Genomic DNA, 86049 nt, shown 5'->3' on the forward strand with positions numbered 1-86049 from the left:
TTCGTGGATCAAGTCAATTATGGTCACGGGTGGTTTATTCCAACGGCAAATGGAAATTCTTCAAAATTGCTTGATAATCCGTATTCCGCACTTGTCTTTTACGTCAAAGGCAGTAATCCATCGATGAATTTCAAAATAGAGTTAAAAAGTCCAAACAACGGCGTGGAATATTATTACGTTGATGCCGGCACAAAGTGGACAAAAGTCGTTGTACCTTTCAGCAAAATGTCAGTTTACACGTGGACAAAGCCTGTGGACTTTTCAAGATTGATTCAGATGACTTTTGTTTTTGAAAATAACGTCGACAGCATCAAAGAAGGCACCATATACGTTGCGCGGATAGGCTTTTCTTAGTTAAAAAATAACAAAAAAGACATCAAATATAAATTTGAACATAACGTTTAATGTTATACAATCACTTTAAAAGTGTTGAAATTTTGTCGGCTAAAAGGTGATATCGGTGAACTTTTGTGATTTCTTAAAAAATAAAAAGTACGTCAAGTGTCCGCCCGGTGGAGCGGTACTTTGATCGTACCTTGATATATTCCCGATCCACCGGGCCACATCTGAAAGATGTGGCCTTTTTCATTTAAGAAGGAGATGAAAAGATGGAAATATCTTATTACACGGCAACGGGAAATTCATTTGTAATGTACGATTCTGTTGGGAAAACATTAACCTATGAAGAAAAAAGCGACCTTGTTTTAAAAAATGTCGGAGATCGGGACGGAATGATCTTTGTTGAGAAGAAAGACAAATTTTTCATGGATTATTTCAACAGAGATGGGCAAAGAGCTGAATTTTGCGGAAATGGTGCGAGAAGTTTTGTCAAATATCTTCATGATGCCGGATACATAAAAGAAAACGTCCTTTTCGATTCTTTTGCTGGGCAGGTTGAAGGCCATCTTGTTGATGGTGAAATCATGATCAAGATGCCAAAGATAAGAACGGATGATAAATTGGGATCTGTTGCAGGTCATTACGTGGTTGTCGGGGTGCCTCATTACGTCATTTTTGTTGACGATGTCAAAAATGTGGATGTTAAAAAGTTGGGATTTAGACTGAGAAATGAACTTGATGCCAACATTGACTTTGTTGAGATTAAAGATCACGAAATAGAGATGAGAACTTACGAGCGAGGCGTTGAAGGCGAAACAAAAGCGTGCGGTACAGGTGCAACGGCAAGCGCTTACGTTTCAAGAATAACACAACGATGGCATGTACAAAAGATCAACGTGTCAGTTCCCGGCGGAAATTTAAAGGTAATTTTTAAAGGAAAAGATGTATACCTTCAAGGAGGTGTTGATAATGTTTAGAGGAGTTGGAACGGCAATTGTAACGCCATTTAAAGCAGGAGAAATTGATTTTAAAAGTTACGATCGATTGGTGAAATTTCAGATCGATAACGGAGTAAGCGCGATATTTGTACTCGGAACTACAGGAGAATCTCCAACCGTTGAGTTGGACGAAAGCGCAAAGTTGATAGACAGAACTGTTGAGTTATGTCATGACCGTGCCGAGGTTATAGCCGGTGCCGGAACGAATAGCACCAAAAAGGCTCTTGAACTTGTAAAACATGCCGAAATGCACGGCGCTAACGGTGTACTTGTCGTGACTCCTTATTACAACAAGCCAACACAAAAAGGGCTTTACGAACATTACAAATACATCTCCGAGCGTACGTCTTTGAACATCGTCATCTACAACGTTCCGGGAAGAACGGGAGTTAACATTTTGCCAGAAACAGTTTACAAGATAGCATCCGATTGCAAAAACGTAAGGGGCCTTAAAGAGGCAAATGCAGATATAAACCAGGTTGATATGGATATGTTGGCGCTCAGAAGCATAAATGATTTCAGAATTTATTCCGGTAACGATGATTCCGCATTTCATCTGCTTTGCTCCGGCGGCGATGGCGTTGTGTCCGTTGCATCTAATGTCATTCCAAAGGAAATGTCGGAGATGTGTAAATTTGTCTTTGACGGAGAAGTAGAAAAGGCAAGAGAAATTCATTTGAGATTTTTTAACTTCTTCAAAGCGCTTTTCGTTGAATCCAATCCCATACCCGTCAAGGCTGCGCTGGAGATAAAAGGATTCATAAAAAATGAATTGAGGCTTCCGCTTGTTACGGCCAGCGATAAAACGATTGAAACCTTAAAAGATGCGATGAAAAGGTCCGGTATAGCAGACAGCGAGGTAGCGTGATGAAATTCGGTATAATGGGATTTTCAGGCAAAATGGGCAAAGAGATCGTCGAGACTTTTCAAGAATCAGGTCATACACCTGTTTTAAAAGTAGATGACAGTCATGAAGTCATGGATGGTGTACCGGAAATTATGATGGATTTTTCAAGGCCTGAGGCTTTAGACAGAACCTTAAAAATTTGCGAAACTTACAGTTGTCCGCTTGTCATAGGCACGACAGGTTTCGGAGAAAAAGAAATGGCAAAATTAAAGGCGCTTTCCAAGCATGTGGGTATTGTACAGTCTTACAATTTTTCGATCGGAATAAACGTCATGCTTGAAGTGATCAAAAATATTTCGCCGTCTCTTTCGGAATGGGATGTAGAAATAATCGAAATGCATCATTCCACCAAAAAAGACAAGCCATCCGGAACGGCTATCATGATAAAGGATCTTTTAAAAGATGCACCCGTACATTCTCTCAGAATAGGAGGATTACCCGGCGATCATAAGGTTATCTTCGCAAACGGTGGCGAGGTACTTGAGATATCTCACAGGGCAATTTCAAGAAAAGCCTTTGCAATAGGGGCTTTAAAGGCTGCGGAATGGATTATGGATAAAAAACCAAATTTTTATACTTTTTCAGACGTAATGCATTCGAAGAGAGCGTGATAAGATGAAAACTGAAGATGTCATAAACCTTATCTCAACGTCTAAAAAGAAAACACCCGTTGAGGTTTTCTTGAAAGGCGAGATGGAAAAGATAAACTTTGAAGACGTTGAATTTTTCGGCGATGAAAAATTTGGCGTCATTTTCGGAGAATACGAAGATGTCATGAAAATACTCAAAGATAACGTGGATCATGTGCTGGATTATCACGTGAAGATAGTCGCAAGAAATTCAGCCATTCCTCTTGCGGATCTTTCGAAATACAACGCACGCATAGAGCCGGGTGCTGTGATTCGAGACATGGTCGAGATCGAAGACGGTGCCGTTGTCATGATGGGAGCCGTCATAAACATAGGATCGAAAATAGGATCCAAAACGATGATCGATATGAATGCAGTGATCGGGGGAAGGGCTGTTATCGGGAAAAATTGTCACATCGGAGCCGGTGCCGTGATCTCAGGCGTAATTGAACCGCCAAGTGCCGTGCCGGTGACAATTGAAGATGATGTACTCGTTGGGGCCAACGCGGTTGTGCTGGAAGGTGTACACGTTGGAAAGGGAAGTGTGATTGCCGCAGGGGCAATTGTAATAGAAAATGTGCCAGAGTATACCGTTGTCGCAGGTGTACCCGCGCGAATCGTGAAAAAGGTTGACGAAAAGACAAAATCGAAGACTCAGATAATCGAAAGTCTTAGAGATCTTGGAAGGTGAGTAAATGAACTTAGTCGTCCAAAAATACGGTGGATCCTCTGTGGCCGATACGCAAAGGATAAAAAACGTTGCCAGAAGAATAAAAAGAAAAATTGAAGATGGGTACAAAGTTGTGGTGGTGGTATCGGCGATGGGTAAAACCACGGATAATTTGATCTCTCTTGCGAAGTCCCTAAGTAATAACCCTAACCCAAGAGAAATGGACATGTTGCTTTCAACGGGAGAACAAATCTCGATAGCACTTTTATCGATTGCACTTGAAGAAATCGGCATACAGGCAAAATCTTTTAACGCTTTTCAACTTAACATAAAAACAACAGATCAACATACCAAAGCACGCATAAAAGACATAGATGATAACGTGATTTCAGAGGCACTGAGAGATCGCGATGCGATAATTGTCGCTGGCTTTCAGGGAATAGATGAGTTTCAGGATGTAACGACGCTCGGAAGAGGAGGATCTGATACAACGGCCGTTGCACTTGCCGCAAAACTAAAATCTCTATGTGAGATATACAGCGATGTTGACGGAATATACACCTGTGATCCTAAAGTTTATCCCCCAGCAAAAAAGATCACCTATGTAACTTACGATGACATGTTAGAGATGGCATCATTAGGTGCGAAGGTGTTGCATTCGAGAGCGGTCGAAATAGCAAAAAAATACGGCGTGAAAGTTTATTGTGCTTCATCTTTCACAGATATGGAGGGAACTTACGTGGTAAACAAATTACCTGAATGGCTCGAAGAGCCGGTTGTAACCGGATCAACGATTGAAAACGGACAAACGAAGATAACCATTTCGGATCTTCCGGATGATAATGAAACGATATCAAAAATCTTCAACAAACTTTCTGACATGGGGATCAACGTCGATATGATATCTTTTTTTGCGGAAGGCAAAAAATTGCACCTTTCTTTTACAATAGTCGAAGATCACAAGGATTCAATAATAAAATCTCTCGAAAAAATTTTGGGAGAGGGTGTTTTAATTTCAAACGACGGTCAGTATTCTAAAATTTCAATAGTCGGTGTCGGAATGAGATCAAGCCCGGGAGTCGCGGCAAGATTTTTCTCTCTGCTGTCAAAATCAGGCATTAAACCGGCGCTTGTTACGACGTCTGAGATAAAGATATCATGTCTTGTTGAACCTGAAAAATCGCAGGAAATTCTAAGAACGATAGCAAAAGAATTCGATCTTTAGGAGGGTCAGGATGAACGATGAATTTTTGCTTCCAATTTACAGTCCGTTTCCTTTACAAATTTCTCATGCAAAAGGGATATACATGTGGGATGTCTCCGGAAAAAAATACATAGACACGTTTTCCGGAATTGGTGTTTTAGCCTTCGGTCATTCGGATGATGACGTAAAAGATGCCATGAAAAAGAAGATCGATAATTACGCGCATATTTCGAATTATTTTCTCGATCCAGATGCAATTGAAGTCGCAAAAGCGATAGTCGAAAGAACGGGACAAACCGGAAAAGTTTACTTCGGTAATTCAGGAGCAGAGGCAAACGAAGCGGCACTGAAGGCGATTAAAAAAAGGAATGGCAGGATAATTTCATTCACAGGCAATTTTCATGGAAGAACTCTCGGGTCCCTTTCATTGACGGGGTTTGAAAAACTCAGAAATCCTTTTGAACCGCTTGTCGAAAACGTGACATTTTTGCCTTTTGGAGATGTTAAATCCTTTGAACAGGTAATGAAAAAAGATGGTTCAGAGATTTCAGCCGTTTTTCTTGAAACTTTGCTTGGCAGCGGAGGACTCAAAACCATAACGAAAGAGTTCGCCGATGTCTTGATGACATTCAAAGAAAAATACGGATTCATGCTTGTTGCCGATGAAGTTCAGGCGGGCATGGGCAGAACTGGCAGATTTTACGCATACCAGCACTTTGAAAATTTAAAGCCTGACATCGTAACGCTTGCAAAATCGATAGGAGGAGGGCTTCCACTCTCTGCAACGATCTTTCTCGAAAAAAATGCAGACGTTTTTAAAGCCGGAGATCACGGATCCACATTCGCTCCAAGTCCTGTTGCATTAGCGGCCTCTAAAGTCATTCTTTCAAAACTCACGGATAAATTCATCGAGGAAGTCGAAAGAAAAGGAAATTATTTCAGAGATCGACTCAGATCAATTCGAAGCAACAAAATAAAAGAAGTAAGGGGAATGGGACTTATGATCGGAGTTGAACTTTATGCCGGTGGTGCTGATGTGCTTAAAGCCGGACTGAAAAATGATCTCCTACTCAACGTTGTGGGTGGAAATACAGTCAGATTTCTTCCGGCACTTAACGTAACGTTCGAAGAAATCGATGAGATCGTTGACAGATTCGAAAAAACCCTTGAAAGGATAGATTGAAATGGATGGAATCGAGTTAAGACATATAATTCACCAAAATCCGGAACTTTCATTCGAAGAGCATGAAACGCAAAAAGTACTCAAAAGTGCGATAGAAGACCTTGGCTCCAAAGCATATCCCGTTGCCAAAACGGGTTTAATCGTGCCCATAGCGAACGATAAAGATGAACCTTACGTGCTTTTAAGATCGGATATGGATGCTTTGCCGATAAAAGAACAAACGGAATGGGAATATGCCTCAAAAAACGGGTACATGCACGCCTGCGGTCACGACGTGCATATGGCCGTCATGTATGAAACTTTAAAAAGTATTTTAAAAGAAAAGGTAAAAGGTAATTTCATTTTCGTATTTCAGCCGGCAGAAGAAAGCGGAGGCGGAGCGGCACACGTTATTGAAGAAATAAAAAATCTTTACAAGATAAAATGTGCGATAGCAGAACATGTTACGGACGAATACGAATTTGGCACCTTAGCCTGCAGGCCTGGCATATTATTTGCCTCCGCAACGGAGATAAACCTTACATTCAAAGGTAAAGCGGCACATATAGCCTTTTACAAAAACGGCATAGACGCAATCATGACAGGCACGGATTTTCTGACTCAATTCTATAAGGTTAACTTTGAATCAAAAGTGCTTGCCGGTTTCGGAAAAGTTTTCGGCGGAAATGCGAGAAACATAGTCGCCGACACTTTTGAACTGCAGGGAACTATAAGAAGTGAATCTCTTGAAAAAACCCAAAATGTCATCGATAAAATTTCGGAGATGGCGGGTAAATCCTGCGATAAAATTGGAGCAACTTTTTCTTTGAGAAAGGGAAGCGTTTATCCTCAGGTCAGAGTTGACGAAAAGATGTTTCAATCATTTGAAAAGACAATTTCAAAAAGTGACTTTAAACTCGATCTGTGTGATATGAAATACACGGGTGAGGATTTTGGCTTTTTTTCTCTCGAATATCCGTCACTCATGTTTTGGGCCGGCACTTTTACGGGTAAAAACAAAGCGGGACTTCATAATCCGCTATTCTTGCCGGACGATAAGATTATTGAACCGCTTGCAAAATTCATATCTTTCTACGTCAAGAATTTACTTGGCTTAAAGTAGATATCAACTCGATTTCTATATCTGCATTTCTGGGAAGATTTGAAACTTCGACAAAAGATCTCGCAGGCTTCGAATTGCCGAAATATCTTTCGTAAACGGCGTTCACACGGTTGAAATTTCCAATGTCTTTGACAAAAACGGTAACCTTTACAACGGATTCGAGATTCGACCCCGCGGTTTCAAGAATTGATTTGATATTTTCGAAGATACGAACCGTTTTTTGATCGATTTCGCCGTCTATCAAATTTCCATTCGCGGGATCTATCGGAAGTTGTCCTGAAACAAAGACAAAATTACCCGCAACGACGGCCTGCGAATAAGGGCCTATTGCCTTCGGAGCCTTATCTGTTGAGATGTATTTCATGAACTCATCCTCCATTCTTCTTTCAAAATACCCATGATGATCTCATCATGATACTTGCCTTCTCTGAAAACTTGAGATCTTAGCGTACCTTCAATTTTAAACCCAACTTTTTGGTAAGATTTTATGGCACGATCGTTAAAAGCATAAACGTGAAGCATTGTTTTGTGAATGTTCATCTCTAAAAATATGAAATTCACAAGCACTCTCATGGCATCGGTGCCATATCCCTGAGAAAGAAAAGGCTTGCCCAAAAAAATTCCCACCGTCGCAACGCTGTTTTTCCAATCGAGATTGTTTACTCCACAGCCTCCGATATACTGTCCATCTGATATTCTTTCTATCGCAAAACTGTAACGTTCCGGATTTTTTGCGGATAATTCCTGGTACCATTTTTCTTCCTCTTCGAATTTCCAAGGGAATGGAACCCCAGGATCAAGATATTTTTTCACATCCCAGTCGTTTACGTATTCCCATGTAAGTGAGAGATCATCTTTGTGATATTCTCTCAATCTCACAAAGTTCCCATAAAAAATGTTTTTGGTCATTTTGCACCCCTTCAAAAAATGATATCATAAAATCTTTTTGAAATGAATTTTACCCTCATGCCAACAAAAATGGCGATAAGGCATGTGACAATTCCGACCATGAATTGAATATAAAAGTTAGATTCTGAAGTTACATTAGGTATAAACGGCACAAAAATGGCAAGTACTAACCCTATGATAAGTACATGATCTATGTATATGTCAAGAGAATGTTTTCCAAAGATCGAAAACAACTTTGAATATTTTTTACTTTTGATCAGGTAAGAAAGCCAGAGGAACACCGGCATTGAAAAAAAATAAAGCAAGTATTCAAAAGGGCTTAACGCAACATACGACTCGTAATCAAAGGTGAGTTTGGGAACCGTCAGGATCATCAACATAGCACCTATGTAAGAAAGGCAAAGTCCTATCCATATCCACAATGAAGGATTTTTTGTCCAGAATAATCTGCCATTTTTTGCAGTGTACATTCCCCAAAGATAAAAAAAGGCCCATAAAAGTGGGTTCCTGTAAGTTACCGTAGAATCCACGATTACATGCCCATAATATTGGGGTATGTAATAAAGCGATGTAAAAACCATGCCACATATGAATAAGATAATCATCAACGGCATTAATTTTTTGATACCGAAAAAGTACGGTGTAAATATGAAAAGAATTAAAAGCACAAAAAGAAAGTAAAATGGAAGGTATGACGTTGCAAAAACATAGTCAGACAAGATATCCCAAAAACTCAAATTGTAAGAGAAGCCGGTGTAATGTTCAAAGAAAATGCCGAGCATAATGTAAATTGTTGACCATAAGAAATAAGGCGGAAGGAAAATTTTCAATTTTTTTGAAATGAAATCCCAGGAATTTTTATTTTTTTCATAACTTTTGTAACCGAGGAAACCTGAGACGAAAAAAAAGATCACAACGACTGGGGTACCGAATGGACCAAAGAAATAAAGGATATGCCTTGTGATTGAACCGTAAGTTTGAAAGTTGTAAAAAACAGAATGAAACATCACAACCGTTAATATACCAATCCCTTTTAAAATATCGAATTCTTCAATTCTTTTTTCCATTTGCTCCTTCCAAAAAATGAGTCCTCATGAAGAGGACTCAAAGCCATTACAATCTGTAAGCCTCTTCTCCAAGTTCGACATCCAATCCCTGCTTTTCTTCGTTTTCTGGAACACGGATTGGCATAAAAACATTCACGAATTTTAAAAGTAAATAACTAAGTCCAAAACTGTAACCTGCGACTATTCCTATGCCAAGCAATTCTATCAAAAATTGATGAACATTGCCTTGAATAAGTCCCGACACGTGGTTTACAGCACTTTCCGCGAACACTCCGGTCAATATGATACCTAAAATTCCTCCGACACCGTGGACTCCCCACACATCAAGTGCATCGTCCCACTTTACTTTTTTTCTGAATTCAACGGCCGCGTAACACGCCAAAGATGCTCCAATTCCTATAACAGCCGCAGCCCACGGATGAACGTATCCGGCAGCAGGCGTTACGGCTGCAAGACCGGCGACAGATCCCGTTAGAGCACCCATTATCGATGGTTGTTTCCTTATCGACCACGAAAAGATGAGCCACGTTACGAGTGCAACAGATGCCGCTATATCTGTATTTATAAAGGCATTTGCGGCCAGAGTATTTGCGGCGAGCGCACTTCCCGCGTTAAATCCAAACCATCCAAACCACAAAAGTCCGGTCCCAAGGGCAACGTAAGTTATGTTGTGCGGTTCATCTATCTTGAATTTTCTGCTTCCAACCATCAAAATCGATGCAAGGGCTGCCATTCCCGCTGTGGTGTGAACAACCGCACCGCCGGCGAAATCCACAAATCCAATTTGTTGCAAAAATCCGCCGCCCCATACCCAGTGAGTTACCGGAATGTACACTAAAGAACTCCATAGAATAAGAAAGAACATGTAACTCTTGAATTTCACCCTGTCAGCAAATGCACCTGTTATAAGTGCCGGCGTTATGACGGCAAACATTTCCTGAAAAGCAAAATACGCGTAAAGCGGTATTGTCCCCCCATAATGAGGATTTGGACCTGCCATGAAGACATTTTGCAAAAGCAAATAGTTGAATCCTCCGATGATGCCATGAAAATCCGTTCCGAACGCAAGACTGAACCCGTAAAGGAACCATAACGTTGTTACAATTCCCATCGATGCAAAACTTTGAAGCATGATGGTTAAAACACTTGTTCGTCTGACCATTCCACCGTAGAAAAAGGCGAGGCCTGGTGTCATTATGAAGACTAAAGCCGCACTGATTAAAACGAAAGAAACGTCACCGTTGTTGATCATGAAACTTCCTCCTTTTCATAAAATGATAAAAAAATCAATTGGTATTGATCATTTCAACAAGTCTTTCTTTCAAAACCTTCAAAGCCTTGCAATCATCTTCGTTGTACTCTAAAACCTCTTTCATTATTGATTGATCCTTTGTCCTTTTCCACTCTCCCAAAGCCAGCATGGCATCATAACCTTTGAAATTTGGATTTTTCCACTTAAATCCCAAAATACCTGCGACATCTTTCAGCGAGTAGAATCTTACAGGTATAGCCAAAGATTTTCTCACCGTCGAATAAAGATCGACAAAGCGTTTCAAAAGATCTTCGCTTTTAGTCTTTGAAATATTTGCAAATTTCTGAATAACGTCTTTGTCGAATCGATCGTAATGGTAAATTGGAGCAGAAGGATACTTTGATATGAATTCAAGAAATGCTTTCCATGAACTTTCCCAATCATCGGTATCGATGATAAAACTATGATACGTTCCTTCATGGAAAACGCCAAAAAGATAAAGTTCCTTATCACTTTTTTCGACATCAAAAAAATATTCGTGATCTGACTTTGGTAGATCGGGCTTTTCAATTAAGATCAATTGAAATTTGGAAATGGCAGTTGCCTGTTTTACCATAGCGTTTGCCTCTTTTAGTTCTATTCCGGTGTAGGAAGCGATCATTTGAGGATTGGCATTTGAAATTGATTTGAGATCCGTGAAACCTGCTTTCAAAAGCGTTTTTTTCCTTTTTTCTCCTATGCCGTTTATTAAGGATATATCTTCTGTTTTCGAACTTATTTCGATGCATTCCGGATAAAACGGGCAACCTTTGCAAGCATAAGAAAAAACAGGATCCGGAGGAGATGGCTTTTCGAAACTCTCTTTTATGGAGTTTATCATCATCAATATGAGTTCATCGTGCGACTTTATTTTTTTCTGCCCATTCAAAAAATTAACGACTACTTCTGATTTCTCACCTCTGAGTTCCATCACGAATGACAAAAATGCAGATTCAATTGTATGCCTTTCTCTCACGCTTTTTGACGTTCTGTTTAAAATCAGGGTTTTGTTTTTTCCGTCATCAATCATTTCATCGGCAAAAGCCACAAGATGAATTTGACCGTAATCTGCTTCAAAACTCAAATTTCCAGTCTGATGAATTTCATTTTTCAAAAGATAGGCTTTTCTATGGCAAAGATAAAATATGGTTAAAAGCATTTGATCGATCGTCATCTAAAGATCTTCTTTCGATACTATGGGATTATATCTTTCATTGTAATCGTAAACATCTACTTTCTCTATTTTCTTTATTTTTAAAACTATTAGATAAGTAAGAGGTGTCGCAACGACTTCGTAGATAACTTTAAACAGATACTGGGCGATGATCAAAAAAATCAGATCTTTCAAATTCATAAGGCCTGTGAAAGTACCCGTTATGAATATCAAAGTATCCGCACCTTCTCCTATAACCGTTGAGCCTATCGTTCTTGTCCATAAAAATTTTCCTTTTGTCATGATCTTCATCCTGCTCATGACGACAGAATTCAAATATTCTCCAACAAAATATGCTACAATGGAGGCCAAAACAGCCCTTGGTGCAAGGCCGAGCACAAGGCTGTAAGATTTTGCCTCACTTTGCCACCAAACAGGTGCCGGAAGTGCGTTTACAAGCAAAAAGAAAAATGCCATGAAAAGATTTGCTCCCAAACCTAACCATATGACAAGCCTTGATTTTCTAAAACCGTAAACTTCCGTAAGTACATCTCCAAATATGTAAGATATCGGAAAGATCAAAACGGCTCCCGGAAGTGCTATGCCCCAGAAATTAACGAGTCGTCCTGCGGTAACATTTGCGATTATAAGGCATGTGACAAAAGCACCTGTCAGAAAAACGTAAAGTGGAGTTATATTTTTACTTTCCAAATTCACTTTTCTCCTTTTTCAATCGAAGTTGTCGCGTCTATGCCGCCGCGTGTTTTATAAGTTAACGTTATTTTCATCCATGCAGGATCTAAAAGCGCAAAGAGATCATCGAAGATCCTCTGTGTCGCCTTTTCCTGATAAATTCCAACATTTCTGAAAGATACGAAATAATATTTCAGAGACTTAAGTTCCACTATTTTTTTGTTGGGAATATACTCAATTACGACCCTGCCGATGTCTGGAAGCCCTGAAAAAGGACAGACCGCTGAAAATTCATCTGTTTCATATTTGACAAATTCCTTATCTTTATTCTCAAAATTGATAGTTTCCAAAAGAGAAGATTCTATTGTATCTTCACTCAGAAATGAAAATGTCTTTCCTTCTGCCTCTGGCATTTTATCACCTCTCGAAAAATTATATCATAACGTGTAATTCCAAAGGTCATTATCATCACTCCGGCACCTGCCGGAGCGGTGATTCGGTTAAAGTTAGTTCAGTATATGTTATAATTTGATTATGCAGGTAAAAAAGGATGAGAAGCGTTTAAGAATCATCGAAAGTGCCATTTCACTTTTAAGCGAAAAAAATTTTGAAGAAGTTACGACGGAATTGATCGCTAATCGTGCAAAGGTGGGGAAGGGGACGCTTTACACGTACTTCAAAAGCAAAGATGACCTTTTGGGAGAAACTTTGCTTTACGTGCTTTCTGAATTTCTCAACGCCACCGTCAAAACGAAAAAATGCAAATGCGATCTTGATCGCAAGATAGAAATGCTTTTTGAACTTTACGAAGAGATTGCAAAATCACGTGAGAACCTTTTGCCGCTTTTCATGAGAATATACATCGATGAGACCGTAAACAAAAGAAGATCGAATATTCAGAATCGCATGAGAAATCATCTTATAAAAATCTTTAAAGAATTCGAACCACAACTTATATCTCCTGTCGATGTTGCGGTTGATTTCATAATAGTCAACACGATGCCATTTTCAATGAAAAGATTTGCCCAGGACTCGAATTATTGGAAAAACGTGGTGGAAATCATTAAAAAAGGAATAAAGAAAAATTAACATTTTCGAAATTTAACTTCATTCCAAAAACTTCATTTCTTCATCTGTTAATTCTATATCGCTGGCTTTTGCGTTTTCGATAAGATGCTTTTCGCTCAAAGCCTTGGGTATCGCAAAAACACCCTTTTTGACAAGCCATGCAAGCGCAATCTGAGGTGAGGTTACTTTTCTGTTTTTTGCAACTTTTTCAAGTTTTGATGCAGTTGCACTTATTCCCATTCTGTTGAGCGGGCTGTAAGCCACAACGCTTATCGCATTTTTTTTGCAAAAATCAAGAAGACCCGATCTTTCTATTTCACGATCCTCAATGTTGTATCTGACCTGATTACAAACAACCGGACTTTTAGATGCTTCAATTGCCTCTTTGAGTTGAGAAATTGAAAAATTGCTGACGCCGATGTATCTTGTATAACCTCGGTCAAGCACAACGTTGATATTTTGAATCGCCTCTTTTATCGAAAGATCTTCTGGCGGCCAGTGGATGAGATAAAGATCTACGTGATCCGTACCAAGTCTTTTAAGCGATCCCTCGATCGAATTAAGCATATCTTTGATTTTGAGATGGTTTGGCCAAACTTTTGATGTCAAAAAGACTTTATCTCTTCCAATCTCTTTTAAAGCCTTTCCGACAACCTCTTCTGTATGACCGGATCCGTAATATTCAGCCGTATCAATGTGGGTTATTCCAAGTTCTACGGCCTTTACAATCGCCTTTACCGATTCTCTGTCATTGGATGGATCTGGTGAGATCCCTCCGCCCATTTCCCAGGTGCCCAAGCCTATTACCGGAAGAAACTCATCTGTCTTTCCAAGTTTCATCTTTTTCATTTTACACCTGCTTTCTTTGAATGAGAGACATTATCACAATTAAAATGCCTACCAAAAGGCTATTCACCATGTTGCCAGCCTTTGTAATGAAAACAGGCACAAAGGATATCACAGATATCCAAATGCCGGACAAAATTATGACTACAACGGAAAAGTTCACATGCCTTATCATCAAAAGGCCAAAAATTATTACCAATATGCCCACGAAAAAGTTATTCCACAAGTCTGCTGGCATACCTAAAATATACGGGAGAAAAGCCGAAATTACAAACCACAACCCTAAAATAAGTGTTACGATCTTTTGCCATCTCATATCATCATCTCGAAGATTTGTATTGTGGAGATTTTTCGGATATCTGCATCAACTCTATTCTGTTCCCATCCGGATCTCTTATCCAGCATTGCCAGTTGAAATCTTTCCCCTGTTTTGGTTCAACGTCTAAAACGACATTTTTCTTTTTAAGATCTTCGGCAACTTTTTGAATGTCATCAACTTCAAGGCAAAGATGAGAAAAGCCTGCCTCATTTTGAGAAACTTCTCTTTTTTTGCCTCCGTAAAAGAGTTCTATGAATTGATTTTTGCTTACTTTGATGTAATTTATCCACGGTTTGCCTTCATCGTCTCTTATTTCAAAGGCTTTTTGGAATCCAAGTTGATCGCAATAAAAATGAAGTGCTTTTTCCATATCGCTGACCGTATATGCAACGTGCGCTATACCTTTTATCATAAAGATCATCTCCTCCGTTCTATATCAAACAAAATTCAACTTCCGAAATCATCGCTCCGGCAGGTGCCCCCACTCGATGTCTGGTCCTCGCAGGCTGCGGAGGCCATCTCGAGGGCATCCTGCCTTCCGCTTCGGTAAATAAGCATTCGACTTTTAAAGTGAATTAAGTATATCTAATTTTTTCAAAGATTTGCCGGTTCTTTTGCATATATGACTGCATCGTTTCTCTTTATTTTGTTTATAGATATGGCACGTTTGAGAGCCTCATCGAAGGTTATCATGCCAAATTTTCCTCCGGTTTCTATCATTGAATCAATCTGATGCAATTTGTTTTCACGTATTAAATTTCTTACAGCCACGGTACCGGTAAGAATCTCAACTATTGGCACATAACCTTTGCCATTTGCAGCGGGCAGCAATCTTTGATATGCGACTCCTACTAACGTATTTGAAAGTTGAATTGCCACCTGTTTTTGCTGATGCTCCGGAAAAACATCTATTATTCTTTCTGGAGCAGATCCGGCTGAATTCGTGTGTATAGTTGAAAATACAAGGTGACCTGTTTCTGCTGCGGTAAGTGCGAGTTTCATGGTATCAATATCTCTCATTTCTCCCACGAGAATAACATCCGGATCCTGCCTTAAGGCGTACTTTAAACCATCTGAAAATGAATCTGTATCATTTCCAAGTTGTCTTTGATGTATCAAAGCCTGTTTATTTTGAAAAATGTATTCGATAGGATCTTCTATTGTTATTATATGAACCGGCCTTTCTTGGTTTATCTTGTCGATCATCGCGGCAAGCGTTGTGGATTTCCCGCTGCCGGTAGGCCCTGCTATCAAAACTATGCCACTTGAGTGATTGGCAAAGTCGGCAAGAATCTGAGGCAGACCCAACTCTGAGAAATTTCTTATCTTGTATGTTATTATTCTGAAAGCGCCCGTAAGATTTCCCCTTTCAAGGAAAACATTCGCCCTCACTCTGGCGACATTTTTAAGACTGAAAGAAAAATCAACTTCTTTTTTGTTTAAAGGCAGATTTAAAGATTTAATCAGATCTGTTAAAAATTTTGAAAGTTCCTCACTTGTGTAAGGTTCATATTTGGTTTGGGGGACAAGATCGCCGTATATTCTGAACACAGGTGGAGTCCCTGCACTTAAATGCACATCAGATGCATTCACGTTATAACCTTCCAGCAGTAATTCAGTCATATCAAATGCTTTCATGTCAACCTCCACTGATATTTTTTCATAGTAAACAGTTTTATCGATTCACGAACTTATAAATTATTTTACCACAGATTTTGACAACTAAATTATTCTGAAAACTTTAAAAATGTAAATTTGAGTTTGGCGGAGGGCATGATGCCAAGAGGTGGCCTCCACAGCGCAGCGAGGACCAGACATCGAAAGGCGAATGCCGGAGCCAACGGTATTCTACATTTAAAATGGGAGAATTCTTGCGCAAAAAAAGTTAAAGCAAGCATCCTCTTAATGATATAATACACTCGGGTGATGACGTGATACCAGTGGCCGTGGTGGAAAATTACAAAGATTCTCTTATGAAAATGGGAATTTTGGTTATAGACTTGTTTGATAAGTCTATATATGCACTTATCAACAGGGATTCCGAAATGGCAAAAAAAGTCATATCAGACGATAAATTAGCAGATGAAATGAGAGACAAAATAGTTGAGGATGGAATTTTGATCATCGGAGAATATGCACCGATAGGAAAGCCTCTTGTTCAAATAACGAATGGAATATGGATTGCAAATGTGCTCGAAATGATAGGAGATAATTCCAAGAAAATTTCTTATCATACAATCGAATTGACAAAAGAACCGATGCTTAAGCCGCTTGTGGATCTTCCAAAAATGGCATCCATAGCGGAAGGAATGCTGAGAAAAAGTATGACATTCTATAATTCCAATTTCAACGAAAGGATCATGGATGAATTGGTAGAAAATGAAGTTGAAGTTGATGATCTTTCTGAGAGAATTGAAGATGAACTTAAACTTTACATGATGGAATCATCAAAAAACGTGTCGAGGGCTTTAAGGCTTATCATGATTTCTAAATCCATAGAAGAGGTTACTGATTTTTGTCTTAAGATATCTTCTCTTCAAGCAGGCGGGGGTGCTTTTTGAAAACTCTTTACAAATACGTGGCCAAAGAATTTGTCTTTCCTTTTTTTGCGGGACTTGTTGTCTTTATAATTTTTGTCAGTATCGAGGTGTTGTACCAACTTTCTGACATCATCGTGCAAAATCACGTAAGCATATGGAATCTTTTTGTGTTGCTTTATTACTACATACCGCAATTTATAGGTATGGGTGTACCTGTGGGAGTTCTACTCGCTATATTCTGGGTACTTTCCAACTTTTCTACAAGAAGAGAAATGATGGCGTTTCAGGTGCACGGCATAAATTTAAAACGCATTGTCATTCCTTTTTTGATGATAGCCGTTGTGTTGAGTGGATTAACTTATCTCGTTACAAATTACGTAGTCCCGTCTTTTACGGAGCAGGCTTCAAACTACCTTGAAAAATCCGTTTACCGTACGAATTTCCCAAACATACAGACTAACACTTTTTTCAGGGCAGGTAACAATTACTTTTACGTGAGTAATTTCAACCCTAAGACCGAACAATTTGGATCTGTCATGATAACCACTCTCTCCGGAAACGAATTAACCGTAACTTACGCTCAGAGTGCGTATTTCAAAGATGAAAAATGGTATCTGCAAAATGGCAGAATTTACACGCTGAAAAATGACATTTTAACTTTTGATATGTCTTTTGATACCATGAAGTTGGACATAAATCAGGATATAGCGCAATTTTTGAGATCTCAAAAGAGTGCACAGGAGATGAGTTCGTCTGAACTCATGGACAGAATAAAACTTTTTCAAAGGCTTGGTCTCGATGCCAAACCTTTCATCGTTGAACTTTATTCAAGGTATGCCAACTCTCTTGGCGCTCTTATAATAGCCTTTTTTGGGGTACCGTTTTCTCTCTTTTTCGGAATAAAAAGCAAGGCGTGGAGTGCGATAATAACTTTTATACTTGTCGTGCTTTATCAAGGATCTGGAGCATGGTTAAGTGCAATGGGGAAGAGCGGGATGATAGATCCGGTGCTGTCCGCGTGGCTGCCGGACATAATTTTTGCGATCGTAGGACTTATATTTTTTCTTTTGCTCGATAGCAAGATCATCTTTAAACTCAAAGAAATTCTTGTCAGAATTTTGCCCTTTGCGATTGTCATACTTGTCTTTGGAATTTTTTCAGGACATGCATTTGGTGCCGAAACGCTTAAAATAAATGCTGGAGAACTTCGGATAATTTCAGCGACTGAGGTTGAATATGCAGGCGGTGTTCAGTTAAGTTCCAATCAATATACGATCTCCGCTTCAAGCGTGGATATCTTTTTTAACAACCAAAGATATGCCGTTAAGGCCATTTTTTCAGGTAACGTCATTTACGTTCAGAACAAAAACACGATATACGCTTCGCAAATGACGGTATTTCTCAACGAACACATGTCTTTGCTTACTGATTTGAGAGGAAGCGTCAGCATAAAAAATGCTGCAGGAACGCCCCAGAATGTCTATTTTTTTGGGGCAAATTCAGTTTACGATACTCAAAGTGGCACCACGACCATTTATAACGGTTACATAACAACCTGTACCGCAAGTCCTCCGCATTACGAATTTGCAGCATCAAAAATATACCTTGTACCGGGTGATCACCTGATAGCCGACAACATAGTTATGTACCTGTTCGGTATACCTATCTTTTATTTTCCCCAGTATTATTATTCTCTAACCGGAGGAAAACAGCCGATGCAATTTTCGATAAATTACGCTGGATCTCAGGGATGGTACACCGCTGCTCAGTTTAATTTTCAGCCGTCTCAAAATTTCAGCGGAGACGTTTATGCCAACAACTACACGAATGGGCCTTCAACATACGGCATCGATCTTGCCGGTACAGCCCTTAACGTCCCTTACACTTTTTCTTACTCAAACTCTCAGACTGCGGGTCTTATAACATCGCAAATAGTTCAATTTGGAGTTTCTGGGACACTTTTCAACCTTTACAGCACTGCCTTTAATTATCAGGATCAGATAACGGGCAACACTTCAAGCCAAAATTCAAACATTTCTATCTCTGGAAACGTGCTTGGTGGAAGCATGGCGGCGAAACTAACTCAAACTGTTGCGGGTACAAATCAAAGTTATACGTTGCCTTATCAAATTCAAAATCTTAACACTAAAATAGGTCCGGTTAACGTCACGGGTACTTTGAGCGGAAACAGCAGTTTTGCAATTCCCGGAAATGCCTTTTCGACCTCTCATTCGTTATCGGGAAATTTTTCCTGGCCTGTTAAATTTTTAACGTTGAATTCTATAACCGGATCATACTCCGATGCTTTCGGTGCCGGCACAAACCAGCCTATGTCTTACTCGACCTTTATAGATGCAACTTACGCGTTTAACGCGCTTAATTACAATTTTTACGGACTTGGACTCAACTTTTCATATGGAGCGATGACCGGTTTTGCACTTTCAAGTGCTAACGCTCAACCTTCCGATAGAATAGCATTGCTTACAAATACGAAATTATCTTATAATCTTTTTGGACTGGGGTTATCCGCACTTTACAATTACACGGAAGTCACCGGACAAAATCTTTCCACTTTCAGTACCAACAGTTTTCAAAACAACGTGGCATTTACAGCAAATTACACCTTTCCTTTAATTCCGTTAAGTGCTCAAGGACAGGTAACTTATGATTTCAACAATCCAACTTCTCCGTTGTCAAATGTAACTCTTACAACAGCATCAAATTTCAACCTTTTCGGAGTGAAGAATGCGTTAAACACAAGTTCGATAATATCACCTGCTTTGAAGCCCGTCAACACGCAGGTAACTTTGAATTCTCAGTACGGAGGAGTTTCTTATCAAGGTCAAACGCTTTACACCTACGGTACAAATTACACATCGACTTCACCTTTAACCCTTGCGAATCAGATCACGACAAATATTGGAAATCTTGGTTTCATAACCAATCTTCAACTTTCTTCACAATTTTCAATGAACATTTTTCCAAATCCATCTTTTGTATGGCCGGTACCTATAACCCTTTCCGCGAATATCCCAGCCTTGAATCTTGGAATATCTGCTCAGGGAAATATATCAAATTGGCAGGTTCAATCGATGACTTTGAATTTCACGACAGGTTCACAATGCCTTGGCCTTAAAGGGACAATTGCCTTTAACACGCAAAATGGTTTTAATTTCTCTCAATTCACTTTGACCGTTTTCATAGTTCAATTCCCTGAAAAGTCGATTTCTTACGATCCGGTAACCGGCAATTTCAACTTTTCTCTGTTTTAAAGAGGTGATAAAATGGAAAGTTTGAAGTTGATCCCGCAAAGCAGAGAGGCCGAAGAGGCCGTAATAGGTGCTCTTTTCATAAATCCAGAATCGGCGGATATCGTTTTTGAGATACTCAGGCATGATGATTTTTATTTCACACCTACAAAATTGATATTTCAGGCAATGGAGATTCTTTTTCAAGATGACAAACCAATAGACGTACTTTCTGTAACGGATATTCTAAATTCCAAGAAACAACTCGATCTTGTCGGCGGTGAGGTAAGTATCGTTCATTTTGCCGATTCAGTCCCGGTCCTTGGAAATGTGGAATATTATTCAAGAATGGTCAAAGAAAAATCTTTACTCAGGCAACTTATCGGGCTCTCGGGAAAAATAATAGACGCTTCTTACGATCAGAAAGATCCACAAGATATACTTAACGAAGCGGAAAACATGATATTCAAGATAGCCGAAGAAGAAAGTTCAAGAACCTATATGTCCCTAAAAGAAGTTATGGATACGACATTTGAAAGGATCGAAAAACTTAAAATTGACAGAGAGTCTCCTGAAAGTGGTTTACTTGTTTCAGGACTTCCGACAGGTTTGAGATCTTTAGATGCCTTAACTGCGGGATTTCATAAATCAGATCTTGTTATAATAGCGGCAAGACCTTCTCTCGGTAAAACGGCGCTGGCACTTACGATGGCAAAGTCTATGGCTTTTGAATATAAAGAAAGGGTCGCGATATTCAGCCTTGAAATGAGCGCAGACCAACTTGCGCAAAGATTGCTTTGCGCAGATGGCTTTGTCGATCTTCAAAGTTTAAGGGCTGGATATATTTCCGCAGAAGAATGGAGAAGATTGACTAACTCCGCAAGCAGATTGAAAAATCTCCCAATAGTTATAGATGACGATCCACTTGTGGATGTCATGAAGATAAGAACAAAAGCAAGAAAGATAAAAAAAGAGTATGGCCTTGATGTGCTTTTTGTCGATTACCTGCAATTGATGCATTCAAGAGACAAAAGAGACAACAGGCAACAGGAAATTTCAGATATATCCCGTGCCCTTAAATTGCTTGCAAGAGAACTCGATATCTGCGTCGTCGCACTTTCACAACTTTCAAGGGCTATCGAACAAAGGCCAACGGGTGAAAGAAGACCGCGATTAAGCGACCTTAGAGAATCAGGAGCCATAGAGCAAGATGCGGACGTTGTACTTTTCATACACAGAGAAGATTATTACAAATCCAAAAAAGACGAAGAAGAAAAAGAAGATCCGAATCTTCCAAGAGAAGCAGAAATAATAATAGGAAAACAAAGAAACGGACCTATCGGCAGTGTTAAAATAGGCTTTTTACCCCGATACGCCTTGTTCAGCGAAAAAGATATCAACCATTGACGGAGGTGTCATGTGCCACTCATAACTTTTGAAGGAGTAGATGGATGCGGGAAATCAACCCAGATTTTAATGCTTAAAGATTATTTCGACAAAAAAAATTTGAAATGTTCCGTTTTCAGAGAGCCTGGCGGAACGGTAATCGGAGAAAAGATAAGAGAGATTTTACTTGACAGCCAAAATTCGAAAATGGATCCAAAAACTGAATTTTTACTTTTCGCCGCTTCAAGAGCCCAACTTGTTTATGAAAAGATAAAGCCGGCACTCGAATCCGGAGAATTCGTCATTCTTGACAGATATATAGATTCTTCGGTTGCCTACCAAGGTTTTGGAAGAGGTCTCGGAAAGAAAGTGGTGATCTTCATAAATGAATTTGCAACCCAACTTGTTTATCCAGATGTGACTTTTTACCTTGAAATCGATGAAAAAACATTTGAAATGAGAAGGAAGGAAAAAAGGGATAGAATAGAATTGGAAAACATTGATTTTATAAAAATGGTTATGCAGGGATATTCCGAAATATCGAGTTCAAAAAGGTTTGTCAAGATAGATGCGAGATCGGATCAAAATCAAATTTTTCGGGCTATAATTAAAGAAATAGAAAGACGTTTTAATCTGTGATGGTGATTTGTTTAAGTGAAGTGCTATAATTTGTAAAACTCCACAAAAGGGAGGTGCCCTATTTTATGGCTAAAGTAGGGGGAATTACGGTAGTTGATATAGGTTCCTATAACATAAAGGCGGCATTCGGTGAAAGGGCAGCGGATGGATTTAAAATCCTGAGTTATTCTACTGTTAAATCGAATGGCTTTTATGGAGGTCAAATAATAGATGCGGTTGGCCTTAAAGCGAGTATAGGCGAAGCGCTTGGCGAACTTCAAACTCAGTTGATGAAGAAATCTTTAATCGGTCATCTCGCCGTCACCGCTTCTGAAAATCTCTTTTCACTTGAACTATCCAAAGTGAACAAGGATTTTTCAAGGCCGGAAGTCATATCGAATGCTCAAATTCAAGAAATAAGAGGCGAGGCTGTAAAAAGTCAGGATACGGTCGATGTGATACCCGTACGTTATACCCTTGATGGGGAAAGGAAGGTTATAAATCCAATTTCAATGACCACATCGAAGATATCGGCAGATGTGGTAAGGGTAAAAATGGATCAATTACCAAAAAACGAGTTGATGAATCTTTTCCAGGGTTATCCTTTCGACTCCATCAACATCATGCATCCAGGCCTGGTCGCATCCGAAGGTGTCTTGACCGAAAATGAAAAAAACAGAGGAATAATCTGCCTCGATTTCGGGTATTCCACCTTTAAGTTGACGGCTTACATGGATGGAATGCCAATAGGATACAAGTTTATGCCGCTTGGAGTCGAGAAGATCGTCAAAGATATAGCGACTATCTTCAAAGTTTCGTATCCGGAAGCAGAAAGGTTGCTCTTTTATCATTCGAATCTTGATTATGAAAAGATCAACGAAAATGAAATGGTGGAAATAGTTGATTTCAGCAAAGCCAAAAAGAATGTCAAAAAAAGGTCTATATCAATGGCTGCGTATGCAAGGGCAAAGGAGATGCTGAGCCTTTCAAGACGGAGTTTCAACGAAATAATGAACGCAAACCCATCTTTTAATCCTATTGGTATCGTCATAACAGGTGGAGGGGCTTCAATACCCGGCATATCATCGGTTGCAGGCACAATCTTCAACATGGTTGCAAGGAATGGAACTTACGTTTCTTCTAACAACGTTATAGTCACAGGCGCTGAAGATATAATGGGAGTACCTGTTTACGGGCCATTGTTCGGTGCTTACATTTACGCTTACAAATATGGAAAATTAGAGGCTACCAAAATCAACACTTTCACGACTTCGTCGCCGGCATCGCAAGAGCCCAAAACCGTTGAAAGGACATCCGGAGAGGGAAAAGAGTCTAACGATTCGTTGAAAAAATTATGGGATTTTCTCAAGAAATTGGTATGATCTCTTCTGAAGGAGGTATATAGATGCCTTTTGAGATCGCTGAAGATGCAAGTAAACAAAGAAAGATAAAAAGGGTACCTGTAATAAAAGTAATGGGAATTGGAGGAGCAGGCAATAACGCCATAACCAGGATGATAGAATCCGGGATAAAGGACGTTACTTTTGTGGCTGCCAACACAGATCTTCAAGTACTCGAGGCAAGTCAGGCCGATGTGATAATTCAACTTGGCGCCGAAACGACAAGAGGACTCGGGGCCGGAGGATATCCGGAGATAGGCGAAAGGGCTGCTGAAGAAAGTAAACCTGAAATCCAAGAGATATTGGATGGAACCGATCTCTTGTTTCTAACCTGCGGTATGGGAGGCGGTACCGGTACAGGTGCAACACCTGTTATAGCAAAGATAGCCAAAGAAATGCAGATTTTGACTGTTTCAATAGTCACGACTCCATTTTATTTTGAAGGAAACAACAGATGGAGAATAGCGACTGAGGGTCTAAAAAAACTTCATTCCAATGTTGACACTCTCATAAGAATATCAAACAACAAATTGCTCGAAGAACTTCCACCTGACACAACTATACCAGATGCTTTCTTAAAAGCAGACGAAACGCTTCATCAAGGTGTAAAAGGTATATCCGAACTCATAACGAAAAGAGGATATATAAACCTTGATTTTGCGGATGTTGAAGCCGTCATGAGAGATGCCGGACCTGCGATGCTTGGAATAGGCATAGGTAAAGGAGAAAACAGAGCAGAAGATGCCGCAAAAATGGCTATGGATTCCAAATTGCTTGAACAACCTGTTAAGAATGCCTCTTCCATAATTTTAAACGTTTCGGCTCCGAAAAATGTTACGATGAAAGAAATGCATGCGGCTGCCTCTGTTATAAGGCAAGGATGCAGTGAAGAAGCAGATGTGAAGTTTGGCCTGATAATCGATGAAAACGTTCCTGAAGATGAAATGCGCGTTACCCTTATAGCAACTGGTTTTGAAGAGGCAGACAAACTGCTCTTTGCAGATAGCGATATCCCCGCCATATACAGATCCGGTCTTGATGAGTTTTTAAGATAGAGAGTGGATGGTTATTTTGGCAACGCCTTACAAAAAAATAGGCGAGATACTTGTTTCTATGGGATATATAACCCAGCAATCTTTAGATAATGCTCTTGAAATATCTAAAACGAAACAAAAATTGCTGGGTGAAATTTTAGTTGAAGAACATTTAGTCACGTGGAGCGATATAGCAGATGCGCTTGCGGCTCAATATAATTTGCCGAGAATTCAAGAGTTACCTTCGAATATACCGGCAGATGTTATAAACGTAATACCTAAAAATCTCATTGATTCTTACAGAATAGTTCCTTACAAAAAAGAAAGTAACAATCTCTGGATTGCCACAGATAGCGTGAATAATTACACGCAGGTGGCAAGAGAAATAAGATTTTTAACAGGCTTAAATCCTAAGATTGCGGTCATCTCAAAAGATGTCTATGAAACGGTTTATCAGTATGTTTTTGGATCTCAAATTGACACATCTCAAATAGCGCCCATCTTGGAAGTTACAAAAGAAGAAGAGCCAAAAGAAGAAGTCGTTGAATCTGAAGAGGCACCAGCGGTAAAACTTGCGAAGACCCTCGTTGAAAACGGGATTCTTCAAAACGCAAGCGATATACACATAGAGCCATCCCAACAAAGTGTCATCGTTAGATACAGGGTGGACGGCGTTTTAAGAAAAGTTACAACCTTTCCGAAGAGCATGAATGCATCTGTGGTCTCAAGAATAAAAATAATGTCAAGTCTTGATATCTCTGAAAAACGTGTGCCGCAAGACGGAAAATTTTTCATAAAATACGAAAACGAGCAATACGATTTTCGAGTTTCTACCATGCCCACCATATATGGCGAAAAAGTGGTTTTAAGAATACTTAAAGTTTCATCATCCGAGCAAAAGATATCAAGTCTCGGATTTAGCGAGTACAACCTTAAAAGGTTTGAAGAACTCATAAATTATCCTTATGGAATAATTTTACTCACAGGGCCTACCGGAAGCGGAAAATCAACCACACTCGTCGCCGCTATAAACGAGATAAAAGATGTGACAAAAAACATCGTTACCATAGAAGATCCTGTTGAATACAACATAGATGGCGTTAACCAATGTCAGGTTAACGTGGAGGCGGGGCTGACGTACGCAAGATTTCTCAGATCGGTCTTAAGACAGGATCCGGATATAATAATGATAGGAGAAATTCGAGACAAAGAAACCGCTCAACTCGCAGTGGAAGCCTCAATGACAGGTCACCTTGTTTTAAGCACCTTACATACCAACGATGCCCCATCTGCCATTTCAAGGCTTATAAACCTTGGCATAGATCCCCACATGCTTGGAGTTGCCCTGATAGGTGTCGTTGGTCAAAGGCTCGTCAGAAAACTTTGTAACGATTGTAAAAAAGAGATCAAGATAAACGAAGATGTTTCTAAAGTTGCTGCTACCTTTTATCCACACATGGATCCCATTATGTATGAAGGCGTTGGATGTAGAAATTGCAGCGAAGGGTATAAAGGTAGAACCGCAATAAACGAAGTTATGATAATAAATTCGAAAATCAGAGAGGCAATCTATGCCGGAGCGTCTGATCTTGAATTGCGTGAATTTGCAAAACTTGAAGGTATGAGAACGATGTTTGAAGATGGCGTTGAAAAAATACTCAAGGGCATAACTTCTTACGAAGAAGTGAGCCGTGTGGTGAGGAGCGCATGAATGAAGAGACTGAAAAGGAGAGAAAAGTCAAAAAGCCTTTAGCAAGCAAAGTAGGTCTTATTCTTGGAATAAATTTCGCCGGAGTTGTGGCGATATTTTTGTTTTACATCCAGTTCAACGGAAATCCGACAATTAGAGTGAATCCGGTTACCACAGTCGGAGATTTTCGAGTTTACATTTCATCTTCAAAAGATCTTTATCTTGCCGGTGAACCATTTGATTTTAAAGTATATCTTACCAATTTATCTTCCAATTACAAAAATTTTGAAATATACGCTTTTGATCTGAAGATAACGGGTAGTTCTACCGATGTTTATCTTTTTAAAACTTCTAACGTTATAAGATCGACGATCGATCCCAAAAGTACGATCTTAATCTACAGTGTAAAAGGCGGAACCAATTTTACAACCGGAAATTACACTGGAAAAGTGTTGATGAATTTGAATGGGAAGACTGTTTTGATTGGAAAAAATTTCAAATACACTTCGAATATCTCCCCGTTTTTTACCTTTGCAAATGATTTTATAGTGGAAGGGCAAAAAGAAAACGTGTCGGTGTATCTTCGTAACATTTCTACAGATACAATAAACGTGAAGATTCAAAAGATCATCTTTTCCATCTCGAATCAAAGACAGATTCTGAGTACGAACGATCTCACTCTCAATTCAACCTTAACGATTCCACCTGACAGTAAATCGTTTGTTTGCAATTATCAAACAAAGACTATTCAAAATCCAGGGGATTACATTTTTGCAGCGAAAATAATAGGAAATCAGGATATGGTTGCAACTTCTGTGATTTCCGTCATAAACAAAGATGGTATAAGTGGCATTTCCGGCTTAAAGATCACATCTGATCTGCCATCAGACGTCAAATCAAAAGTGCCGGTTTCTTTTTCTGTTTTTCTCGTTAACGACGATGCTTTACAAAAAAAATATGTCATACTTGACTCGTTAACGGTTATAATAAAGAAAGATGACGTTGAATTTTACAGATTTTCAAGTGCCGTTCCTCATAATTTTCGCATAAATGCCGGAGAGAAAAAGATCATTTTTGATTCAAAAGCATTGCAGGAACTGACTTTTTCTGAAATTGGCACCTACGATTTTGAGGTAATGGTAAAGATAGGGAATAATTCCATAAGTTACAATAAAAAATTTCAATCTTCGTGAGGAGGAAGAAAAATGTACAGAGTATTGGTATGGGGAATTGGTGCCATGGGAAGTGGCATCGTGAAAGATATTCTAAAGAAGAAAACGCTTGAACTTGTCGGTGTTGTAGAAACGGGAAGAAAGGAACTGGGAGGAAAAAGTCTCGGAGATTATCTTGAAGTTAAAAGCGACATCAAAATATCTTCCGATGCCGAGAAGGCAATTTTATCGCTTGATCCCGATCTCGTGGTCATAGCAACAACCTCTTTTGTGCCTGCTGTCTTCCCGATGATAAAAGCATCTGTCGAAAATTCGGCAAATGTCATAACTTTAGCGGAAGAGATGGCATATCCGTGGGTCGATTATCCAGAACTTTCTCACAGAATGGATTCAATGGCAAAAAAACATAACGTGTCTATTCTCGGAACAGGAATAAATCCAGGCTTTGTGCTTGACACGCTTATACTTTCTTTAACAGGTACTTGCCTTGACGTCAAAAAAATAAAAGCCCAGCGCATAAATGACCTTTCTCCATTTGGTGCGGAGGTCATGAGAACTCAGGGAGTCGGAACAACCGTAAAAGAATTTGAAGATGGCATAAGATCGGGAAAGATAGTCGGACATGTCGGATTCAGACAATCGATTTCCATGATAGCGGATGCACTTGGCTGGAAATTAGACAAAATTGAGGAGGAAAGAGAACCCATCATTTCAAAAACTCACAGAGAAACACCTTACGCCAAAGTTGAACCCGGTCAGGTTGCGGGATGCAAACATGTGGGGCGTGGCATTGTCAAGGGAGAGGTAAAGATAGAACTCATTCATCCGCAACAAATTCATCCGGAAGCGGAAAACGTTAAAACCGGCGATTTCATCCAGATAGAAGGAGATCCTAACATTTCGCTGGAGATAAAGCCAGAAATTCCCGGCGGAAAAGGTACGATGGCCATGGCCGTTAACATGATTCCCAAAGTTATAGAAGCAAGACCCGGACTTTTAACGATGAAAGACATGCAACTGCCATTTGGAATCGTAGATGATTGAAATGGCCAAAAAAGGAGATTGGGTCAAAATACATAACGTCGTACTCGAGTCATCCAATAGAGTTTCAAATCTTCCAGAAGATACCAAGAAAGTCCCACTTGAAGCGTGGATAAACGGATTTCTAAATGAAGACGGCGAAATAGGAGAAATGGTTGAAATAACGACTTTAAGCGGAAGGACAGTTTCCGGAACACTTGTCGAAGTAAACCCAAGATATATCCATGATTTCGGAAATCCTGTACCAGAACTGTTGAAAATAGGGCCAAACCTCAAAAAGCAACTTGAAGAAGGAAGCGTTTAAAATGTACGAAGACGTGATAAAAAGGAAAAATGAGATAATTCAGAAAGCCGTTGGCATAGATTATTCCAAATTTGAAATAGAGGGCATTGCTTTCGATTACGATCGTATGATGAAAGAAGTTTCTTACAGTTTGGATGAAATAAGAAAAATTCAATCTGAAACTCAGGTTGGCAACACGCCACTTGTAGAACTTAAAAACCTTACAAAACTCGTCAGGAAGATTTCAAAACTCGGAAAAGGCGCAAGGATATTTTTGAAAGATGAATCTGCGAATCCTTCCGGAAGTTTTAAAGACAGAAGGGCGTCGGTTTCCATCTATCACGCAAAAAATCACGGCTACAAGGGAGTTATAGCCGCAACTTCTGGAAATTACGGCGCTGCGGTGGCCTCTCAGGCTGCCAAATATGGTTTGCGTGCGATAATCGTACAGGAAACTTTTGACAGTAATCATGTTGGACAACCGGAAATACTTGAGAAAGGACGTGCCTGTGAAGCATATGGCGCTGAAGTTGTTCAGTTAACGGTGGGCCCTGAACTTTTCTACTACACTTTGAAATTGCTCGATGAAACGGGATATTTCGATGCATCCCTTTATACCCCCTTTGGAATCGCCGGAATAGAAACTCTCGGATATGAAATAGCAACTCAGGTTAAATCAAGATATGGAAGATTCCCGGATGCGGTGCTTGTAACCCATGCGGGTGGCGGAAATGTAACGGGTACTGCGAGAGGTTTAAAGAAGGCCGGTGCAAAAACCAAAGTTATAGGATCAAGTGTCGATCTAAGAGGACTTCATATGGCAAGTGATCACGATTTTAACAGAAAATCATTCACCACAGGCCACACGGGCTTCGGAATACCATTTTCGGCTTATCCTGACAGGGTAGATGTGCCAAGAAATGCCGCTCGATCTTTGAGGTATTTGGACAGATACGTACTTGTAACGCAAGGAGAGGTTTTTTTCACAACGGAAGCACTTGCACAGGTTGAGGGCATGATGAGAGGGCCGGCCGGTAACACATCTTTGACAGCGGCTTTGAGCATCGCAAAAGAAATGGATGAAGATCAGATAATAGTCGTGCAGGAAACAGAATATACAGGTGCAGGTAAATTACCCAGCGCCCAACTCACATTCGCAAAAAAAATGGGAGTCATCGTTAAAAACGGGAATTCGATAAAAGAAGACGTGCCCGGTAAAGTAATAGCCATACCTGAAAGCATCGAACAAATTGGAATCATAGAATACCCGCTTGAAAATCTCAAAAAGTCTTACGTTAAAGAATCAATAAAAGCGTACGGTAGAAGTAAATTTTCCGATGTCGAGAAAAAATTCATGGCGGAAGATACGAATTCTAATTCTCAAGAAATAGATAAAATGTTGGAAGAGGTGTTGAAAGATGGCAAGGCCTGATGATTTTGAGGAGCGAAGCAAACATCTTAAAAATCTAACAGATGAAGAGTTAGACAAAAGATTTTGGGAACTTACCGAGAAAATCGTGGATCCACTTATAGATCTTGCAAAGACACACACATCTCCATCGATAGAAAGGTCTGTGCTTTTGAGGATGGGTTTTGACAGCATAACCGCAAAAAACATAGTTGACAAGATCTTTGAACAAAAATTGCTTGGCAAAGGCGCCGGTAATGTCGTTTACAAATTCGCCCAGGCAAGACAAATTGACTATTTGGTTGCGGGCGAAATGCTTGTCAAAGAAGATCATTGGGACGAAGTGAGAGAATTGTTCGGAGATGGTAGAAATGCTTGATCCAAATAAAAAGATAGACATTGAGGAGATCCTTAAAAATCTCGAAAATTACAGGCCGCGCAGGCGCGGGTGGACGTGGAGAAAGCCTTGGAAGGGTAAGATGGACGGCTATGAATATATGCAAGCAAGTGAACCTTTAAAAAATTCGATTTCATTACCAGCGGCACACTATTTTGATAACATAGATCCTCAACCCGATCTTGTCATAACGAGTGAAATAGCATCCGGAAGATTTGAAGACGATATCAGAAGGATGAGAATGGCTGCGTGGCATGGAGCCGATCACATAATGGTTATAAGAACTTTGGGTCAATCACATATAGACGGACTTATGGAAGGCACTCCCGAAGGAATTGGCGGTATACCCATAACGAGAAAACAATTGAGGGCAACAAGAAAAGCGCTTGACCTGATAGAGGATGAAGTTGGAAGACCTGTTAACTTTCATTCTTACGTAAGTGGAGTTGCCGGTCCTGAGATAGCCGTGCTTTTTGCCGAAGAAGGGGTAAACGGTGCGCATCAGGATCCGCAATACAACGTTTTGTACAGGGGAATAAATCCAGTCAGGTCTTTCGTGGATGCAGCGGTGGCAAAAAAGGTAATGTCGTGGGCCGGTATGCTTCAAATAGACGGTGCCCACAACGCGAATGCTTCTGCAAGAGTTTCGTGGAAAATAATGCCGGAATTACTTGTTCAACATGGCATAAATTGCCTTTATTCCGTTAAATCTGGCATGAAAAAGGAAAACATAGCCTTATCGACTGTACCGCCTACAGCAGCGCCAACACCTGCGATGCGGATAAATTTACCTTACGCCGTTGCGGTAAGAGAACTCTTCAAAGGATACAGATTTCGTGCACAGATGAACACAAAATACATAGAATCGGATCTCTTCGATGCAACACGCATGCACATGATAGATGCCTTCGTCACAAGGCTTACAGGTGCACATCTTCAATCAACCATAACGCCGGATGAAGGCAGAAATGTGCCATGGCACATAAATTCGATTCGAGGCATCGAAACCGCGAAACATGCACTTGTCGCGTTAGACGGTCTTACAGAGTATGTCAAAATAGACAAAAAAAAGATAAACGATAAGGTAAGAGAATTAAAGATGCGTGCGATTCTTATGCTCGAAGAGATAATAGAGGTTGGAGGATATTTTGAAGCCGTCGAGCAAGGTTTTTTTGTGGATAACGGTTATTATCCGGAAAGAATCGGAGATGGCATAAAAAGAAAAAAAGATGGAGAAATAGCCGGAAACACTGTTGTTCCGCGTGACAAAGATTACATGGCACCCGTGTGTGAGCATTTCGGCTACAACAACCTGCCTAAAGGAATAAAGAAGCCATGCGATTTGATAGGAGGCTGCACGCTTTGTAAGCCGGAAAAGATAAAATACATAGATGAACTGGATGAAACAGACAACGTTTCTTTAAGACTCAAAGCAGATGAAGAATTAAATGACAAAGGTCTTATAAAGCCTGAAGTTGAATGGTCGAATGACGGGACCATCCAACTGGATATGACCTTCGCGGCAAATGAAGAGATCGCAGAAGTGGCAGCGATGGAAACGGCAAAGCGTTTAGGCTTAACGGACATAAACGTCATTCACAAAACAGTACTTCACCCGTCTGAAGGTACTTACGTTGAGATAAAAGGTAAGATTCCATTTGAAATAGACACAAAAAATCTCAAGATGCCCGAAAAAATAGATGTACTCCCAGATGATGAGATAACAAAATTTTTCAAAGATCATGAGATAAGTGTCGTTGCCGGAACGGTTGGAAATGATGAACATTCGGTCGGTATGAGGGAAATATTGGACATAAAGCACGGAGGCATAGAAAAATACGGCATAAAATATGTCTACCTCGGAACGAGCGTACCGGTGGAAAAATTGCTTGACGCCGCAATAGAGACGAATTCTGTGGCAGTCCTTGCATCCATGATAATAACCCACAACGACGTTCACATTCACAACATGCGTAAATTAAGCGATCTCGCGATAGAAAAAGGTGTAAGAGACAAACTCATACTCATAGCGGGAGGCACTCAAATAACAAACGATCTTGCAAAATCTGCCGGAATGGATGCCGGTTTTGGAAGAGGTACGCATGGTGCGGATGTTGCAAGTTTTCTTGTAAAAGCACTTACAAAAAAATTGAGGTGATAAAAGTGAAAATACTTTTCAAAAATGCGAATGTCATACCTATAACCTCTGAGCCTTTTAAAGGAGATGTACTCATCGAAAACGGAAAGATCAAGTCCACAGGAAAAACAGAAAAAAGAGGAAATGACGTTGAAGTTATTGACTTAGATGGTAAATATCTGTTACCTGGATTCATAGACGCACATTCTCACATAGGCCTATGGGAAGAAGGAGTCAACGAGCCTGTCTCATCCGATGGCAACGAATGGACAGATCCTGTAACGGCAGATGTAAAAGCAATCGACGGATTCAATCCAGAAGATACCGCCATAGAAAGAGCACTTTCCGGAGGAATAACAACTGTCATGATAGTGCCGGGAAGTGCAAATCCGGTTGGAGGTCAGGGCGCTATAATAAAATTCAAATCTAAAATTGTGGATGAGATGATAATAAGAGAACCTGCCGGATTGAAAATGGCCTTTGGAGAGAATCCAAAAAGAGTCTACGGGGATCAAAAAAAGACTCCATCAACAAGATTAGGTGTAGCAGCCATCATAAGAACTTATTTCACAAGAGTGCAAGATTACATGAAGAAAAAAGAAAACGCTCAAAAAGAAGGCAAAACTTTCGTTGAGAGAGACTTAAAATTAGAAGCGGGCGAACGCGTTTTAAGAGGTCAGATGCCTGCAAGAATCCATGCTCACCGTTACGATGATATACTTACAGCCTCAAGAATAGCAGAAGAATTTGGATTCAAATTCGTTATAGAACACGGCACCGAAGGTTACAAGATCGTCGATACCCTTAAAGCGAAAAAGATTTCTGTTGTGGTTGGACCGCTTTTGACTTTCAGAACGAAGCGAGAATTAAAAGACATGACTATGGAATCGATAAAGATATTGAACTCAAATGGCATATTAACGGCGTTGATGTGCGATCATCCCGTTATTCCCCTTGAATACGCCTCCGTTCAAGCAGCAGCGGCGATGAGACAGGGTGCAAAAGCGGAAGACCTTTTGAAAATGCTTACCATAAATCCAGCAACGATTCTTGGCATCGAAAACAGAGTCGGATCGATAGAAAAAGGAAAAGATGCCGATGTGGTTGTCTGGAGCGGACATCCATTTGACATGAAATCAAGGGTTGAAAAGGTGTACATAGAAGGTAAAAAGGTTTTTGAATAAGAAGAGGCATAGATGATACTCGAATTACACGCGAAAAATTTTGCCCTTTTTGAGGATATAGACATAGAATTCTCAGATAAGATGAATGTTATAACCGGGGAAAGTGGTTCTGGGAAATCACTTTTCCTTTCTATTTTAAAATCCCTGCTTGGAGAAAAAAATGAATTTTTGACAGAAAAAAGTGAAGTAGAATCACGTTTCTTGATAAACGGAGAAGAATTCGTGATAAATCTAAAAATAAGTCCATCAAGGATGAGCGCAAGGTTGAACGGTGAGATGATAACACTTGCAGATTTGAAAAATCATGTCGGCGGCTGGATGGATATACACAATCAAGGTATCTCTCAAATTCTAAAAGATCCAAAAAATCATACAAATTTTGTGGACATATTTTCATCGGGCATTCAGGAACAACTCAAAAAATACAGAATACTTTACAATAGATATGTTGAAATTTCGAAGTTCATAAAAACCAACGAATCTACCAATCCTGAAACAGAAATAGAAAATATCTCTCAGGAAATTTCGAATATAGAAAAATTCTTGATCTCAGACGAGGAATATAACGTTATCAGAGATGAATATAAAAGGCAATCCGGAATTGTCGATATTCTAAAGATGATAAAAGAAACAGAATATCTCGTCTGGGGAGAAAATGGAATTGAACCTATCCTTGGATTGGTTTTAAAAGATGTAAAAGAAATGGAAAAAATAGATAAGCATCTGCCATTCTTGAAGATGATTGAAGAAATCAAGGCATCCTTGATGGATCTCAAAAAGAATTTCACCGATTATGCAAATTCTCTTGAATTTGATCAAGAAAAACTCTATGATTTGGAAGAAAAAATTAATCAAATAGAAAAATTGAAAAGAAAGTACGGTCCGAGACTTTCAGATGTAAATGAAAGATTGGAAGAATTGAAAAAAAGGTACGAACAGTTGAATGAAGTAAATATCCGATTGAAAAATGTCCGGGAAGACTTTGCCGATTTGACGGATCAGATGAAACAAATAGCGCTTGAAATAAAGCAAATGCGTGGATTAGCCGCAGAAGCACTTGTAAAACGCATAAATGAGAATCTCGAAGATCTCTCGATGCAAAATGCCCACATTTCTTTCATTCAGAAAGAGACCGATTTTACACAAAATGGCAAAGATCAAATTGAATTCACCGGATCCATGAACCTGGGAATGCCCGAAACTTCGGTATCAAAGATAGCTTCAGGCGGAGAAATTTCACGGCTTTACCTTGCGATAGAATCATCGATAAGCGGTAATTTACCAATTTCGACCCTTGTTTTTGACGAAATAGAAACAGGAATTGGGCCACGAACTTCAGACGTTGTGGCAACAAAAATGAAAGAAATATCCAAAAACACTCAGGTAATAGTCATAACTCATATGCCGCAGATAGCGGCAGTGGCCGACAGACATTTCAAAGTGCAAAAATATCAATCAAATGGCAGCACTTACTCTACCATTAACGAAATAAACGGCAAAGAAAGACACGCAGAGATAAAGGAAATGTTTGGTAAAATGCCAAATCAGTAAAAACAGCACGTGGCAGGCAGCTGACGGTGCGTGGAAATACAGACATTCTTCCGTCATCCTGAAATCGATTCAAGATCTCATTTAAATGTGATTCCGGTTCTTCGGCCAGAATGACAGATCGGCGGAAAACATGATGATGAGGAAGCCGATGCTTTGCGAGATGGGCTTTGTCAAATTCTCTTGTAAGCAGTGCATTATAGACATAAAATCTGTTTAGATCATCTCTTCGTCTGTTCGAAGAACAAAGTCTGCGTGGAGATCTGCTATGCGTATGTCTTTTATCTCTTCCGAAAGACTTTCAACTGTCTCGGAACTCACGCCTACAAATTCGGCGATTTCTTTCGGAGATATGTGAGACAGGTATTTCAATATCACATCTTTGTATGGCATAGATCACCTCTCATATCTATCGCTTGGACTTTAAATATCGCTTGATGCCGGCTTTCAGTGAAAGTATCCCAGATTGATTCCGAAGATCGGGGCGTGTCGTATTCCGTAAAATGAATAGATTCCGTTTAAAGGTATAAATGCCAGCGGCAGATATAATCCTATGTATAACCCCGACTGGCTTATGTAATCAATTCCGGTATCCAGATATGGTATTACCAAAAGCACTGTCCCGAAGTTTATGTATGCATCAAAAACATCAGGCTTGATTGGCATGAGATACCTTTTGAAATAATATCCCATCTGAAATGGATTAAAACCTTCAAAGCCGTATGTGGATATCTTTGAAAATATAGGTACAGGAAGGGGAAAGCCGTTCAACGGCATATCTATGTCTATATCTGTTGTGTATTTCCAGCATGAACCAAATGCGCTTATCGAGAGTAAAAGTACAACTGTAAAGATAGCAACTTTCGAAAGCAAATTCATCCCATCACCAATTTAACTTCCCAATTCAGTTTTTAGCTTCAATAATCCGCAAAAATGATTCCGGATCAAAAGTTATTTCTTTTTTCATTGCTTTATTGGCCAATTTTGCAAATTCCTTATCTCTCGTTACCAACAAAGTAGGTAACCTAACAGATATGCCAAGATAAACAACATCAAACGAATCCAATCCATACTTTGATTGCAGATTGAATCCCGTTATCATATCAGTTGCATCTGGAAGTATAACCTCAAAATTATTTATTTTTTGTAAATCAGTAAGAGTTTTTTCTATTTCCGAGTAATTCCATTTTTTGCGCCTTCTGAGCATAAACCTTATTTCCATAAGATTCACGATCGTTGTATAGAGATTTACTTTTCCTGCTTCAACTTTCTTGAGTATTTTATATGGACTTTCCCATAAAACTTCCCCCTCAGGTGTAACTTCTTTGCATAACCAATTGAGAAGTACGTCTGTATCTAACAATGCTTCAATATTTTCCATATCCAGTTTTCCGTAATTCTTTTAAAATCTGAGTACTTGTTTTTTCTTCTGCCCATTCGAATTTACCAAGAAGCTTATCCACGATATTTGTTTTTTTTGTTCACTTTAGCTTTATACCCAAGATTGTCCATGAAATTAATCAAATCCTTTATTTGCATATATCTCGCCTCTTCTTTTTTAATTCTAAGCATTTAAGACATTATACCAAATACCCTACCAGTTCGCTTTCGACAGATCTTTTGCAACCTCTTCATCTGTCAACTGCAAATATTTATGTGTTGTTGAAAGGCTCGCATGGCCTAACATTCTCCGGATACTCTCAATATTCGTCCCGTTCTTAAAAAACAAAGTCGCAGCCGTATGCATGAGCGTGTGAGTATAAATCGGTTTTTTATCGTTGAATATTCACTTTATCTATAGACATCCCGTCGAGGGCCTATATGCAAAATATTTATCTCTTTTTTTGGCTCATTGATTTCGTATATGATTCTGTATCCTCCGCAACGGATACGCCATCCTTCTCGTCCATGTAACTTTTTGCATCCATAAGGCCTCGCATTTTCCTGCAAGGAGAATATCTTTTCCTTTATCTTGTCATAATCAGTTTCAGAAAGCTTCGAAAGTTCTTTGAAAGCTTTCTCCAGAATGAATATCTTATACACTTCTTTTTTCTTCTATTTTCCTGGTTGCTTCATTAAATGGGATAAATTTCCCACCGGATCTTTCGAATTTCTTTGCCTCATCGTAGGCTTTTATGGATTCAAGTTCTTCGGAATTTTTCAACATCTTTTTATATTCTCTTATACTTAAGATAACACTTACAACTTTGCCTTTTTCATCCACAACTTGTTGTGGCATAAAACCACCTTCCTTGATAAACATTATCCTATCTATATTTTAACAGATATCACCAGTTTGCTTTCGAAAGATCCTTTGCAACCTCTTCGTCTGTCAGCTGCAAATATTTCTGTGTCGTCGAAAGGCTCGCATGGCCTAACATCCTTCGGATGCTTTCAATGTTCGTGCCGTTCTTAAGATACAAAGTGGCAGCCGTATGCCTAAGCGTATGAGGATGAATAGGTTTCTTTATCCCTGCCTTATGTGCGAGATCCCTGACAAGCAGTTCAACCCTTCTCCTAGATATCTCAAACAACGGATCTTCAAGCGGGATCCCGCGGATATAGCCTTTCAAAAGCTTGACAAGTGACTTATCAACGATTGGAATGCGTCTGTCCTTTTTACCCTTCGTATGCCTTATCAGAATAAAGGTTATTCCGTTATCTTCGAGCACATCTCCTACGGTCAGCCCTAAAACTTCTGCCAGCCTCAGACCAGCCCTTAACATCAACTCTATGAGCAATCTGTCACGTTTGGGATTCCTTGTCCTTGATGCCTCCTCTAACAAAGCCTTTGCCTACGGTTGTGTGAGCACAAATGGAAGTGGTTGATTAACCCTTATAGGTGCAAGATTAAGAGGCTCTTCTTTGAATTTGTAGTAGTTTATCAAAGAAGCGCGCTTTCTCATCAAAGTGGAATTGGTGCATCCTTTGCGTTTGAGATCTTCTAAATAACTTTCGGGATCAAGATTAGAATCTAAAAATTGCCGTACGTCGGACACGAATGCTTTAACGGAATTGTCGGCGAGTCCTCTTGAGACAAGATGGGACTCAAAGGAATGAACATCGTAAATTTTAGGCATGAAAGTCATCTCCTGAATATATTTTACCAGATGTACCACAAAAAAGCCCTTTTTATAAGGGCTTTTTCCAGTTTCAATCTATGTCAAGCAAACATCATAAGGGGGTAACTTTATTAATTAGACGAAATCAGTATACTTATGTTCAAAAGGCGACCTTTTATATGGGCCGATAAAAATAACGAGGCCCATACGGGCCCCTTTAATCTGTTAGGAGAAAATCATACTAAAAAATTATACCATAAATTAAGTATCCTCGCATAGAGGATCCTCTTTTGTATAAAGTCAAGTAAAAATTGATCCACTGCGCCCATTAAAAGTGATCCGCTGATTTAAATCGAATCCATTTCTTTTCTTCAAAATTTACGCCCTCATTTTGCAAGTTTTGCAACTTTCGATAGCCCAATTCTTGTGGATGATCGAATTAACGCGGTATATTTTACACCCAGTTTTTTACTCAGCTCTTTTATTTGTTTCAATTCATCTTCGTCCATTCTTATAGATACAGTTGTCTTAGGACGCTTTCTTACAAGCACTTTGACTTCTTCTAAGTCGTCAAAAACATCCTCCAATGAATGTGTATCCCAGAATATTCTTTCTTCTTCTAAATTTTTAAATTTTGGTATTTCATCTTTATAAGCCTTTTTCATCTTGCACCTCTCTTTTTGTAAAGTCTGATATCTTTGTCTGTCATATCACGTGCAGTTATTATTTTGACTTGATTTTTAACGGGTTTTGTAATGACGACAAACAATAATCTATTTGCTAAAGTCCTACAAAGCACGTACATTCTGTCTTTACCATCTCTGTTTGATACCATAAACAAAGGTTTATCGTCGAAAATGCCTTCTTCAACTTCTTCTGGCATGAAATTATGCTTTGCAATATGTTCTATTGAGCCTTTTGTCCATAAAATATATTCTATCAAGAGATATCGCCATTTCTATTGTAACACAAAAAGTAATAAAAGTCGTTAAGTGGAAAGCACTTGAATTTAACACAAAAACTTTTGTGATAAATTGATTAAAGAAAAAATCAAAATGGCTAACTACGAAACTTCTGGTTAGGTATTATTTTGATGGGACTTTCACCCATTAGAGTTAACACAATTTCTTAGCCGCACGGATCAATTTGATCTTAATAAATAGGCATATTTGTCATTTACGTTTAGTTCAACTGTGCACCATTATGTGTTATAATGAATAACAGAGGTGATCAATGTGCAAACCAAGATCATAAGCGTGAGAGAATTTAGAAGCAAGATGTCCAAGATTTTAGGAGAAAGTGAGATCATAGTCACAAAGGATGGTATTCCGATGGCAAGAGTTGTGCCTTTGAGCCCCATAGAAAAATTGGATCTTCTCACTCAAAAAACAAAGGACGCTTTCAAAAAAGCGAATGTAAAAGATGAAGAAATAGAAGAGATGTATCTGAAAGCACGAGGAAAGAAAAGTTGAAGGTCGTGCTTGATGCCAATGTATTCATATCCGCTTTCATGAAAACGGGAAGCAAGCCATACGATGCTATGAGAAAAGCTTTAAACGATTTTGAAGTCATAGTTCCTCAACAGTTCGTGAGTGATATTTACTCCTTTGCAAAACAAGCCAAGAAAAAGAAAGTGAAGATAAATCCTGATGATTTTGTGGTGACGATTGCAGAACTTGAAAAAGCTGGACTGATCGATGTTGTTGAAGTAAAAAAGATGATCAACATTTCTGATCATGATGCTGACAATCACTACATTTCAGCAGCGATAGAGAGCGATGCTAAAATTTTGATCACTGGAGACAAAGACTTAACCTGTGAGAGAGTGGTTAATGAGTGTTCAAAATTAGGTTTGAAGATCGTCACACCAGCCGAATTTCTTGAAATGTTTTAAAGTAATAGCTTATTAAAGGTGCTCATAAGCGCAAATTAATTCTACATATTTCCCCTCGGAATACCAACATATGAAGATAATATCAACATCGAAAATTTTTGATCAAAAACGCCGAATTTTATTGAATTTAACATACGACTTTTGTGATAAATTGAGATTTAAGTTGTGTCTGTTGGCTTCAAGTTATGGATATAAGTTTAATGAAATCCTAATTCGAGACTTCAAAGTCAATATAAAATTATCCTAACAATATGCTTCATTGCGTTTGAGAATTTCTATAATACGTATTGCCGATTTATTTATTTCAAAGATCACTCTGTAATCACCAACTCTAAGCCGATAAAATTCCATTCCTTTGAGTTTTTTACGTCCCCTTGACCTGTACTATCAAATTTATCTAACGCAAAAAAGATCCTTTGTCGCATATCTTTAGGAATTTTTTTAACTTCTTTGACCGCTTTCGTTTCTCATTCAATCATTTAGAATCTTTTTAACTCTTTCTTGAGACAAAAATTTGGCAGAATTTCTTTCCTTCCTTTTTTTGAAATTCTTAATAGCTTTTACTTCATCTTCCAAAGGCTCGTCTTCTTCAATCGAATTTACGACTTTAATTATATCTTTGTTTGACGCTAAATTGTCTATGTACTTTTCTATAGCTTTTCTCACAATATAACTTTTAGGAATCTCAAAATCCTTAGAATACTTTTTAAGTTTTCTTTCGAGATCTTCTGAAATTCGTACAGATAAACTTCCCATGTTACACCTCCTGTATCACATTGTACCACATTTAGAATTGAAAAATATTAGAAATCTTATCACTATATCGTACCTCTACTTTTGGCTGTATGAACTCTAAAACATCTTATCTACCAGCATCTATCATCTTTTTTCTGAACGTAATTTTAGCTCGTTGTATATTCTCTTTGAAGTGGGTGTTATTGATAACCCACCAAGTCCGGTACAGCGTAATTCCAAAGGCAACATTCTTCCAACTTCATCCATTGCGGTAAGCGTCTCGTCAAGAGGAATGACTTTGTCGTATCCTGCTAAAACCATATTGGCAGATGCTATTGCATTAACTCCCGCCATAACATTCCGACCCAAACAAGGCCATTCTACCCTGTCAGCGACCGGATCGCAGACCAAACCAAGTATATTTTGTAAAGCAATAGAAGCTGCATCAACGGCTTGCACTGCACTTCCATCAACTAATTCCACAAGACCGGCAGCAGCCATACCTCCTCCGGCACCACATTCAACCTGGCAACCGCCAACTTCAGCAGCAAAACCACTTTTTTCGGCAATAAAAACACCAATTATTCCCGCGGCAAGCATGCCTTTTGTCATCTCATCGATATTAAGCCCCAGCACTTCAGATGCGCCGATGATAGTACCTGGCAAGCCACCACACGCGCCCGCAGTCGGCGCTGCCACAATCACTCCCATCGAACTCTTAACCTCCATCATCGAAGTAATATAAGATATTACTTTGTTTGTGACATCACCCGGAATCAATTTATCCTTGTTCTTTTCGATTAAATATGCCTGTGGACCTAAAATCCTATCTTCGTAAGAAGTACCTCTGAGGCCCGCTTCAATCGACGATTTCATTAAAACGACGATCTCCTTCATCTTCTCAAAAACTTCTTGTTGAGATATGTTACCTCTGGCACTTTCATACATCACGGCTAATTCCCATAGTTTTAATTTTTTTTCTGATGCGATTTGAAGCATTTCCTCAGCACTTCTAAACGGCACTGCACAGTTTTTCCTTGACATAATAGGCAAAATAGGCTCAAGTTGTATGATATTTCTGATCCTTCCAGTATTCTGAATTTGTCTGATTACATTAACCGGTAACCTGTAGCCGGTCTTAATGTCTATTAGTCCGCTTTTGCCTCTTAGAGAGTAATCGCAGAAATCGAAATTCTTAATTAAAGTCATTATTTTTTCTGTCTTTTGCTTTAATTCTATCTCATCAACATCTTCCACAAATATTATCGTTTCATAAAAATCTCCGGCGATACTCACTTCAAGTCCTTCGATTTCCTGAATCTCGATCATACCGCCACCAACTGAAATAGCAGTAAGGTGTAAAGTCTCATTTATATCGTTTATGAGTGTCATTCTGTACGTATTGGGATGCTTGACCTCATGATCTACAATCTTGAAATTAACCTTAATTCCTTTTTGTATTGCTAAATCAAGTGACTTAGGTAAACGATCATCTGTCGGATTCAAGCCCAAAAGTCCACTAACCAAACCTATATCTGAACCATGCCCATGATACGTTGTTGCCAGAGAGCCCTTTGAGTCAAATTCGACGGTGGCATCCTTGAGATCTCCCTTAACCATTTGCCTAACAAGGTTACCAATCCTGTTAGCCGCAGCCACATGTGAGCTTGATGGTCCTCTCATAATAGGCCCTATAACATCGTTAAAAATACTTGCAGGCTGTTTAATCATTTATGTGTGCCTCCATTGCTGTTTCGATAAACTACGCTAACTCCAAACCCTTTAAAATTTCATCGATATCTTTCTTATCCTCATCGCTAAGAGGCAGTCTTGGCATCCTTGCATTTCCACCACTGAAGCCCATCCTGTCCAGACAATACTTAACGGTTTGAGGTGCCTTTCCTTTATATTCCAAAAATTGAAGCAGAGGCAACATGGATTTGTAAATCTTCCATCCGCCATCAAAATCTTTCTGTTCAGCCACTTTTTCAAAAAGTTCAACGGCTAACTTCGGTGTGACATTACCTATAACCGAAATCCATCCATAAGCGCCCATTACAAATGACTCAAATGCCAAATCCTCCCATCCGCAGAAAACCTTAATTTTATCACCACATAGAAGTTGGATATGCCGAAATCTCTTAATATCTCCTGTACATTCCTTGATGTAGCCGAGATTAGGATGATAATCCACCATCCTTTTTACAGTTTCTGGCTGGATATCCACTCCTGTTGTAAATGGGTTGTTGTATATCATGATCGGAATATCTATCGCATCGGCTATTGAAGCGAAATGATGAAATATTTCTTCCTGGCTGGGTTTACAATAATAGGAAGGTAAAACTAATACACCTTGAGCACCCATCTTTTTGGCACTTTTAGCGTAATATATGGCTTTTTCCGTTGCTTCGGCAGAAACGCCAACTATTACGGGAACTCTTCCTGCAACGGCGTCGAGAACTGTAACCATACTTTTTTCTCTTTCATAATCCTCCAAACTTGCAAACTCTCCGGTGCTACCGTTAACCACTAAACCATGAATGCCTTCCTGTATTTGCCACTCAACATTTTTTTGTAATCCTTCATAGTCAACTTCACCTGCAGAATTGAAAGGTGTAACCAAAACTGTGTATACTCCTCTGAACATCGTCTCTCGTCCTTTCATATGAAATCTACTTTTTAATATTTTCAAAGCAATTCTCACATATCAAACTTTATTGTTTGATCCAGTTTAAGCCCAATTCTCTTAATTTTTCTGGTTTCGGAACACCATTTAAATCCCAGCCTCTTGCTATGTAATATTCTTCTAACATCGCATCGTAATTTTGAATTGCACTTTCCGGAACAGTCGCATATTTCCCAAAATCCGGAACTTTTTTCACACGTTGAGGAATCTCGTCATCTTTCCTCGAGATCCCCTCCCTTATATCAAACATACGTTGAAGATTGTAGATTCTTTCTCCAATTTTCAAAAGTTCTTTCCCGTCTATATCCCATCCTGTAAGAGTGGAAAGTGTTTTTGATATATCATCTGGCGTGAGACCCGCGTAAATGTAAAATTTACACAGCCCTATAACATCTGGAATTACTCCAAAATCATGAAGTAATTTCGAGGTCTTTCCTTTTCCCTTTTCTTCAAACCTATCAACTTGTTTTGGATCTTCAAGACCATAAGGAATTAAACCAAAATCAACTTTGTAAGCATCGTAAGCCATGCCTTCTATTGGATGAATGTGGCTCATTCCTATGTTTCCGACACCATAAGTTAGTGCCAATGCTTTTCCAGACCTTGGATCGTGTGCCGCTCCCTCTAATCCCTTAACATTGATGGCAAATTCTTCAGATCCTTTTCCAATAACTTTTGAAGCCTTTTTTACACCATCTGCAAGAATATCACCTATACCTTCGCGACGGGCTATTTTACCTATCATTTCTATCGTGGAATCCATGTTTCCCCAATCCATGTTTAAACCATCGAAATCAGATTTGGAAAGAATCCCCTTTTCATAGCATTCCATTGCAAATGCAATTGCCGCTCCGGTAGAAATCGTGTCAAGCCCATATTCATTGCAAAGATAGGTCGCATGAACGGCCGCGTCCATATCATCATTCATTATGAAAGCGGTAAATGCCGATATTGATTCATATTCGGCCCCTTCATGTACCGGCGTTTTCCATTTTCCAGATTCAACTTTAGCAATTCTGCCACAAAAGAGAATACATCCCTTGTAACACCCATGAGATCCTACAAGATTGTGCTTTTTGAACCGATCGTATAACTCCTCACCTTTACCCCATGAGTTCGAGTGCCAGTTCTTTGTTGGCCAGTCACCTGCATTGTCACATTTACCGAGATCTCCTGTCGTTCCATTCAACTTAAGTCCAAGATTATCCGGATTGCTCAGCAATTTTTGAGAAGATTCACGACATGAGGAATAAAATTCCTGAGGATGCGCTACAGGTATTTTCCCATTGCCCTTTACCGCTATTGACAACAAATTCTTTGAACCAAGCAATGCACCCGCTCCTGTACGTCCGGCTGCACGTGAGCCTTCTCCGAACATAACACTTGAATAAAACACTTTGTTTTCTCCCGCAGGCCCTATGGCGGCTATTTCAAAATCTTTCCCAAGTTTTTGCTTAAGGTAAGATGTTTTTTGACTTGTTGTCAATCCAACGATCTCAAATGCGTCGTGTATTTCAATTTTATCATTTTCTATTACAAGATATACAGGGTTAGACGAGTGCCCCTCTATTATCAAAATGTCAAAACCAGCCTTTCTTAACATTGGCCCCCAATCACTTCCGCTTCTCGCTTCTCCCCATATGCCTGTCAGCGGTGATTTAAAGCATAAGTTCACACTTCCAGATCCCGGAGCTGCCGTAGCCGTCAATGGCCCTGTTGAAAAGATAATTTTATTTTCAGGAGATAAAGGGTCCACACCTTTTTGAAGTTCAGTGTAAAGTATTTTGGCAGAAAGGCCTGCACCGCCAAGATACATTCTTGCATCATCACGATTTAGGTTTTCAATTGTGGAAGTTTTGTTTTCCAGATTCACCCTTAGTATCTTTCCGGCATATCCAAAAAATTCTTCCATAAGATCATCTCCAATGTTTTTTAGACAAATCTTTCTCGAGGTACTCTCTTCCTTCATAAGCGGCGTAAAAGAATTCTTCCATATTTTCAAGTGTTGCTTTTCTTGGATTGTATCCAGACATTGCGTACATTCTTTCTGAACGTTCAAAGATATATTTAGCGATCACCGGAATATCCTCTTCTTTCATTCCATAAGATTTAAGGTTTGTGGACATATCGAGATCTTCAAGAAGATCAAATGTTGACCAAATGGCAGATTCTGCCGCTTTTTGATCGCTCATCTTGCATGTATCAACACCCATAGCCTCAGATATAACGGAAAGTTTTCTCTCGGCATAAGAACTTTTAAGGTTAAACCAATAAACGTAAGGCAGTAAAACTCCACATGCAGCTCCGTGAGGAATATTGTATTTCGGTGAAATACCTTCCGATGCGGCATGACCCAGCGTTGCCGGTCCGCCAATCCAAGGGAAACTTATAACTATTCCACCTAACATCGCTGCCATGGACATATTCCATCTTGCTTCCAAATTCTCTCCTTGATGGTATGCCATTCTTATATTTTCGGCCACCAATTTTATACCCTCAATGGCAAGTCCGTCTGAAAAAGGATTTGCCTGCTTTGATATTACTCCCTCGGCACAGTGACTTAAGGCATCTATACCTGTATTTGCAGTCACCCTTTGCGGAAGATTGATCATAAGTGAAGGATCTAAAATTGCAGCATCTGCAAGTATCATTTTACCCGTAATCCATGTTTTGGCGCTTCCAACGTAATTCTCTGGTATTATAACAACAGCCGTATTTGAAACCTCGCTTCCCGTTCCAGCAGTTGTTGGAATGAGCAGTTTTGGCTTTGAATGAGTTAAAATTTTGGTGCTCGGTGCAAAATAATCTTCTGCTCTATCTTCGAATCCGCCAAAACAGGCTGCAATTTTTGCCCTATCCAAACTACTTCCTCCTCCTATGCCAATGACAAGTCCATAATCTTTTTCAGATGCTTCTTTTATTACCGAATTCACCTGCTCTTTTGTCGGTTCAGCCACATCCGAAGCGTATATTTTAAAATTTAAATTATTTTTTTCAAGCGAACTCGATAGTTGATCTATGAATCCTGTACTTAACAAAAATTTATCTGTCACGATAAGTACTTCCTTATTCTTGGAAATCTGCTTGGATACTTCTCCGGCCTTATCGATAGTGTTAAATCCGAAAAGTATTCGTGGTGGTAAACCATATTCATCACTTCTGTTTAACCAGTAATTTAGGAAAACATCTTTCATAATCTTCATCTCCCTTTAATTTATTCTTTCAAACCAGTAGTGACGATCCCTTGTACAAAAAGATTTTGAACCGCAAAGAAAAGAATTAGAACAGGAGCAAGCACTATAATAGTTCCTGCGGTTATTATGCCCCAATTTCTTGTTGCACCTGTAGTCATAAGCATCTGAAGACCTATTTGCGCTGTCTGCATACTGTTGGAATTTATAACAACAAGTGGCCAAAGATAAAAATTCCAAGCGTAGACGAAATTTATCACTATAACGCTCCCTATCATGGTTTTTGAAAGTGGGATAAGTATCCTTATAAGATATCCCATCGAACTTGCTCCATCTATTCTTGCTGCATCTTCAAGTTCTTTAGGAATTGTTAAAAAATACTGACGCATTAAAAATACACTTGTTGCACTTGCGATAAATGGCACCGTAAGCGCCCAATAGGTGTTCACCCAGTGAAAATTGACCATTAATTTATAAAGTGGGACTATCATTATCATTTCTGCCGGCATAAAGATCGTGACAAAAAGTAAGGCAAAAAGTAAAGCGGAACCTTTGAATTTGAAGTTCGCAAAAGCATATCCGGCAAGTATGCCGAATACAGTTTTACCTGCAACTATGATTACACTCATTATTAAAGTATTGATCAATAATCTTCCAAGTTTTATCGAATTGAAGGCATTAACGTAATTTCCCAAATAAAATGTATTCGGAAAAATTCTTGGAGGATAAGTAAAAACCTCAGAAGGTGTTTCAAAACTCATGGTTATAGACAAAAGTATTGGTAAAAGCATTATTATAGTTATAATTATCAGAGTTACTTCTTTTACAACTACATGAACGTTTCTTCTTTGTTTTTTTGTCATTGATAGTGCACCGCCTTTTGACCAAACTTGAAATACAGATATGTGAAAAATGCCATGATAAGTATTAAAATAACAGATTCAGATGAAGCCGCTCCATTGTTGAAATAAAAAAATCCTTCCCGATAAACTTCATACATCATTGTTGTGGTAGTATTTGAAGGACCTCCTTCTGTCATAACGTCTATAGCAGCGAAAGAATAAAAAACAGAAGACGATATATTCATAATTATAAGAAAAAATGTTATAGGTGATAAAAGAGGTATCGTTATCTTAAAAAATTTATTTACAGAATTTGCACCATCTATTGTTGCTGCTTCATAATAACTTTGAGGAATCGATTGTAAACCTGCAAGAAAGAATATAACATTGAAACCTATATTCTGCCATACAGTTGCTATCATTACAGCGATCAAAGCCAGTGGATATGTTGTAAGCCATTGAGGTTGTATCTTAAAAATTATCAAGAAAAGATAACTTACGTATCCGGAAACAGGACTTAAAAGAAAAGCCCACAAAACCCCTGCAACAGCCGGAGATACGGCGTAAGGAGAAAATAACAAAGTTCTGAATATCCCGATTCCCGGTATTTTGTCGTTCAAAAGTATCGCAAGCAGTAACGAAATCACAAGTCCTACAACAACTGTAACAACAACGAATATCAATGTTGTATAAACAGATTGGATAAATCTACCAGATTGAAAAAGTTGCAAAAAATTTTCCAATCCAACAAAGCGACTACTTGTTCCAAAGGGTGAAACCTTGTAAAGGCTCATAAAAAAACTTTGATAAGCGGGATAATATATAAAAATACTGATTATTAAGAATGTTGGTGCAAGTAATAAATACGGAATCAATTTTCTTGACAAGATCATCACTCCCTATAGAAAAGAGGGTATCAAGAAGATACCCTCTTTTAAAAGATTTATTTAGTAAAGTGAGTTATAATTTGCAAGGTCTTTGTCGGCTTGATTTTGAGCCTGTTGCAAAGCTTGATCAGCCGTCATTGATTTTGAGAAGACGTTAGAAAAAGCATCACTTACAGCCGTTCTTATATCAGGCATGGCACCAGATAATGCGCCACTTGTTGCCGCGTCCGGAGTAGACATAAGCAGTTGAAGGACAGCAACTAAGAATTCAGGATTTTGAGCATAATATCCCTGATAAAGAAGTTTTATTATCGAATTTCTGTTTATCGGGAAGTATCCCGTCGCAGCACTCCATTGAGATTGTGCATCGGCACTTTCAAGGAATTTTAAAAGATCCCAAGCGGCTTGCTCTCTTTGAGTGTTATGTGTATTTAACATCCATAAACTCGCGCCACCGACTATAACACCTCCATAAGGAACACCAGATGGATGTGGAAGGAACATGACTCCAACGTTGAATTTATTTCCTGCGCCTTGAAGCATCATCGTTATATCTCCAGTGGTATCTATTAACATCGCGGCTCTTTGAGACAGAAATAAACTTTCAGCGTTGTCCCATCCTGCTCCTGCATTTATAGCAGATCCATTTTGTACCATTGTGTTGAAGAAATCAAGAACTCTTACGCCTGCAGGACTGTCAAAAACGGCTTTATCCGCTCTTCCTGTACGACCGTTGTTGTTATTCAAATAAAGAGCATTCTGTACCGCAAGGAATTGTTCAAAAAACCATGCAATCGGCTCTGCCGTACCAAAGGTAAAACCATATTGAACGGTATTCCCGCTGCTATCTTTGACTGTTAATTTTTGAGCATCGGCAATGAATTGATCGAAAGTTGTTGGAGGATCGTTTGGATTAAGTCCCGCCTTTTCAAATAGATTTTTATTGTAATATATAACCGGATTAGAAGAATTGAAAGGCATGCTGTAAAGTTTTCCATTGTAAGAGTAATAATTTCTCGCAGCCGGAATTATTGTATTGATATCGAAAGAAGGATCTTTGTCTATCATATCCTGAATAGGTATTACAACTCCACTGTCCATCATAACCTGTGTTCCAACATCATAAATCATTACAAGGTCTGGTGGATTTCCTCCCTGAACTGCCGATATGGTTTTTGTGAGGGTATCATGATAACTTCCAGTATACAGAACGTCAACTTTTACGTTCGGATTCAAAGCCGTATATTGATTACAAAGATCTTGAAGCGTTTTTGTAAAAGTTGTACCCGCTCCCTGCCAAATATACAAGGTTATAGGTGCTGCAAAGATCACTGAAGCGAGGATCACAAACACGGTTACCAGTAACAGTTTACGTAACATCTTAACCATCTCCTTTTATTTAAAGATAGTGCTTTTAACATTAACTAATATGCACTTTGATCTTTATCCCATTTTTATCTACTTTTCTTTAAGATTAACTTTTATGTGTATAAAGATTACGTATTTTTCCCTCTTATTTAAAAAGAGCCACACACAAAATGTGCGTGGCTCTCTCTTATTCTCTGCCTTACGTACTTTGTAAGTATATCATAGATACATTTAAATGTCAACATGCCGATATAAATGTACAATATATTGTTCATAAATTAAGAAAAATATAAATCGTCAATAAAAATATATATTTTTATAACTTAAAATTTTAGATTATTTATTATAATTGACGCAATATTATTATCTTTGGAGGTGTTTTAATTGGCAAAAGTCAGTATTAACGGGAAAGAAACTGCGGAAGAAATCGCGCGCGAATCTGACAAACAACTCAGAAAATCTCTCACACTCCAGGATCTTTTCTTTTTATCGTTGGGCGGAATAGTCGGATCCGGATGGCTTTTGGGAGGTATAGCCGCTGCTGGTGTTGCTGGTCCTGCTTCTATAATTTCATGGATAATAGGTGGAGGCATAGTGCTTTTCATAGCACTTACATTTGCCGAGATAACAAGTGCTTTGCCAAAAAGCGGAAGCATAGTCCGATATCCACACTACGCTTATGGAGGATATGTCGGATACATAATGGGATGGGCGTATCTACTTGGAGCCTTAACAGTTCCGGCAGTTGAATCAGAGGCTATTCTTTCTTACGCATCGACTTACGTAAAGGGCATTTTTCATACGGTAGGTGGTGTATCCGTTTTGACACCTCTTGGTATATTCTACGGTGTGCTTATGTTGATCGCCTTTTTCTTCATTAACTGGTTTGGAATAAGATTTCTTGCCAAATTCAACACGGTTATGACGTGGATCAAATTCATAATTCCAGTTTTTACTTTTGCTTTTCTGTTTTTTGTACTCAACAAATCAAATTTTGTAAATTATGGCGGCTTTTTCCCAACAGGAGTTGGCAGTATCTTTTATGCCATTCCAACTGCAGGTATAGTATTTTCTTTTCTCGGGTTCAGACAGGCATTGAACTTTGGCGGTGAAGCCAAAAACCCCCAACGAGATATACCGATAGCAACTATTTTATCTATCGTGGTATCCATATTTTTATACACCATGTTGGAAATCGCCTTCGTTGGAGCCCTGAAATGGCCTGCCGGAGTTAATTGGTCTACTCTTACAACCAGTTCTCTGAGTTCTGCACCTTATTTTACGGAATTGCAGGATGCAAATATAGCACTTTTTGGAGCCTTTGCGTACTTTCTGCTCATAAGCGCTTTTGTTTCGCCTGCCGGAACCGGATGGATATATTCAGGCAGCAGTGCACGTACACTGTATGGTATAGCCGCAGATGGATACTATCCTGTTTCTTTGCTCAAAATACATAAAAAGACAAAAATTCCTTACATCGCACTTATAACTGCAACATTGCTTGGTATGATCTTTTTCCTCCCATTTCCATCATGGTACCTTTTTATAGGATTCATATCGAGTTCAATGGTCCTAACTTATTTGATGGGTCCTGTCATGCTTATGACTTTCAGAAAACATGCTCCAAATCTTTATAGACCATTTAAATTGCCTTATGCCTCTTTGATAGCTCCAATAGGCTTTGTCGCTGGTGCACTGATAATGTACTGGTCAGGCATTTCAACGCTTACGATGGTTTTCTACACCGTCTTGCTTGGTATACCTGTTTTTTATCTTTTGTACGCGCCAAAAAAACTCGATCTTCCCAAAAAATTCGCTTACACCGTTGGCATCGTCGAGTTTATATTGACTGGCTTTATCCTCGTTTTCAACTACCTATTTGTACTTTATCCTGCTTCCAAAGAATCAATGAACACAAAAACAGATTTCTTCTTGATTGGACTGGTTTCAATGGCCATTATTTGGTTCGCATTCACAATGCTTACGGCATCAAAAGTTTCGGAGAAATATAAAATACTCTTTACAAGTTCGTACTGGTTATTTGGAATGTTTTTTGTAACAGAACTTGTATCTTATTTTGGTGCATTTGGAATGCGCACAATTATACCATTTCCATGGGATACTATCTTGATGATAGGAGTTTATCTTGTAATATACTTTTTTGCACTTAAAGCGGGACATAAAACTGAAGACCTTGAAGTTGCAATTGAAGAGGTGAACAGATCATCAAATCCGGCTAAAACCTAAGTTACATGCTTGACAGGATGATATTCAATGTGAGAATATATTCAAAGAATGAATAAAAAAACTTTGCTTGATTTTACGTCGTTGGTTTCTTCAAGGGCAATATATGCGCTAAATTGGTACAACATATCCCCGCTCTATATTTTTATAGAGTCTTCTTTGGCTATTCCGCTTTCAAAGTTGGGAGAAATCCCAACATCTTTTTTGATCGGAGCGGGCATATTTCAAATACCGTCGGGCCTCCTTGCAGCCAAAGTGGGAAATAAACGTGTCGCTGTATTAGGAATGTATTTGCTTTCGGTGATGTCTATTTTATCTGGATTAAGTTGGAACCTTTCATCTATAATGATCTTTAGATTTTTTGTGGGTGTTGGAGCTGCCATGTATTTCTCGCCAGCCCTGGGCATAATAAAAAACGTCTTCTCGGATAAAAGTAAAGGTCTTGCAATGGGCTTTTACAACGGAGCCTTTAACTTCGGTGCCGGAATAGGTATTGCCGTCTGGAATTCAATAGCGCTTCTGGCAGGATGGCGATGGGCTCTTATTTTAGGAGGTATTATAGGCATTGCCATAACGATAGAAAACCATGCTTTACTTCCTCCGGATTCTATGAAAAAAGAGAAAATCGAATGGGAAAAGGTTATTGGAAATAAGGATGTATGGTTTATTGGCCTTAGTCTTGCCGGATTTTGGGGCGCTTTTTTCGCATCAGCACAATTTTTAAGTCCATATCTTGTAAAAACGCGGGGAATGAACGGAGATCTCGCCGGACTTGTTTCTTCGCTTACTTTAATTGCCGGAGCCTTTGGTGGCCCTTTGATTGGCATGGTATCGGACAAATTAAAGGGAAGAAAAAGTTTTATGATATTACTTTCTCTCGTTACGTGTTTTCTCATATCGACTATTTTTCTTACAAATGGTGTCACGATATGGATTTACACAACGCTACTTGGTTTGTTATCGGCAGGGATATTTTCGGTACTTTACGCAATTCCGGCAGGATACAGAGAAATACCGGAACGTCTTTTGCCGCTTTCAATTGCACTTATAAATTCAATCCAGATTTCTGTTGGATCCGTGGCACCGTATTTGTTTACATTCACCGCATCAAAATTTTCTTTTACCATTGCATGGATATCACTTGGAATATTTTTGATAGTTTTTCTTCCTTTCGCGAAATTCGCAAAGGATGGGTAAAATGATCTTTTATATTAAAGATGTGAGATTATAATAAACATGATAAACTTGAAAAGTATACCAAACAAAGTTCAAATTCCGAATCGTAGCGATGGCAGGCGTCCTCTCGGTGTCTGGTCCTCGCGTTGCTGCGGAGGCCAACCTCGAAGACATCCTGCCCTTCGCTACAGTAAATAAACATTCGGCTTTTAAAGTAGTTTTAGTATATGAAAAATAAAATGGAGGTAAAAAATGAAGGATGAAAATTTTTCTAATCCGGGTGCGGTTGGATTAGGTGGATTTGCTTTAACAACATTTGTTCTAAACGTCGCAAACGCAGGACTTGTTCCTCAGGCTTTACTTGCGGCATTACCCTTGGGAATTTTTTATGGAGGGCTTGCCCAATTTATAGCCGGTTTGTTCGAATTCAAAACAGGCAACACATTCGGAATGACAGCCTTTACAGGATACGGTGCTTTCTGGATGGCCTTTGCATTTCTCATGTATGCTCCCACAATTCATCTCATGAGTCCAACCGATTTAGGCCCTGTGCTTGGCATAACCTTTGTTTCATGGACTATTTTCAGCGCCATAATGTCGTTGCTTTCTTTCCGAACAAAAGATAAAACGACCATATCGATCTTCATCCTTGTGTTTTTTCTGTTTCTTTTACTCGACATAGCCCAATATACAGGTAGCAAAATCATGACAACGGTGGCAGGATACGAAGGAATAGTAACAGCACTTGTAGCGTGGTACGGTATGTATTTAGCGATAAAAAGCCAATTCAATTGATAGGGATGATAAGAATGTCGGAAGAAGAAAATAAAAACTTCAATTCTGATGAAGAGAAACAAATTTATCTTTCTCCTAAAGAACTTGTAACCTTTGCTTTGGGAATCATCGAAGAAAAAGCATGGATATCGCTTGGCTTGATAAGAGATACTGACGGCGAGTTCCATAAATCAAAAGAGGACGCTAAAATGCTTATAGATTTGTTTGAAAAGATGACCGAAGCGTTGGAAAGCAAAGTCGATGAGAATGAAATTAAAGAACTGAAAAATCAAGTGGCAAATCTTAAACTGAACTTTGTCAATCAATTCAAGTGAATTAATCGTGGCAAATGATGACAGTTTCAGGATCAGAGTTCTTATAGTAACTTCTTTGGGGGCCTTTCTAACCCCTTTCACGAGCAGTTTGATAAGTTTCGCCGTACCAAAAATAGCAAGCACTTTTCATTCAAATTTCACAGATATAGTATGGGTGCCGATGGCTTACTTGATCGCCCTGCCGACTTTTATGATCCTGCTTGGACGTTTGTCCGATATGTACGGCAGAATTAGATTTTACAGAATAGGGTTCATCGTTTTCTCATTTGGGACATTGCTTGCTTCAATTGCGAGCAACATTTACTTTTTGATATTGTCAAGTTTCGTTATGGGCTTCGGGGGTGCTCTGATAGGCACGAATTCAACGGCCATTATAAGCCTTGTCTATCCAAAAGAAAAAAGAGGATGGGCTCTCGGCATAAATGCCATGTCGGTGTATCTGGGCCTGACCATGGCCCCCGTTTTAGGCGGAATACTGACACAGTTTTTCCCGTGGCAGGCTATTTTTATCATAAACATTCCAATAGCACTTGTCGCGCTGGTCTTAACTTTCATTTACATGAAAAGGACAAGAATTGATGAAATTAGAAAGAAAGAAAAGATAGATTCAATAGGCTCTTTGATCTTCACGGGTAGCATTTTCTCAATCGTACTTTATCTGAGTTTGGGACAGATATACAATTTTTTCAGTACCATATATCTTCTTGTTATAGGACTTGCATTGATTGTCACATTTGTCTTCTTTGAAAGGCATATAGAAAATCCAATGTTAGACATTTCGTTGTTTACCACCAATAGAACTTTTTCAGCGGCAAATTTTACGGCATTTTTGAATTATGTAAGTACCTTTTCCATAACTTTCATATTTTCGATTTTTTTGCAAATAATCCTTGGATATTCACCATTTTCCGCCGGAATGATTCTCATGATAGAACCTATTTTAATGGTCGTTTTTTCTCCCATAAGTGGAAAGATGTCAGACAAATATGGATCACGGGGCATAGCCTCCGCCGGAATGCTTATAATAGCAATTGCCTTTTTCATTTTGGCCTTCATAAACGGCAAAAGCGGAATTTTGTCGATGATAATTCCTCTTGGAATACTTGGAATAGGTTTTGGATTATTTTCAGCACCAAACACAAATTCTGTCATGGGATCTGTGAGTTCAAACAAAGTCGGGGTTGCTTCCGGCACACTCGGAACGATGAGATTCACAGGCCAACTTTTGAGTCTCGCACTTGCAAGCGCCATTTTATCCGTAAGCATCCCACATTCAATGCTCATTCAGATTTTTTCAGGTGTAACGGTTAAGTCCGGAATTGATGCGTCAACATTTGAAAATGGCTTTAGGGCCATCATGATCTTTTCTGGAATACTTAGTCTTATCGGATCTTACACATCGCTTCTGAGAACAAAAAGGCAGATCACAAATAAAAATGGCGATGTGTAAGCAGTTGACGGGCATATGAAAAAAAGGGATTAGACATTAGGGAATAGAGAAAAACATTTAACTTTTTTGAATTTGAAAAAGCAGATCAAAGGTTGATTTAAGTGCCTGCTTTATTTCTTTTACTTTGTTTTTATCCCAAAGATCCGGATCCGATCTTAAAAATGTCGTTCTGTCAGATCCGTTATCGAAAATGCCCAACGGGATCATAAATTTCTTTGAATCCTTGATGACCGTCACCGTGTTTGACTTTTCAGAGATTTTTTCAAGCCAGAAGATATCATCCGTGCCGTATTCTTTCAACATAACTTCTATCGGAACGCCATGATGCAAAATAGATCCCGGATCATCCGGATTAGCCCTTTCTGAATTTTTTCTTCTTGATTCTGCTGGAGTTACCCAGTTATAAAATATGACGGATTTCCGGAGAATATCATCATCAAGTTGCGCAAGGGAATGAGCGTATCCGAATGGAAAATCAAGCGGCATCTTTGAGCCGTCCGAACCACCTCTCGCAAATTCTATCATTATGGTCTTACCTTCAAATGTCTCGGGATATGTTTTGTACTTTTCTTCAAGCAGGTCTTCGGCATCTTTTTCGATGGATTTAGAAATTTGGTCTAAGATATCCTTTCTTAATTTTTGCAATCTCGGTTGAATTCCCACCTTTTGACCGGCCATATCTATTCTTCTCATCACAAAATGCGAAGGTAATTCATCCTTGAACATGCTCTTTTGTTTCAAATCCCGATAATCTTCGTTAAGTAAATGCACAAGCGTCAGCCAATCTCTCGGATCGATAAACGGTTTTTCATCCGAAAAATAAAAAAGTCTTGGCTGATTTATGTTTTCTAAGGATTCATCTATCTTTCGCATGATGAAGACATATGGAAAATCATCCATGTCTATCGTTTTCCCAATGTGAAAATCTTTTTCCAGTTCTTGATCTGACATGCTTGCCATAAGCCTTCTTATTTCAGACTTGCCTGACGCCGGAAGTCCGAGTAATAAAACAATATCGAACATCTTCATAAGATCACCTGCTTTGCATGAATTTTTCTTACAAACCATATTTGAACGGACGCAATTGCGCCAAGAATTCCGAGTGCCATTATTCCAAGACCTGTTAAACCATTTGCGATTTGAATTGCCACACCGCCAAGCAAAGGTCCAACGCCAAAGATCATACCTATTATTGCCTCATGAAATCCACCCTGCTTTCCTTCATCTTCATCCTGAGAATTAAGACCGTAAAATATGGCGTAAGTGTAAGGAACGGCGTAACTCATGCCGGCAAACAAAGAAATAAGAAAAAAGATAAGAGGAGAAATGGGCATGAATATAAGGAAAACAGTCATCGGGAAAACCACCATAAAGATCATAGATATCTTTGGATTAGCAACCCAAATTTTGAACCTTCCAAGTATCAAAAAGGTCATTAAAACTCCTATGTTTGCACCCACTATCAAAAAACCGCTAAGTCCTATTGGTAGGCCATTCATACTTATGACTTTTGGGAAAAGCGAAAGTACCGCTGAATAAATAAGGCCTGATAAAAATAGAGTCAATCTGTAGACTTTTCTGTAAAGACCTATTTTGGGGAAATCTATAGGTTTGGATGGAATTTTGAGACTGTTGACTGGCCTAAAGTTTATGGATTCACCGTGTTTCTTAAAATCACGTCTTAAGATGTAAGAAGCGACAAAACTCAAGATGATTCCATATCCGAAAGTAATGTAAGGATACCTGACTATCAAAAAAGGACCCAAAGCCATGCCTATTATATTTCCAGTACTCCAAGAAAGCGTAAATCTGTTTATTGTGGCCGCCGGATCAACTCCGATTTGCCTTTCCCTTTTCGAAAGCAATCCTTCTATCTGTGGAAAAAACGTTCCGAAAAAGAAATTAAGACCTACCGCAAAAATAAAGAGTTCTGCGATGGTAGACCAAAAGAATCCTAAAACGTTAAAAGCACCAAAGATCATCGTGGCAAATATCAACAATTTTTTTTGACCAAAACGATCTCCCATTCTTCCAAATAAAAGACTTGCCGTTATGTAAGACAACGCTCCGGCGAAATTTATAAGGCCTATCGTTGAAAAAGGCAAACCCCATTTTGCGGCAATAGAGTTTATGGCCGATGTTAGTAAATAAGAAAGTATCGAAAAATTATTGGAAAACAGGTGATAAAGATGAAAATAACTTCTTTTCACATGATCACCGAAGAAAATTGAGACTCATGATTCTAATTTTTTTTTCAAGATATTTTTAATAAGTTCAACTTCGTTTGTTATAACCATATAAGCCTCTTTCTCGATGGCATATTCCATTTCTGCTTTATCGTTAACCGTCCAAAAGATTATCTTTATACCTTTATCTTTTCCGAACTCAATGATATCATCCATTTCTTTCAAACCCTTCGCGTAGACGGGGAGATTGTAAGAAAATATACCGAGTTCAACACTTTTCTTTTTTATCTCTGAAATTTTATCTATATGACTTTCGTCAAAAAGAAAGCCTAATTTCAAACTTTGATCGAGTTTCCTTGCATAAGAAATACTTTTATGATTGAAGGAAGAAACAAGCACCCTGTCTGGATTTCTGTTTTTGATGAATTTCACTGTCTTTTCGACAAGTTCATCCGAATCTATGACATCGGTTTTAAGTTCAACGTTTATTCTAAAAACAGGACCTATCAGATCGAAAACCTCCTCAAGCGTTGGAATCTTTTGACCATGGGAGTTATACTTTCTGAGCTCTTCCAAAGTCATCTCGGAAATGAGACCTTCTCCATTAAAAGTCCTATCTATCGTTTCATCGTGACACACGACAATTTTCTTATCTTTTGTGAGATGAACGTCCAATTCTATTCCATCCGATCCGTATTCAATGGCCTTTTGAAAGGCAAGCAAAGTGTTTTCAGGATATTTTGCGCTGTATCCTCTATGACCGTAAACTAACATATTTCACCTCCGATTTATCCTATTTTAGCATACTAAGTCAGTTTCAAATTCCGAATCACCGTTCCGGCAGGTGATTTGGCACACAGCACGTGGCTCGTGGCACGTAGAATTGGCAATTTTCAATTGACAATTGTCAATTTAACAGACTGTTCACTCTTTACTCATCACCACTCACTGATTGAGGCATCCTGCTCTCCGTTTATAGTAAATGACTATTCGACTTTTAAAATGAGTTTGATATACAATCAGTTTTCTTGAAGAGCCGGTGGGGGTATGTCATATGTTTTCATCTTATCACCTTCCTTGTGATATTATATACTTATACGCTTGAGAAGGAGGAAAAAAATGGAGATCAACGATGAACTCATAGATCATCTTGAAAACCTTTCAAAATTAAAATTGAAAAGTTCAGAAATAGAAAAGATGAAAACGGATATGAATGAAATTCTCGAATACATGAAACTTTTGGACGAAGTTGACGTAAGCGGATACGAACCGGTTTTTACGCCCATGGAAGATCCAATGATTCCAAGAGAAGACAGATCAGATCAACAAGATCCATCTCAAATTTTAAAACTCGTTCCACACCTTAAAGATGATCTTGTTTTGATTCCATCGATATATGCAAAATGATGGGAAAATCGGAGAAGATATAGCATCTGAGTATTTAAATTCTCAACACTACAAAATTCTAAAGCGAAATTTTAGGACAAGACTCGGAGAAATAGACATAATAGCAATCGATAAAAAGACCCTTGTTTTTGTTGAAGTGAAATACGGATCTGCCGATGCTTACCTAAGGGTTAACCAAAACAAATTCGAAAAAATCGCACGTACGGCAAATGCTTTCATAAAAATTCACGGAGACTTTAAATCTGAAAGTTACAGAATAGACGTTATCGCAATTTCAAAAGATGGAAAAATTAACCATTTTAAAGACGTTGCGATGGATTTTTCGTGATGGAGGTGTCAAATGTATTTTACAAAACCCGAAATTAAAAATGCAAAAGTAAAAAATTACATTTACAAAAACAATCGTCATTTCGTTGAAATAGATCCAAATCCGTTTTATGAAGATGGGGCAGGCGGTCAAATAGGAGATCGGGGTTTTATAGGTGAAGCATCTGTTTTGTATGTCTCCGAAATGATAGAAGTTGATAGATCTCTTGCGATAAATTCTGATGTTAAAATCACAATAGACATGGAAAGAAGATCCGAAATTGCCCGGCAACACACAGCCCAGCATATAATATCTGCAGCGATAGAAAAAATGTACGATGCAAAGACAGTCGGTTTTCACATGGGAGAAGAAGAGACCACAATCGATCTTGATAAACCATTTGACATAGAAAAAATCGAAGAATTTTCAAATGAAATAGTGTTTTCGAATTTCGGTGTTGAGGAGATAATCGTAAGTCCCGATGAAGCGTTAAAATACGATCTCAGAAAAGATCTTTCTGAAAAGGCTCTTAAAAGTGGAAATATAAGACTTATAAAGATAGACAACTTTGATTTGAATGCATGCGGTGGCTTTCACGTCTCTTCCACGGGAGAAATAGGTATCATAAAGATAACACATTCAGAAAGGGTAAAGGGCGGTTTTCTAAGAATATGGTTTGTGGCAGGCAAAAGGGCACTCAAAGACTACGATTTAAAATCAAAGATGGTCTACGAAAGTGCAAGAATTTTTGATGCATCATGGGTAGATCTTAAAGCGAGAATACAAAAATGCCTTGACGAATCAAAAGAAAAAAATTCATCTCTTAAGAAGTTGTCAGAAATTGTTGCGCAATACATGGCTAAAACATTGAAGCCTTTCGATGTGTTAGAACTTGATGAATCTGTCGCATCATTTTTGATAAGAATAAGGCAGGACATCCCATACACGATAAAGATAAACAACACGAATAACATCGTTGTGTCTCTTCCAGAGTGTGACAAAGAAAAAGTCATGAATTGTGCAAAATCTTTGAAGGCCAAAGGTGGCGGCAGCGGCCCGATTTACAGATTTTCAGTGGAAAATCCAAGTCAATTTATAGAAGCGTTAAAACAAATATAAGATCTTTGATCACTCGTCACTATTTTGTTTTTTCGCGCACTTTATGTTATAGTATTCACGAGTATATTTGTCCACTTTAGGAGATGATTTTTATGGGGTGCGCTTGTTATTCAGAAATCTTGAAATTACCTTTCGTGCTATAAAGGAAGATTACAGACTTGGAATGAAGTTAGATCCTTCCGTTAAGTCTGGCCTCGATATTTCTCTCTTTTCCCCTTCCTTTCATGGTTTGATGCTTTACAGATTTTCACATTTCTTTTGGATGTCAAATATGAAATTTGTGGCCATGAGTTTTAGGTATTTAAACCGTGTAATTTACAGGATGGATATTCATCCTGCCGCAGAAATAGAATGTGGCATTTTCATAGATCACGGTATAGGTGTCGTGATAGGAGAAACAACTTTTATCGGTCGTGGAACGTTAATATATCATGGCGTCACTCTTGGAACGGCAAGAGTAATGAATGGAAAACGACATCCTACCGTCGGTAGAAATGTCGTGATAGGTGCGAATGCAGTTGTATTAGGACCTGTAACGATCGGAAATGGATCAAAGATAGGTGCAAATGCAGTTGTGCTTGAAGATGTTCCTCCCTTCGCAACTGCCGTTGGAAATCCAGCAAAAATCATAGAAAAGAAGGTGACAATGCGTGAATTTGATTTCTCTGATAGGAAAGACCCCGATTGTGAACTTAAAAACGATGAATCAAATTTGGTTAAAGTTGGAAAAGACGAATCCAGCAGGTAGCATAAAGGACAGAACTGCTTTTGGAATGATAAATGATGCTTTGGAAAACAATCTTATAAGGGCAGGTTCTACCATAGTTGAACCAACTTCCGGAAATACAGGCATAGGCCTTGCGATGGTAGGTGCGTATCATGACATAAAAGTCATTTTGACAATGCCAGAAAATCTGACGATCGAAAGAAGAAAACTGCTCGAACTTTACGGATCAGAACTTATTTTGACACCTGCGAAGTTAGGAATGAATGGTGCAATTGAAACAGCGATAGAAATTGTTGAAAATACCGGATCAACAATGCTTAACCAGTTTGAAAACCCATCAAATCCAAAGATCCACTTTTTGACTACCGGTCCTGAGATTTTATCCCAGATGAATTACGAACTTGATGCTGTGGTATGCGGGGTTGGAACTGGCGGCACTGTATCCGGAATAGGAAAGTTCATGAAGTTGCATTCAAAAAAGATTAAAATATTTGCAGTTGAGCCATCGGAATCGCCGGTTATATCTGGAGGCAAACCATCTCCTCATGGAATTCAAGGAATAGGAGCGGGATTTATTCCCAAGAATTACGATCCATCCGTTGTGGATGAAGTGCTAACCGTTTCAACTGATGAAGCAAAAGACATGACAATTTACCTTTCAAAAAAGGAAGGTTTGTTTCTTGGAATTTCCTCCGGTGCAGCAGTGGCAGCGGCAAAAAAGGTCATCGATCATTTCAATTTGAAAAGGATCGTTGTGATAGCACCGGACGGAGGTGAAAAATATCTCTCTATCTGGTGATATAGATTTCATAATTGATGACATAAAAAATACGGTCGGAGACAAAAAACTTTACGTGGCTTTTTCAGGAGGTCTTGATTCAAGTGTTGTTGCAATTTTATCAAAGATGGCATTAGGTAGCGAAAAAGTTGAACTTGTGACGACAAAATTTGACTTTACCTATCCTCAAACAATTGAAATAGTAAAAAAATTTTCATCTGATGCAGGATTACAGCATGTCTTTGTTGATGCATCAGAATGGCAAAAGAAAATATGGAAATCAGGTCCGGCATGCAACGCTTGCACAAGAGGGCCAAAACTTCAGAGTGTGAAACATTACGCCAAAGATGGTATAGTCGCAACCGGATCGGAATTTGAAGATACATGGGGGCAGCAAGGGATAAAAGTAAATGATGGCATATATTCTCCAATTTCACATCTTTCAAGATCTGAAGTTCAAGAAATTGCAAATCTTTTGGGCTTGAAAATAGAAAAAATAGGAGAAAATTCACGAAGAGAAGGCTGCATCTTAAAACATTTGCTTAAGATGATGACTTCTGAATTTCATGGCAAAGCGGTTTACGAGTCCAACGTTCAACTCATGAATATCGTTAAATCGTCTTCAGCGAATTTTTCAGTTGCAAACGTAAAGATAATCGGACCGCTGTCAAAGAATTTTGCACTCGTGAATCTCCAACCTCTGCCAAGTTCTGAACTTTTGGCAGAGATAAAAAATATCATCGATGCAATTCCTCAAATAGAAAAAACAGAAATAGTAAATAAACCGATTAAACTTAAAATCATTGCAAATCCGGGTATATATAACGATGAGAAAGCAAGGTACTGGATCGAAAACGGAAGATTAAAACCCGACTTCGCATTTCCAATTTTTGTGGACTGGAAAATTTCAAAAAACAACAGGTTAAATACCTTTGAAGTTGTCGACTACGAATTCATTTCTTGAAAGCGGTTATCAAAACAAGATCGTCACCTTCTATTTGAATTATGGCGACGATCTTTTCATCTTCAATTCTTATTCTTCCGTTGCTTTGCAAAATTGCGGAAGAAGTTTTTGATTCAATCATATCTTTCAAACTTTCAATACCAATTTCTCTTTCTACAGACCTTTGTAAAGCATGCGATCTTATGTAAAGGAATTTATCAAGAAAGGAAATGTAAATTCTAAATTCTTCTGTCCTTTACCTCACCCCTAATATTCTGTCAATTTTATTCCTGTCAAAACCTATAACAATTTGATTGCCAAGTTCTATAACCGGCACACCATATTGATGGGTTTTTTGAACCATTCTTTCCGCTTCTCTTTGATCTTTCGAAACATCTACATCTTCAAAAGATATTCCAAGAGATTTGAAATAATTTTTTGCTGCCTTACAATGAGGACAAGCTGGAGTCGAATATATTTTCACTTTTAAAGCCACCTAAAATCATCTCCTTAAATCATTTCTATAAATATACCTATATAGAGTATACGATATCAAGACCTTTTATGTCAAGGATCCATGCAACATATGCTTGATAAATTTCAAACGTGAAATATCCGCGGCATGATGTTTTATGTTTTTAACGTTCAATGATCATTTTACTATTTTGCGATTCTCCGTCGCGCAATATTTTTAAAATCTTATTTGATTTTTAATTCCTACGAAACAAGAGTATTTTAGAATAGATTATGAGCATAAGTTCAAAACGATATGGAGGTTAAGATGAAGATATTCAAAATCAAAGAAACTCTCGTTGAAGATGGAATTGCACTTGCAGATGCAAGAGACCTAAAGGTTATTTCGGATGTGCGTGACGATGGTACACACCCTTATGGATTTTCACCGGCAGAGATTATAGGCAACGCACTCGGATCGTGTCTTTTGATAAACGCACAAAGAATAGCAAAAAAGATGAGAATGAATTTTTCCGATCTGAGCGTCGATTTGCAGGTCTACAGACAGGAAGATCCACCAAAAGTTGTCAAAATAGAATACACGATTCATATAAAAACAGACGGCAGTGAAGAACAACTTGAAAAACTTTTCGATTATACCTCTAAATACAGCACGACTTACAATACATTGAAAGATTCAGTTGAAATTGTTGGGAAAATTCAAAAAATTGAAATAGAAAATATTAAAGAAAGAGAGTGATTTCATTGTTTGAATCCTTTGCTAAAAATCTTAAAAAATATCTTATTGTATATTCGATCATAGCGCTGGCCGTTGGATGGGGACTGGGCATAATGTATGCTCCTGTCGCCAAAGACAACACGCTGATATTCAAAAATCTTGTTACCGTTTTTGTTTTCTTCATGATATACCCTATGATGGTCAATCTTGATTTAAAAGAAATACCAAAAATGATAAGAAAGCCCAAAGCCGTTGGCCTGAGTCTTATATACAATTACGCAATTACTCCCGTTATAGCATTTGTGCTATCTTACCTTTTCCTTCACGACGCGATGCTTTCGTTAGGCTTCATGCTTGTGATGCTTATGCCAGTTGGATCTTCGAGTGTTGGTTATACCGGCATCGTCAAAGGGAGTGTTGAGACCGCAACGATAGCCCAGACGATAAGTTTCTTGTTGATTCCTGTTCTAACCCCCCTTTATCTTTCTTTCATGACAAAGGGTGTTGCCATACCCATGATGCTTATTTTACAAAGTATCCTTTTACTCATAATTCTTCCAATGATTTTGGGAATACTGACAAGATTCGCCGTCATAAAATTCATGGGGAATAATGGCTTAAAAAAGATAAATTCTTTGCTTTCGACAAGTACGATGCTTTTCATGTTTGGAGTCATAGGCCTTATCTTTTTCATGAAAGGTGAATTACTGATTCAAAGATGGGATATTCTTGTGGATCTATCGCTTGTGACGCTTTTGTATCTTGGGATAATGCTTCCATTGACAACCTTTGTCGATAAAAAAGCCGGTTTGTCTTACAAAGATCATATGGGCATAGTTTTTCTAAGCACAAGTAAGAACAACAGCACGGCCGTTGCCATAGCAACAATGGCCTTTGATCCGCTGGTGGCAATTCCAGCGGCAGTTTTACCCATCTTCCAGATGATAATACTCGTTGTGTACATACATCTTGAAAAGCCGATAGAAAAATACTTTATGAAACCGAAAGACGAGGTTTTACCATTGGGAGAAATTCAAAAGAATGAGGAGTGAGAATATGTCTGAGACTCAGAGTGAACAACTTTCAGATGATATGAACAGGTATTACGACCAGTTCATGGATGTAATGAAAACTTTGGGAGAAAATTCTCCGGAATACATCAAAGGGTTTGGAGAATTTGTAAAGGCCGGAGAAAAAAATGGTGCATTATCTTCAAAATTTAAAGAACTTATATCCGTAGCCTTAAGCGTTGTTACTCAATGTCCTTATTGCGTCGCTTACCATGTTAAAAACGCAATAAAAGAAGGAGCAACAAAGCAAGAAATAATAGAATCTGCGATGGTTGCGGGTGTAATGGGCGGTGGTCCGGCGGTGGCACATATAAAATTGGTAATAGACGCATGCGATCAATTTAACTGATTAAAAGCTCCCTATTGGGGGCTTTTTTCTGTTTTTTGCCAATGCGATATTTCCATTTAATTTATAAGATGACGGATCAATACAGGGGAGCATCACACGATGTTCTTTTAAAATTGAAATGTAAATTTTAATCTGGCAAATAATCTGAAATCTAAAAAAGCATTGAACTTGCACTCATCTACGAGAAAATAACGAACGTAACACTGAATTTTCTCAATGATATCATGCATAATCTTGTCAACATTAACAAAACATAATTTGTATTAGCATGATTAATTCCTTTGAACCTTTAGGATAGATAAAAAGGGGAGGTAATGTAGAATGACGCAAGTTTACCAAAAAGGAAAGATGGAGAAATTCAAAGAACATCTGGATAAATTCATTCCACTTTACGTGCCAGTTTCAATGGTTGTAGGACTGCTTTTAGGTTTACCGCTATCTAATCAAATAGCGGGTTCTAATTCGCTTTTTAGCGTCCTTAACCTTGTTGTGGTAGTTGGAATGGTTTATCCAATGATGGTTGGAATTAACATGGGAGAAATGACAAAATCTTTTAGAATGTGGAGGTTGTTGATTTTTGGTCTGATCATGGGTTTGGTTTATCCACCTATAATCATTTACCTGCTTACTCTTTTAATACCAATTAATTCAACTCTCGCATTTGGCTTAATATTGGCGGTTGTTGTACCCTGTTCGTCAATGGCAATTGCTTATACAGGTCTCTCAAAGGGAAATACAGAATTGGCAACCGTACTTGTGATTTTTTCCTTCATCTTAGCATTGTTAACAGTTCCAATGTGGTTATCTGTTTTCGGAAGTAGTTATCATGTAGCAGCACCTATGTATGACATCATAAAAACGTTGATAATAATAGTTGCAATTCCTATGACCCTTGGATATGCAACGAGAGAAACCATAATGCTAAAGGGCGGGAAAAAAGCATTTGCAAGGGCTAAAGCATCTTTTCCTGCGATATCTCTTTTGGGAATGTATGCGATAATATTTTTGATATTCATGGAAAAATCACAGATGATCATTGAAAAATGGGAACAAATACTCATAGCACTTGCACCATTATCACTTTACTATGTTATAACTCTCTTAGTTTTTACCTTGGTAGATATCGCTTTCAAAATTAAATACAAAGATCACATGGCTCTTACTTTCACGGCTACCGGCAAAAACGAGGGAACGGCGATGGCAATAGCACTTGGAGCGGGCATAGGACTTGCAGCAATTCCGGCAGCCATAACGCCTTTACTGCAAATTCCATTTCTTGTTACATACATGAAGATGCACTGGAAGATAGCCGGATGGTTTTCAAAAAGATCAAGCAAACTCGTAAATGAGTACGAACTTCACGAAATAGAAATATCCCAAGAAGACGAATCGGCAGAATAATAACTCAAAACGAAAAAGCCCCCATCGGGGGCTTTTTTCACAAATAAGTGATTATACTTTTTCTGTCTTTGATACTTTTTTCCCAAGCAAACTTAAAGCGCTTTCTGCCGCTTCAAGGATAACTTCGCTCAAAGTCGGATGTGTATAGACACAAGATGTTATGTCTTCAAGTGTACCGTTCACCTTTATCACCTGTGTGGGTCCTGCTATCAATTCAGAGGCTTCCTTCCCAACTATCTGGGTGCCCATGAGTTTGTGATTTTGAAAATCTACAACAAATTGAACAAATCCTTTTTTGTCTCCCATTATAAGTGCTTTAGCATCCTCTGAATAGGGAAATCTAAAAACTTCGTATCCAAGTTCTTTTCCCTTCGTCGAATCCATCCCGACACTTGCACTTTCCGGATCGCTGAAGATCGCGTGTGGTATAGCGGTATAATTGATCTCCATATCCTTCCCGAGGATCTTGTACGCTGCCGTTAAAGATTCGACTGTTGCAGCATGGGCAAGCATAAGTTTTCCATTTACATCACCTGGGGCATAAACATTCTCATTCACGGTTTGCATGTAATCATTGACGGGGATCTCACCACGTTTGCCTTTTTCTATTCCAAGTATTCCAAGATCTATACCGTTTGTTCTTGGCTTTCTGCCTGCTGCCATCAAGACCTTTTGACCATAAGAAACTTTTTCTTCTCCATTTTCAGAATATTTTACCGCAAATCCAGATGATGATTTTTCTACCGAGATCACTTTTGAGTTGACGTGAATATCGATTCCTGAATTTTGAAGTCCTTCTGCCACGGCCATACTCACGTTTACATCTTCCGTCGACAAAAGTCTTGGCAAAAGTTCTATTATGGTAACCTTTGTATCCAACCTTCTAAACATGGAGGCCATTTCCACGCCTATGTATCCACCGCCAATTACCACGATTGATTCAGGCTTTTCTTCAAGTTCAAAGATATCTTCAACAGACAAACACAATTCATTACCCGGAATGGGTATTTTTACTCCTTCAGATCCGGTTGCTATAATGAGTTTTTTGAACTTAAACCTTATATCTCCGTCTTTTCCTTCAACGTCAACCGTATTCGAGCCCGATATCTTGGCCAGACCGTAAAAAACATTCAAATGGTTTTTGGTGGCTCCTTTACTCGCTCTTTCTGTTCTTCCCTTAAGAATCTCTTCTTTTCTGCTTTTTATCTTGCGAAAATCAACTTTGAAATCAAAAGTGCCATCGATTCCGAAGTCTTCCATCTCACGCAGCATATTATACCTTGAGGCACTTTCGATGTAGATCTTCGAAGGGATGCATCCTTCAAAAAGGCATGTACCACCAAGGCCTTTTCCTTTTTCCACAAGAGCCACTTTAAGACCGTTCTTCGCAAGCAAATTCGCGCCCGGTGTTCCTCCAGAGCCACCGCCGATGACTACAACATCAAATTCCATTTCTTTCACTAACTTCACCTTCTTTAGAATAATAATGAACTTATGACCATAACTATTCTACCACTTTTGTAACAAAAAAAGCCCCACAAGGGGGCTAATTTTTATGATTGTAAAATATCAACTCGTAGTATTTTCTATCTTCCTTTTTCTTCTCAATTGAAGCATAACGAGCAAAAGCATAAGAGGAATCTCGAGTAAAGGCCCTATTGCTGTCACAATTGGAACAAATGGGTATGCTGAAAAAGCCGTTATGGCTATTGCAATTGAAACTTCAAAATCCCTTGCCGCAACTGTGTATCCTATAGATGTTGAATCTTCATAATTGAACTTGAACCTTCTTGCAGTAAGGTATCCAACGTTGAAAAGCAAAAAGTAAAATGAAAGCATGACAATTGCGACCATCCATATCAAAGAAGGATATTCAATTATTCCATATCCCTCGCTCCAAAACATCACCAGAATTGTGAAAAGCAAGGCTATTGTTTGCACGTTTCCGAGCAAATTCGTGACTTTTGCGAAATAGGATTTCTTTTGTAAAAGGTATCTTGTCAGTATTCCACCAAAAAAAGGCAGGGCTAAATACAAAAGAATGCTTTGAAGTATCAAAGACGGATCTATCGATACTTTCGTTCTTGCAAGAAGATATATGAGAAACGGCGTCATTATTATTTGAATTATAGAATTCCATGCCACAAAAGACACAGCCATCGACATATTTCCTTTTGACATATCCGTCCAAACCATGACCATCGCTATGCACGGAGCCACTCCAAGCAATATTATCCCAACTATCGCCTGCTGTGTCATATTTGAAGAGATTAATCCTAAAGCGTAAAAAATGTAAAAAAACGCATAGGCAAGACCCGCAACAAGAAATGGGGCAACGAGATAATTCAAAACAACCATTAAGCCAACGCTTTTTATGTTTTTAAAACTTTTTCCAAGCTCGGAAATCTTGACTTTGACCATCGCCGGATATATCATGAAAAACAATCCGACAGGTATACCATACGTCGATATTTCCTCGTTGCCTTTAGTGTATCTTCCAAGCAAAAGACCGATGATTATGGCAACTACGACAAAAACAGGAAAAAGAATATTTTTCAATCCAAGTTGCTTTGCAAGGCTTTTGTTATTCGCTTTATCCATTTTATCCTTCTATCTTAAAAGATGATACATCTTTAGAATCGATCATACCTTTACCAAAATTTTCTTCTATCCATGCTCTTATCTCATCGCGCACCTTTCTAAATACTTTAAGTTTTTCCTCATCAGATCCTGTGGCGAGGGCCGGGTCTTCAAAATTTCTGTGGATATGAACCTTACCCGGGAAAAACGGGCATGTCTCATTTGCCCTGTCGCAGACGGTGATGACGTAATCGAATGTCTTCCCTTTGAATTCTTCTATACTCTTGGATCTGTGATTTGATATGTCAATTCCGATCTCTTTCATAACCTCTATGGCGTATGGATTAACATGAGAGGCTATCGTTCCGGCACTCGCAACTTCATATTTGTCTGGATACATAGACCTTAAAAATCCTTCTGCCATTTGTGATCTCGCAGAATTATGGGTGCATATAAAGAGAACACTTTTTTTCATGATTTCCTCCTTCTTAATCGCATTTTTGAGATTCGAATTTTACACTCTCAAGATCGTACTCTTGTATTGCAACTTTAAGAATTTCTTCCAAAAATGAAGGAATTTCTTTGATAGCGTAATAATGCCATTTTCCATCCTGCCTTACGGTTACAAGATTTACGTTCATCAATTCCTTCAGATGTCTCGAAACATTTGGTTGATTTGTGGAGAGCAAATTTTGGAGATCGCAAACGCAAAGTTCTCCCCTTAACTTTAAAAATGAAAGCATTTTTAAATTTGTCTCGTCTGCCAGTACTTTCAAAATATCAGCGATACCGATATTCTTTGTGATCATCTCTCACCTCATATTCTTATATTTACATATATAATTATATAATACAAATTTTAAAATTCCATTAAAAGTCAGTGAGTATACTTTGAACCTTTTTAAATTTATATAGTCTAAATTATGATATTGACATTTTGACTATATAGTGATATTATTGATCGGAAACGGAGGTTAAAAACATGATCAAATCAAGTAAGTTTGAAAATATTGGCATGAAGATGAATCCAACTTTTACCGTTGCTTTGCTTTTGATCGATCAAAAACCATCTCATGGATATGAACTTGTTGAAAGAATGGAAGAGTTTGGAATTTCGGCAAAAGATCAAACTTTCATCTACAGAATTCTCAGAATGCTTGAAATGAACGGCCTTGTTGAATCAAAATGGGACACATCTGATCCAGGTCCTGCAAAACACGTTTACAGCATAACGGAAGATGGTAAAAAGACTTTGAAGAATCTCATAGAAGAGTTGAAAAACAGCATGGAAATGTACCAAAAGGTAATAAACATTTACGAAAAGATTGATAATGGAGGAGATGTGAAATGAAAAATCGCGAAGAAAATGAAAATCAAGAAAGGAATGTGAGGAAAATGGATGAAAATCCTGAAGAGAAATTTCATGATGAAATAGCGAAAGTGGCCTACCATCTTTGGGAGATAAGCGGAAAAGTGCCCGATAAAGATCTTGAAAACTGGGAAAACGCTAAGAAAATAGTGTTAGCACTTCACGAAAACGACGAAAAGAAAAAAGACAACGAACAAATGGATGCAAAAGGGAAAGGCATGATGGGCAGATCTGAAATGATGAAAAAAAGGCACATGAAGAATTTCGGAGGAAAAGAATCTGAAGAATAAATTCACGCCTTATAAAAGGATAGGGGCTTTTTAAGATTTATTTTTTTACTGTAATAAGTGAATAATCATTTATATAAAATTTTATCTATACATAAATATAATAAAAAGGAGTGTGATCGCTTATGGAAAAAGGAAATTCAAAAGATTTGCGTAAATTGGGCTTATCCATAAATCTCATAAGTGTTACAGAATGGCTTATCATCGTAGTTGCGTTTCTCGGGAGATACATGCTTCAATTTTATCAAACGGCAATAGGTTATACAGCAGGCTTTTTCGGTCTAAACGCAACTGAAGTGGGTATTGCGTTTGCACTATTTGGAGTGGCCTTTGGCCTTGCCGCCTTCATCGTGCATAAAATTTCACCTTCTAAGTTCCGAAGCCTCGTTGCAATTTCTTTGTTGATACTTGGATTAACGATGCCTTTATATCTTGTAATTCACGGTGCAATTGAGATTTATGCCTTGATGACACTGGACGGCCTCATAACCGGTATATACATGGATGCTCTTATGACAATGGGTGGTATGGCATCAAAAGATCAAAAGCAAAGGCAAATCGATCAATCTGCTTTTTCTTTTTGGGTTTCCACCGCACTTATCATAGCACCATTCACAACAGGTATACTTTTGTCGGTGTTGAACATCAAATACATGTTCGCCATCTTTGCGATAATGGCCTTTGTTGCAATTCCTGTTTTGCTATTCCTCCATGGCAAACACAGTCTTCAATATGTTGGACACCGTTCCGAAGCCGAAGAAGGTACACATCCGACCGCGTTGAATTTTCTTTTTCACAATAAGAACAAATCCTTCAACGCTTCTTTGATAGCCGCCCTCGGAAACAAAATTCCTTACTTCATAGTACTTTCGTTTGGAGTCCTTTACGGTAAAATACTCGGTTTCACGCCACAGCAGATCTTCTATCTCATAGCCGTGATGTTTGCATTCAATGTTGGTGCACGCCTATTTGTGATGTTAAAGTCACCGATAAGCAATAAGTTAAGGTACATGGAGATCGCCATGATCTTTGCTGCCGGTGCGGCAATAATTTTACCGCTAAGCGTAATTTGGCATCCTTTATTCTACCTTGTGTTTCCTCTGGCCGGCATTCCTGAAGGCATATTATGGCCTATAGGACTTCAACTTGCAAATACAACTTTTAAATCCCACGAAATAGGATCATCAACGGCCTTTTTCAGTTCTGGCATGATGATCATGGCCGCATTGATGCCGATACTGGGCTGGATCATATCAACGGTAGGATATGAATTTTCTTTCTTGATCTTTGGAGCAATTACAGTTGCTTTTCTTATCTGGTTGTTATCGTATGTGAAATCTAATGAATTCGAACTGACGCAACATGCTGAATTATCGGAAAAAAGATGAAATTCTAAAAAGATAATTAGAAAATAAGTAAAAAAAAGGACGTTTATACGGGTATACACTTGACAATCAAAATCCTATTGGTATATTATCATATATATGAGTAAGTGCAGTTTTGAAAAGATTCGAGGCGTTTTTTATCAAAGATGAAAAAAAGATAAGCGTATTTGATATTTTCATAACATTTTTTAAAATAGGCCTTACCGCTTTTGGTGCTGCAATGATGACAGAAACTAAAAAAAGTGTCGTCATGCAAAAAAAGTGGGTCGAAGAGCGTGAATTTTTAAACGGTTTATCTCTGGCACAATTCCTGCCAGGGGCAACTTTCGTGAGTCTAACTGTTTTTTTAGGCTATCAAACAAAACGCTTATCGGGAGCCTTTGCAAGTTTTTTAGGCCTGCTTTTGCCTCCATTTGGATTGATGGTGTTGCTATCGTATCTTTATTTTACTTACGGAAATATTCCGACGGTGAACATTATTTTCACGGGTTTAAAAGCGCTTGTCGTTGCACTCATTGCCAACGCTTTATTTGAAATAGGGAAATCGATTTTTAAGAACTGGCAGGCGGTTTTAATTGCCATCGCAGCCTTTGGAGTTGCATGGCTTAACGTTAACATATTTTTCATACTCATAATTGCATCCATTCTTGGAATTATTCTTTACAGACCATGGTCATCAATGCCAAAAAAAGTTTCTAATAACAATCAAATTACCTTTAAATCGAATATAAAGGAGATAATAATAACACTGGCCGTTGTCGGTGGCGTGTTTCTTATTTCTGCCTTGAGTCCAATTCTTCTTAAACTTGAAGAAGTATTTTTCTGGATAGGATTGCTGGTATTCGGCAACGGTTATACGATGATCCCGGTTATTCAACAGCAGGTTGTCAATATGAATCACTGGCTTACTCCAAGTCAATTCATGGTTGGGATTGCGCTTGGCCAGGTTACACCAGGACCTATCGTTATAACGGCAACTTTTATAGGGTACAAAGTTGCCGGAATATTAGGTTCAATAGCCGCTACCGTAGGCGTTTTCACCCCATGCTTGCTTTTGGTCATCACATTGATACCAATATACGTTAAAATAAAAGAAAATTCCTGGGTAAAAGTTGTATTAAATGGCGTGGTTGCTTCTTTTATAGGGCTTATAACCCTTGTGTTGATTGATATGATTAGCAATAACCTAACCACACCGCTAACTATAATTCTTGCTGTTGGTGCATTTTTGGTTTTAAGATTTACCAAATTGAACACACTTTGGGTACTTTTAGGTGGAACCGGAATTTATTTTCTTATCGCGCAATTCATAAGATAAATTTCTACAAAATCCTTGAATTCAATTTGTTATTTTTACCCTTTTGAGGAAAATGGCAACCACGGCAGCAGAGGCCATAACAAGGAAGGCTATGAAAAACGCATTGTTTATGGCCTGTGAAAACCAGTTGGTCATCTCATTTAAAAGTGATTCAAGCGTTGATCGTGCAAAAATTGGAGAAGATGAGATTATCCTTTGCTTTTCCATCAAAAGTTGTGGATTGTTCATCCATTGTAAAAATTCTTTTGGCATAACGTAGTTAAGGATCTTTGGCAGTGTGCTTATTTTGTCCTCATAGTATGTGTTGACAACTGTCCCGATAACGGCCGCCCCAACAACACCTCCCACACTGTTGAAAAATCTTTCTGAAGACAAGGCTACGCCCAATTCTTTTTTTGAAACGACTCCTTGCAGAACGCTAAATGGTATGCTTAATTCCAAACCCATTCCCAGGCCTATTATCATCATATCAAGGTACAAAGTCATATCCGACGAGGAAGGAGTTAAATACGACATTCGGTAAAGTCCGTAAGCCATCAAAATTATGCCTGTTATTGTAATCAATTTATACTTGCCGGTTTTAGAAAAGTATATTCCACTTATTATGCTTGTTAAAATCGCAGAAAGCATCATAGGTGCAAGTATAACACCGGTATTCAGTGCAGTCTTTCCCTGCACAGCCTCAACAAAGAGAGGGATGTATATGAAAGATCCATACATGGCAAATTCGGTCAAAAAACTCAGAATGTTGAAGATCGAAAAGACTTCATTTCCAAATAATTTGAAATCTATGACGGGATTTTTTTGTCTGTGCTCGACCCTGTAAAATATGAAAAAGAATATCGCAGATAAAAAGAACAGGGCAAGAGTTTGGCGTTCAAACCATGTGTTGTCTATTGAAACATAAGTAAATCCTAAAAGCATAGAAAACAACATAACGCTAAGCGTGGTTATACCTCTGTAATCGATAGTGGCATTTTTGTCGGTGTTCGGAGAAGTCTTAGATAGAAAGATAAAATCCATCAATATGGCCCCAAGGCCTATGGGTATGTTTATAAAAAAGACCCATCTCCATCCAACGGTGCCTACTAAATATCCACTCAACAATGGACCTAAAACGCTTGCAACCGCAAGTACCCCACCTACAAAACCCTGGTATTTCCCACGTTCCTTGGAAGGGAAATAATCTCCTATTATGGCAGGCCCTATTGCTAAGATCGCACCCCCTCCGACACCCTGGGCCGCACTTGCACCGATAAGCCAGTAGATATTATGTGAAATGCCTCCAAAAAAAGATGCCACAATGAAAATTACCAGTCCGGTGATGTAAAGGTACTTTCTTCCGAATATATCGGACAATTTTCCAAAAATTGGAATGACAAGTGCCATTGAGAGTGTAAAAGCATCAAAGACCCACCAATACATCGACATTCCTCCAATATCGTTTAAAATCTGCGGCATGGCCGTTCCAACACTTGCCTGTAACATTGATGGTATAAAGTAAGAAACCATAACGCTAAGAAATGCGCCGAAAGCTCTTTTTTTTATTGTGTCATCTTTCAATGAAATCATCCCTTGAGTAATTCAATTTGTTTTTGCAACTCGTTGTACTTTTTTCTTGTCGTGATTATCTTTTTGAGATAGGGCAATCCTACGGTGAAAATTTTCCCCGGTGTGCTGTATATCGATATGTAAGCGTTTATGAATATCTTCCTTAACTCTTCCGGTGTGAAATTGGGGTGTTTGAAGACGAGATGTGTCATATCGTAGAGGGAATAATCTTTTGTGATAAGATCCGGCTCCAATTTTTTGTAAAGCCTTGTTCCCGGGATAGGCGTTAAAATTGAAAATTCTGTCACCACAGAGTTTAACGATTTGGCAAACTTGACCGTCTTTTTTACACTTTCTTTCGTATCGCTTAACGCTCCAAGTATAAAACTTGCAAAGACACCTATGTGGTATTTCTTTAAAATCTTTACTGCATCGTAGGCAATCGAAACGCTTTCCTTTTTGTTGAATTCCTGCATTGCTTCCTCATTTGCGGTTTCAAACCCTATAAAAAGCATCTTGCAGCCCGCTTTTGACATGGCCTCGACCATATCTTCGTGACCTACTATTTCATCTGTTCTCGAGAATGCAAAGCAGTTGACGTGCAGGTCATTTTTGAGAACTTTTTCTGAAAGGCTTATGACCCTTTTCGGGTCCACGGTGAAGTTATCGTCGAAAAAAACGAGAAATTCATAACCGTATTTTTTAACAAGGATCTTCATTTCTTCAAAGACGTTGTCGACGCTTCTCTTTCTCCAAAGTCTTCCCATAAGTTGGGAGACAGAGCAAAACTCACAGTCAAAAGGACATCCCCTTGAAGAAATTATGCTCATGGAACGTTTCCCGTAAGATCTCCAGTTGTATCTTTCAAGAGAAAGGCCGTCCCAATCGGGAAAAGGAATTGAATCGAGATCGGATATGAATCTCATAGCCGAAAGGTGAACTTCTCCATTTTCATTAACATATCCCACACCTCCAATGTTGGGATACCTTTCTCCCTTTTCAATGGCACTTACGAGATTGACAAAACTTTCTTCTCCCTCTCCGAGCACAACGTAATCGGCAGTTTTGCTTTTTAGGATATTGTAGGCATCAACGCTTGGATGCGGCCCACCCATTACCACCTTTACTCCCTGAGCCCTGACACGTTTTGCTATGTATTCAGCCCAGGGGAAACGAACGGTGTCTGAAGAGATACCGACAAGATCGTAATCTGCATAGTGGTAATTTTGAAAATCAAATTTTTCGACATTCATATCGACGATTTTGACTTCATGTTCGTGTTGCTTTAAAACAGCGCTTAAATATCCAAGACCAAGCGGAGGAAAAATAAGGCCAAATCTGTAATAATAACTTGGATTTATGGGATTTACAAGCAAAATCTTCATAAAACCCACCTCAATGATATCATTTTTTAAAAATATTATAGCATATGCTCATAACATATTATATACTAAACCTTTGACCTCTGCCATTTTTTGATCATCCATCACTCGCTGTCATCCTTATTTTCGACATGCTTTATCATATTTTGAAGCAAACGCCTATCCATTTTGGCGATCTCGGCTGCTTTGGTTATATTTCCTTGGGATTTGGAAAGGAGCGAATTTACGAATTGACGTTCGAGTGCTTTATACAGCCTATTCCTTTCGACGTGTTTCTTTTCAAGAAATTCTTCATAATCTATGATCGTTTGGTTTCCGGATATTTCATGTGGTAAATCGCGAATTTTTATTTCTTCCCCGGAAGCATTGATGACAGTTCTGAGAATCACGTTCTGCAATTCGCGGACGTTGCCAGGCCAATTGTAGGCTTTCAAAAGATCGACAACTTTTTGTGAAATGAATTTTACCTCTTTTTTCATTTGTTCTGAGTATTTTTCCACGTAATAATTTGAAAGCAATTCCACATCTTCTGGTCTTTCCCTCAAAGGTGGTATTTCTATTCTTATGACGTTTATTCTGTAATATAGATCTTCTCTGAATTTTTTACCTTCAACCATTTTGTCTAAAGGCTTGTTCGTTGCACTTATAAGCCTGAAATTGACATTTTTTTCTTCGACGCTTCCAAGTTTTGTTATTTTAGAATCTTGAAGTACTCTAAGCAATTTAGCCTGATGATCAATGGGCATGTCACCTATCTCGTCTAAGAAAAGGGTTCCATTGTTTGCGGCTTCGAACTTTCCTATTTTTTTGGAATTTGCGCCTGTAAAAGCCCCCTGATCATACCCAAAAAATTCGCTTTCAAAAAGTTCTGCCGGAACTGCCGAGACGTTAACCGCAACGAAAGGCCCAAGATATCTATTGCTTTGATCGTGAATGGCATGGGCTATAAGTTCTTTTCCCGTTCCGCTTTCTCCAAGAATTACGATTGGCAGATCAAGATTTGCATATTCTGGAATTTTATCAAGTATTTTTTGCATTTTATCATTTTTTGTGAGTATGTTTGAACTGCCTCTGATCCTTTTTTTGAGAAGTGCATTTTCTTTCTTTATATTCATGTATTTAAGAGATCTTTCTATCTTTGCTTCAAGATCCTGCAAATTTATGGGCTTTGTTACATAGTCGTAAGCCCCTAATTTTATGGCTTCAACGGCGTTTTCTATCGTTCCGAAGGCCGTTACTATTATGACGGGGATATCAAAGGCAGATACCACCTCTTTCAGCAATTGCATTCCATCCATTTTTGGCATTTTTACATCCGTCACAACGAGATCGATTTCATTTTTTCGAATCAAATCGAGCGCTTCCAATCCGTTTTGGGCAGTTAAAACATGGTATTTTTTCGAAAAATTCATTTTCATAAGGTCGAGCATGTATATTTCATCGTCAGCAAAAAGCACAGTATTCATATCTTTACCTCCGTTGGAATCGTGACAGAAAAAGTGGTTTCTTTTTCATCACTTTTAACCTCAACATGTCCTTTCATGGCATTTATATAATTGTAAACGATCGAAAGCCCAAGACCGGTACCTGTTTCTTTTGTAGTATAAAAAGGCTCAAAAATGTGCTGTATCTCCGATGAAGGAATAGGTTTACCGTTGTTTGAAACAGATATTCTGAAAAAATTTCCAAGATTTTCAAGTTTGAAAGTTATCCAGCCTCCAAATTCAACAGCATCAAGTGCATTTGTACCTATATTCAAAAGGATTTCCATCAACATCGTCTTATCGAATTTGGAGGTAAAAGGTGCATCAGGCAAATAAGTCTTTATTTCAATGTTTTTCTTAGAAGCACTTTCGCCCAAAAGCAAAGATATTTTTTTAACGATTTCGGATGGATCTCCGTCTTCGATAACAGGAGGTTTCTGACGTGCAAAATACAAAAAATTCTCAAGAATGGAGTTAATCCTGGAAAGTTCTTCTTCTATGTATTTCCACAATTTTTCATTTTCTTTTGGATCCGAACTGTTTTTAAGCATTTGAAGAGATGTCGATATTATGTTCAATGGATTTCTTATCTCATGGGTAACCCCGGAAGAAAGTTTTCCGATGGCAGCCATTCTTTCTTGAAAAATCATCGTCTTTTCGACTTTTAAAACTCTTTGAACGCTTCTGTATCTCGATAAAAAGAACGTAAGATGATTCGAAAGCGTTTCGATCCATTCAAGATCTTCTGGAGAATACCTTCCGCTCCTTTTATGACCCAAAACCATAAAGCCCTCTACTTTTCCGGCGTTTTTCATCCAGACAAACAATTCTTTTTCAAAAAAAATGCCGGAAAATGTTACGTTGTAAAGGTCAACTATTTTTTCAACATCGTTAAAAGGCACATCATTTTTGGTTAGATGCCTTTTGATCGATGTGTAATTACCGTCATCTTCTTTGAAAAATAGTTCTACATCTTCAACATTCAAAACGCTCTTGCAATAACCCAGCACCAAAGAGTTCAATTCTTCAAGAGAATCTATCTCAAGGCTTTTCTTTACAAAATCTATTGTTTTTTCTCTTTTATAACCCCGCCCCGTTCTCAAAAGACGTTCAAAAAAAGTGTCTATTTTCTGGAGATAATCACCAAAAACAAGAAATGAAATGAAGATGACAACAAAGGTCATAGAAAAAAACTGAATTATTCCAGAATTTTTGGAAAAATAAAAATTGGTGTAGTAACTTATCATGAGAATTGAAGAGATCAAGGTAGATATTATGGCACCGTAAAGCACATTTTTAAGGAAAATTGTCGAAATTCTAATCAATTGCTTTTCGTAAACGAGATTGATCACGGTGTAGAGATAAACAGGGATCAATATAGAATTCATAATCGCAATGTATGGCCACATGGAATTTTTGTAAATCCAAAGCCATGCTATTATGGCTTCAAGTACAGAGAAAAGTCCGTAAAAAACCATGTAACTTAAAATTCTCGATCTTTTCGTGAAAGAGATCAGCGTTGAGTACTTTTTTCTCATGAAAGTTATCGAGAAGATGACGTTAAATGTTGAAAGAATGCCAATTGCCAAAGATAAGTCCGGAGAAAAGATCAAAAGCACGGATGTTGCCATACCAATTGCGAAGAGCGCCGATTCTGCTATATAAAGATATCTGAATTTCAACCCATATGAGATCATCAAGGCCGGAATTGTTTGAAATAAAATGAAAAATACAGGAAGAAGATATTGATCTGAAGGCACGTTGAAGATTTCAAAAAAGATATCTAAATTCCAGAAAAAAGAAGTGCTTATCATAAAAAAGAGGTAGGGATTTTTAAAACTTTCCTTCGAAAAATAATATCTTATCGAAATAAACATCATGATAATACTGGCAATGAAACTTACCAAATTAACGTAAAACAAAATCGGCACTCTTTCACCTTCCCAACAATTATATACCAAACAAAATTCAAACTTTGAATCGTATCGAAGACATCTTGCCTTTCGCCTCGATAAATAGGCATTAGTCTTTTGAAATGAAAACAGGGCTGGTTTAGCCAGCCCTTAGATCTTATCATCCAAATCAAGCAGTTTTTCTTTTTGGCCTTTCAAACAAGGCTATCACAAGAATTATGATACCAACGATCAAATCGTTAATCAGATTAGCCATATAACCGCCGGTAATTGTCGGAATAAATGCCGCTATTATCATCCATATTCCACCAATTAGACCTATTATCCATCCTTGCCATGCCGCATGTTCAGGAATCATTAAAAATCCAACTATCGCAACTATGATTCCCACGATAAGATCGTTGACAAGATTTCCGGTTCCTCCCATAGGAATGAAAGATGCGATTATAAACCATATACCTGCTATTAAACTTACCCAACCTCTCCAAGTCATAAGACTCACCTCCATGAATTTTTCTTTCCATTTTATATTTAGCAATCATCGTGCCAAGTTTTTAAAATGATGAGTTTTCAAGTAAATAACTGATGATCGAAGAAGATCGAAGATCATCTAAAAGATAAAATGCGAAGTTTTTCTACGCATTTAAATTAAAAAATCAAATAATCGGGCAAAAATAAAGTGCGAAAAATTTTTTCGCGCCTATGTATACCAAACAAAGTTCAAATTCCGAATCTTCGCTCCGGCAGGCGCCCCCTCGGTGTCTGGTCCTCGCTTTGCTGCGGAGGCCACCTCAAGGACATCCTGCCCTCCGCTACAGTAAATAAACATTCGACTTTTAAAGTGGGTTGGTTATAGTTTCAGAAAACAATTAACCATATAGGCGCTATTTAAATTGAATTTGTTTTGTGATACTATGTATGTGAATGAAAATTAATATATCTAAGACAATGGAGACGATCATTTGATATCTATACTGGATGTTATAGGTCCTTCTATGATTGGACCGTCAAGTTCTCATACGCTCGGCGCTATGAGAATTTCAAAATTTGTTTATAACCTTTTCAACTCAACACCCGATAACGCCACATTTTATCTTCACGGATCTTTCAAAGACACCTACATAGGGCATGGCACAGGGCTTGCCCTCATAGCGGGTTTATGTGGCATTGCCACGGATGATCCTGCCGTTTCAATGGCAGATGAGATATCTAAACGATCCGGATTCAATTACGAATTCAAATCGATAGATCTTGGAGATGTTCATCCAAACACGGTTAAGATCGTTGCCACTAAAAATAACATAACTCATGAAGTTATAGGATCGTCTCTTGGAGGCGGAAGAATAAAAATAATATCGATAGATTCGATATCATGTCAGGTTACCGGTGAACTTCCAACTCTTGTGATAGAAAACGAAGACATCCCCGGTGCACTTGAATCGATCGTAAGAATCATATCGTTGAACTCAGTTAACATTGCGCAGGTGAGTTTAAGCAGGATAAGCAAGGGATCGAAGATTGCAAATATGATACTCGAACTCGATGATGAATTAGATAACTCAATAATCGAAAATCTAAGAATGCTAAAAATCGTTAAGTCGATGATATACGTTAAATCCCTAAACTATGCCAGTTGATCTTTGTCTTTAAAGGAGAGAAAAGGTGAACGTAAAATCTTTCAACGATCTTGTGGAAATTTCTGAAAAAACCGGAGAAGATTTGCATAAAGTGATTCTCAATTGGGAAATGCTTGATACCGGCTATTCAGACGAAAAATTGATAGAAAATACTTCCAAACTTTTGAAAGTCATGGAAGAAGAATACGCATCAAAAAAAGATAAGACATTCAAAACACTTGTGAACTTAACTGGAACAAATGGCAAAAAAATGTACAATTACGTTCAAAACGCTTTTGTTGGAGAGAAAGTTTTCAAGGCTGCGACAATAGCCGTGACGATGGCTGAAAACAACGCATCGATGGGAAGAATAGTTGCATGTCCGACGGCAGGATCAAGCGGTGTTATGCCAGGTGTGTTGCTGGTACTTGAAGAATATGGCATTCCGAGGGATAGGCTCGTACTTTCTTTGATCGTGGCCGGCGCGATAGGTAAGATAATCGCAACAAGGGCTTCTCTTTCCGGATCCGAAGCAGGTTGTCAGGCCGAAATAGGCAGCGCAACCGCGATGGCCGCAGGAGCCGCCGTTTACGCGACATACGGAAGTGCAAGGCAGGTATCAAATGCTGCGGCACTCTCGTTGAAATCTTTGATGGGTCTCGTTTGTGACCCTGTGGGAGGATTTGTGGAAGTTCCATGCGTTAAAAGAAATGCGACAGGGGCGACGTTAGCATTGCTTTTTTGTGATATTGCGAAATCAGGCGTTGAAAGTGTCATACCTTTAGATGAAGTCATAGATGCGATGATGAGTGTTGGTAGATCTTTGCCGGAAAGTTTAAGAGAAACGGGTAAAGGTGGTATAGCGATAACGCCTACGGCAAGAAGACTGATAAAAGGATTGAATGATAAATTCAGAATATCCGGGGATTAGTTCCATATATGGCATAAAAATACCTCCCAGAATTGATAAGATGTAAATCCAGGAGGTATAATTTTTAAAAGTCAAATGTTTCATACTGACACAAGTGGAACTTAGATCTGAAATTCAAAATAGTTTTAGTATTAATTCCTTTATCAGCTTATTTTCACTTGGACAAAACGTAGAAATAAGGTCCCATTTCGGCTATTTCAGCGTTGTAATACCAGCCTTTAACCCATGATCTTGCAACCCAGAATCCTTCCGGTTGATCTGTCCAGATGTAAAGTGCATTGTTATAGTCGAGTTGTGTTAATTGTTGGGATATCTCCGCTCTCTTGGATGTTTGTGCCGTGTTTATAAGTGAAGAGATAAGCGGATCTATATTTTTTTGTGCAAAATCCGTGTAATTCTGTCCAAAATTTCCGCTGTACGCGCCGGTTGACGCGTAAAAAGCATCTGCAAAGTCATAAGGATCTGGATAATCGGCAAACCATATCGCTATGAACATCGGCAATTTTTGAGAAATTTCATCTGCCAGATAATTGGACCAAAGTTCTCCGACAACGTTTATCTGGAATTTTGGATTTAACCTTCTTGCAGCGTCGCTTAAAGCCTGAAGTGCAAGTTGATGGGTTGTGTCTCCCGTATCGTACAGAGCGGTGAATTTAAATCCCTTTTGCCATAACTCACCGTTGTAAGCCTCTTTAAAATACTCTTCGGCTTTTGCGAGATTCTGTTCATATGTCGGGAGGTTCGGGTCGTACCCTAACAACCCTTTTATTATCGCACTGTTAGGTTGTAATGCCATGTTATTCAAGGCCTGTTGAATGAACTGTTTGTACGGGAACAGATACTCGAATGCCTTTCTAACATCCAAATTGGAGAAGAAATCTGACGGTATGCCGTTTCCGTCCAACTTCCCGGATCCTATATAAGAATTACCCTGTGCTGCTATGTTCCACTGGAAAGCTATTCCGTAAACACCAAGGGTCGGTAAATCCGTTACGACGTTAACTCCCTTGACTCCTTGAACTTCCGAAAGATTTTGAAGTGGCACTGATATCGCATCTGCTTGTCCTGCCTCGAGATCGAGCAAACTCGTCGTGAATTCGTTGATGTATTTCACAACTGCATATTTGATCTTTGCAGGTCCTTGCCAGTATTCATCAAATCTTTGAAGTGCAACTTCACGTCCTGGCGTTATGTATTGCACCATATAAGGTCCTGTTCCGTTTTCTATGTTTTCAAGCGGATCGTTACTTTGTTCCGGATTGTGATAATACCACCAATCGTTTGCCGATCCGTCCCACGCGTTGTTATCGGCACACCATTTCTGATCGAGTATGGAAGACCAGTTTGAAACAGGACCAGAAAGTATGTAAAGGAATGGAGCATATGGCTGAGGAAGATGGATTATCACATCGTTGCCTTTAATTTCAAAATCTTTTGCGAGTAAATTAAAAGCATCGACTAAAGCCTGTTTGTATTTATCGGAAAGCGGGTTCTTTGTTCCTGTTGCAAAAATTCCCAAAGAACTTAAACTCGTGTAGTTGAGCGGATTGCTCAATCCCAATTCGTTGGCCACAACCTGGACTATGGTGCTGACATATTGGCCATCTACCATTGGAAGCAAAGGCCCTGCCAACATCCAAGATGGTCCGCCTGCCCTATCGAATATAACTGTTCTTTCAAGAGAATAAACGACATCTTGAGGGGTTAGCAAATCACCGTTGTGAAAGTAAACGCCCTGGCGGATGTGAAAGACGTAAGTTGTGCCGTTATCAAGAATCGTACCATCTGAAACGGACGGGACGTTAGTTGCAAGCATAGGAAGGAAATTAACGGTAGATGTTCCATCGTACTGAATGAGATTTTCGTAAACCTGCATGTTGATCTCATCCGATACGGTATCGTAGTCCCAAGCCGGATCAAGAGAAACAAAAGGTCCAGGCTCTTCGTATACAAACGTGTTGGGATTGACAACAGATTGCGCCATCGCAATTGTCGCAAAGCCAAGGATTAAAATGATCATCAAAAACGTAATTCCTTTTCTCATCTTTCAACCTCCCATAATAAAATAGTGGAACAAAAATACTTTTAAAAATTATATATAAAAAAAGTGATCATTTAATGTCTTTAAAATGAACTTTTGATGTTTTAAACATTAAATTGTCTTTTATGACAAGTCAAAAAATAACCCAAAAATTTGGGCATTTACGTGACATGCTCCCACCACTTATAGAAGTGGGGGCTTCTCGCTCAATAGCACCTCTGTGCTAAGTATCAACGAGCTATCCCCGTGTGCCCCACGGTTCTCATCATAACCAAGCATGTGTAGCCCTTGGTGTTTTATATTTATCGCAGCGTTTATGTCTCTGTCATGGATGGTATGACAGTTTGGACATTCCCATTCCCTTTCATTCAGGCTCAACTCTGCTTTTTCATATCCGCATACACTGCAGGTCTTAGAACTCGGATACCATTTACCTACCTTTACAAGCACTTTACCTTTATCTTCTAACTTGTAATTCAGAAAAGTTGTGAACATCCCCCATCCATTGTCGAAAACGCTCTTTCCTAAATTTAAGCACTGTCCCATCGCTTTCATGTTGAGATCTTCTATACACACCACATCGTAATCGTTGACTATCTGATTGC

Annotated in this window: 92 protein-coding genes and 1 pseudogene; 47 read left to right on the plus strand and 46 right to left on the minus strand. The window is 38.7% G+C overall.

What is annotated here, in order from left to right; genetic code table 11:
* From ACP5NR_RS02755 to ACP5NR_RS02790, 8 genes are all read left to right on the plus strand, one after another.
* The coding region (locus tag ACP5NR_RS02755; RefSeq protein ID WP_428005904.1) for a hypothetical protein at positions 1 to 354 on the plus strand (354 nt) is incomplete at its 5' end.
* Positions 355 to 608: 254 nt separating this feature from the next.
* Positions 609 to 1316 (plus strand): diaminopimelate epimerase, encoded by a 708-nt coding sequence (dapF, locus tag ACP5NR_RS02760; protein WP_428005905.1) that lies wholly within the window; start codon positions 609 to 611, stop codon positions 1314 to 1316.
* Complete coding sequence (dapA, locus tag ACP5NR_RS02765; RefSeq protein WP_428005176.1) at positions 1309 to 2205, plus strand: 4-hydroxy-tetrahydrodipicolinate synthase; 897 nt, start codon at positions 1309 to 1311, stop codon at positions 2203 to 2205. The genes dapF and dapA (ACP5NR_RS02765) overlap by 8 nt, the downstream gene beginning before the upstream one ends.
* On the plus strand, positions 2205 to 2855 hold the full coding sequence (dapB, locus tag ACP5NR_RS02770) for a 4-hydroxy-tetrahydrodipicolinate reductase (RefSeq protein ID WP_428005906.1): 651 nt from the start codon (positions 2205 to 2207) through the stop codon (positions 2853 to 2855). Before dapA (ACP5NR_RS02765) ends, dapB begins: the two co-directional genes overlap by 1 nt.
* Positions 2856 to 2859: 4 nt before the next feature.
* Positions 2860 to 3564, plus strand: a complete 705-nt coding sequence (gene dapD, locus ACP5NR_RS02775; protein WP_428005907.1) for a 2,3,4,5-tetrahydropyridine-2,6-dicarboxylate N-acetyltransferase — start codon at positions 2860 to 2862, stop codon at positions 3562 to 3564.
* 4 nt (positions 3565 to 3568) lie between these two features.
* Complete coding sequence (locus tag ACP5NR_RS02780) at positions 3569 to 4768, plus strand: aspartate kinase (RefSeq protein WP_428005908.1); 1200 nt, start codon at positions 3569 to 3571, stop codon at positions 4766 to 4768.
* A gap of 10 nt (positions 4769 to 4778) precedes the next feature.
* Positions 4779 to 5930, plus strand: a complete 1152-nt coding sequence (locus ACP5NR_RS02785; protein WP_428005909.1) for an aspartate aminotransferase family protein — start codon at positions 4779 to 4781, stop codon at positions 5928 to 5930.
* 1 nt (position 5931) lies between these two features.
* A complete protein-coding gene (locus ACP5NR_RS02790) occupies positions 5932 to 7032 on the plus strand; it encodes a M20 family metallopeptidase (RefSeq protein WP_428005910.1) in 1101 nt (366 codons plus the stop codon).
* Here ACP5NR_RS02790 and ACP5NR_RS02795 read toward each other — a convergent pair.
* From ACP5NR_RS02795 to queF, 7 genes are read right to left on the minus strand one after another with little or no spacing between them, the layout of a single operon-like run.
* Positions 7007 to 7396 carry a RidA family protein gene (locus ACP5NR_RS02795; protein ID WP_428005911.1) on the minus strand — a complete coding sequence of 130 codons (390 nt, stop codon included), beginning with the start codon at positions 7394 to 7396 and terminating at the stop codon, positions 7007 to 7009. The two genes, ACP5NR_RS02790 and ACP5NR_RS02795, sit on opposite strands and share 26 nt — an antisense overlap.
* Entirely contained in the window at positions 7393 to 7929 is a 537-nt protein-coding gene (locus tag ACP5NR_RS02800; protein WP_428005960.1) for a GNAT family N-acetyltransferase, read from the minus strand. Before ACP5NR_RS02800 ends, ACP5NR_RS02795 begins: the two co-directional genes overlap by 4 nt.
* 23 nt (positions 7930 to 7952) lie before the next feature.
* The gene (locus tag ACP5NR_RS02805; protein WP_428005912.1) at positions 7953 to 9008 is read right to left on the minus strand and encodes an acyltransferase; all 1056 of its coding nucleotides are present in this window, start codon (positions 9006 to 9008) and stop codon (positions 7953 to 7955) included.
* Positions 9009 to 9054: 46 nt separating this feature from the next.
* Positions 9055 to 10260 (minus strand): ammonium transporter, encoded by a 1206-nt coding sequence (locus ACP5NR_RS02810; RefSeq protein WP_428005913.1) that lies wholly within the window; start codon positions 10258 to 10260, stop codon positions 9055 to 9057.
* Between the two features lie 34 nt (positions 10261 to 10294).
* A complete protein-coding gene (locus ACP5NR_RS02815; RefSeq protein ID WP_428005914.1) occupies positions 10295 to 11473 on the minus strand; it encodes a TM0106 family RecB-like putative nuclease in 1179 nt (392 codons plus the stop codon).
* On the minus strand, positions 11474 to 12163 hold the full coding sequence (locus ACP5NR_RS02820) for a queuosine precursor transporter (protein WP_428005915.1): 690 nt from the start codon (positions 12161 to 12163) through the stop codon (positions 11474 to 11476). It abuts the gene before it with no gap.
* A 2-nt stretch (positions 12164 to 12165) separates the two neighbouring features.
* Positions 12166 to 12558: a preQ(1) synthase gene (queF, locus tag ACP5NR_RS02825; RefSeq protein WP_428005916.1), complete on the minus strand. Its 393-nt coding sequence runs from the start codon at positions 12556 to 12558 to the stop codon at positions 12166 to 12168.
* A 121-nt stretch (positions 12559 to 12679) separates the two neighbouring features.
* Here queF and ACP5NR_RS02830 point away from each other — a divergent pair, with 121 nt between their 5' ends.
* Positions 12680 to 13234, plus strand: coding sequence for a TetR/AcrR family transcriptional regulator (locus tag ACP5NR_RS02830; protein ID WP_428005917.1), 555 nt, complete (start codon positions 12680 to 12682; stop codon positions 13232 to 13234).
* A gap of 18 nt (positions 13235 to 13252) precedes the next feature.
* Here the strand turns inward: ACP5NR_RS02830 and ACP5NR_RS02835 are convergent, their stop codons facing one another.
* The 4 genes from ACP5NR_RS02835 to ACP5NR_RS02850 form a co-directional block, all read right to left on the minus strand.
* Positions 13253 to 14062, minus strand: a complete 810-nt coding sequence (locus ACP5NR_RS02835) for an aldo/keto reductase (protein WP_428005918.1) — start codon at positions 14060 to 14062, stop codon at positions 13253 to 13255.
* A 1-nt stretch (position 14063) separates the two neighbouring features.
* Positions 14064 to 14375 (minus strand): SPW repeat domain-containing protein, encoded by a 312-nt coding sequence (locus ACP5NR_RS02840; protein WP_428005919.1) that lies wholly within the window; start codon positions 14373 to 14375, stop codon positions 14064 to 14066.
* A 4-nt stretch (positions 14376 to 14379) separates the two neighbouring features.
* Positions 14380 to 14790: a VOC family protein gene (locus ACP5NR_RS02845; RefSeq protein ID WP_428005920.1), complete on the minus strand. Its 411-nt coding sequence runs from the start codon at positions 14788 to 14790 to the stop codon at positions 14380 to 14382.
* A gap of 182 nt (positions 14791 to 14972) precedes the next feature.
* Entirely contained in the window at positions 14973 to 16016 is a 1044-nt protein-coding gene (locus tag ACP5NR_RS02850) for a type IV pilus twitching motility protein PilT (protein WP_428005921.1), read from the minus strand.
* A 302-nt stretch (positions 16017 to 16318) separates the two neighbouring features.
* Between ACP5NR_RS02850 and ACP5NR_RS02855 the strand changes: the two genes are divergently transcribed.
* From ACP5NR_RS02855 to ACP5NR_RS02925, 15 genes are all read left to right on the plus strand, one after another.
* Positions 16319 to 16939 carry a phosphate signaling complex PhoU family protein gene (locus ACP5NR_RS02855; RefSeq protein WP_428005922.1) on the plus strand — a complete coding sequence of 207 codons (621 nt, stop codon included), beginning with the start codon at positions 16319 to 16321 and terminating at the stop codon, positions 16937 to 16939.
* A complete protein-coding gene (locus ACP5NR_RS02860; RefSeq protein ID WP_428005923.1) occupies positions 16936 to 20190 on the plus strand; it encodes an LptF/LptG family permease in 3255 nt (1084 codons plus the stop codon). Before ACP5NR_RS02855 ends, ACP5NR_RS02860 begins: the two co-directional genes overlap by 4 nt.
* A gap of 21 nt (positions 20191 to 20211) precedes the next feature.
* Entirely contained in the window at positions 20212 to 21573 is a 1362-nt protein-coding gene (gene dnaB, locus ACP5NR_RS02865; protein WP_428005961.1) for a replicative DNA helicase, read from the plus strand.
* Positions 21574 to 21585: 12 nt separating this feature from the next.
* On the plus strand, positions 21586 to 22191 hold the full coding sequence (tmk, locus tag ACP5NR_RS02870; protein ID WP_428005924.1) for a dTMP kinase: 606 nt from the start codon (positions 21586 to 21588) through the stop codon (positions 22189 to 22191).
* 65 nt (positions 22192 to 22256) lie between these two features.
* Complete coding sequence (locus ACP5NR_RS02875; protein ID WP_428005925.1) at positions 22257 to 23552, plus strand: cell division FtsA domain-containing protein; 1296 nt, start codon at positions 22257 to 22259, stop codon at positions 23550 to 23552.
* Between the two features lie 23 nt (positions 23553 to 23575).
* The gene (ftsZ, locus tag ACP5NR_RS02880; RefSeq protein WP_428005926.1) at positions 23576 to 24625 is read left to right on the plus strand and encodes a cell division protein FtsZ; all 1050 of its coding nucleotides are present in this window, start codon (positions 23576 to 23578) and stop codon (positions 24623 to 24625) included.
* 7 nt (positions 24626 to 24632) lie between these two features.
* Complete coding sequence (locus tag ACP5NR_RS02885) at positions 24633 to 26315, plus strand: GspE/PulE family protein (RefSeq protein ID WP_428005927.1); 1683 nt, start codon at positions 24633 to 24635, stop codon at positions 26313 to 26315.
* Entirely contained in the window at positions 26312 to 27487 is a 1176-nt protein-coding gene (locus ACP5NR_RS02890) for a hypothetical protein (protein ID WP_428005928.1), read from the plus strand. Before ACP5NR_RS02885 ends, ACP5NR_RS02890 begins: the two co-directional genes overlap by 4 nt.
* A gap of 12 nt (positions 27488 to 27499) precedes the next feature.
* A complete protein-coding gene (gene ord / locus ACP5NR_RS02895) occupies positions 27500 to 28510 on the plus strand; it encodes a 2,4-diaminopentanoate dehydrogenase (RefSeq protein WP_428005929.1) in 1011 nt (336 codons plus the stop codon).
* 1 nt (position 28511) lies between these two features.
* On the plus strand, positions 28512 to 28811 hold the full coding sequence (gene ortA, locus ACP5NR_RS02900; RefSeq protein ID WP_428005930.1) for a 2-amino-4-oxopentanoate thiolase subunit OrtA: 300 nt from the start codon (positions 28512 to 28514) through the stop codon (positions 28809 to 28811).
* 1 nt (position 28812) lies between these two features.
* The gene (gene ortB, locus ACP5NR_RS02905; RefSeq protein ID WP_428005931.1) at positions 28813 to 30222 is read left to right on the plus strand and encodes a 2-amino-4-oxopentanoate thiolase subunit OrtB; all 1410 of its coding nucleotides are present in this window, start codon (positions 28813 to 28815) and stop codon (positions 30220 to 30222) included.
* Positions 30209 to 30577 carry an ornithine aminomutase subunit alpha gene (locus tag ACP5NR_RS02910; RefSeq protein WP_428005932.1) on the plus strand — a complete coding sequence of 123 codons (369 nt, stop codon included), beginning with the start codon at positions 30209 to 30211 and terminating at the stop codon, positions 30575 to 30577. Before ortB ends, ACP5NR_RS02910 begins: the two co-directional genes overlap by 14 nt.
* Positions 30570 to 32753 (plus strand): D-ornithine 4,5-aminomutase subunit OraE, encoded by a 2184-nt coding sequence (gene oraE, locus ACP5NR_RS02915; protein WP_428005933.1) that lies wholly within the window; start codon positions 30570 to 30572, stop codon positions 32751 to 32753. The genes ACP5NR_RS02910 and oraE overlap by 8 nt, the downstream gene beginning before the upstream one ends.
* Before the next feature lie 5 nt (positions 32754 to 32758).
* The gene (locus ACP5NR_RS02920) at positions 32759 to 33916 is read left to right on the plus strand and encodes an amidohydrolase (RefSeq protein ID WP_428005934.1); all 1158 of its coding nucleotides are present in this window, start codon (positions 32759 to 32761) and stop codon (positions 33914 to 33916) included.
* A 12-nt stretch (positions 33917 to 33928) separates the two neighbouring features.
* The gene (locus ACP5NR_RS02925) at positions 33929 to 35467 is read left to right on the plus strand and encodes a DNA repair protein RecN (RefSeq protein ID WP_428005935.1); all 1539 of its coding nucleotides are present in this window, start codon (positions 33929 to 33931) and stop codon (positions 35465 to 35467) included.
* A gap of 213 nt (positions 35468 to 35680) precedes the next feature.
* Here the strand turns inward: ACP5NR_RS02925 and ACP5NR_RS02930 are convergent, their stop codons facing one another.
* The 10 genes from ACP5NR_RS02930 to ACP5NR_RS02975 all read right to left on the minus strand — a co-directional run bounded on the left by ACP5NR_RS02930 (position 35681) and on the right by ACP5NR_RS02975 (position 39469).
* Positions 35681 to 35857, minus strand: coding sequence for a hypothetical protein (locus ACP5NR_RS02930; protein WP_428005697.1), 177 nt, complete (start codon positions 35855 to 35857; stop codon positions 35681 to 35683).
* 54 nt (positions 35858 to 35911) lie between these two features.
* Positions 35912 to 36343, minus strand: a complete 432-nt coding sequence (locus tag ACP5NR_RS02935; protein ID WP_428005936.1) for a hypothetical protein — start codon at positions 36341 to 36343, stop codon at positions 35912 to 35914.
* A 25-nt stretch (positions 36344 to 36368) separates the two neighbouring features.
* Positions 36369 to 36845, minus strand: coding sequence for a type II toxin-antitoxin system VapC family toxin (locus ACP5NR_RS02940; protein ID WP_428005937.1), 477 nt, complete (start codon positions 36843 to 36845; stop codon positions 36369 to 36371).
* 213 nt (positions 36846 to 37058) lie between these two features.
* Positions 37059 to 37250, minus strand: a complete 192-nt coding sequence (locus ACP5NR_RS02945; RefSeq protein WP_428005962.1) for a tyrosine-type recombinase/integrase — start codon at positions 37248 to 37250, stop codon at positions 37059 to 37061.
* A 5-nt stretch (positions 37251 to 37255) separates the two neighbouring features.
* Entirely contained in the window at positions 37256 to 37507 is a 252-nt protein-coding gene (locus ACP5NR_RS02950) for a type II toxin-antitoxin system RelE family toxin (RefSeq protein ID WP_428005938.1), read from the minus strand.
* Complete coding sequence (locus ACP5NR_RS02955; protein ID WP_428005939.1) at positions 37500 to 37703, minus strand: hypothetical protein; 204 nt, start codon at positions 37701 to 37703, stop codon at positions 37500 to 37502. Before ACP5NR_RS02955 ends, ACP5NR_RS02950 begins: the two co-directional genes overlap by 8 nt.
* Before the next feature lie 49 nt (positions 37704 to 37752).
* Complete coding sequence (locus tag ACP5NR_RS02960) at positions 37753 to 38250, minus strand: tyrosine-type recombinase/integrase (protein ID WP_428005940.1); 498 nt, start codon at positions 38248 to 38250, stop codon at positions 37753 to 37755.
* 9 nt (positions 38251 to 38259) lie between these two features.
* Complete coding sequence (locus ACP5NR_RS02965; RefSeq protein ID WP_428005941.1) at positions 38260 to 38544, minus strand: hypothetical protein; 285 nt, start codon at positions 38542 to 38544, stop codon at positions 38260 to 38262.
* 368 nt (positions 38545 to 38912) lie between these two features.
* Positions 38913 to 39191 (minus strand): CopG family antitoxin, encoded by a 279-nt coding sequence (locus tag ACP5NR_RS02970; protein WP_428005942.1) that lies wholly within the window; start codon positions 39189 to 39191, stop codon positions 38913 to 38915.
* Positions 39188 to 39469 carry a BrnT family toxin gene (locus ACP5NR_RS02975; RefSeq protein WP_428005943.1) on the minus strand — a complete coding sequence of 94 codons (282 nt, stop codon included), beginning with the start codon at positions 39467 to 39469 and terminating at the stop codon, positions 39188 to 39190. Before ACP5NR_RS02975 ends, ACP5NR_RS02970 begins: the two co-directional genes overlap by 4 nt.
* Positions 39470 to 39761: 292 nt before the next feature.
* Between ACP5NR_RS02975 and ACP5NR_RS02980 the strand changes: the two genes are divergently transcribed.
* Together ACP5NR_RS02980 and ACP5NR_RS02985 are read left to right on the plus strand one after the other, a co-directional pair.
* Positions 39762 to 39998, plus strand: a complete 237-nt coding sequence (locus ACP5NR_RS02980; RefSeq protein WP_428005944.1) for a type II toxin-antitoxin system Phd/YefM family antitoxin — start codon at positions 39762 to 39764, stop codon at positions 39996 to 39998.
* Positions 39999 to 40003: 5 nt separating this feature from the next.
* Positions 40004 to 40420 (plus strand): putative toxin-antitoxin system toxin component, PIN family, encoded by a 417-nt coding sequence (locus tag ACP5NR_RS02985; RefSeq protein WP_428005963.1) that lies wholly within the window; start codon positions 40004 to 40006, stop codon positions 40418 to 40420.
* Between the two features lie 243 nt (positions 40421 to 40663).
* Here ACP5NR_RS02985 and ACP5NR_RS02990 read toward each other — a convergent pair.
* From ACP5NR_RS02990 to ACP5NR_RS03030, 9 genes and pseudogenes are all read right to left on the minus strand, one after another.
* Positions 40664 to 40783: pseudogene (locus ACP5NR_RS02990) on the minus strand (type II toxin-antitoxin system RelE family toxin); the annotation flags it as partial.
* A 108-nt stretch (positions 40784 to 40891) separates the two neighbouring features.
* Positions 40892 to 41176: a ribbon-helix-helix domain-containing protein gene (locus ACP5NR_RS02995; protein ID WP_428005945.1), complete on the minus strand. Its 285-nt coding sequence runs from the start codon at positions 41174 to 41176 to the stop codon at positions 40892 to 40894.
* A 123-nt stretch (positions 41177 to 41299) separates the two neighbouring features.
* Entirely contained in the window at positions 41300 to 42886 is a 1587-nt protein-coding gene (locus ACP5NR_RS03000) for an L-serine ammonia-lyase, iron-sulfur-dependent, subunit alpha (protein WP_428005946.1), read from the minus strand.
* Positions 42887 to 42917: 31 nt separating this feature from the next.
* Positions 42918 to 43802 carry a 4-hydroxy-tetrahydrodipicolinate synthase gene (gene dapA / locus ACP5NR_RS03005; RefSeq protein ID WP_428005947.1) on the minus strand — a complete coding sequence of 295 codons (885 nt, stop codon included), beginning with the start codon at positions 43800 to 43802 and terminating at the stop codon, positions 42918 to 42920.
* Between the two features lie 67 nt (positions 43803 to 43869).
* Positions 43870 to 45753 carry an aldehyde ferredoxin oxidoreductase family protein gene (locus tag ACP5NR_RS03010; RefSeq protein ID WP_428005948.1) on the minus strand — a complete coding sequence of 628 codons (1884 nt, stop codon included), beginning with the start codon at positions 45751 to 45753 and terminating at the stop codon, positions 43870 to 43872.
* A gap of 4 nt (positions 45754 to 45757) precedes the next feature.
* The gene (locus tag ACP5NR_RS03015; protein ID WP_428005358.1) at positions 45758 to 47035 is read right to left on the minus strand and encodes an iron-containing alcohol dehydrogenase; all 1278 of its coding nucleotides are present in this window, start codon (positions 47033 to 47035) and stop codon (positions 45758 to 45760) included.
* 20 nt (positions 47036 to 47055) lie between these two features.
* Positions 47056 to 47895, minus strand: a complete 840-nt coding sequence (locus ACP5NR_RS03020; protein WP_428005357.1) for a carbohydrate ABC transporter permease — start codon at positions 47893 to 47895, stop codon at positions 47056 to 47058.
* On the minus strand, positions 47892 to 48617 hold the full coding sequence (locus ACP5NR_RS03025; RefSeq protein ID WP_428005949.1) for a carbohydrate ABC transporter permease: 726 nt from the start codon (positions 48615 to 48617) through the stop codon (positions 47892 to 47894). The genes ACP5NR_RS03020 and ACP5NR_RS03025 overlap by 4 nt, the downstream gene beginning before the upstream one ends.
* Before the next feature lie 204 nt (positions 48618 to 48821).
* Positions 48822 to 50141: an ABC transporter substrate-binding protein gene (locus ACP5NR_RS03030; RefSeq protein WP_428005355.1), complete on the minus strand. Its 1320-nt coding sequence runs from the start codon at positions 50139 to 50141 to the stop codon at positions 48822 to 48824.
* A 372-nt stretch (positions 50142 to 50513) separates the two neighbouring features.
* Between ACP5NR_RS03030 and ACP5NR_RS03035 the strand changes: the two genes are divergently transcribed.
* From ACP5NR_RS03035 to ACP5NR_RS03055, 5 genes are all read left to right on the plus strand, one after another.
* The gene (locus tag ACP5NR_RS03035) at positions 50514 to 52376 is read left to right on the plus strand and encodes an APC family permease (RefSeq protein WP_428005354.1); all 1863 of its coding nucleotides are present in this window, start codon (positions 50514 to 50516) and stop codon (positions 52374 to 52376) included.
* Between the two features lie 48 nt (positions 52377 to 52424).
* The gene (locus ACP5NR_RS03040; RefSeq protein WP_428005353.1) at positions 52425 to 53570 is read left to right on the plus strand and encodes an MFS transporter; all 1146 of its coding nucleotides are present in this window, start codon (positions 52425 to 52427) and stop codon (positions 53568 to 53570) included.
* Between the two features lie 231 nt (positions 53571 to 53801).
* Positions 53802 to 54344: an acetate uptake transporter gene (locus tag ACP5NR_RS03045; protein ID WP_428005352.1), complete on the plus strand. Its 543-nt coding sequence runs from the start codon at positions 53802 to 53804 to the stop codon at positions 54342 to 54344.
* 14 nt (positions 54345 to 54358) lie between these two features.
* The gene (locus ACP5NR_RS03050) at positions 54359 to 54658 is read left to right on the plus strand and encodes a DUF1844 domain-containing protein (RefSeq protein WP_428005351.1); all 300 of its coding nucleotides are present in this window, start codon (positions 54359 to 54361) and stop codon (positions 54656 to 54658) included.
* A 7-nt stretch (positions 54659 to 54665) separates the two neighbouring features.
* The gene (locus ACP5NR_RS03055) at positions 54666 to 56108 is read left to right on the plus strand and encodes an MFS transporter (protein WP_428005950.1); all 1443 of its coding nucleotides are present in this window, start codon (positions 54666 to 54668) and stop codon (positions 56106 to 56108) included.
* Between the two features lie 57 nt (positions 56109 to 56165).
* On the opposite strand, the gene ACP5NR_RS03060 is transcribed toward ACP5NR_RS03055, so the two are convergent.
* The 3 genes from ACP5NR_RS03060 to ACP5NR_RS03070 are packed head-to-tail and all read right to left on the minus strand — an operon-like array spanning position 56166 to position 59068.
* Positions 56166 to 57137 carry a hypothetical protein gene (locus ACP5NR_RS03060; protein WP_428005349.1) on the minus strand — a complete coding sequence of 324 codons (972 nt, stop codon included), beginning with the start codon at positions 57135 to 57137 and terminating at the stop codon, positions 56166 to 56168.
* Positions 57134 to 58318, minus strand: coding sequence for an MFS transporter (locus tag ACP5NR_RS03065; protein ID WP_428005348.1), 1185 nt, complete (start codon positions 58316 to 58318; stop codon positions 57134 to 57136). The genes ACP5NR_RS03060 and ACP5NR_RS03065 overlap by 4 nt, the downstream gene beginning before the upstream one ends.
* Positions 58319 to 58342: 24 nt before the next feature.
* Complete coding sequence (locus ACP5NR_RS03070) at positions 58343 to 59068, minus strand: glycerophosphodiester phosphodiesterase (RefSeq protein ID WP_428005347.1); 726 nt, start codon at positions 59066 to 59068, stop codon at positions 58343 to 58345.
* 345 nt (positions 59069 to 59413) lie between these two features.
* On the opposite strand from ACP5NR_RS03070, the gene gatC reads away from it, so the two are divergent.
* The 6 genes from gatC to ACP5NR_RS03100 all read left to right on the plus strand — a co-directional run bounded on the left by gatC (position 59414) and on the right by ACP5NR_RS03100 (position 63596).
* A complete protein-coding gene (gene gatC, locus ACP5NR_RS03075; protein ID WP_428005346.1) occupies positions 59414 to 59701 on the plus strand; it encodes an Asp-tRNA(Asn)/Glu-tRNA(Gln) amidotransferase subunit GatC in 288 nt (95 codons plus the stop codon).
* Positions 59691 to 60029, plus strand: a complete 339-nt coding sequence (locus ACP5NR_RS03080; protein ID WP_428005345.1) for a YraN family protein — start codon at positions 59691 to 59693, stop codon at positions 60027 to 60029. The genes gatC and ACP5NR_RS03080 overlap by 11 nt, the downstream gene beginning before the upstream one ends.
* Before the next feature lie 12 nt (positions 60030 to 60041).
* Positions 60042 to 61127: an alanyl-tRNA editing protein gene (locus ACP5NR_RS03085; RefSeq protein WP_428005344.1), complete on the plus strand. Its 1086-nt coding sequence runs from the start codon at positions 60042 to 60044 to the stop codon at positions 61125 to 61127.
* 97 nt (positions 61128 to 61224) lie between these two features.
* Complete coding sequence (gene epsC, locus ACP5NR_RS03090; protein WP_428005343.1) at positions 61225 to 61875, plus strand: serine O-acetyltransferase EpsC; 651 nt, start codon at positions 61225 to 61227, stop codon at positions 61873 to 61875.
* On the plus strand, positions 61829 to 62653 hold the full coding sequence (gene cysK / locus ACP5NR_RS03095) for a cysteine synthase A (RefSeq protein ID WP_428005342.1): 825 nt from the start codon (positions 61829 to 61831) through the stop codon (positions 62651 to 62653). Before epsC ends, cysK begins: the two co-directional genes overlap by 47 nt.
* On the plus strand, positions 62628 to 63596 hold the full coding sequence (locus tag ACP5NR_RS03100) for an ExsB family protein (RefSeq protein ID WP_428005341.1): 969 nt from the start codon (positions 62628 to 62630) through the stop codon (positions 63594 to 63596). The genes cysK and ACP5NR_RS03100 overlap by 26 nt, the downstream gene beginning before the upstream one ends.
* On the opposite strand, the gene ACP5NR_RS03105 is transcribed toward ACP5NR_RS03100, so the two are convergent.
* Both ACP5NR_RS03105 and ACP5NR_RS03110 read right to left on the minus strand, forming a co-directional pair.
* Positions 63586 to 63726 (minus strand): hypothetical protein, encoded by a 141-nt coding sequence (locus ACP5NR_RS03105; protein ID WP_428005340.1) that lies wholly within the window; start codon positions 63724 to 63726, stop codon positions 63586 to 63588. The genes ACP5NR_RS03100 and ACP5NR_RS03105 overlap by 11 nt on opposite strands.
* A 105-nt stretch (positions 63727 to 63831) precedes the next feature.
* Positions 63832 to 64059 carry a glutaredoxin domain-containing protein gene (locus ACP5NR_RS03110; protein ID WP_428005339.1) on the minus strand — a complete coding sequence of 76 codons (228 nt, stop codon included), beginning with the start codon at positions 64057 to 64059 and terminating at the stop codon, positions 63832 to 63834.
* A gap of 297 nt (positions 64060 to 64356) precedes the next feature.
* Between ACP5NR_RS03110 and ACP5NR_RS03115 the strand changes: the two genes are divergently transcribed.
* The 4 genes from ACP5NR_RS03115 to ACP5NR_RS03130 all read left to right on the plus strand — a co-directional run bounded on the left by ACP5NR_RS03115 (position 64357) and on the right by ACP5NR_RS03130 (position 67587).
* Positions 64357 to 64788 (plus strand): OsmC family protein, encoded by a 432-nt coding sequence (locus tag ACP5NR_RS03115; protein WP_428005951.1) that lies wholly within the window; start codon positions 64357 to 64359, stop codon positions 64786 to 64788.
* A gap of 5 nt (positions 64789 to 64793) precedes the next feature.
* On the plus strand, positions 64794 to 65819 hold the full coding sequence (locus ACP5NR_RS03120) for an arsenic resistance protein (RefSeq protein ID WP_428005952.1): 1026 nt from the start codon (positions 64794 to 64796) through the stop codon (positions 65817 to 65819).
* A gap of 4 nt (positions 65820 to 65823) precedes the next feature.
* Positions 65824 to 66186 carry a carboxymuconolactone decarboxylase family protein gene (locus tag ACP5NR_RS03125; protein ID WP_428005953.1) on the plus strand — a complete coding sequence of 121 codons (363 nt, stop codon included), beginning with the start codon at positions 65824 to 65826 and terminating at the stop codon, positions 66184 to 66186.
* Positions 66187 to 66507: 321 nt separating this feature from the next.
* Complete coding sequence (locus ACP5NR_RS03130; protein WP_428005954.1) at positions 66508 to 67587, plus strand: arsenic resistance protein; 1080 nt, start codon at positions 66508 to 66510, stop codon at positions 67585 to 67587.
* A 51-nt stretch (positions 67588 to 67638) separates the two neighbouring features.
* On the opposite strand, the gene lpdA is transcribed toward ACP5NR_RS03130, so the two are convergent.
* The 4 genes from lpdA to ACP5NR_RS03150 all read right to left on the minus strand — a co-directional run bounded on the left by lpdA (position 67639) and on the right by ACP5NR_RS03150 (position 70976).
* Positions 67639 to 69048 (minus strand): dihydrolipoyl dehydrogenase, encoded by a 1410-nt coding sequence (gene lpdA / locus ACP5NR_RS03135; protein WP_428005955.1) that lies wholly within the window; start codon positions 69046 to 69048, stop codon positions 67639 to 67641.
* A gap of 108 nt (positions 69049 to 69156) precedes the next feature.
* On the minus strand, positions 69157 to 70188 hold the full coding sequence (locus ACP5NR_RS03140; RefSeq protein WP_428005956.1) for an arsenic resistance protein: 1032 nt from the start codon (positions 70186 to 70188) through the stop codon (positions 69157 to 69159).
* Between the two features lies 1 nt (position 70189).
* The gene (locus tag ACP5NR_RS03145; RefSeq protein WP_428005957.1) at positions 70190 to 70642 is read right to left on the minus strand and encodes an arsenate reductase ArsC; all 453 of its coding nucleotides are present in this window, start codon (positions 70640 to 70642) and stop codon (positions 70190 to 70192) included.
* Positions 70643 to 70655: 13 nt separating this feature from the next.
* Positions 70656 to 70976, minus strand: coding sequence for an ArsR/SmtB family transcription factor (locus ACP5NR_RS03150; RefSeq protein WP_428005475.1), 321 nt, complete (start codon positions 70974 to 70976; stop codon positions 70656 to 70658).
* 173 nt (positions 70977 to 71149) lie between these two features.
* Here ACP5NR_RS03150 and ACP5NR_RS03155 point away from each other — a divergent pair, with 173 nt between their 5' ends.
* The 4 genes from ACP5NR_RS03155 to chrA all read left to right on the plus strand — a co-directional run bounded on the left by ACP5NR_RS03155 (position 71150) and on the right by chrA (position 74526).
* Positions 71150 to 71518, plus strand: coding sequence for a PadR family transcriptional regulator (locus ACP5NR_RS03155; protein ID WP_428005474.1), 369 nt, complete (start codon positions 71150 to 71152; stop codon positions 71516 to 71518).
* Positions 71515 to 71826 carry a DUF2934 domain-containing protein gene (locus tag ACP5NR_RS03160; protein WP_428005473.1) on the plus strand — a complete coding sequence of 104 codons (312 nt, stop codon included), beginning with the start codon at positions 71515 to 71517 and terminating at the stop codon, positions 71824 to 71826. The genes ACP5NR_RS03155 and ACP5NR_RS03160 overlap by 4 nt, the downstream gene beginning before the upstream one ends.
* A 122-nt stretch (positions 71827 to 71948) precedes the next feature.
* Positions 71949 to 73211 (plus strand): MFS transporter, encoded by a 1263-nt coding sequence (locus ACP5NR_RS03165; RefSeq protein WP_428005472.1) that lies wholly within the window; start codon positions 71949 to 71951, stop codon positions 73209 to 73211.
* A 112-nt stretch (positions 73212 to 73323) separates the two neighbouring features.
* Positions 73324 to 74526, plus strand: a complete 1203-nt coding sequence (gene chrA, locus ACP5NR_RS03170; RefSeq protein ID WP_428005471.1) for a chromate efflux transporter — start codon at positions 73324 to 73326, stop codon at positions 74524 to 74526.
* A gap of 21 nt (positions 74527 to 74547) precedes the next feature.
* On the opposite strand, the gene ACP5NR_RS03175 is transcribed toward chrA, so the two are convergent.
* The 5 genes from ACP5NR_RS03175 to ACP5NR_RS03195 form a co-directional block, all read right to left on the minus strand.
* A complete protein-coding gene (locus ACP5NR_RS03175) occupies positions 74548 to 76089 on the minus strand; it encodes a DHA2 family efflux MFS transporter permease subunit (protein WP_428005470.1) in 1542 nt (513 codons plus the stop codon).
* 5 nt (positions 76090 to 76094) lie between these two features.
* Positions 76095 to 77462: a B12-binding domain-containing radical SAM protein gene (locus tag ACP5NR_RS03180; RefSeq protein ID WP_428005469.1), complete on the minus strand. Its 1368-nt coding sequence runs from the start codon at positions 77460 to 77462 to the stop codon at positions 76095 to 76097.
* A gap of 101 nt (positions 77463 to 77563) precedes the next feature.
* Positions 77564 to 78925: a sigma-54-dependent transcriptional regulator gene (locus ACP5NR_RS03185; RefSeq protein ID WP_428005468.1), complete on the minus strand. Its 1362-nt coding sequence runs from the start codon at positions 78923 to 78925 to the stop codon at positions 77564 to 77566.
* Positions 78922 to 80874 (minus strand): GAF domain-containing sensor histidine kinase, encoded by a 1953-nt coding sequence (locus tag ACP5NR_RS03190; protein ID WP_428005958.1) that lies wholly within the window; start codon positions 80872 to 80874, stop codon positions 78922 to 78924. Before ACP5NR_RS03190 ends, ACP5NR_RS03185 begins: the two co-directional genes overlap by 4 nt.
* A gap of 151 nt (positions 80875 to 81025) precedes the next feature.
* Positions 81026 to 81349, minus strand: coding sequence for an SPW repeat domain-containing protein (locus ACP5NR_RS03195; RefSeq protein ID WP_428005466.1), 324 nt, complete (start codon positions 81347 to 81349; stop codon positions 81026 to 81028).
* Between the two features lie 469 nt (positions 81350 to 81818).
* On the opposite strand from ACP5NR_RS03195, the gene sdaAB reads away from it, so the two are divergent.
* Positions 81819 to 82493: an L-serine ammonia-lyase, iron-sulfur-dependent subunit beta gene (gene sdaAB / locus ACP5NR_RS03200; protein WP_428005465.1), complete on the plus strand. Its 675-nt coding sequence runs from the start codon at positions 81819 to 81821 to the stop codon at positions 82491 to 82493.
* 25 nt (positions 82494 to 82518) lie between these two features.
* A complete protein-coding gene (sdaAA, locus tag ACP5NR_RS03205) occupies positions 82519 to 83403 on the plus strand; it encodes an L-serine ammonia-lyase, iron-sulfur-dependent, subunit alpha (protein WP_428005464.1) in 885 nt (294 codons plus the stop codon).
* A 154-nt stretch (positions 83404 to 83557) separates the two neighbouring features.
* Here sdaAA and ACP5NR_RS03210 read toward each other — a convergent pair whose 3' ends face one another.
* Entirely contained in the window at positions 83558 to 85447 is a 1890-nt protein-coding gene (locus ACP5NR_RS03210) for an ABC transporter substrate-binding protein (RefSeq protein ID WP_428005463.1), read from the minus strand.
* Between the two features lie 180 nt (positions 85448 to 85627).
* Positions 85628 to 86049 (minus strand): RNA-guided endonuclease InsQ/TnpB family protein (locus ACP5NR_RS03215; protein WP_428005959.1); only part of this gene is annotated, 422 nt, incomplete at its 5' end.

Origin of the sequence: Athalassotoga sp. (assembly GCF_049965695.1) — a bacterium.
GTDB lineage: Bacteria > Thermotogota > Thermotogae > Mesoaciditogales > Mesoaciditogaceae > Athalassotoga.

Coding starts and splice junctions, on each gene's coding strand:
- dapF (WP_428005905.1), top strand. CDS start 609: ATGGAAATATCTTATTACACGGCAACGGGAAATTCATTTGTAATGTAC.
- dapA (WP_428005176.1), top strand. CDS start 1,309: ATGTTTAGAGGAGTTGGAACGGCAATTGTAACGCCATTTAAAGCAGGA.
- dapB (WP_428005906.1), top strand. CDS start 2,205: ATGAAATTCGGTATAATGGGATTTTCAGGCAAAATGGGCAAAGAGATC.
- dapD (WP_428005907.1), top strand. CDS start 2,860: ATGAAAACTGAAGATGTCATAAACCTTATCTCAACGTCTAAAAAGAAA.
- ACP5NR_RS02780 (WP_428005908.1), top strand. CDS start 3,569: ATGAACTTAGTCGTCCAAAAATACGGTGGATCCTCTGTGGCCGATACG.
- ACP5NR_RS02785 (WP_428005909.1), top strand. CDS start 4,779: ATGAACGATGAATTTTTGCTTCCAATTTACAGTCCGTTTCCTTTACAA.
- ACP5NR_RS02790 (WP_428005910.1), top strand. CDS start 5,932: ATGGATGGAATCGAGTTAAGACATATAATTCACCAAAATCCGGAACTT.
- ACP5NR_RS02795 (WP_428005911.1), bottom strand. CDS start 7,396: ATGAAATACATCTCAACAGATAAGGCTCCGAAGGCAATAGGCCCTTAT.
- ACP5NR_RS02805 (WP_428005912.1), bottom strand. CDS start 9,008: ATGGAAAAAAGAATTGAAGAATTCGATATTTTAAAAGGGATTGGTATA.
- ACP5NR_RS02810 (WP_428005913.1), bottom strand. CDS start 10,260: ATGATCAACAACGGTGACGTTTCTTTCGTTTTAATCAGTGCGGCTTTA.
- ACP5NR_RS02815 (WP_428005914.1), bottom strand. CDS start 11,473: ATGACGATCGATCAAATGCTTTTAACCATATTTTATCTTTGCCATAGA.
- queF (WP_428005916.1), bottom strand. CDS start 12,558: ATGCCAGAGGCAGAAGGAAAGACATTTTCATTTCTGAGTGAAGATACA.
- ACP5NR_RS02830 (WP_428005917.1), top strand. CDS start 12,680: ATGCAGGTAAAAAAGGATGAGAAGCGTTTAAGAATCATCGAAAGTGCC.
- ACP5NR_RS02835 (WP_428005918.1), bottom strand. CDS start 14,062: ATGAAAAAGATGAAACTTGGAAAGACAGATGAGTTTCTTCCGGTAATA.
- ACP5NR_RS02840 (WP_428005919.1), bottom strand. CDS start 14,375: ATGAGATGGCAAAAGATCGTAACACTTATTTTAGGGTTGTGGTTTGTA.
- ACP5NR_RS02845 (WP_428005920.1), bottom strand. CDS start 14,790: ATGATAAAAGGTATAGCGCACGTTGCATATACGGTCAGCGATATGGAA.
- ACP5NR_RS02850 (WP_428005921.1), bottom strand. CDS start 16,016: ATGAAAGCATTTGATATGACTGAATTACTGCTGGAAGGTTATAACGTG.
- ACP5NR_RS02875 (WP_428005925.1), top strand. CDS start 22,257: ATGGCTAAAGTAGGGGGAATTACGGTAGTTGATATAGGTTCCTATAAC.
- ftsZ (WP_428005926.1), top strand. CDS start 23,576: ATGCCTTTTGAGATCGCTGAAGATGCAAGTAAACAAAGAAAGATAAAA.
- ACP5NR_RS02885 (WP_428005927.1), top strand. CDS start 24,633: ATGGTTATTTTGGCAACGCCTTACAAAAAAATAGGCGAGATACTTGTT.
- ACP5NR_RS02890 (WP_428005928.1), top strand. CDS start 26,312: ATGAATGAAGAGACTGAAAAGGAGAGAAAAGTCAAAAAGCCTTTAGCA.
- ord (WP_428005929.1), top strand. CDS start 27,500: ATGTACAGAGTATTGGTATGGGGAATTGGTGCCATGGGAAGTGGCATC.
- ortA (WP_428005930.1), top strand. CDS start 28,512: ATGGCCAAAAAAGGAGATTGGGTCAAAATACATAACGTCGTACTCGAG.
- ortB (WP_428005931.1), top strand. CDS start 28,813: ATGTACGAAGACGTGATAAAAAGGAAAAATGAGATAATTCAGAAAGCC.
- ACP5NR_RS02910 (WP_428005932.1), top strand. CDS start 30,209: ATGGCAAGGCCTGATGATTTTGAGGAGCGAAGCAAACATCTTAAAAAT.
- oraE (WP_428005933.1), top strand. CDS start 30,570: ATGCTTGATCCAAATAAAAAGATAGACATTGAGGAGATCCTTAAAAAT.
- ACP5NR_RS02925 (WP_428005935.1), top strand. CDS start 33,929: ATGATACTCGAATTACACGCGAAAAATTTTGCCCTTTTTGAGGATATA.
- ACP5NR_RS02930 (WP_428005697.1), bottom strand. CDS start 35,857: ATGCCATACAAAGATGTGATATTGAAATACCTGTCTCACATATCTCCG.
- ACP5NR_RS02935 (WP_428005936.1), bottom strand. CDS start 36,343: ATGAATTTGCTTTCGAAAGTTGCTATCTTTACAGTTGTACTTTTACTC.
- ACP5NR_RS02940 (WP_428005937.1), bottom strand. CDS start 36,845: ATGGAAAATATTGAAGCATTGTTAGATACAGACGTACTTCTCAATTGG.
- ACP5NR_RS02955 (WP_428005939.1), bottom strand. CDS start 37,703: ATGCCACAACAAGTTGTGGATGAAAAAGGCAAAGTTGTAAGTGTTATC.
- ACP5NR_RS02965 (WP_428005941.1), bottom strand. CDS start 38,544: ATGCCTAAAATTTACGATGTTCATTCCTTTGAGTCCCATCTTGTCTCA.
- ACP5NR_RS02970 (WP_428005942.1), bottom strand. CDS start 39,191: ATGAAAAAGGCTTATAAAGATGAAATACCAAAATTTAAAAATTTAGAA.
- ACP5NR_RS02995 (WP_428005945.1), bottom strand. CDS start 41,176: ATGGGAAGTTTATCTGTACGAATTTCAGAAGATCTCGAAAGAAAACTT.
- ACP5NR_RS03000 (WP_428005946.1), bottom strand. CDS start 42,886: ATGATTAAACAGCCTGCAAGTATTTTTAACGATGTTATAGGGCCTATT.
- dapA (WP_428005947.1), bottom strand. CDS start 43,802: ATGTTCAGAGGAGTATACACAGTTTTGGTTACACCTTTCAATTCTGCA.
- ACP5NR_RS03010 (WP_428005948.1), bottom strand. CDS start 45,753: ATGGAAGAATTTTTTGGATATGCCGGAAAGATACTAAGGGTGAATCTG.
- ACP5NR_RS03015 (WP_428005358.1), bottom strand. CDS start 47,035: ATGAAAGATGTTTTCCTAAATTACTGGTTAAACAGAAGTGATGAATAT.
- ACP5NR_RS03020 (WP_428005357.1), bottom strand. CDS start 47,895: ATGACAAAAAAACAAAGAAGAAACGTTCATGTAGTTGTAAAAGAAGTA.
- ACP5NR_RS03030 (WP_428005355.1), bottom strand. CDS start 50,141: ATGTTACGTAAACTGTTACTGGTAACCGTGTTTGTGATCCTCGCTTCA.
- ACP5NR_RS03040 (WP_428005353.1), top strand. CDS start 52,425: ATGAATAAAAAAACTTTGCTTGATTTTACGTCGTTGGTTTCTTCAAGG.
- ACP5NR_RS03045 (WP_428005352.1), top strand. CDS start 53,802: ATGAAGGATGAAAATTTTTCTAATCCGGGTGCGGTTGGATTAGGTGGA.
- ACP5NR_RS03050 (WP_428005351.1), top strand. CDS start 54,359: ATGTCGGAAGAAGAAAATAAAAACTTCAATTCTGATGAAGAGAAACAA.
- ACP5NR_RS03060 (WP_428005349.1), bottom strand. CDS start 57,137: ATGAAGATGTTCGATATTGTTTTATTACTCGGACTTCCGGCGTCAGGC.
- ACP5NR_RS03070 (WP_428005347.1), bottom strand. CDS start 59,068: ATGTTAGTTTACGGTCATAGAGGATACAGCGCAAAATATCCTGAAAAC.
- gatC (WP_428005346.1), top strand. CDS start 59,414: ATGGAGATCAACGATGAACTCATAGATCATCTTGAAAACCTTTCAAAA.
- ACP5NR_RS03080 (WP_428005345.1), top strand. CDS start 59,691: ATGCAAAATGATGGGAAAATCGGAGAAGATATAGCATCTGAGTATTTA.
- ACP5NR_RS03085 (WP_428005344.1), top strand. CDS start 60,042: ATGTATTTTACAAAACCCGAAATTAAAAATGCAAAAGTAAAAAATTAC.
- cysK (WP_428005342.1), top strand. CDS start 61,829: ATGAATCAAATTTGGTTAAAGTTGGAAAAGACGAATCCAGCAGGTAGC.
- ACP5NR_RS03115 (WP_428005951.1), top strand. CDS start 64,357: ATGAAGATATTCAAAATCAAAGAAACTCTCGTTGAAGATGGAATTGCA.
- ACP5NR_RS03125 (WP_428005953.1), top strand. CDS start 65,824: ATGTCTGAGACTCAGAGTGAACAACTTTCAGATGATATGAACAGGTAT.
- ACP5NR_RS03130 (WP_428005954.1), top strand. CDS start 66,508: ATGACGCAAGTTTACCAAAAAGGAAAGATGGAGAAATTCAAAGAACAT.
- ACP5NR_RS03140 (WP_428005956.1), bottom strand. CDS start 70,188: ATGGATAAAGCGAATAACAAAAGCCTTGCAAAGCAACTTGGATTGAAA.
- ACP5NR_RS03145 (WP_428005957.1), bottom strand. CDS start 70,642: ATGAAAAAAAGTGTTCTCTTTATATGCACCCATAATTCTGCGAGATCA.
- ACP5NR_RS03150 (WP_428005475.1), bottom strand. CDS start 70,976: ATGATCACAAAGAATATCGGTATCGCTGATATTTTGAAAGTACTGGCA.
- ACP5NR_RS03155 (WP_428005474.1), top strand. CDS start 71,150: ATGATCAAATCAAGTAAGTTTGAAAATATTGGCATGAAGATGAATCCA.
- ACP5NR_RS03160 (WP_428005473.1), top strand. CDS start 71,515: ATGAAAAATCGCGAAGAAAATGAAAATCAAGAAAGGAATGTGAGGAAA.
- ACP5NR_RS03165 (WP_428005472.1), top strand. CDS start 71,949: ATGGAAAAAGGAAATTCAAAAGATTTGCGTAAATTGGGCTTATCCATA.
- ACP5NR_RS03180 (WP_428005469.1), bottom strand. CDS start 77,462: ATGAAGATTTTGCTTGTAAATCCCATAAATCCAAGTTATTATTACAGA.
- ACP5NR_RS03185 (WP_428005468.1), bottom strand. CDS start 78,925: ATGAATACTGTGCTTTTTGCTGACGATGAAATATACATGCTCGACCTT.
- ACP5NR_RS03195 (WP_428005466.1), bottom strand. CDS start 81,349: ATGACTTGGAGAGGTTGGGTAAGTTTAATAGCAGGTATATGGTTTATA.
- ACP5NR_RS03210 (WP_428005463.1), bottom strand. CDS start 85,447: ATGAGAAAAGGAATTACGTTTTTGATGATCATTTTAATCCTTGGCTTT.